This window comes from Rhodococcus sp. DK176 (assembly GCF_038447315.2).
Taxonomy (GTDB): Bacteria; Actinomycetota; Actinomycetes; order Mycobacteriales; family Mycobacteriaceae; genus Rhodococcus_F; species Rhodococcus_F jostii_A.
This window is the reverse complement of sequence record NZ_CP118321.2, coordinates 6,980,074-7,095,416: the sequence shown is the minus strand read 5'-3', so window position 1 is coordinate 7,095,416 and position 115,343 is coordinate 6,980,074. Positions and strand designations below refer to the sequence as shown.

Sequence of the window (115,343 nt, the reverse complement as noted above, 5' to 3'; positions counted from 1 at the left end):
CGCATACCGATGATGCCGTTGCCGCCGGTCGACTCGTGCCTGGTCAGGGCGGAGACGAGACTCCGCCTCGGCGGGCCGTTCACGATCGACACCGACGCGATCGGCGACTCGTACGCGATCTTCACCTCCACCGCGGCGCCCGCCGCGTGGCGGGCCGTGTTGGCGAGGGATTCCTGCAGAATGCGGTACATCACGAGCCCGACCGACTCCGACACGAGCGTCGGGTCGCCGTCGACATGCCAGGAGACTGGCATGCCGGCCCTGCGGCTGCCCTCGAGCAGCTCGCTGATCTGCTGAACCCCGGGCTGGGGTGCGTGCTCGGCCACCTGGCCGTCACTGCGCAACACTCCGAGCAGTCCGCGCACCTCGTTCAGCGCGGCGCGGCCGGCGGCTCCGATCGATTCGAACTCGGCCCGCGTCTCGTCGGACATGTCGGCGATGCGGTACGGCGCGCTCTGCGCCTGCACCACGACCATCGACATGTGGTGCGCGACGACGTCGTGCAGGTCCCGGGCGATGCGTGCCTTCTCCTCGAGGATCGTCCGGCGAGTGCGCTCGAGCTCGCTCAGCTCCTCCTGCTGTGCGAGTTGCCTGCGAGAGAGCACCAGCCACCGGATCAGCAGGCCGAAGACGACGATCGCGGTCAGACCCACCGCCCACCCGCGGCCGTTGGTGCCCGGGGTGTCGGCGAGGAACAGCAGGACGGTGGAGATCCATGCCACACCGACGACCGGAATCGCGGCCCGCATGCTGACGGCGGCCAGCAGGGCGAGCATCACGAGGATGTGGACCACCTGCCACGGGTAGTCGTAGCCGTCCTGCAGTGCGAAGACGCGCGGAATCACCAGCGCCGAGATCGCGGAGACAGCCCAGGCCAGCGCCGGATTCGACCGGATGAGCAGAAACGGGAACGTCGCGAGCGCCGCCACGAACGGCTGGATGGGAGGACTGACCTGGTGGGTCAGCTGCAGCGTCGGCCACGCCACGGCGAACAGGATCGCGGTGACCACGACGATTGCCACGTTCAGCCACTGACCCTCGGCGGCTCTCCGGATACGCGTCTTCGCCTTCACACTGTCGACAGTAGAAACCGTGGTCACGGAGTGTCCTCATACCCCGGTCCCATGTCGGCGTAGCCCCGCAGTATGAGATCGGGGCTCCCTCGCACCACGAAGCCAGGGATCGAACCGGTCTCCGGGGTGATGTGGCTGCGCAACACGAATTCATAACGTTCTCGTCATGCGAAAGACGGGGACACGGAGGACGACCTGGGCCGCGGTGGCGTGCGCCGCAACCGCACTACTGACCACGACAGGATTCGCAGGCACCGGCGCGGCGAGCACGCCCCGGCACGAGAACGCCGCCGCCTCCGCCGCGGTGCACACCCTCACCGCACCGGCCGCGGTCTCCGAGGACTCCATTCCCGCGGACTTCGCCGACGTGATGGGGTACACCCCCGTGCCGATCGACGGGATGCTCGCCAATCCCGGCGGGGACTGCTCGTCCCCCGTGCCGCTGCCCCTCGAGTTCGACACGTCGTGCAAGGCGCACGACCTCGGTTACGACCTTCTGCGGTACGCGTCACGGTCCGGCGAGGACCTGGGTCCCTGGGCGCGGCAGAGCCTCGACGCGCAGTTGGATCAACGCATGCACGCGGCATGCGACACCCGCGCCGACGAGCAGGCACGGGCGCAGTGCTTCGTGATGGCGAACGTCGCGACCACCTTCGTCACCGGAAACAGCTGGCGCCAAGGCTATTCGGCACCGGTCACCGAGTCCGGGCTCCCGTACGCACTGGCCGGCGGTGTCGGTGTCGCGCTCCTCGCAGGCGCGGCCTGGTCGATCCGCCGCCGGCCGCATCCGGTCGGAGCCGTCGCATGACCATCACCGCTCTGTCCGGTCCCGGACGGAGCACGGTGCACTGTCGCTCGCGCACGAAGCCGAATGCCCTGCGCCGCACACTGGCCACGACGATCCCGGTCTCCGCTCTCCCCCGCGTCTCCTCCACGATCGTCGTCACCGCCGTCACACTCGCGTCTCTCGCTCCCTCACTGCTCCCCCGGAGTGCGCTGACGCAGGCTCTGTTCACCGGAGTCCTCGCCGTGATCGGTTTCGGGTTCGTCGTCCTCGCCCGCCGTCTGCGGTACCTCGCGACCCGTTCGCGCGGCCACCACCCTCCGCGGGACTCGGTGCGTCTGCTGGTGCTGATCGGCGCCATGATCGTCGTGACCTGGGCGATCGTGCTCGCCGACCACTGGCAGGATTCGCTGCGCGCCGCCATGGGCATGCCGGGCATCGGGCCGGACCACTGGATGCAGGCGATCATCGGGGCGGCGCTGACGTTCCTGCTGTTCGCCGGCATCGGCAGCATCGTCGGCACGGTCGCCCGCCGTCTCGGCTGGATCGGCAGCGCCACCACCGCCGTCGTTCTCGCGACCGCACTGCAACTGGTTGCCGGACCGGCGTTGTGGGGAATGATGTCGCGTTCCTACAGCGACTCCAACGCGCTCGTCGACGTGTCTCTGCACCGGCCGATGTCCGCCGAATTGTCCGGCAGCCCGGACTCCGCGATCAGCTGGGAGTCGCTCGGTCGCCAGGGACGACGGTTCGTGGCGGCGGGCGAGCAGTCGGCCGCCATCCGTACCTATGTGGGGATGGATTCGGCGCCGGACGTCGAATCGCGTGCAGCACTGGCAGTCTCGGAACTCGAGCGAGCCGGCGGATTCACCCGGGCCGCCATCGTCGTCACGGTGCCCACCGGCTCGGGGTGGATCGACGAGAACGCCGCCGAGGGATTCGAGGAACGCTTCGCCGACGACGTCGCCATCGTCGGCATGCAGTACTCGTACCTGCCGAGCTGGATCACGTTCGTGTTCGGACGTTCTGCCGCAGACGAATCGGCGGCCGCGTTGTTCGATGCCGTCGCCGAGCGGATCGCCGACCTCCCCGACCTCCTGCGCCCGGCACTGTACGTCTACGGCCAGAGCCTCGGATCCGTCGGCGGCAGTGCAATTTTCACCGACGCCGACCAACTGCGCGAGCAAGTCTGCGGCGCACTGTGGGCCGGCCCGCCCGCCGGCTCCGTCCTGACCGACGGGGCGACGGTGCTGGCGAACACGTCCGACCCGGTGGTGTGGTGGTCCCCCGACCTGATCGTGCACCGACCCGACCTCTCGCTCGCAGTACGCGATGCGCCGGTACCCCAATGGATTCCGGGCATCACGTTCCTGCAGACGAGTGTCGACCTGGTGTCCGCGCTGAACTTCGCGGCCGGCCACGGACACCGCTACGGCAACGAGCAGGGCACCGCCCTGCCCGACTGCTCCTAGTTCGGCGAGCCGATCGGACCGCGTGCGGCCTCGTAGGCGGCGCCGACGCGGTACAGCCGCTCATCGGCCAGCGCGGGTGCCATGATCTGCAGTCCCACCGGCAGACCGTCGTCAGCGGACAGTCCCGACGGAACCGACATCGCGCAGTGCCCCGCCAGGTTGGTGGGCAGCGTGCACAGGTCCGAGAGGTACATCGCGAGCGGGTCGCCGACCTTCTCGCCCAGCTTCCACGGAGTGAACGGGCTGGTGGGCGACACCAGGACGTCCACCTTCTCGTACGCCTTCTCGAAGTCCCTGGCGATGAGCGTCCGCACCTTGAGCGCCTGACCGTAGTATGCGTCGTAGTAGCCGGACGACAGCGCGTAGGTACCGATCATGATGCGGCGCTTGACCTCCGGGCCGAAGCCGGCGGCGCGCGTCGCGGCCATCACCTGGTCGGCGCTCATGTCGCCCTCATCGATGCGCAGGCCGTACCGCATCCCGTCGAAGCGTGCGAGGTTCGACGACACCTCGCTCGGCAGGATCAGGTAGTACGACGCGAGCGCGTACTCGAAGTTGGGGCACGACACCTCGACCACCTCGGCACCGAGTTCGGTGAGTTGCGCGACGGCGGCATCGAAAGACGAGATGACCCCGGGCTGGTAGCTGTCGGAGTGCAGTTCCTTGACTACACCGACCTTCACGCCCTTCAGGTTGCCACCGGCACCCTCACGCGCAGCCGCCACCACGGGACGCACGGGCGCGTCGATCGACGTGGAGTCGCGCGGGTCGTGCCCGGCGATGACCTCGTGCAGCAGCGCCGTGTCGAGGACCGTGCGGCCGCACGGACCACCCTGGTCGAGCGAGGACGCGCAGGCCACCAGGCCGAAACGGGAGACCGTGCCGTACGTCGGCTTGGTGCCGACCGTCGCCGTGACGGCGGCGGGCTGACGGATCGAGCCGCCGGTGTCGGTGCCGATCGCGAGCGGGGCCTGCCGGGACGCGAGGGCCGCGGCACTGCCGCCGCCCGAACCGCCCGGGATGCGCGTGGTGTCCCACGGGTTACGGGTGGGGCCGTAGGCGGAGTTCTCGGTGGACGAACCCATCGCGAACTCGTCGAGGTTGGTCTTTCCCAGGATAGGGATGCCGGCCTCGCGCAGTTTCTTCGTGAGCGTCGCGTCGTACGGTGCGATCCAGCCTTCGAGAATCTTCGACGCGCACGTGGTGGGCATGTCCGTGGTGGTGAAGATGTCCTTGAGCGCCAACGGAACTCCCGCGAGCGGGGAGGCAGGCGCATTGCCTGCGGCGAGGCTGCTGTCCACTTCCTTCGCCGACACGAGGGCCTGCTCGCCTGCCACGTGCAGGAAGGCGTTCAGGTCACCGTCGACCGCGGCGATGCGGTCCAGGTGCGCCTGGGTGACCTCGACGGACGACACCTCACGGCTGTGGATCTTCGACGCGAGATCTGCGGCGTCGAGAGTGGTCAGTTCGGCGCTCATTCGCCCTCTCCAAGGATCTGCGGGACAACGAAGCGACCCTGCTCGACAGCCGGTGCGCCGGACAGCGCCTGCTCGGGAGTCAGGCCGGGAACGATCACGTCGGGACGGGTCACGTTGGTGACCGCGTTCGGGTTCGCCATCGGCGGAACATCCTCGGCGGGTACCTCGGTGACCACCTTCACGTGGCTGAGAATCGAGTCCAGCTGACCGGCGAACTCGTCGAGCTCGGCATCGGTCAGGGCGAGTCGAGACAGCCGCGCGAGGTGCGCGACCTCGTCACGGGAGATGGCAGGCACCGCGGGGCCCCTTTCGGTTCGGACGTACACAAGTGGGTCCCAGCCTAGAGCGTGGCCCGATCAGCCGTGCAGCCAGCGCCGCAACCTGCCCGTCAGGAACGGCAGAACCACGAAGACCATCACCGGAGTCGTGACGACCGACGCCACCACGGTGCGGGTCACCACGTCCAGGGCCGAGAGCCGAGGGGTGACGAACAGCGCGATGAGAAGTGAGATCGGGAAGAAGCCGAGCCAGATGGTGACCGCCTGCTTCCACCGCGGCGGTGGCGGCGTGACCCGAACGGCGTGCGTGAGCGTCGACTGCGGTTCGAACCAGCCCTCCACCCCGGTCAGCCGGTGCGTGACCGTGTCCTGCGCGAGACCTGTCCCCCTGCCCACCCACACCTTCCTGGCGGGCGACGTCGTCCACGCGTCGAGAGTGTCCTCGTCCGCGAACCGGTACACCACGTGGTACTGCTCGGGGTCGGTCGCCGCGCGCAGCCATCCCCCGCCGAGGAACCCCGGGAACGTGCCCGCAATTGCCATCCCGGCGTCCGTCCAGCGTAGGAATTCCTGTTCCCGGCCCGCCGCCACCCGCCGCGAGACGGACGTCGTCACTCCCGTTGCCGTGGTGTTCATGCACCCATGTTTGGGCTGTCGTGTTTCGCGGACGAGGCGAATCCGTATCGGCAGTGTCACGAATCGAGCGCGACCTGCACGTCCCCGTCCCGTCCCCGGCGAAGCCGCAGGGGGGACCGCATACTCGGGAACGAAAGTGCAAGGATGGTGAGCGACGGGGGTCGCAGGTACTCCCGCGTCTATCTCGTGGTGAAAGGGACGCACGTGTCGTATCTGCTTCGCGTCCAGCTCCCCGACCGTCCCGGCAGCCTCGGCTCTCTCGCCGTCGCCCTGGGCTCGGTGGGTGCTGACATTCTGTCGCTCGACGTGGTGGAACGGGGTGCCGGATTCGCCATCGACGACCTCGTGGTCGATGTCGAGCCGGGATCGCTCCCCGACACCCTCATCACGGCCGCCGAGAACCTGCCCGGCGTCACCGTCGACTCCATCCGGCCGTACGCCGGAATTCTCGACACCCACCGCGAGCTCGAGCTCATCGACCAGGTCGCCACCGCGGCGGACGATCGACTGCAGGTCCTCGTCGACGGGGCGCCGCGCGTGCTCCGGGTCGGCTGGTCCGTGGTGGCCGACCTCGGCCCGCACGGCGCATACCGTGTGGTCGGCAGCTCGGGAGCTCCCGAGACCCATGCCACCGAGATCCCGTGGATGCCGCTGGAGAAGCCCACGGCGCTCGACGGCGAGGGCGACTGGGTGCCGCAGGTGTGGCGCGACATGAACACCACACTCGCGGCGGCTCCCCTCGGGACCACCGGCCGTGTGCTGATGCTCGGCCGCCCCGGCGGCCCGGAGTTCCGTCCGTCCGAGATCGCCCGGCTGGGTTACCTCGCCGGCATCATCGCGACGGTTCTGAGCTGACCACCGTCCCGGGCCGAAAGGTCCGGGGGTGGTCGTCTCAGACGAGCTCGCGGACCAGGACGGTGAGCTCGACACCCGGAACGGGCGCCCAATTGCGTTCGGGCACAGGCACGAAACCGTTCCGGTCGTAGATCCGGCGGGCATCTTCCATGTCCGGCTGGGTGGACATCACGACCGCGCGGTCGCCGCGGTCGTACGCCGTGTCCAGGACGTGCCGCACGAGCGCCGACCCGACCCCGGAACCGCGGGCGTCGGGTGTCACGGCGAGCATCCGGAATTCGAGCTCACCCGGCTGCGCGACGTCGGCGTACGGGGAGGCCGGATCCGCGATCGTAACGGAACCCACGATCTGGCCCTCCTTCACGGCCACCCGCACATCCGCCTTCTCCGCCCGCTCGGCGGTGTCGCGCAACCGGTTCGTGTACGGATCGTGCGCCTCGACGAATCCGCCACCCACGTAGGCGATCACCGTGAGGTCACCGATGGCCTCGTAGTCGTCCGGCGTCGCATTCCGAATCTCGATCATGTCCAGAACTATGACAGGACTGCTCACGCCGCCCAAAATGCGAGCGTGAGGTTCCGATCACACTCCGGAGTCCGCGACCGCGTCCGGTCCGCCCTCCAGCAGTCGGCGGAACCCGTCCTCGTTGAGGACCGGCACTCCGAGTTCGACGGCCTTGTCGTGCTTCGAGCCCGGCGATTCGCCGACCACCACGAATGCCGTCTTCTTCGACACCGAACCCGCGGCCTTACCGCCCCGGACGAGGATCGCCTCCTTCGCCTGGTCGCGCGAGAACGTCTCCAGCGACCCCGTCACGACGATCGACAGTCCCTCGAGGTTGCGCGGAATCGATTCGTCGCGTTCGTCTTCCATGCGAACCCCGGCCGCGGACCACTTCTCCACGATCTGCTGGTGCCAGTCGACGCCGAACCACTCGGCGACAGCCGCGGCGATGGTGCCGCCGACCCCGTCCACCGCCGCGAGTTCCTCGACGGAGCTCTCCCGGATCCGCGCGAGCGACCCGAATTCACCGGCCAGCGCACGCGCCGCCGTGGGACCGACATGGCGGATGGACAGCGCGACCAGCACCCGCCACAGCGGCTTGTCCTTGGCGGAATCGAGGTTGTCGAGCAGCCTGCGGCCGTTGGCCGACAGGCCGCCGGCCTTGGTCCGGAAGAGCGACGTCTTGAGCAGATCGTCCTCGGTGAGCGAGAACAGGTCGCCCTCGTCGCCGATCGCCTTGGCTTCGAGCAGGCTCGTGGCGGCCTCGTAACCGAGGACCTCGATGTCGAATGCGCCGCGGCCCGCCACGTGGAACACGCGTTCCCGGAGTTGCGCGGGGCAGTACTGCTGGTTGGGGCAGCGAATGTCCGCGTCCCCCTCTTTGGCGGGGGCCAGCGGTGTGTCGCACTCCGGGCAGTGGGTGGGCATCACGAACTCGTACTCGTCGCCCGTCCGGGCGTCGACCACGGGTCCGAGGACCTCGGGGATGACGTCGCCGGCCTTGCGCAGCACGACCGTGTCGCCGATGAGCACGCCCTTGCGTTTGACCTCGGAGCCGTTGTGCAGGGTGGCGAGGGAGACCGTGGAGCCGGCGACCGTGACCGGTTCCATGTAGGCGAACGGGGTGACCCGGCCGGTGCGACCGACGTTGACCCGGATGTCGAGGAGCTTGGTGGTGGCCTCTTCCGGCGGGTACTTGTAGGCGATCGCCCAGCGCGGCGCCCGCGACGTGGACCCCAGCCGGCGTTGCAGCGACGTCTCGTCTACCTTGACCACCAGACCGTCGATCTCGTGCTCCACGTCGTGCCGGTGCTCGCCCCAGTACTGCACCCTGTCCACGACGGCGTCCGCGCCCGTGACGCGGGCGGTGTGGGTCGACACCGGCAGGCCCCACGCCGCCAGAGCCGTGTACGCGTCGTACTGGGAGACCGGCTCGAATCCTTCGCTCCGGCCGAGGCCGTGGCAGATCATCCCGAGGCGCCTGCGGGCCGTGACGGCCGGATTCTTCTGCCGCAGCGACCCGGCCGCGGAATTTCGGGGATTCGCGAACGGCGCCTTGCCTTCCTCTACGAGCGCCGCATTGAGTGCGGCGAAGTCCTCGAGCCGGAAGAACACCTCGCCGCGCACCTCGAGGAGTGCCGGGATGGGGTATTCGTCTGTGCCGGTGAGCTTTTCCGGAATGTCGTCGATGGTCCGCGCATTGAGCGTCACTTCTTCACCGGTCCGGCCGTCGCCGCGCGTGGCGGCCCGGACGAGCCGGCCGTTCTCGTAGACCAGGTTCAGCGCGACCCCGTCGATCTTCACCTCGCACAGGTAGTGCAGGTCGGGCCCGGTCTCCTGCTCCACCCGGCTGATCCAGGTGCGCAGTTCGTCGGTGGCGAAGACGTTGTCGAGGCTGAGCATCCGCTCGAGATGATCGGCGGAGGCGAAGTCGGTGGAGAACCCGCCGCCGACGAGTTGTGTCGGCGAATCGGGCGTCCTCAGGTCGGGGTACTGGTTTTCGAGGTCGTTCAGCTCGCCCAGCAGCACGTCGAACTCGCCGTCGGAGATGATGGGCGCGTCGCGGACGTAATAGCGGAACTGGTGCTGCCGCACTTCCTCGGCCAGCTCGTTCCAATGCTCCCGGACGTGTCCGGGGGCCGGTGTCGGGGCTTCGGTCGATTCACTCACTACCGAAGATTAACCGGTCCGGCCGACACCGAATGCCGGACTCAGAGCGATTCGGGGTCGTCGGTGAACGCGCTGCTCACCTCGGCGCACAACTTCAGCGCCTCCCGACTCCAGGACGCGTCGGCGCCCGCGAGCCCGCAGGCGGGCGTCACCGCGACCTGGGTCCGCAGCGTCGTGCGGGCGAATCCGAGCCGGTCGATCAGCGTCACCGCAGGTCGAGCCAGGTCGCGCCACGTGGCAGGCACGGCGGGAACGGTGGTCGGGACGAGGCCGAGCGCGAGCTCCTTGCCCGCGTCGAGCAACTCGCCGATACCGTCCAGGTCCGTGGACGCCAGCTGTGACACGTCCAGACCGACCGCGCGGGCACTGCTGCGTCGCAGAAGGTCGGTGGGCAGATCCGCGGAGCAGCAATGCACCATGGTCACCGCGCCGCAGCCGGCGAGGGCGGCCTCGAGCACGGCGAGAGCCTCCGGTTCCGGCATCGCCCGCACGGTCTCGAGCCGCGATCGACCGGACAATGTCCCCGCCAGCACGGCGGGCAGACGCGGCTCGTCGAACTGGACCAACACCTGCGCGCCGAGACGTCGGGTGACCTCCGCGGCGTGCCGCGCGAGCCCCTCGCCCAGCGATTCGGCGAAGTCGCGCACCGCACCGGGGTCGGTGAGCACACGCCGGCCGGTGCCGAGTTCCACCTCGGCCGCCAGCGTGAGTGGGCCCACCGACTGCACCTTCACCACGTGGTCGGCGCCGACGAGGCCCGCACTGTCCCACGCCTCCTCGAGCGCGTCCAGATCCTGGTTCAGGAGGTCGGTCGCCCGCTTGGCGACCGAACCGCGACGCTGCACCACCCGGTAGGCCGTCGTGGACACGTCCAGCTGCAGATCCACGAGCAGAGCGCTGGCGCGGCCGATCATGTCGGCGCCGAGCCCGCGGGCGGGCAACTCGACCAGGTGCGGGAGCCTGCCGAGTTCGCCGAGGACGATCGTGGCGGCTTCACGCGGATCGGTGCCCGGCCACGAGCCGACGCCGGTGACGGCACCGGCCAGTGAGATACCCTGCGTCACTGTGTGTTCGGACGTGCGTCGGTACCCGAGATCGTTCCGCTGCCCAGCACGATGTCGCCTGCCGGATCGGTCCGGTACAGGACGACGGCCTGCCCCTTCGCGACACCGGTGAGCGGCTCTCGAAGGGAGATGGCGATGCCGCCGTCGACCGCTTCCGCGACAGCCTCGGCGAGACCGCCGTGGGCCCGGACCTGCACGGTGCATTCGACCGGTCCGACCGGCGTGCTCCCGGACGTCCACACGGCGCGGTCCGCCGTGATCGCGTGCACCTCGAGGTTACGGGCGGAACCGACACGGACGGTGCCGGTGTCGGGTTCGATCGACGTCACGTACCGCGGTTGCCCGTCGGCGGCGGGACCCTGGACGCCGAGACCCTTCCGCTGACCGATCGTGAAACCGTGCACGCCTTCGTGTTCCGCCAGCACCTCACCCGAATCGGCGTCGACCACACTGCCCGGACGGACACCGATGCGGGCGCCGAGGAATGCGCGGGTGTCGCCGGACGGGATGAAGCAGATGTCGTGGCTGTCGGGCTTGTTCGCCACGGCGAGGCCGCGTTCGGCGGCCTCCTCCCGGATCCGGTCCTTCGGGGTGTCACCCACCGGGAACATCGCCCGCGACAGCTGCTCGGCGGTGAGCACACCGAGCACGTACGACTGATCCTTGTCCGCGTCGACGGCACGGCGCAGCACGCCGTTCTCGAGTTGCGCGTAGTGGCCGGTGGCCACCGCGTCGAACCCGAGGGCGATCGCACGGTCCGCGAGCGCCGCGAACTTGATCTTCTCGTTGCACCGCAGGCACGGGTTGGGGGTCTCCCCCGCGGCATACGACGCCACGAAGTCGTCGATCACGTCTTCCTTGAATCGGTCGGCGAAATCCCAGACGTAGAACGGGATTCCGAGTACGTCCGCGGCACGCCTGGCATCACCGGCGTCCTCCTTGGAGCAGCAGCCCCGGGATCCGGTCCGCAGCGTGCCCGGCTCGGCGGACAGCGCGAGATGCACGCCCACCACGTCGTGTCCGGCTGCGACCGCCCGTGCCGCCGCCACCGCGGAATCCACGCCGCCACTCATGGCCGCCAGTACTCGCATCAACGATCCCCTCCACGCGCTCCGACACCGGCGAGCCCGGCGGCGCGGGCCCGCTCCACAACTTGCGGCAGTGCCGCGATGACTGCATCCACGTCCGCGATCGCCGACGTGTGCCCGAACGAGAAGCGCAACGACCCCCGCGCGGTCGCGGAATCCACGCCCATCGCGGTCAGGACGTGGCTCGGACGAGCGACCCCGGCGGTACACGCCGAGCCGGTCGAACACTCGATCCCGGCGGCGTCGAGCAACATCAGCAGTGAATCGCCCTCGCAGCCGGGGAACGTGAAGTGGGCGTTGCCCGGCAGTCGTGCGCTGCCCACCGGCCCGTTCAGCACGGCGTCGGGAACGATCTCGCCCACGCGCTCGATCAGGCGGTCGCGCAGGACGGCCAGTTCCGTCGCGCGGGCATCGAGGTCGGCGGTCGTGTCGCGCAGGGCGGCCGCCATACCGACGACACCCGCCGTGTCCGGGGTACCCGAACGCAGGTCGCGTTCGTGTCCCCCGCCGTGCAGCAGCGGCACGCACGGCACCTGCCGTCCGAGCAGCAGCGCACCGACGCCCTGCGGTCCGCCGACCTTGTGCGCGGCGATGCTCAGCGCGGACAGCCCGCTCGCAGCGAAGTCCACCGGGATGTGCGTGACAGCCTGGACGGCGTCGCTGTGCATCGGCACACCGAACTCAGCCGCGACGGCGGCGAGTTCGGTGATCGGCATGATCGTGCCGACCTCGTTGTTGGCCCACATGATCGTGACCAGGGCCGTCTCGTCCGCGTGGACCGCGAGTTCGTCGCGCAGCGTCTGCGGGGACACCCGGCCCAGTTCGTCGACGGGCAGCCATGTGACCCGAGCACCCTCGTGCTTCTCGAGCCACTCCACCGCGTCGAGGACCGCATGGTGCTCGACGGAACTGGCGAGAATCCGCACCCGGCCCGGGTCGGCGTCGCGCCGGGCCCAGAAGATGCCCTTGACGGCGAGGTTGTCACTCTCGGTGCCACCGGAGGTGAAGATGACCTCGGACGGCCTGGCACCGAGGTCGGCGGCGATGGACTCGCGGGCCTCCTCGATGCGACGGCGGGCGGCGCGCCCGGAACCGTGCAGCGAGGACGCATTGCCCACGGTCCTGAAGATGTCGGTCATCGCCCGGACGGCCGCGGGCACCATGGGAGTGGTGGCTGCGTGGTCCAGGTAGACGGGGTGATCGGCACTGCGGGCAGAGGTCATGACGTGACCAGGATAGCTCAGGCGACGAGACGCTCCGCCGCCTCGATGCCCGCGGCCGCCGTCCCGGCCACACCCTGCAGCGGATCGAGGATGTCGTGCGCTGCGAGATCGATCCGTTCGTCGCCTCGCGCGGCGCGCTCGCACCGGGCCGCCAGATCGCGGCGGCACTCCCCCGGATACTCGATCGGCGCCAGCCGCACCTCCGCGGTGACCCCCTTCTGTCGGATGATGCGCCGGACCGACTGACCGATCGTCTCCTCGCCCACGAAGCAGGGCCCGGTCGTCAGCTCCCCGCCCCGGCCGGTGTACCGCAGCGAGATCGGCTGGACCGGGCATTCCGCGTCGATCGCGGCCTGGAACAGCGCGGGCCGGAATCCCCCGTACGCCCGTCCGCACCACGTGGTGCCCTCCGGGAACGCCACGACTCGTTCGCCGGCGCGCAGCCTGCCCGCTGTCGTCGCCACCGTCGCCGGGAGCGCCCGCAGGCTCTGCCGCTCGATCGGAACGACCCTCATCCGACGCGCGAGCGACCCCAGCACCGGCCAGTCCAGCAGATCCCCGCGGGCGACGAAGTTCGCCGGCGCGAGCGCGCTGAGCACCAGCACGTCGGTCCACGACACGTGGCCGGCCACCACCAGGATCCCGCCGGTGTGGCGCCGCTTTCCGCGACGATCGACGACGAGGAGGCGAATTCCCACGCAGCGCAACAGAATCGCCGCGTACCGCCGCTGCAGACCGGTCCGCCACGACCGGGGCAGCAACCATCCGGCGGTCAGGAGCGGCGCGGTCGCCAGGGCCGACACCACCAGGCACCACCGAACGACCACGGTCGGCATCGACACTCCGTTCGCCTCCGCGGGCAGACACCCCGCACCGCACGGACTCGACGGCATCCACGAGTGCACGGTCACCTCGGTCACCTCGGTCGACTCGGACAGGGCCGTGCTCATGCCTGTGCCCCCGCCTCGAGAGTGGCCGACGCCGACCGCAGGCGTTCGAGGTACCGCTCGTTGGCACCGTGCAGTCCCTGCAGGGCGACGAAATCGGCCACACCGAACTCCGGATCGTGCGCGGGCTCACCGCACACCTTGGCCCCGAGGCGCAGGTAGCCCCGGAGCAGCGGCGGCAGGGTCGGGCGGGCGGGTGGCGCGATCTCGTCGAGCGACCGCCCGTCGACGCGCACCGGGTTCCTGGGCACGGCCCGCGCGGCCGGGTCGTTGCCGTACTTGCGGAGCAGCAGGTCGCGCACCCCGCGGACGTTGGAACCGGCCACCGCGTCCGGATGCTCCCGCATCGGCACGGAGACACATCCCATGACCCACTCGTATCCGGTGAGCTGCAGGTAGTGGAGGATGCCTGCCCACATCAGGCTCAGCACCGAACCGGAGCGGTGGTCGGGGTCGACGCACGCCCGGCCCATCTCGACGATGCGGTTGCCGACGGGGTCCAGAGCGGAGATGTCGAATTCGGTGGCGGTGTAGTAGCCGCCGGCCTGGGCAGCGGCGTCGGGCGGGAGCATGCGGTAGCAGCCGACGAACTCGCCGGTCGCCTCGTGGCGGACCAGGAGGTGGTCGCAGAAGTCGTCGAACCGGTCGGCGTCGAGGGCGTCGGCGTGCGCGGGGACGGAGAATCCGGGTTCGGAGGCGAACACGCGGTAGCGCAGCCTCTGGGCCGCAACGCGGTGTTCACGGTCGGACGAGACGACCAGGGAGTATCGGGGCGCGGTTACAACAGAATCGGCGGTCTCACTCGGTGCGCGGAGAACTGACGAAGTTGTCATGGCGCAGGTTTACCGAGCAGGGGCGGCGTGAGGGCATCGCCCGGGTGTCGTGTCGATGCAGCCCGGATGAACGACGGAAGATACGACGGCGGCCCCGCTCCCTCGAAGGGAGCGGGGCCGCCGTCGGTCGAGAATCAGCCCTTGTGGGCCTTGACAGCCTCGGTGAGCTGCGGCGCGACGTTGAACAGGTCGCCGACGATGCCGTAGTCCGCGATCTCGAAGATCGGGGCTTCCTCGTCCTTGTTCACCGCGACGATGGTCTTCGACGTCTGCATACCGGCGCGGTGCTGGATCGCACCGGAGATGCCGAGCGCGATGTACAGCTGCGGGGAGACCGTCTTACCGGTCTGACCGACCTGGAACTGGCCCGGGTAGTAGCCCGAGTCGACCGCGGCACGCGAGGCACCGACAGCGGCACCCAGCGAGTCGGCGAGTTCCTCGACGACGGAGAACTTGTCGGCGCTGCCGACACCGCGGCCACCGGAGACGACGACGGTCGCCTCGGTGAGCTCGGGGCGGTCGCCACCGACGATCGGATCACGCGAGGTGATCTTGACGGCGCCCTCTTCCTGGGCCGGAACCTCGACGGAGACCTTCTCGCCTGCGCCCGCTTCGGGCTTCGCCTCGATGGCACCCGGACGAACCGAGATGACCGGGACGTCGCCGTTGGCCTTGGCGTCGACGGTGAACGCGCCACCGAAGATGGAGTGCACGGCGCTGCCGTCGGACTTCACGTCGACGACGTCGACGAGCAGGCCGGAGCCGATGCGGGCAGCAAGACGTCCGGAGACCTCCTTGCCCTCGACGCTGGCGGCGGTGATGACCGCAGCCGGCGCGGCCGACTCGACGAGCGACGCGAGCACGTCGACCTTCGGGGTGACCAGGTAGCCGTCGATGTCGTCCGACTCGGCGACGTAGATCTTGGCCGCGCCTGCGGCGGCGAGGCCCTCGGCCAGCTTGTCGGCGGTACCGGCGGGACCGGTGACCACTGCGGCCGGCTCACCGAGCGCGCGAGCGGCGGTGATGAGTTCGGTGCTGACCTTCTTCAGCGCACCCTCTGCGTGCTCGACGAGCACCAGTACTTCTGCCATGTCTAACTCTCCCTGTATGTGTCTGCTGGTCGGTAGAGGGGCGCGATCAGATGATCTTCTGGCCCACGAGGTAGGCAGCGATCTTGCTGCCGCCGTCGCCCTCGTCGACGATGCGCTCACCAGCGGTACGCGGGGGCTTGGGGGTGGAGGCGGTGACGGTGGAGCCCGCGTTGGCGACACCGACGGTCTCCGGGTCGACACCGAGGTCGGCCAGCGTGTAGACGAGAACTTCCTTCTTCTTAGCGGCCATGATGCCCTTGAAGGAGGGGAAGCGGGGCTCGTTGATCTTCTCGGTGACGCTGACGATGGCCGGCAGGCTCGCCTCGAGGCCGAAGACGCCCTCGTCGGTCTCGCGCTCGCCGGTGACGGTGCCGTCGGCGACCGTGAGCTTGCGCAGCTGCGTGAGCTGCGGGATGCCCAGGTACTCGGCGATGATGGCCGGGACGGCGCCGACGCGGCCGTCGGTGGCCTCGTTACCGGCGATGATCAGGTCGGCAGGCTCTTCGTTCTCGAACGTGATCTGTCCGAGTGCCGCGGCCAGGGTCCATGCGGTCTGCACCGCGTCGGAGCCGTGGAGGGCCGGGTCATTGATGTGCACTGCCTTGTCGGCACCCATGGAGAGGGCCTTGCGGATGGCGTCGGTGGCGCGGTCCGGACCTGCGGAGAGGACGGTCACCTCGCCGCCCTGAGCCTCCTTGATCAGGAGCGCTTCCTCGACGGCGCGCTCGTTGATCTCGTCGAGCACTGCATCGGCGGCCTCGCGGTCAAGCGTGTAGTCACCGTCGGTCAGCTTGCGCTCGGACCACGTGTCGGGGACCTGCTTGATCAAAACAACGATGTTCGTCATGGGTCTTCGTCGACCTCCTGTGTGTTCTTGCGTGGTTATCGTGAGTTGCTCCGCGTGGGCCGAGCTCTCGTTGTCGATATTTCGTCGCACGATGGCTCTGCGACAGATTACCCCACGTTAAGTTACCGGTCGGTAACTTGCGTGAAAGTCTCGTTCACCATAACGGCCGAAAGTGCATTTCATCCCTGTGATGTAGACCACCTGGACGAGCGACCTTGCCGGTGGCACTAACCTCGCAGCGGTGAGCGAATCATTTGTCGGCGACCGCGAGGACGCACCGCTGCCCCCGCTCGGTCACGAGCAATTGCCATCGACCGGAGACGAGCAACTGCCCCTCACGGGCGAGCGGACCGTGCCCGGGATCCCCGAGGAGAACTACTGGTTCCGGCGTCACGAGGTGGTCTACCGCGACCTCCTCCCCCGCTGCGCGGGACGCCGGGTACTCGAGGCCGGATCCGGGGAAGGCTACGGCGCCAACATGATTGCCGATGTGGCACGGACCGTCACCGGACTCGACTACGACATCTCCGCGGTCGAGCACGTGCGTGCGCGGTACCCCCGCGTCGAGATGCTGCACGGCAACCTCGCGGAACTTCCCCTCGACGGTGAATCCGTCGACACCGTCGTCAATTTCCAGGTGATCGAACACCTCTGGGACCAGGCCCAATTCCTCCGCGAGTGCTTCCGGGTGCTGACGCCCGGCGGAGAACTGCTCGTCAGCACCCCCAACCGCATCACCTTCTCGCCGGGCCGCGACACACCCCTCAATCCGTTCCACACCCGCGAACTCGACGCGGCCGAGCTGACCGAGCTGCTCGAGGAGGCCGGCTTCAGGGTCGCCCTCATGACCGGCGTCCATCACGGCGACCGGCTGAAATCCCTCGACGCGAAGCACGGCGGCTCGTTCATCGGCGCTCAGATCGACCGCGCACTGGCCGGTGAACCCTGGCCCGACGAACTGACCCGCGACGTCGAGGGCATCACCGTCGACGATTTCGCCCTGCACGAGGGCGACATCGACGACAGCCTCGACCTGGTGGCCGTCGCGGTGAAGGATCCTGTTCGGTGACCGAATCCGACAACCGCACCGGAGCGGGCGACGCGACGGAACCGGGCATGTTCTGCCTGGTCCTGCACTCCCACCTGCCCTGGCTCGCCAACCACGGCCGGTGGCCTGTGGGCGAGGAGTGGCTGTACCAGTCGTGGGCGGCGTCGTACCTCCCCCTCACCGCGATGTTGCGGCGGCTGTCCGACGAGGGTCGCTCGCATCTGCTGACCCTCGGCATCACCCCCGTTCTCGCAGCTCAGCTCGATGATCCGCACTGCCTGGCGGGAATGCACCACTGGCTGGGGAACTGGCAGATCCGCGCCCACGAGGCGGCAGGCATGCCCGACGACGCGCACCGCGATCTCGGTGCCCGCGAGCACCGCGCGTCCGCCGCCGCACTCGCCGACTTCGAGCTGCGCTGGCGGCACGGCGGCTCACCGGTACTGCGCGACCTTCTCGACCGCGAGGCGTTCGAACTGCTCGGCGGGCCGCTGGCCCACCCGTTCCAGCCGCTGCTCGACCCGCGGTTGCGCGCCTTCTCCCTCCACGAGGGGCTCGCCGACGCCGCCGCACGGTGGAACTGCACACCGACAGGTATCTGGGGACCCGAATGCGGGTACACCCCCGGCATGGAGACCGGATACGCCGAGGCGGGCGTCACTCATTTCATGGTCGACGGCCCCGCCCTGCGCGGCGACACGTCGCTCGGCCGGCCGGTCCGTGAGTCCGACGTGGTCGCGTTCGGACGCGACCTGCAGGTGAGTTACCGGGTGTGGTCGCCGAAGTCGGGCTATCCCGGGCACGGCGCCTACCGCGATTTCCACACGTACGACCACGCCACGGGTCTCAAACCGGCCCGGGTCACCGGACGCACCGTCGACTCGGCCGACAAGGCGCCGTACGACCCGGCTCTCGCGACGGCCGCGGTCGATCGGCACGTGGCCGACTTCGTTGCCACCGTGCGCAAGCGACTGCGCGACGAATCCCAGCGCAACGGACGGCCCGCGCTCGTCGTCGCCGCGTTCGACACGGAACTGTTCGGGCACTGGTGGCACGAGGGCCCCGAATGGCTCGAGAAGGTGCTGCGCGCGCTGCCCGAGGCCGGAATTCGGGTCGGCACCCTCGACGACGCCCGCAGGCAGGGTTACGTCGGCGAACCCGTCCAACTCGAGAACTCGTCGTGGGGATCCGGCAAGGATTGGCGGGTGTGGGCCGGCGATCAGGTCTCGGACCTGGTGCAACTCAACGCCGAGGTGGTCGCGACCGCCCTCGACACCGTCGACAAGACCCACGACGCCGACACCGCCCCCGGACGCCCCGCGCTCCGGAACCGCGTGAACGACCAGATCCTGCGGGAGGCACTCATGACGGTGTCGAGCGACTGGGCGTTCATGGTCAGCAAGGATTCCGCCGCCGGATATGCCCGCGACCGGGCGCACAAGCACGCGCACGCCACCCGCGAGATCGCCGCCGCGGTCTCGGCGGGCAAGGACGCGACCGCGAACCGGCTCGCAGAGGGATGGAACCACGCCGACGGCCTGTTCCCCGGACTCGACGCGCGGCGTCTGCCCGGCAGGGACCATCGGCTGACGGGCACCGAGGGAGGGGCGTCGTGAAGATCCTGATCGTGTCGTGGGAATACCCACCCGTCGTGGTCGGAGGTCTCGGCCGACACGTCCACCACCTGGCCACCGAACTCGCGGCGGCCGGACACGAAGTGGTGGTGCTGTCGCGGCGGCCGTCGGGCACCGACGCCTCCACCCATCCCACCGTCACCCACATCGAGGACGGCGTCCTGGTGGTCGCCGTCGCCGAGGACCCCGCGCACTTCGTCTTCGGCGAGGACATGCTGGCGTGGACACTCGCGATGGGGCACGCGATGGTGCGCGCCGGCGTCGCCCTGCACAAGCCGGGTGTCGGGGAGGGCTGGCAGCCGGACGTGGTGCACGCACACGACTGGCTGGTGGCGCATCCCGCCATCGCGCTGGCCGAATTCTACGACGTCCCTTTGGTTTCCACGCTCCACGCCACCGAGGCCGGGCGGCACAGCGGCTGGGTGTCCGGCCGGATCAACCGGCAGGTGCATTCGGTGGAATGGTGGCTGGCCAACGAATCCGATGCGCTCATCACCTGTTCCGCGTCGATGCAGGACGAAGTGACCACCCTCTACGGTCCGCAGCTTCCGCCGATCACGGTGATCCGCAACGGAATCGACCTCACCACCTGGAGCTTCCGCGAGCGCGCGCCGCGGTCCGGACCGCCGAAACTCCTGTTCGTCGGCCGCCTCGAATACGAGAAGGGAGTGCAGGACGCCATCGCCGCGCTCCCCCGCATCCGCCGCAGCCACCCCGGGACCACGCTGTCGATCGCCGGGGAGGGCACCCAGTTCACCTGGCTCTACCAGCAGGCCCGCACCCATCGCGTCGCCCGTGCCGTGAACTTCCTCGGCAACCTCGACCACATCGAACTGCTCGGGTGGCTGCACGGCGCCGACGCCATCGTCCTGCCCAGCCGCTACGAGCCGTTCGGGATCATCGCACTCGAGGCCGCGGCCTCCGGCACCCCGCTCGTGGCGTCCACCGCCGGCGGCCTCGGTGAAGCGGTCGTCGACGGGGAGACCGGCATGTCGTTCCAGCCGGGCGACGTCACCGGGCTCACGTCCGCGGTCCGGGAGGTCCTCGACGACCCGGCCGGGGCCCAGCAGCGCGCGGTGGCCGCCCGTGACCGTCTCACCGCGGATTTCGACTGGCACAAGGTGGCCGAGGACACCGTCCACGTCTACGCGGGCGCCAAGCGTCGCGTGCGGCACCCGTTGGCGAGGCCGGAGATTCCCGAGCGCCCGCTGCCCGGTCGCTGACGTGGCCCTCAGTCCGTGCGGGTCCACCGGATCCGGATCGGTCCCCGTGCCGATCGCGGATCCACCACGGCACCTTTCTGGGTGACCTCGACCTCCCCGGTATCGGCCAGGCGCCCGGCGGCCTCCCGCACCGGTTCCATCAGGGGCCGCCAGTCGTCCGGGGCGACGGCGCGCGCGACGTCCGACGGGCAGATGCTCGCGCTGTCGGCCCGGGCATCGAGGAGCGCCCGGATGCACTCCTCGAGTTCCCTGTCCGACACGGTCATGACGCCGACTATGCCACCGCGGCGGTCAGTTCTCCTGCGCCGCCTTCTTCCGGGCGATGTCCTCGAGGGCGGCGATGTACTTCGCGCGTTCGGACGCGCCCGCCTCCCACTCGGCCTTGCGGTTCTTCACGGCCTTGGCCGGCGAACCGACGGCGATGCTGAAGTCCGGGATGTCACCCTTCACGACGGCATGCGCGCCGAGGACACAGCCTCGCCCCACCCGCGTATTGCGCAGGACCGTGACCTTGGCCGCCACCCACGTGTCGGGTCCGATGCGGACCGGGCCCTTCACGATGCCCTGATCCTTGATCGGGACGTTCACGTCGTCCATGCGGTGATCGAAGTCGGTGATGTAACACCAGTCCGCCACGAGCGTCGACGCGCCGATCTCGATGTCGAGGTACGTGTTGACGACGTTGTCCTTGCCGAAGACCACCTTGTCGCCGATGCGCAGCGAACCCTCGTGGCAGCGGATCGCATTGCCGTCGCCGATGTGTACCCAGCGGCCGATCTCGAGCCGCGACAGGTCCGGGGTCGAATGGATCTCCACCCGCTTGCCGAGGAACACCATGCCGCGCAGGATCACGTGCGGGTTGGCCAGCTTGAACTTCGCGAGCCGGTAGTACCGCACCAGGTACCACGGCGTGTACGCCTTGTTCGCCAGCACCCAGCGCAGCGAGTCGCGTGTCAGGAAGCGGGCCTGCTCGCTGTCGCTCCGCCGGGATCCTCGCCACCTCGTACGCAACGGTGCGCCCCACATGCTCGTCATAGCCTGTCAGCCTACGTTCACGGCTCGCGCCCTCGTGCGGGTGTGTCCGGACTCCGACACCCGCATCGGGGTGTGCCGATCGGCGCAGCCTCGGCGGGATAGTCTCTGGGCCGAGCGTTATCGAAGACGAGGAGAAGTAATGCGGCGGGTCCTACGTTCGTCAGTACTGGCGCTGGCGACGATCTCGACTGTCGTCCTCAGCGGCTGCAGCAGCGGAACGCAGGTCGACGACATCTTCTCCGCGGGCGGGTGGCCCGGCATGCACGCCGACGCCCGCAACAGCGACACCAGCCCCGTCACCGGTTCCCGCGACCTCTCCTTCGCCTGGTCGCGCCCGCTGGGCGGTCCGGTGGCGAATTACGCATCCGTGGCCGCCAGCGGCCAGATCTTCATCACGGCCCGCACCGAGAAGGGCTGCAACCTCTTCTCCTACCAGATGGACAGCGGCCGCAAACGCTGGTGCCGCCAGCTCGCGCCGGGTGTCGTGGCGTCCACGCCGATCGTCGACGGCGCCGCCAACGTGTACGTGGGCGAGAACGGCGCCATCAACTCGTTCAACGAGTACGGCCAGCTGCGTTGGCGCACACCGGTGGTCGGGACGCCGCTGTCGGCACAGTTCACCGGCGACGGCAATCTCCTCTTCATCACCCAGCTCGGCCAGATCAACGTCGTGGACACGCAGACCGGCCAGAAAGTCGTGGCACCGTACGATCTCGTCCCACCGCCGTCCGTCGCCGAGGGCGCGAACGTCGACATCCTGCCCGACGACAAGGGCCTCAGCGGCTGCTTCTTCGGCGCACCCGACTGCCCGGTGGCCAATATGCCGGCCATCGACCTCGAGTCGGGCAAGTTCTACTTCACGTTCTTCGCGCCCGGCGCTCCCGCGGCGGAACTCGTCTCGATGAAGTACTCCGGCGGCGACAACCCCGCCATCACCCAGGAGTGGTCCAGCGATGCGCTGCCGGGCGGTAGCGCGTCCAGCCCCGACCTGTCGGCCGACGGCTCCGTCGTCTACACCAACGACAACTGGGGCACGTTGTGGGCGATCGATTCCGCGACGGGTGATCCGAAGTGGAGCTACGACATCGGGTACGCCGCCGCCGGCAGCCCGTCGACGTCCGCGGACGGCCTGATCATCCCCGCGGGCGGACTCGACGGCCACCTCCTGGCGTTGCAGGACAAGGGCGATCACGCCGAACTGGTCTGGGAGCGGAAGGATCTGCTGCAGCTGGGCGTCCCGGCGCAGACAGCCGGGTCGACCGGTTACGCGGTGGTCCGCGAGGGTACGGACGGGCTGGCGATGCTCACGTTCGACACCGGGACCGGCGAAACTCTCGACCAGGAGACCCTGCCCGGCGCGAAAGGCTTCACGGTCGGCACGTCCGTCGGGCCGAAGGGTGAAGTCCTGACGCCGACACTGCTCGGGGAGCTGTTCGTCCTCCGCTGACCCGTGAGTACTTGTCAACGTCCGGGGGGCTGTTGCGGAATTGAGTGAGGGTGGTTTGGTTCTCTCGTGACTTGGCGGGTGCCGGTGCGGGCGGGGGTGTCCCCGCCTGGTCATGAGGTGGCCGGGAGCGGGGTGCCTGCGGTCAGGTGGGTGAGGATCTTGCCCAGGTTGTGCACTGCGGCGTGGAACGCCCATTCGCTGCGGGCGCGGTCGAGTCCGCGGCTGGTGAAGCGGCGGAATCCGAGGTTGTGTTTGGCGTGCCCGAACACGGTTTCGGCGATGGGTGAGCGTTTGCGGTAGGTGGCGATGCCGGCCTCGGTGCGCAGCCGGCGGGTCATGGCCTGGATCGGATCCGATTGCGGCGGTGGCGGTCCGGTGACCGGATCAGCGGCGGCGGCAGCCTCGAGGTGATGGGATTTGCCGGTGGCGATCAACCGGTCCGGGCCCGGCGAGGTGAGATTGGCGCGGGAGCAGTAGCCGGCGTCGAAGAGCATCACCCCGATCAACTCCTCCGGGGCCGGGGCCGGGGCCGGGCGGGCAGGGTCCGCGCCGACCGGGTTCGTGTCGCGGCGGGAGGTGTCGATCAGCTGCGCGGCCTTGCCTGCCTTGTCGACCATCTCGGGGAAATAGTCGTAGTCGACCGGGCCGGTCCCGACTCCGGTGGCCAGGATCAACCCGTCCGCACTGGTGAAGGCCTGGCAGTTGTAGCCCTGCAGCCACCCGCCGCCGCGCAGCGGCTGCAACCGCGAATCGGGGTCGGTGATGTTGCGGCGACGCTGCCCGGCGGCAGCGGTGCGCTCACCCTCCTTGCGCAGGGCGGTGTCGAGTTCGGCGCGCCGACGCCGCACCAGGTGGTGCTCGTCGACCGGTTTCGGAACGAACCCGCCCCCGCCCCCTGACGCGGTGCGCCCCCGGAACCGCTCGATCACCGACTGCTGGGCGGCGACCGCCTCGGCCAGACGCCGCTCGGCGGCGGCGACCTCGGCCCCGACCGGCACCCGGCCCATCACCGTCTCACCCGCGTCGAGCCGGGCCAGGTAGTCCTGTGCCTTCCCGTCCCGCTCGGACTGTTCGGCCTGCTTCTGCGCGTCGAGCTGTGCCAACGCCTCGGCGATGCGTGCCGAGCGGGTCGTGGGATCGGCCAACTCCGCCGGCACCTGCCCCGGGCCCGGATCGTCCTCGCCGTAGAGGTCGTCCTCGGCGGCGTCACCGGCGGCGTGCGCGGCCGCCGCGGCCGCGGCGATCCGCGCGGCCTCCGCCTCGGCCGCCCGACGGAGCCCGTCCTCGGTGCGGTTGGCGTCCTTCGATGCGTTCGAGGCGATCTTCACCCCGTCCAACGCGATCGTCTCGAGCCGGCCCAGACCCAACCGTGCGGCCAGCATCAGTACCTGTGTGAACAGGTCCTCGCAGGCGGTGTGGTTGTCCTTGCGGAACCGCGAGATCGTCACGTGATCGGGGGCATCGCCGGCACAGATCACCCGGTAGGACACCACCTCCGAGCAGGCCCGCTCGATCTGCCGGGAGGACCGCATCCCCCGCGACCACGACCACACCAGCAGGGTCACCAGCATGTCCGGGTCGTACCCGGCCCGCCCGGCGCCTCCGGTGCGGCGAGAGTCATGAAAGGCACTGGTGTCGAGATGGGTGTCGACGATCTCGATCACCGTCCACACCGGATGCGTGGGCGGCACCCACTCCCGCATGTCCGGAGGCAGCAGAAACTGCTGGTCACGATTCACCGGTCGATATCCCTTGGCCACCAACACATTATTCAGGAAACCCAAGGTCAGGGAATGGTGCCACGCGGGCGCTCCGTCCCGGGATTTCGAAACAGCCCCCCGGCGGTTGACAAGTACTCACGGGCGCGAAGCGCAGATGAACGCGACGCCTGCACGGCCGATCCGCGTGATCACCACACTGAGCGAACGACTTCCGCGCAACTTCAGCTTCGGACGCAGGACCGCGGGATCGACGTCGACGCCGCGCACGAGGATTTCCGCCACACCGCAGTCGTGACGCGCCAGCTCCTGCCGCAGCGACTTCTCCGAATACTTCACCTGCTCGAGAATGCGGAAGCCCCGCACACCGTCCGGAACCGAATCGCCGGTGAGATAGGCGATCCGGGGATCCAGCTGCCACAGTCCGTGCCGGGCCGCGTAGTGCCGCACCAGGCCCGCACGCACGACAGCCCCGTCCGGGTCGACGATCCATTCCCCCGGTGCGCGTTCGGGGATGTCGTCGTCCTCGGCGTCCGTCACCGTCCACGCGGTGCCGTCGGAGCCGAGGACGCTCGCCCGCCGGGTGACACCGGCTCCGGACAGTCCCGGCGACCACAGGCACGCCTCCCGCACGCCGCCGTCGAGCGACACCACCTCCACCTCGCCGTCCCAGCCGAGTCGGTCGAAATCGAGTCCGGGAGCGCACTTCACCGCGAGATCCCGTCCGCGGTACGCGTCGATCAGATCCGGCAGCGGCGGTTCCAGCGCGGCCGGGTCGTGTGTTCGCCTGCCGCCGGACCGTCGCGCCGGGTCCGCGAGCACGACGGTGCCGCGGGTGCACGGGACGAGCGCGTCGGCGCGGACAACGGCCGCTCCGGGCACGTTGTGCTGCGCCATCAGGAGCCGGACCGGGTCGAGGTCGCTTCCGATCACCGTCGCGGCCGTCCCGACCACCGCGTCCAGTTCGGCACCGATGGAGCACGTGACGTCGTGGACGTCCCGGTCCCTCAACCGGATCGCACGATGCGCGGCGACCGCACGCGGTGTCGCCTGTTGCAGGGCGTCGTCGGTGAATAACCAGTTTTCGGTGCCGGGAAGTTTGGCGACCGCCTTCCGCCGCAACAGCACGGTCTCCACCAGCAACGCCACGTGTAAGCCGAAACGCGCACGCGCCCGGCCGATGTCGGCCAGGCGCGTAGACGTGGTCAGTGCGAAGCGGTCCACTTCCGCGAGAGCGGCTGCCCCGTCCGGGCTCTGCAGGAACTCGACGTCCCCGGCAGTGAACGCATAACCCAATTCAGTTGCCGGGCTTCACGCCGGTGATCATGACGTTGTAGAAGAATCCCCGCGGCACCACGTGCCGGAGCACCTTCTCGTCGACCCAGCTGAGGGTCTTCCATCCGGTGAACGCGAAACGCCCCCAGCCCCAGCCCAGCTTCTCCGGGGGGACAGCAGCCTCGAACGTACGGACGGGCCACCCGAGCAAGGCGGCGGCGAATTCCTCGGTGGCGGCGTGAACCTGCTCGGCGCCTGCCGACTTCGCGATCTTCTCGAGGTCGCTCGGATCGAACGTGTGGAGGTCGACGACGGCCTCGAGCGCGGCCGCGCGGGAGGACTCGTCCAGTTCCGCCTGCGGGCGACGCCAGTCGGCGAGGAACGGCAACTTGGTGACCCGGGTGGTGACCTCCCACGTCGCGCGACCCAGCCAGCGGGCGTAGAAGTTGCCGATCGTGGTCGGCTCACCGGCGAAGACGAAACGCCCACCCGGCTTCAGGACGCGCAGGACCTCGCGCAGCGACTGCTCCACGTCCGGGATGTGATGAAGGACAGCGTGTCCCACGACGAGGTCGAACGTGTCGTCCTCGTACGGGATGGTTTCGGCGTCGGCGACGCGGCCGTCGACGGACAATCCCAGGCCCTCGGCGTTGCGGAGGGCGACCTTCACCATGCCGGGCGACAGATCGGTGACCGAACCGGTCTTCGCGACTCCACCCTGCATGAGATTGAGGAGGAAGAATCCGGTGCCGCAGCCCAGTTCGAGCGCCCGCTCGTAGGGCAGCGGCTGATCGCCCGCGACGGCGTCGAAACGTCCGCGCGCGTAGTCGATGCACCGTTCGTCGTACGAGATCGACCACTTCTCGTCGTACGTCTCGGCTTCCCAGTCGTGGTAGAGCACCTGGGCGAGTTTGGTGTCCTTCAGCGCGGCCTCTACCTCTTCGGCGGTGGCGTGCGGATGAGGAGCTGGGTCGTCATGGGCGCTTGCAGTCATGCGGCAAATCCTACTCGCTGGTAAGAGTGAACAGGTTCTAGTTTCGGGCTCCAGACTACTCGCCCGTGAACTGAGCCTTACCTGGGCCGTTCTCGATGAACGATTCCATCCCGATCTTGCGGTCCTGGGTGGCGAACAGTGAGGTGAACAGCTGACGCTCCACCGCGAGCCCGGTCGTGAGGTCGACGTCCAGCCCACGGTCGACGGCGGCCTTCGCCGCGGCCAGGGCACGGCCCGCACCCTTCGTGAACTGCGACGCCCACCGACGGGCAGCCTCGTACACGTCGTCCGGCGCCACGACCTCGTCGACCAGCCCGATCGCGAGGGCCTCCTCGGCGTCGACGAACCGGCCCGTGAACAGCAGATCCTTGGCCTTGGACGGTCCGATCAGCCGGGCCAGACGCTGGGTGCCGCCACCGCCGGGAATGACGCCGAGCAGGATCTCCGGCACACCGAGCTTGGCGTTGTCGCCCGCGATACGTCGGTCCGCCGACAGCGCGACCTCCAGGCCGCCGCCGAGCGCGTACCCCGCGATGGCGGCGACGGTGGGCTTCGGGATCTCGGAGACCGCCGCGAGATCCGACTGCAGGTCGCCGATCACGTCGGACATCTGCCCGAAGGTCATCTCGGACATTTCCTTCACGTCCGCGCCCGCAGCGAAGACCTTCTCGCCGCCGTAGACGATGACGGCCTTCACGTCGGCGTCGACGGTCGCCGCCCGCGCCGCTGCCCGCAACTCCTGCTGAACCTGACGGTTCAGGGCGTTCATCGGGGGGCGCGCGAGCCGGATCGTGCCGATGCCTTCGGATACCTCGAGAGTGACAAACTCAGCCATGAGGCAAAAGGCTACTTGTCTGCCTCCGACCCGGTTTCGCGGCCCGCCGCATCCCGATCAGTCGCGGGACGCCCACGGGTGCGGACCGGCTTCGTAGTAGCTGTCCTGCCCCGGGAACTCCACGCGGAGTTGCTCCTCGTCCGTGATCAGGGTCGGCAGGATCACCGGGATCTCCGGCTCCGCGGCCAGCACCTCCGCGACCGAGCCGAACGCGCTGAGCGCCGTGAGCTGACTCCACGTCGGCGGCAGCAGGATGCTTCCGCCGCCCTGCCAGTGCGCGAGCGCCGCAGCCGGACTCTGCCACCGCACCTCCTCGGCCTCGGACGTCGCACCGTCCGCGATCTGGCCGTGCGGTGCGGCGGCCACGAAGAACCGCGTGTCGTAGCGGCGGCCCTCGCCGACCGGGGTGATCCAGTTGGCCCATGGGCGCAGCAGGTCGGCGCGCAGGACGAGGTTCTCGCGCTTCAGGAAGTCGCTGAACGACAGTTCGCGCTTCTCGAGTTGTGTGCGGGACTGCGCGTAACGGGACGTGTCCGCCACGACCGTGTCCGCGCTCGGTCCCGCGAGGAGCACGCCGCATTCCTCGAACGTCTCGCGCACCGCCGCACACACGAGTGCCTTCGCGCGCGCAGCGTCGGTGGAGAACCGCGCGGCCCACCAGTCGACGGACGGTCCCGCCCAGTCGACCTCGGCGTCGGCGTCCGACGGGTCGACGCCGCCACCGGGGAACACGGTCATGCCGCCGGCGAACGCCATCCCCTTCACCCGGCGGAGGAGGAACACCTCGATGCCGGGCGCCGCGGCGTCTGCCGCGGCGTCACGGATGAGGATGACCGTGGACGCGTCCTTGGGTGCCACGTCGGTACTGTCGCGGGGCGCCTGCTCTTGCTTCGAGACCATGTCTCGGAACCTACGCCGCCGGGTGACGCGGGTCGCAGTCGGTCCCCCGGAGTGACCGCCGGTCCTCAGCCCCGCCGGTGCGCGCCGGGGACGCGGGTCCGCCGCGCGAAGAAGCGGCCGTCGACCTTGTCGAGGCTGATGGACTGGCTGAACGCCTCGCTGAGGTTCTCGGCCGTGATGACCTGATCCAGGAGCCCCTGCGAGACCACCTCCCCCTCCTTGAGGAGCAGTGCATGAGTAAATCCCGGCGGGATCTCCTCGACGTGGTGGGTGATGAGGACCGTCGCGGGGGCGTCGGGGTCGGCGGCGAGGTCGGTGAGGCGCGCGACGAGTTCCTCGCGCCCGCCGAGATCGAGACCGGCGGCGGGCTCGTCGAGCAGCAGCAGTTCCGGGTCGGTCATCAGCGCACGGGCGATGAGGACGCGTTTGCGCTCCCCCTCGGACAGGGTGCCGTACGTGCGCTTCGCGAGGTGCTCGGCGCCGAGGCTCTCGAGCATCTCGACGGCACGGTCGGTGTCCATGTCGTCGTAGCGCTCACGCCAGCGCCCGAGCACCGCGTAGCCGGCGGAGACGACGAGATCGGTCACGATCTCCTCGGACGGCACCCGGTTGGCGAGCGCCGAGGAGGACAGTCCGATCCGCGGTCGCAGTTCGTTGATGTCGACGCGGCCGAGCCGTTCGCCGAGAAGGTAGGCGCTTCCGCTCGTGGGATGCAGTTCGGCGGCCGCGATCCGGAGCAACGACGTCTTTCCTGCCCCATTCGGTCCGAGGACGACCCATCGTTCGTCGAGTTCCACCTTCCAGGTGACCGGGCCCACCAGAGTGTTGCCCCCGCGGCGGAGGAGAACGTCGTCGAATTCGATGAGGAGATCAGGATCAGGTTCATGCACGCACCCATCTTCCCGCACATCTTCCGAGCATTCACGGCAGGATCACTTGCGTGTCGCCTCACATCGATTCGCACCCCGGCGAGATGTCGTCGCTCCCGCCGAGTCTGCGGCTGCCCGGATCACCGTTTCCCCTGGGAGCGAAAGTGCGTGGCACCGGAACGCAGTTCGCTGTTCACGCTCCCGACGCCGAACTGGTACAGGTGTGCCTGATTTCCGGGGACGGCGACGAGATGCGGATCGATCTGGTCCAGCGGACGTACGGCATCTGGCACGGCATCGTCGAGGGCGTCGGCGCGGGACAGCGCTACGGCTACCGCACGCACGGACGCTGGGACCCCGCACGCGGCGTGCGCCTCAACCCCGCCAAGCTGCTTCTGGATCCGTGGGCGACCCGCATCACGGGAAAACTCGGCGACCACGACGCACTCGTCTCCCACGACGGCGACCCGTTCGGCGGCCCGTCACGCGTCGACAGCCTGGGCCACACACCGCTGTCGGTGGTCACGGCCGACCACGCCCGCACGAGCGGACCGCGGATCGAAAGGCCGTGGGAGGAAACCGTTGTCTACGAACTTCACGTGGGATCGTTCACCGCGCGGCAGCCCGACGTGCCTCCGCAGTACCGCGGAACGTATCTGGGTCTCGCCGAACCCGCCGTCGTCGGCCATCTCGTCCGCCTCGGCGTAACCGCGGTCGAACTGCTTCCCGTCCAGGCGTACGTCTCCGAGGCCACCGTCCGCTCGCGGGGCATGCGCAACCACTGGGGGTACTCCACCGCGGCGTTCTTCGCCCCCCACCCGGGCTATGCGGTGGTGCCCGGTGAGGAGATCACCGAATTCCACACGATGGTCGACGCTCTGCACGCCGCGGGGATCGAGGTCATCCTCGACGTGGTGTACAACCACACTTGCGAACAGGGTGTCGACGGCATCAGCCTCAGCTGGCGCGGCCTCGACGCCCCCGGCTACTACCTCCTCGACTCCGACGGTCGCGACATCGATATCACCGGTTGCGGGAACACCGTCGACGCACAGTCGCCCGTCGTCGTCCGGATGATCGGCGACAGCCTGCGCTACTGGGCGCACGAGATGGGGGTCGACGGCTTCCGGTTCGACCTCGCGTCCGCTCTCGGCCGGCCCGGTGGCGGCCGATTCGATTCCCGCGCTTCGATCTTCTCCGCGATCACGGCGGATCCCGTTCTCTCCCGGTGCAAACTGATCGCCGAACCGTGGGATGCCACGTCGGACGGATACCGGGTCGGGCACTTCGGCGTCCAGTGGTCGGAATGGAACGACAAGTACCGCAATACCGTTCGACGTTTCTGGAACGGCGGCACCGGGGTGCGCGATCTCGCCTCCCGGGTGGCGGGTTCCGAGGATCTGTTCGGAAACCGGCGGCCGTGGGCGTCCGTCAATTTCGTGACTGCGCATGACGGGTTCACCGCCGCGGACCTCGTGTCGTATGTCCGTAAACACAACGAGGCCAACGGCGAGGACAACCGGGACGGCGCCGATCACAACGACTCCGTCGACCACGGCGTCGAAGGCCCCACCGACGATCCGTCGATCATCGAGACGCGGTCCCGGCACGTCCGCGCGCTCCTGGCCACGCTCGCGCTGTCGACCGGCACGCCGATGTTCACCGCCGGCGACGAATTCGGTCACACCCTCGGCGGCAACAACAACGCGTACTGCGTCCCCGAGGACACCCCGCGTGAAGACTCCTGGCCGCTCGACTGGAGCACCGGGGACACGACTCTCACCGCGTTCGTCACCCGCGCCCTCGACCTCCGTCGCGCCTCCCCTGCCCTGCGCCAGCCGGAATTCTTCGAAGGCAGGCGCACACCCACCGGCCATCCCGACCTCGTGTGGTTCGGCGCCGACGGCGCCGAGATGGACGACCCCGCGTGGTACGACGACTCCAGGCGCACTCTCCAGGCGTGGATCGACGGATCCGACATCCGCTCCCACACCGAGGACGGGCGCCAGCTCACCGACGACAGTTGGCTTCTCGTCTTCCACTCGGGCGGACCCGCCGTAATTACTTTGGGCTGCCCCGAATGGTTCTACGGGACAGTGCTCGCCGAATTCGACTCGACATCGCCCGACGGCGCACCCGCGCCAGGCGGCCCCATCTCGGGAGACTCCGCGATCGCACTGTCCGGTCCGACGCTGCTCGTCTTCCGTGCGGTCGGGTAGATGCCGCCGAAGCGCATCATCAGCTGGATGAGCGGGCCGATGCCCAGCGCGTAGACGACGGTGCCCACCCCGACGGTGCCGCCGAGCAACCAGCCGGTGGCCAGCACGGTCACCTCGATCGACGTGCGGATCACACGCACCGACAGCCCGGTCCGCGCGACCAGACCGGTCATGAGACCGTCCCTCGGTCCGGGGCCCATCCCCGCACCGATGTACAGCACGGTGGCGAGCGCGTTGAGGACCACGCCACCGAGCATCACCACGATCCGCACGAAAAGGGAGTCGGCGGGTTCGAGGAACGCGAGCGACGTGTCCACCGAGACGGCGATGACCACGACATTGGCGATCGTGCCGAATCCCGGTTTCTGACGGATCGGGATCCAGAGTGCGAGTACCACGACACCGGTCAGCGCGGTCACCACACCGAAACTGAGTGGCGTGCGATCCGCGACCCCCTGATGGAACACATCCCAGGGGTCGAGGCCGAGACCGGCGGTGATCATCATGGCCATCGAGAAGCCGTACAGCCACAGTCCGGCGAACAGTGCGATCAGGCGTCGAGCGAGCATGACCGTCAGTGTTCCGGGAAAACCTGCCGCATCCCATAGCCACCACGCAGGCACTGGACCGACGAGGCGTCGACGCTCAGGGGCAGGCGATCACGGTCATCGATCCGGGAGCCACCTCGGTGAAACCGGCGTCGCGCACCGCGACCGCCCTGCCCCGCACCACCTCGATGGTCAGCTCTTCCCACAGTCCGACGTCGGCATCCCGCACTGCGCAGCGGTAGCCGGTGGCCGCCCACGCGCGTGCCTGCTCCGTGGTCATCGCACCGGCGAGCAGCATCGACGCGTGACCGACCTGCGCCGCGGCCTTCCCCACCGTCATGTCCAGGGCGGAGTTGATCCACAGCACCGGAATCCCGCCCGGGATCTCCCCGGGGTCGTCGTGTTCGAGATCGGTGCCGCCGATCTGCAACTTCCGGATGCGGGGGTCGAGTGCGCCGACGGCGACGGGCACGAGTGCGCGGGCCTGCGCACCGTCGACGTCGACGGTGATCCCGTCGACCTCCTGCGCCGCACGCCACCCCGCTCCCCGCGCACGCCGCGACACCTTGCGGATCCGGGACCCGATCCAGGCGCGGTAATCCTCCTGCCACGGTCCGGGCGCGCCCGTCTCGTCGGGGCCGACGCGAGAGTCGAGGCACAACGCCACCGCCGCGGCCGCCGCAGCCTCGAGCAGAGCACTACGCGGCGGGGGGTCGGCCTTCGGAATGTGCAGCACGATCGGCATGGCGAGAACCTGCGCCGGGTCGTCCGGATCCGGCCGGCCGCCGTATCCGGCCGCGAGGACGGCGTGACGCGCCGCCCACAGGGCGTCGTCACGGGTCTCCCCGGCGGCCGCGTCGCGGCGCGATTCCGTCACGACAGCGGGACGCGCCGCACCACGCCGTCCACCGCGTCGGCGGCCTCGACCTCGTCTCGGGTGACCCCCAGGATGAACAGCACCGCGTCGAGGAAGGGGTGCGACAGAGCGGTGTCCGCGACCTCCCGCAGAGCGGGCTTGGCGTTGAACGCGATTCCCAGTCCGGCCGCGTTGAGCATGTCGATGTCGTTGGCGCCGTCGCCGACCGCCACCGTCTGCTCCATCGGGACCCCGACCTGAGCGGCGAACTTGCGCAGTGCGGTCGCCTTCGCGGCCCGGTCCACGATGTCGCCGATCACCCGGCCGGTGAGCTTGCCGTCCACGATCTCCAGCGTGTTGGCCTGCACGAAGTCCAATTCCAGTTCGTGGGCCAGGCCCTCGATGACCTGCCGGAAACCGCCGGACACCACGCCGCAGTGGAAGCCGAGCCTGCGCAGCGTCCGGATGGTGGTGCGGGCACCCGGTGTCAGTTCCAGGTTTTCCGCGACGTCGTCGATCACGGAGGCGTCGAGGCCGGCGAGCGTTGCGACCCGCTGATGCAGGGATTCGGTGAAGTCGATTTCGCCGCGCATCGCCGCTTCGGTGACGGCGCGGACCTCGTCCTCGACGCCCGCCCGGGCGGCGAGCATCTCGATGACCTCGCCCTGGACGAGGGTCGAGTCGACGTCGAACACGATGAGCCGTTTGGCGCGCCGGGCCAGTCCCCCGCGCTCGACGGCGATGTCGACGTTCTCGCGCACGGCCACTTCTGCCAGTACGGTGCGCAGACTCTTGTCCGCCTCCGCCGAGCCGGGAGCGCTCACGAGAAGTTCGAGGCCCGTCACCGGGTAGTCGGCGACACCGCGGATCGAGTCGATGTTGACCCCGAGGGTCGCCATCTCCCGCGCCACCGAACGCAGTGCGCGAGCCGACACCGGACTACCGAGCACGACCACGGCGTGGGTGGACAGCGACTGCCTGCCGGGATCGGCACCGATCTCGACGTCCACAGACATCCCGACGGTGGCCATCGCCTCTTCGAGTTCCTCCTGCAGCGCTTCCCCGTTCTCGGGGCAGGCCACCAGGACACCGAGGGTCAGACGCCCACGAATCACCACCTGCTCCACGTCGAGAAGGCTCACGTCGTGGCGGGAGAGCGACCCGAAGAGCACCGAGGTGACGCCGGGTCGGTCGGGGCCCGTCACGGTCACCAGAACAGTGGTGTCAGCTGCACCCACCGATGTACTCCGATCATGTTGCTCGCGCGGCTTGTCCGGCACCCATTGTGCCAACTGAAAGGCCCCGCCCGGTGTGGGGGCGGGGCCTTTCCGAAACTGATGTGTCAGCGGCCGGTGTCGGTTCCGGGGTCGCCTTCGTCGCCGACGGTCAGCGGCTCGTGGCGTTCCTTCTCGAGCACGGTGCTGGCGTGCTTGCCACCGTGGCCCGGTCCGACGTGCGCCTCGGCCTTCATCCGCTCGACCATGTGCGGGTAGTGCAGCTCGAACGCGGGACGCTCGGAGCGGATGCGCGGCAGTTCGGTGAAGTTGTGCCGCGGCGGCGGGCAGCTGGTGGCCCACTCGAGGGAGTTGCCGTAACCCCACGGGTCGTCGACGGTCACGACTTCGCCGTACCGGTAGCTCTTGAAGACGTTCCAGATGAACGGCAGCGTCGAGGCACCGAGGACGAACGCGAAGATCGTCGAGAAGGTGTTCAGGAATGTGAAGCCGTCCGAGGGCAGGTAGTCGGCGTAACGACGCGGCATACCTTCGTTACCCAGCCAGTGCTGGACGAGGAACGTGCCGTGGAAGCCGATGAACGTGGTCCAGAAGTGCCACTTGCCGAGACGCTCGTCCATCATGCGTCCGGTCATCTTCGGGAACCAGAAGTAGATGCCCGCGTACGTGGCGAACACGACGGTGCCGAAGACCACGTAGTGGAAGTGAGCGACCACGAAGTAGGTGTCCGTGACGTGGAAGTCCAGCGGCGGGCTCGCGAGGATGACGCCGGACAGACCACCGAAGAGGAACGTGATCAGGAAGCCGATGGAGAACAGCATCGGCGATTCGAACGTCAACTGCCCCTTCCACATGGTTCCGATCCAGTTGAAGATCTTCACACCCGTAGGAACGGCGATCAGGAACGTCATGAACGAGAAGTACGGGAGCAGCACGGCGCCGGTGGCGTACATGTGGTGCGCCCACACCGCGATGGAGAGCGCGGCGATCGCCAGGGTCGCGTAGACCAGGCCGCTGTATCCGAACACGGGCTTACGGCTGAAGACCGGGAAGATCTCCGAGACGATGCCGAAGAACGGCAGCGCGATGATGTACACCTCGGGGTGGCCGAAGAACCAGAACAAGTGCTGCCACAGCAGCACACCGCCGGTGGCCGGGTCGAAGATGTGGCCACCGAGGTGACGGTCCACGAACAGGCCCATGAATGCAGCGGTCAGCAGAGGGAACGCCAGCAGAATCAGGATGCTGGTGATGAAGATGTTCCACGTGAAGATCGGCATGCGGAACATGGTCATGCCGGGGGCACGCAGGCAGATGACGGTGGTGATCATGTTGACACCACCGAGGATGGTGCCGAGGCCGGCGACCGCGAGGCCCATGACCCAGAGGTCGGCGCCGACGCCCGGGGAGTGCAGTGCACTCGTCAGGGGCGTGTAGGCGGTCCAGCCGAAGTCCGCGGCACCGCCGGGGGTGATGAAGCCTGCGGTGGTGATGATCGCGCCGAACACGTACAGCCAGTAGCTGAACGCGTTGAGTCGCGGGAACGCCACGTCGGGGGCACCGATCTGCAGCGGCAGGATGTAGTTGGCGAACCCGAACACGATCGGCGTCGCGTACAGCAGCAGCATGATCGTGCCGTGCATCGTGAACAGCTGGTTGAACTGCTCGTTCGACAAGAACTGCATACCGGGCACAGCGAGCTCGGCGCGCATCATCAGGGCCATGAGACCACCGATGAGGAAGAACGCGATCGAGGTCGTCAAGTACATGATTCCGAGCACCTTGGGGTCGGTGGTCGTAATCATTTTGAAGATGAACGAGCCCTTGGGTCCCTGCCGCGGCGGGTAAGGCCTGGCTGCAGCTATCGCGGGGACTGGCTGGGGCGCTACGGCAGTCACTGATCCTCCTGAATGCGCGTCCGTCCCCGGGCTGCGAGGCGAACGGTCTCTGGCTTGCGCTCATCGAATCGTAGACCGTGCCCTGAGCGGCCTCCGACTGGGTCCTACCCACTGTCGTACTTACCCGGACTCAGAGCAAATTGTGGCGGATGCGACCTGCGGTTTGTCGCGCCGGGGAGTGCTCACTGTCACGCGGTCCGGCGTGTCGCACGTGACCGGTCGATGCGGATCCACGGAGGCTCCGACACGCGGAACCCCGGTGCTAAGGTTTCGCTCACCTAACTTTCGATCAGGAGCTCCATGTGAACGTTCTCTCCCGACGCCGGGTAGTCGCCGGCGCGGTCGCACTCGCCGCTGCAGCCACTTTCTCGATCACGTCATGCTCCAGCGGCGACGACTCCCCCGCCGCGTCCGGCACCACGTCGTCGACCGGGCAGTTCCCCCGCACCGTCGACCACTTTCGCGGCAGCACCGAGATCCCGGCCGCACCGCAGCGCATCGTGGCACTCGACAACAGTTTCACCGACGCCGTCCTCCTCCTCGAGGCGCCACTCGTCGGATACGTCGACTACCGCGAACCCGGCCTCCCCGACTACCTCGGCTCCTCGCGGAACGAGTTCGCGGCGGAAGCCGAGTCGGTGGGCAAGGTCAGCACCGCGAGCCTCGAGCAGATCGCCGCGCTGCAACCCGACCTGATCATCTCCGCCGAGGTGCGCGACGGAAAGAACTATGAGCAACTATCCGCGATCGCGCCGACCATCTTCACCGAGACGACCGGGCCCACGTGGAAGGACAACATCCGTCTCGTCGGCAAGGCACTGGGCAAGGAAGAACTCGCGGAGCAGAAGATCGGCGCCTACGAGGAGCGGGCCGCGGCCGTCGGCGCGGAGATCAACGACACGGCGTCGAATCCGGTGATCTCGGTCGTGCGGTTCGCGGGCGAGCCGACGGCACGCCTCTACCGCACGACCTCGTTCAGCGGGATCGTGCTCTCGGACGCCGGGCTCGCTCGTCCGCAGAGCCAGGGCCCCGATCCGGCCGACCCCGACAACATCATGCAAGCCATCAGCCCCGAGCTGATCAGCGAGGCGGAGGGCGACGCCATCTTCGTCAGCACCTGGCAGGACCCGGCCGGCAAGAGCGCCGAAGCGGCGAAGCCGTTCCTGGAGAGCCCGCTGTGGCAGACGCTGAAGGGACGCAAGGTCGACGTCGACGACGCCCGCTGGATGTCGCCGGTCAGCATCCAGGGTGCGCACCTCATCCTCGACGACCTGTCGGACACGTTCGGGGTGGACAAGCACAGCGGCTAACCTGAACGCGCCCGCACACACAGGAAGTCGCCGAATTGTCCCCTCGTAGGTTTTCCGCCCGCCGCGCGTCCACCGGTCTCGTCGCCGTCGCTGTGCTCGCAGTCGCCGGCTGCTCTCAACCGTCCGACGACGATCCCGCAGCGTCCATCGTCCGGACCACCACGCAGATCGCCGGAGCCGGTGTGGTCGGCATCGAGCGGGACACCACGACCGCCTGCGCCGAGCCGGCCCCGGTCGACGCCGCACTCGCGGCCGGCTCGACGCACCGGGTGGTCCACACGAAGGGCGAGAGCGAAGTTCCGTCCGATCCGCAGCGGATCGTGGTACTCGACAGCGCCGCACTGGACGCGGTGTGCGCACTCGGTCTGTGGAAAAACGTGGTCGGCGCGGCGACCGTCGACGGGGACTCGCCTCAGCCCGGCTACCTCGGCACGGGCATCTCCGAGATCCCGAGCGTCGGATCCGTCGACGCCCCGGATGTGAACAAGATCGCGCAGGCGGACCCGGACCTGATCCTCGGATCGAGTCCGGCGTCCGACCAGCTGTACGGCGCGCTCTCCCCCATCGCGCCCACCGTGTTCGTCGGCTCCGACCCCGTGTACTGGAAGGCCCAGTTCCTTCTCGCCGGCAACGCCCTGGGCCGGGCCGACGCGGCGACGGCCGCACTCGAGCAGTACCAGCAGGACGCCACGCAGCTCGGCGTCGGCATCGATGCCGCGCAGACACAGGCGTCCGTCGTCCGATTCGACGCCGACAGCATGGAGGTCGAGGGTCCGGCCACGTTCGCCGGCCAGGTGCTCACCGACGCCGGAGTGCGGCGGCCCGCCTATCAGAACCTCGACGGCGCAGTCACCGAACCGATCACCGAATCCGACATCGACCAGGCCGAGGGCGACCTCATCTACGCCGTCCTGGACGGCGAGGAGGGCACCGCGCACGCGGAGGACGTCATGTCCGGTGAGGCATGGGAAGACCTCGAGGCGGCCTCCGACAAGCGGGTCTTCGCTGTGGAGGGTGACGTGTGGGGCGGAAACGGTGTCGTCGCCGCGCGCGCGATGCTCACCGACCTGCGGAACACGCTGAACGGCTACGTCGGCTAGGAGGCCCGGTGCCTGTCCCCGAGTTCGTCACCGCCCTGCGCGGCCACGTCGGCACTGCGCCGCTGTGGCTGTCCGGGGTCAGTGTCGTGGTGCGCGACGCCGACGGCCGGGTGCTGCTGACCCGGCGCGTCGACAACGGCAAATGGGCCGTCGTGTCCGGCATCCTCGAACCCGGGGAGGAACCCGGACCCGCGGCGCTGCGTGAGGTACGCGAAGAAACCGGCGTGCTCGCGGAACTGGTCCGGATCACGAGCGTCGACGTCACCGACCCGATCACCTACCCCAACGGCGACGTCGCGCAGTATCTGGACGTGTGCTTCCTCGCGCGGTACGTCGGCGGGCATGCAACGGTGTCGGACGACGAGAACCACGACGTCGCCTGGTTCTCCCCCGACGAACTGCCGCCGGATCTCACCTCGTCGTCGCGACTGCGGCTCGACAAGGCCCTGCAGGACGAGCCCGAGGCGTGGTTCCGCCGCTGAACGCAGTTCGCCCGATGTCACACCGGTGCAGTCGAACTGAACAGGTGTGACATCGGGCGACAGGCCTGGGCCGGCTCTAGAAGTCGCGAGCGGGTCGCTCTAGAAGCGCGAGCGGGTCGCTCTAGAAGTCCCAGTCCTCGTCTTCGGTGTTGACGGCCTTGCCGATGACGTAGGAGCTGCCCGAGCCGGAGAAGAAGTCGTGATTCTCGTCCGCGTTGGGTGAGAGCGCCGACAGGATCGCCGGGTTGACGTCCGTCTCGTCCTTCGGGAACAGACCCTCGTAGCCGAGGTTCATCAGCGCCTTGTTCGCGTTGTACCGCAGGAACTTCTTGACGTCCTCGGTGAGGCCCACCTCGTCGTAGAGGTCCTGGGTGTAGTCGACCTCGTTGTCGTAGAGCTCGAAGAGCAACTCGAACGTGTAGTTCTTGAGGTCGTCGCGCTCGGCCTCGGTGAGCTGCTCGAGGCCCTTCTGGTACTTGTAGCCGATGTAGTACCCGTGCACGGCCTCGTCACGGATGATGAGGCGGATGAGGTCGGCGGTGTTGGTGAGCTTCGCCCGCGACGACCAGTACATCGGCAGGTAGAAGCCGGAGTAGAACAGGAAGCTCTCGAGCAGGGTGGAGGCCACCTTGCGCTTGAGCGGCTCGTCGCCCTGGTAGTAGTCCATGACGATCTCGGCCTTGCGCTGCAGGTTCGGGTTCTCCTCGGACCAGCGGAAGGCGTCGTCGATGTCGCGGGTGGAGCACAGCGTCGAGAAGATCGAGCTGTAGCTCTTGGCGTGCACCGACTCCATGAACGCGATGTTGGTGTACACCGCTTCTTCGTGCGGGGTGATGGCGTCGGGGATGAGGCTGACGGCGCCCACGGTGCCCTGAATGGTGTCGAGGAGCGTCAGCCCCGTGAACACCCGCATCGTGAGCTGCTTCTCCTGCGGCGTGAGCGTCCCCCACGACGGGATGTCGTTGGACACCGGCACCTTTTCGGGCAGCCAGAAGTTGCCGACGAGACGGTCCCACACCTCGGCGTCCTTCTCGTCCTGGACGCGGTTCCAGTTGATCGCGGATACGCGACTCACCAGCTTGACCATTGATTCCTCACTTCGTTCGGCTGTGAGTACTTATTAACCGCCGGCGGTTAATAAGTACTCACGGGCGGCGGAGCCGCCTACAGCATGCAGGAAACGCAACCTTCGACCTCGGTACCCTCCAGAGCCATCTGACGCAGCCGGATGTAGTACAGCGTCTTGATGCCCTTGCGCCACGCGTAGATCTGCGCCTTGTTGATGTCGCGGGTGGTGGCGGTGTCCTTGAAGAACAGCGTCAGCGACAGCCCCTGGTCGACGTGCTGCGTCGCCGCGGCATAGGTGTCGACGATCTTCTCGTACCCGATCTCGTAGGCATCCTGGTAGTACTCCAGGTTGTCGTTGGTCAGGTAGGGCGCCGGGTAGTAGACGCGGCCGATCTTGCCTTCCTTGCGGATCTCGATCTTCGACGCCACCGGGTGGATGGAGCTGGTGGAGTAGTTGATGTACGAGATCGAGCCCGTCGGCGGGACGGCCTGCAGGTTCTGGTTGTAGATGCCGTACTTCTGCACGGACGCCTTCAGCTCGCGCCAGTCGTCCTGCGTCGGGATGTGCACACCGGACTCGGCGAACAGCTGACGCACCCGCTCCGTCTTCGGTTCCCACACCTGATCGGTGTACTTGTCGAAGTACTCGCCGGACGCGTACTTGGACTGCGGGAAGCCCTTGAAGTGGGTGCCCCGCTCGATGGCGATCCGGTTGGACGCCCGCACCGCGTGGAACACGACGGTGTAGAAGTAGATGTTCGTGAAGTCGATGCCTTCGTCGGAGCCGTAGTAGATCCGCTCACGGGCCAGGTACCCGTGCAGGTTCATCTGCCCGAGGCCGATGGCGTGAGAGTCGTTGTTGCCCTGCTCGATCGACGGGACCGAGTAGATGTGCGTCTGATCGGACACCGCGGTGAGGGCGCGGATCGACACCTCGATGGTGCGTGCGAAGTCGGGCGAGTCCATGGTCTTCGCGATGTTCAGCGAACCGAGGTTGCAGGAGATGTCCTTGCCGACCTCGCTGTAGGAGAGATCGTCGTTGAACAGCGACGGCGTCGAGACCTGCAGGATCTCCGAGCACAGGTTGGAGTGGGTGATCTTGCCCTCGATGGGGTTGGCCCGGTTCACCGTGTCCTCGAACATGATGTACGGGTAGCCCGACTCGAACTGCAGCTCGGCGATGGTCTGGAAGAATTCGCGCGCCTTGATCTTCGACTTGCGGATCCGCTTGTCGTCGACCATCTCGTAGTACTTCTCGGTGACGTTGACGTCCGCGAACGGGACACCGTAGATGCGCTCGACGTCGTACGGCGAGAACAGGTACATGTCCTCGTTCTTCTTCGCCAGCTCGAACGTGATGTCCGGGATGACCACACCCAGCGACAGCGTCTTGATGCGGATCTTCTCGTCGGCGTTCTCCCGCTTGGTGTCGAGGAAGCGGTAGATGTCCGGGTGGTGCGCGTGCAGGTACACCGCGCCCGCGCCCTGACGCGCGCCGAGCTGGTTGGCGTACGAGAAGGAATCCTCGAGCAGCTTCATGATCGGGATGACACCGGAGCTCTGGTTCTCGATCTTCTTGATCGGGGCACCGTGCTCGCGAACGTTGCTGAGCAGCAACGCAACTCCGCCGCCGCGCTTGGACAGCTGCAGGGCGGAGTTGATGGAGCGGCCGATCGACTCCATGTTGTCCTCGATACGCAGCAGGAAGCAGGACACGGGCTCGCCGCGCTGCTTCTTGCCGGAGTTGAGGAACGTGGGGGTGGCGGGCTGAAACCGGCCGGCAATGATCTCGTCGACGAGCTTGGTCGCCAGCTCTTCGTCGCCGGCGGCGAGCGTGAGCGCGACCATGCAGACACGGTCCTCGAACCGCTCCAGGTAGCGCTTGCCGTCGAACGTCTTCAGCGTGTACGAGGTGTAGTACTTGAACGCGCCCAGGAACGTCGGGAAGCGGAACTTCTTGGCGTAGGCGTGATCGATCAGCGACTTCACGAACGCGCGCGAGTACTGGTCGAGGACCTCGGGCTCGTAGTAGTTCTCCTCCACGAGGTAGTCGAGCTTCTCGTCCAGGTTGTGGAAGAAGACGGTGTTCTGGTTGACGTGCTGCAGGAAGTACTGGCGGGCGGCGGCGACGTCCTTGTCGAACTGGATCTCACCGTTGGGGCCGTACAGGTTGAGCATGGCGTTGAGTGCGTGGTAATCGAGACCGTTCGTCGAGTCTCCACCGCGCGCGTCGCGCTCTACGCTCCCCGCGTCGATGGTGTCTGTGATGGTCGGCGCCACTTCTCGTGCTCCTCGTCGTCTAAGTGATCCCAGAATTCACCCAGACCGGCCCTGACCCGCTCGACGTCCTCGGCTGTGCCCATGAGTTCGAAGCGGTAGAGGTAGGGAACGTGGCATTTCTGAGAAATGATGTTTCCTGCAAAGCAATAGGATTCACCGAAATTGGTGTTTCCTGCCGCGATCACTGCTCGGATCAGCGACCTGTTGTGCGTGTTGTTGAGAAATCGGATGACCGGCTTCGGGACGTAACTGGTGTCGCGGCCCATGGCCGTCGTTCCCCCGCCATAGGTGGGGACGATCAGCACGTAGGGTTCGCGAACCTTGAAGGTCCCCTCACGGTCGTGAATGGGTATGCGCGTCGCAGGCAGCCCGAGCCGCTGGACGAATCGGTGCGTGTTCTCCGACGCGCTGGAGAAGTACACCAGCGATGTCATCGGTTTCCACCATCTGGACTAGTACTACCGTTTACTGCCGCCCGGGAATCGGTTCGATCTCCGCCTCGGGCGGTGCGATCGCCTCGCTTCAAGCAGCGTTTGCCGAGAGGGTCTTGATGCGGTCGGGGCGGAAGCCCGACCAGTGTTCGTCACCAGCCACGATCACGGGCGCCTGCAGGTATCCCAGTGCCATGACGTAGTCCCGGGCTTCGGGGTCTTCGGTGATGTCGACGACGGAGTATTCGATACCCGCCTTGTCGAGGGCCCGGTAGGTGGCATTGCACTGAACGCAAGCGGGCTTGGTGTAGACGGTGATGCTCATGAAGTCCCTCTTTCCACTGCCGAATGGAGCTGACGAAGTGTGTGTTCAGCGCACTGAGACTTCCCCGGATCGAGATGGCGGTGACCCCCGATGGAGATGCTCACCGAGTCGGTTCTCGTTGTGGTCTCTCAGTGCTCAAGACACTACACCTAGTGGCCGACAGAAACACTTAACCCGAGATGTTGTGAGTCACATTGATGAAATTCCCAGGTCGTCATCCCGCGAACCATAAATTTCGCGCTCGCTCCGGCGTGTCGCACATCACATTTTCGGCGTGACGCGGAACACCCCTCGCATCGCGCTCCCGCACTGGAGGCTTTCAGCTGTTGCCGATATATCTAATCTAATCGATAGGTTCTGACACTGGTCTGCCGGTGTGAATTGGTGAGGCGACTTGGGATGTCGGTGGTTGGGTGCGCAAGGCGGCAGGGAGGGCCGGTGGCCTTCTGGGTGCACCGGTTCGGGTCACCGAATCTTTGACCGCGCGGACCTCGACTCCTATCAGTGCAGGCCGCCCGGATGGGGGAGTGCGGGCCCGGGTCGGCGGGGGCAGCGGGCGGGGTTGGGCCGGATGCTCGACGACGCGGCCGAGGGTCGGTTCACGGCGGTGCGGGTGGTGTGGCGAGATCGATTGGCCCAGTTCGCCGGTGGGCTGGATCGGGCGGTACTTGAGTTCCTAACGGAGGTCAAGCCACCTGGCGGCTCGTAGGCTTGGTCGTGGCGGGCTGGGCTGTTGGAGCGCATCGCGACTCCTGGGACTCCTGGCCCGCCGCGTGCTTGCGGCGCTCGCGCATCCGCTGGTATCGGACGTTTTCGCGCCGCCGCGGGTCGATCTTGTAGCGCGCCTTGACGATCGCCCGGCCCTCGGCCTCGGTGATCGGCGTGCCGTCGACGTCCCGCAAGGCGTACGGCTGGCCGGTACGCATGCAGGCGGCGATCCGGGTGACCAGATGGGTGGCCAGATGACAGATCGCGGACTCGTGGTGCCGGTCGCCGACCATCAACCGCTGGTACTTCGCCGCGAACTGGGGATCGACCCTGCGGGCCTGGTCGGCAGCGGTGCACAGCATCTCACGCAACAGCGGATCCCCGGCCTTGGTGATCGAGGACTCGACCTTGCTCACCCCGGACTGGCTGACCTTGGGAACCAGACCGGTGTACGCGCGGATCGCGGCCAGGGAGGTGAACCGGTGTGGGTCGCCGATCCGTCCAGCGATGACCGCGCTGATCACGGCCCCCACGCCGGGAGCAGAGGCAACGATGCCGGCCGGGTCGGCGTCGGCGTAGAGGTTCGCGACTCGCTCGTCGATCTGCTTGATCTGACGGGTCAGGAACAGTGCCTGTTCGGCTTCGTGGGCGATGTCCTCAGCGAGCTCGGCGAAGTCCATCCCGTCAGACCCGTCGCTGGTGCCCCACAGGGCGAGGGTCTCTCGGGCCGCGGTGATGAGCCCGGCGGCGTGATCGTCGCGCCACGCACCGCGGGACCGGGCGATCAGGAACCTGGTCAGCCGCGCTTGGCCTAACCGGATCACAGCATGCGGATCGGCATAGCGGGCCAGGAACTCGAGCGCCGCGATGCCGTAGTTGGACCCGAGTACCGCGTACCAGCCCGGCCCGAGCAACTCGACCAACGCATCGAGCCGGGCATAGACCGCGACCCGGCGCTTGACCATCGTGGAGCGCTGCTTGACCAGCCGTCGCAGCGAGTCGGCGGGCCCCTGCCCGGAGTATTCCCGCAGGCCTTCGGGGTGCAGCAAGGGCAGTCGGGCGAGCAATTCGGAGTCGATCCGGTCGTTCTTGGTGTGCTTGGAGTAGTACTTACGCAGGTCGGCCGACTGGGTGGTCGGGACCATCACCACGCGTGCACCGTGGCGACGGAACCACTCCGCCAACACAATCCACGCGTTCCGGGTCGGTTCGACCACCACGGTCAGCTCTGCCGGATCGGGCAGGTCCAAGTCGGCCCACAACCGTTCCAGATCGGCCGGCCGTGTCCAGAACTTCCGGCCACGCCATACCGTGGCACCGTCACGGGCGAGCGTTGCCTGATGCTCCGCCCGGACAGCCACGTCGATCCCCAACGTCAATGCCATCGTCATTGCTCCTGTCGGTCGACATCCCTGTTCACCAGGTGACTGACCATCGCGGCCACGGCCCAGACATTCTCTAAGCAGGAGTCCACGCCCTACCGGCCGGCTCCAAGTTCCCGAACAAGGACACCGCTCGACCAGACACCGAGCCCGCAGACGACCACTCAAAAAGCCAGGGATCACCAGGTGTCCCGGTCGGACGTTCGGCCCGCCTGCGGACTCCCTCCGAGGCTAAATGAGTGAGGCCGGCGTTACAGTCAAGGTCGTACGAGACAGGAGCGACAGATCGCTGGTGGGAGGGTTGATGGATGTCGTCAGGGCGGTGCCGGCATCGTTGTCCGGCCGGTTCTCTGGGCGCTGTGGTCGAAACAGAATCAACGACGGGGTCTCCCGCTCGACAGTCTTGCTACGTTGCACGCGCGCCCGCTGGCTGCTCGATTACGATCAGGCAGCCACGACGCCGCGGCAGGGTTGGGAATGGGTTAACCGGTGAGCATCTCGGGCGTTCGCGGGTTCTTGTCACCGGCGGTGCCGGCGGACGGCTGGTGCATCATGGTCCGCGCGTGTGGGAACGTGAAGGTGCTGACCGATCCCGAATTGTGCCGGCTATGACCGGGCCGGGATCGACCGCGGCGCGGCAGTTCGCGTTCACCACCCGCGCCCACGTGGCGGTCGACGACGCGACCGGTGAGCGGATCGGCCTCGATGACGTCGACACCCGAGTGGGGTGGCTGCTCGATCTGATTGCAGGTGCTGGCGCCGAGTTGGTGTCGCGGCTGTGGCGGCCGGCGACGTTCGACGTGCTCGCCGCCGGCCGTGACCGCCAGGACCGCAGGCTGCCCGCACAGGGTCATGTCGCCGCGGCGCGGCTCGGCTGGGATCCGACCTATCCGGACGGGGTCTATGTGCCGTCGCGGGTGACCCGGGTGGTGACCGCGCAGGTGCTGGCAACCCTGCGGACCCTGACCTACCGGGACACCGCGATCGCGGCACTGTCGACCCGATTCGACCCGGCCACCGGTCGTCTGACCGCACCCACCGAGCCGGGCGACTCTGCGCCCTCGGGTTTCGCTCGGGGTGTGCGGCGCCAGCTCGCCGCACGCGCCCGCTCCAGTGGCGGGGCACCGGCCGGCCGGTTGCGGATCACCGACCTGCAGGGACCACCGCAGATCGCGGCCATGGCCCGACTGTCGGCCGCCGATCGGCAGCTCGCGCAGCTTGCCGTCACCGTCGCAGAGCATGAGCTGGTATTGACGGTGAAGCTGCCGACCTGTCCCGCGCCGGTGGGGCGGGCGCAGTGGCGGCGGGTGCGGCTGACCGCGGCCATCCCCGCGCACCTGTGCGGCCGGCCTGTCATCGATTGGCATCTGCCGACCCTGGTCCTCGACCACCGGGGTCTGTTGTGGCGGTGCGCCGCCACCGAACTCGTCCCGGCAGATGACCTGGACTCGGCCGCCGTCGCGGTGGGGGTGGATTGGTCCCCGTCCACGCTCGGTGCCGCCGCCCTCACCACCGACAGCCCGGAGGGGCTGGTGTCGGATTACCGGGGCTTCACCTACGACGACCGCGGCCTCGGAATCAAACTGGCGCGCCTGCAGGCCGAGGGGCAGCTGCTGCACGCCAAGGCCGCCCGGCTGACCCGGCTGGCCGCCACCGCCCCACCGGAGGTCCGCGCCGAGCTGGAGGCGAAGATCGCCGTCCTCGACGAACACCGCACCGCGGTGGGTGCCAAGCGGGGGAAGATCAACCGGGAACTCGCCTTCCACTTCGCCTGCCAGGTCACCGACTACGCCACCACCGCGGGAGCGCAGGTGATCGCGGGGGAAGATCTCAGCACCCTCGAGACCCGCGGACACGGCCGGGTCAACAACAACCGGGCCGCGCAGTCCGCCCGCCGCCAAGCGGTCGCCGCCCTCGCGCACACCGCCGCAGCCGTTGGTATCGCGGTGGTCTCGGTGCCCGCCCGAGGATCGTCCGCATGGTGTCCGGGCTGCGACGAACCACTTGCCCGTCCCGGCGGGTACCACACCGCGTGGTGCCCGGGCTGCCGGGTCGGCGGCAACCGCGACCACATCGCCGGGGTGAACCTGGCCAAACGCGCGCTCCTCGGCAAGAACAACGTCACCCGCCGGCGGGGGCAGATGCCCGCCGTCCGGGTCGCCGAACACGCGCCGGTCCGGCCATCGCGCGACAAAACCGGTCCGACCCCGAGCAGGCCCCGGCATCGCCGGGTCCGCCGCAGCCTGCCCACCGCAACACGGCGGTTGGGGGTGAATCCGAAACAGCATGTTCCTGCACCACAAGCGTCGGTGTGGGACACGGTCCAACCCACACCACCGCACGGTGATACGGGTAGCCGTGACACACGTCCATCTCAGGCGCCCGCCACACCAGTGGCAGACAGTCCGAGATCTACGTAGACGCTCCGGGAGCTTACGTCCTTCGGGAGAGCACCGCCCGCACCGGCCGGAGACGACTCCGCGGGACGACGTCGGCCCCCTCCGAGCGCAGCCCTCGTCCCACCCGGAGGCGCCGCTCCCCGACCGCGCGCGGCCGGGCACGCCGGGGCGTCGCACACGACGCGCTCCCCATGCTTGCCGACCGGTAGCTGCCTGCCGGTCCCGGTACCGTGAGCGCATGTCCGACGACCCCCTGGAACACCTCGCCTGGTCGGCATCCGTGGCGCGCACGACGCGGGTGACGCCGAATATGCAGAGGATCACCCTCGCGGGCGGAGATCTCGGTCGATTCGAGTCCAGCGGTCGGCCGGACGAGCGCCTGCTCCTGGCCTTCCCCCCGGACGGCGCGGAGAAGCGCAGCTACACCGTCCGCCGCTGGGACCCGGACGCCCTGGAGATGGACATCGATTTCGCCGTCCACGCGGGCGGAACCGCGGCGCACTGGGCCGCACGCGCGCGCCCGGGTGAGACGCTCGGCTTCTCGACCGCCTCGGGGTGGCACGCGCCACCCGCCGACGCCGAGTGGCAACTCCTCCTCGCCGACATGACGGCACTGCCCGCCGTCGGCCGGATACTCGAGGAACTACCCGGCTCGTCGCGGGTGCACGTCATCGCGGAGGTCACGACCCCCGAGGACCGACAGCAGTTCGCCACCGATGCCGGGGTGACCGTCACGTGGCTGGACGGGAGCGGCAACGGCGCCGGCGACAGTCTGCTCGCCGACGCGGCCCGCGACTGGTCGCGACCGGATGGACCGGGATACGTGTGGTTCGCGGGCGAGGCGAAGGTGTCGCGGGTGGTGCGGCGCTGGTTGCGCCACGACCTGGACTGGCACTCGGACCGATACGACGTCATCGGTTACTGGCGCGACAACAAGGAGGAGTGGGTCGCGCGGTACGAGACGGTGCGTGAACAGATAGAAGCCGCCAGGGACTGCGCCCTGGCGGCCGGTGACGACTTCGACTCGGTGCGCGACGCCGTCGACGCAGCCCTGGATCGGACCGGGCTGTAGCGGCGACGGCGGCGCGTGCGAGCGGATCGTCAGGCGTCGACGAGCTGCTTCGTGGCGTCGACGAGGCTGGCGACGACGTCGGCGACCTGCTGCGCGACCTCGGCGTTCTCGCGCGGGTGCCGGTCACCGAACTTGTCGATGGTGCCGCCGATGGCGAGGGTGACGTCCTCGAGAACCTTGCCGCCGGCGATGCGGACGGCCTTGCGGGTGTCCTCGTGCGCCCACTGTGCACCGTTGCCGCTGGGCGAGGCGCTGATGACGGCGACGGGCTTGTCCTTCACGGCTCCGGTGCCGTACGGCCGGGAGATCCAGTCGATGGCGTTCTTGAGGACGGCGGGGATGGTGCCGTTGTACTCGGGCGTGAGAAGCAGGAGCGCGTCGGCGCGGCCGGCGGCCTCACGCAGCGCCTCGACGGCGGGGATGGAACCGGCGACGTCGATGTCCTCGTTGTAGAAGGGGACGTCTCCGAGGCCGTCGAACACGGTCACCTCGGCTCCCGCGGGCGCCACGGCGGTCGCGGTCTCGGCGAGCTGACGGTTGACCGAGGCGGCGCGCAGGCTGCCGACGAGAACGAGAACGTTGGTCTGTGACATGTCAATGATCCTTCGATGGTGCGTAGGGCGATTCGTGAACATGTATAGCAACTAAACGGACCGCGGTCCACTTATGTTCCCGTCACGGTAGGATGCGAAGCGTGACCAGTCCCCTGCTACCCCAGATCGGGGTCGATCCCCCGGAACGCGGAGACGCCGCCCGCAACCGGCGTCTTCTGCTCGATGCTGCGGCCCTGCTGGTCGCGGAACGCGGCGTCGACGCCGTCACGATGGACGCGGTCGCCTGCAAGGCCGGTGTGGGCAAGGGCACAGTGTTCCGCCGGTTCGGCAGTCGGTCGGGCCTCATGCACGCACTCCTCGACCACACCGAACGGGAACTCCAGCAGTCGTTCATGTTCGGTCCACCGCCGCTCGGGCCGGGCGCCGATCCGATCGACCGGCTGATCGCCTACGGGCACGCGCGCATCGCAATCGTGGAGGTGCAGGGCGAGGTCCAGCGCGCGGCCGAGAACTCCGTCGAGTTCCGTTTCGCCGCACCCGCCCGGGCGGTGTCCGTGCGCCACGTCGTGTCGCTGCTTCGCGCGGCCGGGGTGCGGTGCGACCACGAACTGCTCGCCTGTTCACTGCTCGCACCCCTCGAGGCCACGCTGGTACTGCACGAATTGCGCGACCTCGGGATGTCCGTCGAACGGCTCGGCGCCGCATGGGAGGACCTGATCCGGCGCGTCACCCGATGTTGATCCAGAATCCGGACAATTTGTCTAACCTCGGGGAATGCGCACCACCGCCACCGTTCTCGGCCTCCTGACGTTCGCCTCGCTCACCGCCTGCGGCGGCGACGCGCAGCCTGGGCCGCCGGATCCGGCGGGCCGCACCTTCGTGTCCACCTCCGTCGAGGGCGATCCCATTCCCGGCGGTGGGCCGCTCGTGCTCGGCTTCACCGACACCGGACGCCTCTCCGTCGAGGCCGGATGCAATCACGGCAGCGCCGACGTCGACCTGTCCGGCGGGAAGGTCGTGGCGGGTCCGCTCGCGATGACGTTGATGGCCTGTCCGGGCGAGGCCGCCGGCGCGGACGCCTGGGTGGCTGCACTGCTGGACGCGCAGCCGAACTGGACGCTCGGCGGCGACACACTCACCCTCACCACGCCCACCGGTTCGGTGACGCTGACGGACGAGAAGGTCGTCCGGCCGGATCGGCCCGTCGTCGGGACCACCTGGACGGTGACCGCCCTGATCAGTCCGGACGCGGTCACGACGACGGCGGCGCTGGAGAGGACGGCACCCCAGTTGCTGATCGCCGGCGACGGTTCGGCGTCCGGCTTCACCGGCTGCAACCGCATGACCGGGACCGCGGACGTGCAGCGGAGTTCGATCTCGTTCGGGCCCTGGGCCACCACCCGGATGGCATGCCCCCCGGACGTGTCCGAGGTCGAGCGTGCCGTACTCGCCGCGTTGACCGGGGAGACGGGCTACAGCGTCCATTCGGACTCGCTGCGACTGGTCAACAGCGACGGGATCGGACTGACGCTGCGGGCGAGCTAGAGATCCGCCAGCCAGCGACCGAGTTCCCGGGCGCTCGAATCGATCCGGGCGGGCCAGTCCAGTGCCGAGTCGTCGGCCGTGTCGCTGACGTGCTTGACCAGCCGGCACCGGGCGCCGCCGCGAGCGCTGGCATAGGCGACGGCGAAACCCTCCATGTCGACGAGGTCGGCTCTGCGGGCGAGCACGTCGCGCACGCCGGCGTCGGACACGAACAGATCGCCGGTCGCGAGCACCGAACCGTCGCCGTCCGGCAGGGCGAGGAGATCGGCCACGTCGTGCCCGAGTGCCCGGATGGCGTCGCCACTGATGTCGTGGTTGAGGACGGTGGATGGCGTGAACAGGCCGCTGTGATGCTCGTGCAACGCACCGGCGGTGCCGATGTTGACGACGAGCGGCTTGTCCGTTCGCGGATAGTCGGCGAGTGCGGACGCCACGGCCACGGCGGCGCTCACCTTGCCGATCCCGGTGATCAAGACCTCGAACTCGGACGGGACGTGCACGGCCTCCGCCTTGGTCGCGCTGACCACCAGAACGTCCGATCTACTCATGCGCGGAACCGTACCCTGCGTTCGTCAGGGGCACTCGCTAGAGTTCTGTCATGGCTAATCTACGTGCGCAGATCCTCGAGGAACTCGGTGCCCGGCCCACCATCGATGCGGCCGACGAGATCCGCAAACGTGTTCAGTTCCTGAAGGACTACCTGCTGTCGACCCCGGCCAAGGGATTCGTCCTGGGCATCAGCGGCGGTCAGGACAGCACCCTCACCGGACGCCTCGCCCAGCTCGCGGCGAGCGAACTGCGCGACGAGGGCCACGACGCCGAGTTCGTCGCCGTGCGGCTGCCCTACGGCACCCAGGCAGACGAGTCCGACGCGCAGATCTCCCTCGACTTCATCAAGCCCGACCGGTCGGTGGTCGTCAACGTGAAGCCCGGTGCGGACGCCACCGCGAAGGAGTCGTCCGAGGCGCTGCGCCACATCATCGGCGACGGCGGCGAACTCCGCGACTTCGTCCGCGGAAACATCAAGGCCCGCGAACGCATGGTGATCCAGTACTCGATCGCCGGCCAGCTCGGGTATCTCGTCGTCGGCACCGACCATGCCGCCGAGGCGATCACCGGCTTCTTCACCAAGTTCGGCGACGGCGGCGTGGACGTCACCCCGCTGACCGGGTTGTCCAAGCGTCAGGGCGCCGCGCTCCTGCGAGAACTCGGCGCACCCGAGAGCACGTGGAAGAAGGTCCCCACCGCCGACCTCGAGGACGATCGGCCCGCCCTCCCCGACGAGGAAGCGCTGGGAGTCACGTACGCCCAGATCGACGACTACCTCGAAGGCAAGGACGTGCCGGACGCCGTCGCGCAGAAGCTGGAGACGATGTTCCTTAATACCCGCCACAAGCGGGCGGTCCCGGTGACCCCGCTCGACACGTGGTGGCGGTGACCCGATGGTCCAGGCGCTCGTCGCGGGCGGTACCGGCACTGCAGGCAGGCAGGTGGTCAAGGAGTTCCTCGCGCGCGGTCACTCCGTCCGTGTCCTGACCCGGCACGGCGGTGCGCCGGGCAGCGAGATCGCCCATTTCCATGGTGATCTCGTCACCGGTGACGGCCTCGCGGAGGCACTCGACGGTGTCGACGTCGTGGTGGACACCACCGACGGCAAGACCCGCGGCACCCGGGCCGTGCTGGAGAAGGGCGCCGAGAACCTCCTCGCCACGGCGGACGGCGCGGGGGTCGGACGCGCCGTGCTGCTCTCCATCGTCAACGTCGACCGCAGCGCATTCCCCTATTACCAGGCGAAGCGGAAGCAGGAACGGGTCTACGAGAGCGCCGCGGTGGCGACGTCGATCGTGCGGGCGACCCAGTTCCACGACTTCATTCCCATGATCGCGAGGCCGGCGAGCCGGGCCGGGTTGATCCCCGCGTTCTCCAAGACGAGCTTCCAGACCATCGACACCAGGGATGTCGCGACCGCGCTGGTCGACGCCGCCCTGGCCGCCGAACCGGCGCCGGAGAGGACGATCACGATCGGTGGACCGGAGGTTCGCACCGCACGCGATCTGACGGCGGCATGGAAGAAGGCCACCGGGACGCACGGATTCGTCGTGACCGTGCCCCTTCCGGGCGCGATGGGTCAGTTCTTTCGGGACGGGTCGAACCTGGTGCCCGACAATCGGTTCGGAACGATCACTTTCGACCGGTGGCTGGCCGACTCCGTGAACGCGGCCCGCTAGCCGCCTGCGAACGGCGGCAGGACGTCCACCTGCGTGCCGGCGCTGCGGGTCAGGTCGCGCGTCAGCTCGGAGTCCACCAGGAAAGCGGAGACCGACAGCACCTGCTGCATGTCGGGGCCGTACTTGGCCAGGAGATGTTCCTTCACCTGGCCGAGGTCGGCGCCGGCGGGGAGGTCGAGAGTTTCCTTGGTGCAGCCCGCCGCGTCGGCGGCGGCCGCGAAGTACCGAACGGAAATGCCTGTCACGTCAACCACCGATAGCTCCCATGCTGCGTTGCGGCGGGGCGAAGCCGTCCGCGTTGATTCCGTGGCCTGCCCACTTGTTCCACATCGCGCCGCGCCACAACTGCGCCAATTCCTCGTCGCCCGCCCCCGACCGCAGGGCCGCCCGCAGGTCGATCTCCTGGTCGCTGAACAGGCACGACCGTACCGTTCCCTCGGCCGTGAGACGGGTGCGGTCGCAGTCCGAGCAGAACGAGCGGGTGACGGACGCGATGATTCCGACCGTGGCCGGTCCGCCGTCGACGAGCCACTCCTCGGCGGGCGCCGACGGATCTTCTCTCCCGTGTTCGGTGAGGGTGAATCGTTCGCCGAGGACGGCCAGTAACCGGTCGGCGGCAACCATGTTCTCGCGTGCCCACTCGTGATCGGCGTCGAGCGGCATCTCCTCGATGAACCGCAGCGCGACGCCCTCGCTCAGGCACCATTCCAGGAGATCGGCGGCTCCACTGAGCGTTTCGGGCATGAGCACCGCATTGATCTTCAGCGGCGCCAGTCCCGCCCGGGCGGCGGCGCGGATACCGGCGATCACCGACGGCAGCCGGTCGCGCCGCGTCAGTCTCGCGAAGTGCTCACGATCGACCGAATCGAGGGAGACGTTGACCCGCGTCAGTCCAGCTCGGGCGAGCCCGGCCGCGCGGTGCTCGAGACCGACCGCGTTGGTGGTCATCGCGAGCGGGATCCCCGGTGCACGCTCGGCGCACCCGGCGATCATCTGCTCGAGATCCACCCGCATCAGCGGCTCGCCCCCGGTGAACCGCACCTCGCGCACACCGAGCCGGTGGACGGCGATGTCGACGAGCCGGACGATCTCGTTCGCGGTGAGGAGGTTCTCCGCCGGAATGGCGGGCAGGCCCTCCTCGGGCATGCAGTACGTGCAGCGCAGCGAACATTTCTCGGTGATGGACACCCGCAGGTCACGCGCGACCCGGCCGAACCGGTCGACCAGCTGGTCGACGTCGGGCCTGCCTGCGAGCGAGACCGACGACCGGACGGTCGGGATACCCATCGCCACCGCCGTCATCGAGTTGCCTTTCCCTGCATCTGTCCAGTATGCCGCGAGGGGGTGACCGTTGTCCGGCGCGGTGCCCTCGTCGCCGGTTGGTGGGATGCCTAGGATTGGTGACCATGGCCGGAGGAACATCGTGACCGCACGCTCTGTGGAGCAGCACGCCCAGCACGTCGCCGAACTCCTCGCGACGCTCCATGAGCGCCCGGCCGAGGAGATTCCGCTCGGCGAGGCGCTCGGGCGCGCCCTCGCCGCCGACGTTCACTCCCCCGTCGACCTGCCGTTGTTCCGGAATTCGCAGATGGACGGATACGCGGTCGACGCCGCGTCCGTCGCGTCGGTCCCGGCCGTGCTGCCGGTGCTGGGCGTGATCGCCGCGGGACCGGCCGGCGCCACCGCCCACACACCCGGGACCGCATACCGGATCATGACCGGTGCGCCGATCCCCGACGGCGCCGACGCCGTCGTCCCGGTGGAGGACACGCAGACCACGGACGGACAGGTTCGCATCGAACGCTCGCGCACCGCGGGCGAATTCGTGCGCGAGCGCGGTAGCGACGTCCGGGAGGGCACGCTCCTGCTGCCCGCCGGCAGTGTTCTCGCCGCCCGGCACATCGCCGTCCTCGCCGCCGTCGGCCTGCAGCGTGTCCCGGTGCGTCCGCGTCCCCGCATCGCCGTGATCACCACGGGCGCGGAACTGGTGGACGCGGGGACCACACTGCACCCCGGAGAGATCTACGACTCCAACGGAATCGCCCTCGCGTCGAGCGCCAGGGCCAACGGCGCCGAGGTCGTTTCGATCACCCGCAGCGGCGACGACCCGGCCGAGTTCCGGACCCTGCTCGCGGAGGCGACCACCACCGCCGATCTGGTCCTCACCTCCGGCGGGGTGTCGATGGGCGACTTCGAGGTGGTCAAGGAGACGCTCTCGCCGCTCGGCGCACAGTTCGGTCACGTCGCGATGCAACCGGGCGGCCCGCAGGGCACCGCCGTCGTGGACGGAACGCCCGTCCTCAACTTTCCCGGGAACCCGGTGAGCACCCTCGTCTCGTTCGAGGTGTTCGCGCGTCCCGAGATCCGGCGCGCGGCCGGGCTCCCCCCGACCGAACCCGAGGAGCTGCCGCTTGCCGCGGCCGTCACCTCCATTCCCGGCAAGCGGCAATTCCTCCGCGCACGCCGCACCGACGCCGGAGTCGAACTCGTGTCCGGCCCCGGTTCCCATCTCGTCGCCGCGATGGCATGGGCGGACGTCCTCCTCGACGTTCCCGCCGACGTCACCGCGCTCGACGCCGGACAACTCGTGAAGGTGATCCCCCTATGAGCGACCTGACGCACCTCGACAGTGAGGGCCGCGCCCGCATGGTCGATGTGAGCGCGAAAGCGGACACGACCCGAATTGCGGTGGCCGCCGGGCAATTGGTCACCACACCCGCGGTGATCGAACTGGTCCGCGCCGACGATCTGCCCAAGGCGGACGTTCTCGCGACGGCCAGGATCGCCGGGATCGCGGGTGCGAAGAAGACGTCCGAGCTGATTCCGCTGTGCCATCAGCTCGCGCTGTCGTCGGTGAAACTGGAGTTCGGGTTCACGGGCGACGCCATCACGATCGAGGCCACCGCGAAGACGAAGGGCCCGACGGGCGTCGAGATGGAGGCCCTCACCGCCGTGGCGGTGGCCGGGTTGACGTTGCACGACATGGTGAAAGCCGTCGACCCCGCCGCGACACTGGACGGTGTCCGATTGCTCACCAAGGACGGCGGCAAACGCGGACACTGGACGCGTGAGCAGCAGAGTCCCGAAACCCCCACGGTGACACCGCGGTCCGCGGCCGTACTGGTCGCCTCGACCGGCGGCGCCAAGGGCACACGGGCAGACACGACCGGCCCGGTGATCGCCGCGTGGCTCGAGGACCGCGGCTTCACCACCCGGGGCCCGCTGGTCTATGCGGACGCCGACATCGCCGTCGGCCTCGCCGACGCACTGTCCGGCAATCCGGCGCTGATCATCAGTACCGGCGGTACCGGCGTCTCCCCCACGGATGCCACCCCGGAGGCCACCCGTGCGGTGCTCGACCGAGAACTCCCCGGTGTGGCCGACGCCATCCGGAACCGCGGGACGGAGGTGACGCCGCACGCCTCGCTGAGCCGCGGACTCGCCGGTGTGGCGAACGGCACAGTCGTGGTGAATCTGCCCGGCTCACCGGGTGGCGTCAAGGACGGATTGTCCGTCCTCGACCCCATCGTCGACCACCTTCTCGCTCAGGTCGCAGGCGGAGGTGCGCACGATGAGTGACATCCTCGCCCAGATCTCGGATCAGCCCCTCGATCCCGCCGTCGTCGACGCCGTCGTGGCCGGGCCCGAGCACGGCGCCGTGGTGGTGTTCACCGGCGTCGTCCGCAACCACGATGGCGGACAATCCGTTTCGGCCCTCGAGTACCAGTCGCACCCGGACGCCGAGCGCTTCCTCCGTACCGTCTGCGAGGAGGTCGCGGCGTCGACCGGACTGCCCGTGGCCGCCGTCCACCGGGTCGGGTCCCTCACCGTCGGCGACCTCGCGGTGGTCGCCGCGGTCGCCGCACCACACCGCGCCCAGGCGTTCGCCGCGTGCGCCGAACTGGTCGAACGGATCAAGCACGAGGTACCCATCTGGAAGCGGCAGAAGTTCGCCGACGGGGCCTCGGAATGGGTCGGTTTGTGAGTCCTCGGTCGGACCGGTCGGCTGTCACCGGGTAGAGTGGCGATCACTAGGTGACCACGACGGTCATCGAGCGTCGTAGAACGCATTCAGTTCGGTCACCCGAATCCTGTTGGATGTGCACCACCGCATCCGCTCTTCTTACGGCGAAGAAGCTTGCCGACCGGCAACGCCGCCAACCTGTGCTCGAGCTCCGACGGAGACCTTCCGTATCGGCCCTCCGGGCACAACCCTGTGCCCGAAAGGCCTGACCACTTGTCTGATACACATACTCCCGACACGACGTTCGCTGCGCTCGGCGTCCGCGAACCACTGGTGAAAGCACTCGCCGACAAGGGGATCACCTCCCCGTTCCCGATCCAGGTCGACACCCTCCCCGACACGCTGTCGGGCCGCGACGTGCTCGGCCGGGGCAAGACGGGCAGCGGTAAGACGCTCGCCTTCTCCATTCCGATGGTGTCCCGCCTCGCGGGCGAACTGTCCGGCGGAAAGCGCCGCCCGGGCCGCCCGGTGGGCCTGATCCTGGCCCCCACCCGTGAGCTCGCCACGCAGATCACCGCAGCCCTCGAGCCCCTCGCCGCCGCCTACGACCTGCGGGTCACCACCATCTTCGGTGGTGTCTCCCAGAACCGTCAGGTGAGCGCTCTCAAGGCCGGCGTCGACATCGTCGTCGCGTGCCCCGGACGGCTCGAAGACCTGATGAAGCAGAAGTTCGTGAGCCTCGACGCCGTCGAGATCACCGTGCTCGACGAGGCCGATCACATGGCCGACCTCGGCTTTCTGCCCGTCGTCACCCGCATCCTCACCGCGACCCCCCAGCACGGGCAGCGGCTGCTGTTCTCCGCCACGCTGGACAACGGCGTCGACAAGCTGGTGAAGCGGTTCCTGAAGAACGAGGTCCTGCACTCGGTCGACGAGGCGAACTCGCCCGTCGCCGCCATGACGCACCACGTGTTCGACGTGGACGGCGTCGAAGCCAAGCGGAAGCTGGTCGAGCGGCTGGCGTCCGGAACCGGACGCCGGATCCTGTTCATGCGCACCAAGCACCAGGCCCGCAAGCTGGCCCGTCAGCTCACCGAGGCGGGAATCCCCTCGGTCGACCTGCACGGCAACCTGTCGCAGGCGGCCCGTGACCGCAACCTCGCGTCGTTCTCCGCCGGTGAGGCACGCGTGCTGGTGGCCACCGACGTCGCAGCGCGCGGCGTCCACGTCGACGACGTGCAGTTGGTCGTCCACGTCGATCCGCCCGCCGAGCACAAGGCATACCTGCACCGTTCCGGTCGCACCGCACGCGCGGGCAGCGCCGGCGACGTCGTGACGGTCGTGCTGCCCGAGCAGCGCAAGGACCTCGCGCTCCTGATGCGCAAGGCCGCGATCAAGGTGACCCCTCTCCGCAGCACCGCGGATTCCGCGCACGTGCTCGACCTGGTCGGCGCCATCGCACCGCACGTCACCCCCGCCCCCAAGGCGGCGGCGCCGGCGTCGAACGGCGGCGGACGCAATCAGCGACCGGGCGGCGCCCAGGGTGGACGCGGCGGTCAGGACGGTCGCGCACACGGCCAGGGCGGCGGGGCACGTCGCTCCCGCTCCGGCGGTGCCGGACGCCCGCGCGCCGCGTCGTCCACGGGCGGTGGAACCCGCACGGCGTCCGCGGCCGGCTCACGCCGCCGTCAGGGCTAGAACTTTTCGAGGTGGACGGCGTCGGCCAGTGGCCGGCGCCCCCGCCACCCGAAGCGCTCGAGGTCCGGCACCTGCTGGAACTCGGCAACCTTCCCCACGCACAGCCAGGCGATGGGGCGCACCGGGTCGGGGATGCCCAGCAGTTCGGTGAGATACGGCTCGTCGTAGAACGACACCCAGCCGACGCCGACGTTCTCGGCTGCCGCGGCGAGCCACAGGTTCTGGATCGCGAGCACCGCGGAGAACAGACCGGTGTCGTCGACCGTGTGCCTGCCGAGGATGTGTTCGCCCCCTCGGCTCCGGTCGTAGGTGACGACGACTCCCATACCGCTCTCGCAGATCCCCTCGATCTTGATGGGATCGAACTTCTTCTTCCGGTCCTCGGGCAGCGAGTCCGCGAAACGCCGCCGGGCGCCGGCCACATGATCGGCGAACGTGGTCAGCGTCGCGGTGTCGCGCACGACGACGAAATCCCACGGCTGCGTGTTGCCCACGCTGGGGGCGCAGTGCGCCGCACCCAGGATGCGGTCGAGCACGGCGGCCGCGATCGGCTCCCCGGTGAACTCGGCCCGCACGTCGCGGCGACGACGGATCGCGTCGTACACGGACAGCGCGGGCTCGGGATTCGTTTCAGGACTACACGCAGACTCGGTCACGCGGTCACGGTATAGCGGTGCACGCCCAGCATCGCGCCGGGGTCCGCCTCGTCTCCCTCCGCCACGACGCAGTCCGCGAGCCGGGTCCGCACGTGCTCGGCCTCGATGTCGGCGCCGATGAGCACCAGCTGGGTCGCCCGCTCCTCGCCGGGTTCCCAGCGCGTCGACGTGAATCTGATGTGCGGGCCGACCGTCTGCACTTCGAACTTCCGCGACTGTCCGGGCACCGCGAAGTGCACGAATCCCTTGATCCGGTAGATCCCGACCGGTCGCTTCTCGAGGAACTCGACGAGCCGACGCGGATCGATCGGGTCGTCGGAGGCGAAATCGACTGCCTCGTAGGACGAGTGCAGGTGATCGTGGTCTTCGCAGTGATCGTGCTGGTCGAGCAGGAGCTGGTCGAGGGTGAGCTGCTCCCCCGCCGCCGGTTCACGCCCGGGTTCACGGTCGAACAGCAGGGTGGGCTCGATCCTGCCGTGTGCGGTGGTCAGGACGGGCGCGCGGTCGTTGTAGTCGCGGACCATCGCCTGCACGGCGGCGCGTCGGCCGTCGTCGATGCGGTCCGTCTTGTTCAGGATCACGAGGTCGGCGAGCGTGACGTGCTTGCCGAGGTCCGGGTGCTGCGCCGACATGTCCTCGAACTGCTCACCGTCGACCATCACGACGAGGCCGCCGTACACGACGTGCGGGTTGGTGCTGCCGAGAACGAGCCGAATCATGTTGCGCGGCTCGGCAAGTCCGCTCGCCTCGACGATGATGACGTCGATCTGCGACGTGGGATGGGCGAGGCGGTCCAGCATCTCGTCCATGTCGCTGACGTCCACGGCGCAGCACATGCAGCCGTTGCTCAGCGACACCATGGAATCGACCTGACCGGCCACCAGCATCGAATCGATGTTCACGGCGCCGAAGTCGTTGACGATGACGCCGACCCGGACCCCGCGGTTGTTGCGCAGCACGTGGTTGAGCAGTGTCGTCTTTCCCGAACCGAGGAATCCGGCGACGATGACGACGGGAATCCGCTTCTTCGCCAACGCTGCGACCTCCGTGGGACCTCGACGATCTACCGGGCGCCCATCCTAGCGTCCCGCCCCCGCGGAGAGGATCGCCGCGTCGACGTCGGCAGCGGGCGTCATCGGCAGCGCGTGATGTGTGGCGCCGGGGATCGTCGTGACCGTGGCCGACGGGAGCAACCGGCGGACGTTCGCCGCCACCCTGCCCGGATCGTGCGCCCGACTGCCCCCGGCAAGCACCACGGCAGTGCGCGAGGTCAGCCTCGCCAGCGCCTCGGCCTTCGGGCGCGGCGGCACCATGAGCGCAGTGCGGCCGAAAGCGGCCGCCCCGAGCGCGCTCACGGCCAGCCACCGCGGGTCGACTCCGGTGCCCGCGGTCTCCCAGCCGATCAGACTCCGCTGCCGCTTCTCCGTCGGCCTGATCAGCGCCGGCACCGCACGGAGCAGATACCTCGGGCTCATGCCCGCAAAGCAGGACGTCGGGTCGAGCAGCACCAGGCTGTCGACGCGACGGGAATCGTGCAGCGCGTAGGCGAGGGCGATCATGGCGCCGTACGAATGACCGACCACCGCGGACGCGTTCACCCCGAGGTGGTCGAGCACCGCGTCCAGCCACTCGAACAGGTTGAGGGCCGTGCGCAGCGGTACACCGTCGTTCACACTGCGCCCCACATCGCCCATGACGTCCACCGCGAACACCCGGTGACTGCGGGCGAGCGCCGCGACGTTCCCGATCCACACGGTCGACGTCGCCCCGCCCCCGGGCAGCAGCAGAAGCGACGCCCCCGACTCGGGTCCGCACACGTTCACCCGGGTGGACCCGAACCGCGTCGGGACGTCGACGGGGGTGACGTCCACCGGCCACTCGTCCAGCAGCGCGTCGTAGGCGGCGAAGAAGTCGTCGACTGCCTTCATCAGCCCTCCTCGGTTATCTCGACAATTGAGATACTAGACAAACGAAGGAAAAGTCGCAGTAGATTGCAGAGCGTGGACCCGGACGAAGGCGCGCAGACCGTGCACCGGCTGCGCGCACTGGCAGTCGAGCTGAATCTGCTCGGCGCCGAATTCGCGCAACTGCACGGACTGCACACCACCGATCTGCGCGCCCTGATCTGCATCCTCGACGCCGACCGGGCGGGACTCGTCGCCACACCCGGATGGCTCGGAAGTCAGCTCGGCATCAACTCCGCCTCGGTCACCGCCCTGCTCGACCGCATGGAGAAGGCAGACCTGATCCGGCGCGACCGGGACGCCGACGACCGCCGCAGGTCGTTGCTCGCGGTCACACCCCGCGCCGTCGACCTCGGTCGGGCGTTCTTCGGGCCGCTCATCGACCGGACGGCCTCCGTCCTCGACGACTTCGACGCCCCCGAAAGGGCCACCATTTCCCGGTTTCTCGACGGCGTGAACCGTGCGGTCACCGTCGAACGCCAGGCCGGCGCTCAGCGCACGGACGGCGCGGAGTCGAGGTCGCGGACACGACGCGCGGGCGACCCCGCGTAGAGCCCGTTCGGCGCGCAGTCGCGGGTGACCACCGTGCCCGCCCCGATGACACATCCGTCCCCCACCGTCACTCCGGGAAGGATGATCGCGCCCGCGCCGATCCAGCACCCGTCGCCGACCACGATCGGACGGTCGACCACCCGCCCGCCCCGGCCGTCGCTCGGACCGATCTCGTGAGTGCTCGTGATGAACTGCGCGCGGTGCCCGACAGCAACCTGCCTGCCGAGCGTGATGGGCGCGGTGCCGTCGAACAGCACTCCGCGGTTGACGAACGTCCCCAGCCCCATCGTGACGTCCCTGCTGCCGAAATAGCAGCCGGAATAGATACCGGCTCCCCACACTTTCGCGCCCGCCGCCATCAGCAGGAGAACGCGAAGCCACACGGGGACGAACGCGGAGGCCTGGACGATGGTGACGAACCGCATCCCGTCACCCTATCGCCACGGTGCCGGTTCGATACCGGAAGTTGCTCGTCGTTAACTGCGACACCGCCCGAAGATCCGAGGCGCGGCGTACGATGTGGGCGCCAACGAAGATGCCCGAGGGGGGACAGTGAGACAACTGGATAGCGACGGATTCGCTGCACTGATGGAGTCCATCCCCCACGCGATCAGCGTTCACGACCGGGAACGAAACCTCGTGTTCAGCAACCCCGCCTGCGCGGCCCTGATCGGCTACGACACCGCCGAATTCGCAGACCTCGAACACGAGCAACTGTTCCACCCCGACGACGCCGAGCTGTGGGGCACCATGCTCGCCCGGGTTCTGGGCACGGAAAGCACCAGCGCGACAGCACATCTGCGCATCCGCCACCGGGAAGGCCACTGGATCTGGGTGCGCGTCGCGGCGTCCACGTTCACCGCAGGTGCCGAGAGGTTGGTCGCCCTCGTGCTCCAGGACGAATCCGACACGATCTGGGGCAACCCCACGGCCGCGAGGCAACCGATCCGATAACCGCCCGCTCACCGACCGTCGCCGGACGCCGTGCCACTACACGGCGGAGTCCGGACGGTCGCGCCGCAGCGCCGGCAGAAATGGGTGCGGTGCCCACCGTTGGTCGACGTCGCGCACCCACACACCTCCCACCCCACCAGGCACGTGTTGGCGGCCAGCGCGTGCCCGTTCGGACAGCGCCCCGGCGCGGTTTCGGTTCTGGCGGCCACACGCCCAACCTACCTCGCGATCGAACATATGTGCGAGCTCGACCCGGACCGCCGTCGCTGCGGTGGGCGGTCACATGTAGTTGCCGGGCGACCCGTCCTCCTGCCCGTCCTCCCGCTCCACCAGGAACCAGCTCCCGGGGGCGTAGATCAGCTCCCGGGCGGCACGGACGATGACGAGCGCCCCGGACTCGTGGATGCTGTAGCTGTCGTCGTCGCCGAAGTCGGTGACGGCGAACTCCGCCAATTGGTCGAATGATCGATGCGTCACAGTGAATGTCATGACGCCAGTGTCCCACCGGGACAAGGGGATGAACGAGGAAAGCCTCCCACCCGCATGGTCTGCGGATGAGAGGCTTCTCTCGAAAGTGGAGCTAAGGGGACTCGAACCCCTGACCCCCACACTGCCAGTGTGGTGCGCTACCAGCTGCGCCATAGCCCCGTATTCGGTTGTTCTCTGCACTCGGAATGACTTCCTCCGTGCTCGAAGAAAGTTACACCATTGCCGACCGGGCCAACAAATCGCCTGGTCAGAGGCGCTTCGCGCCCGTGCGTGGTTAAGGAGTCCAGACACTCGTCAACCGCGCACGGGCGGCGGAGCCGCCTACAGCTGCGACACCCAGTTCTCGTTGGAGAGTGCATCGATCACGGTGCCGTCCTTGACCACGGCAGGGGTGCCGGTAGCGCCGCTCGCGGCGAGGGCCTGACGGCCCGCCTCGGCGTGCGCACGGGCCTGCTCGACCTTCGCACCGGTGGTGATGCACTGGACGGCCTCGTCGGACGCTCCGGCGTCGCCGGCGATCTGCGCGAGCTCCTCGTTGGTGTGATCGGAGCTGCCGTTCTCCTTCGGCTGGTTCGACGGCGAGAACAGCGCCGCGTGGAACGCCGAATACGCCACGGCGTCACCGGTTTCTGCGACGCACTCGGACGCCGCGACGGCGCGGGTGGAGTAGTCACCGCTGGCCGAGAGCTGGTCGAGGAAGTTCAGGACGTGATAGCGGACCGCCACCTTGCCGTCGTCGACGGCCTGCGCGAGTTCCTGGCCGTTCTTGTTCTCGAGTTCGGCGCAGTACGGGCACATGGGATCTTCGAACAGATCGACCGTGGTGGCCACGTCGGGGCGGCCGAGACGCACGACGCCGTCATCCTGCAGCGCCACCTGGACCTCGGAGTTCTGGACCCCGCCGTAACCGTCGTTGCGCGGCTTGCTGCGGTTGCTCTGCCAGATCACACCACCGATGACCAGTACGGCAATGACCAGTACGGCGAGCCCACCGAGAATGTAGGTGGACCGGCTGGATTCCGGCTGCGGGTTGTACTTGTTCTTCGAGCTCACGTGGATGCAGTCCTTCGACGTCGGATCGATTTACCGAATGCTTACTCTGCCACCGCCTGCTGAGGGGTCACTGAGAAAGTGGTGCGGGAGCCGAGCCCCAGCGCGGACGGGCTGCGGGGGAAGACGATCAGCCACACAGCCAGTGCGAGGAAGCCCACATCCCGAAGGATTTCCTTGGCGTAGTCCCAGCCGTTCACGTCGGCCGCACCGCCGCCGCCGAAGCATCCGCAGTCGATGGACAGTCCGCGGGCCCACACCGAGACGATCACGGCGATGAGAACGAGCAGGAGCGCGGCGGACACCGCGGCCGTGGCGCGGACGGCGAGCCCGATCAGCAGAAACAGCCCGAGGGCGATCTCGAAGAACGGCAGCGTGTTCGCGACCGGCCGGACGAGGTCCTCGGGAAGCAGTTGGTAGGCGCGGACCGCGATGATCGTCTGGGCGGGGTCGGCGACTTTGAGTGCGCCGGAGACCAGCCAGACGGCGGCGAGAGACAGCCGGGCGAGAAGGGAGACGACCTTGATCCACACCCGAACGAGCGTACCGAAGACGCCGGTCAGACCGCCTCGACCGACACCTTGGGCGCCGGCTTGTTCGGCACGAGCAGCCAGCCCACTGCGGCGAGGAGCATGACCCCGCCGGTCACGCCGAATGCGACCGCGTACGACAAGTGCTGGGCGAGCAGACCCGCCCCGACCGGTCCGAGGACTCCGCCGACGTCGGCGACCATCTGGAAGGTGGCCAGCACGGGACCGCCGCGGGACTTCGCGCCCACGACGTCGGCGACCGCGGCTTGCTGCGCGGGACTCATCACTCCGGAACCGACGCCTGCGATGCCGGACAGCACCAGGAACACGAGCAGGTTCTCGCTGAGGCCCATCCCGACGGTGCTGGCGCCGCACACCAGCAGTCCGAGCAGGACGAACAGCTTCCGGCCGTAGACGTCGGACAACCGCCCGGACACGATGAGGACGAGCGCGTTGCCGACGGCGAAGACGGTGAGGGCGATGCCGGCGAGGGCGGCGTCGCGGTGCAGCGCCTCGACGACGAACAGCGGGACCATCGCCACCCGCACGCCGAAGATCACCCCACCGAACGCGAAATTGGAGCCGAGCGCGGCGCGATAGACGGGTTGCCCGAGGGCCTCCCGCAGCGTCATGGCGGCTCCGGCGGCGGTGGCGTCGGGCGCCGTCAGGTGCGAACCCCGCAGGCTGACGAAGACGACCGCGGCCGCGATGACGAGGGCGATCGCGTAGATGACGAACGGAACCCGGAGCCCGAATCCGACGAGCAGCCCGCCGACGAGGGGTCCGGAGATCGATCCCATCAGGAAGCTCGTCGCGTACAGCCCCGACACTCGACCGCGGCTGTCCACCGGTGCGATGCGGATCACCAGGCCCATCGCCGACACCGTGAACATCGTCGAGCCGATGCCCCCGAGTGCGCGGAAGACGAGCAATTGCCAGTAGTCCCCCGCGACCGCGCAGGCGGCGGTCGAGGCGGCGACGATCAGGAGTCCGGTGATGTAGACCGGCCGCTCCCCCAGTTTCTGCACGAGCCGGCCGCTGACCGGGGCGAAGACCAGGCGCATGAACGCGAAGGACGAGATCACGACGGTGGCCGCCGTCACGCTCACGTCGAAGCTGCGGGCGAACTGCGGGAGGGCCGGTGCGACGATCCCGAATCCGAGTGCGATGACGAAGCTGGCCGAGACCAGCACCCAGATTTCCGAGGGGAGCCGCGGGCTGCGCCCGGCGGGCAGCCCGGCTGCGCGAGTGTTCATAGTTGAATCCGATGGTAGGTGCCCCACCTTCGGCGGCAGCACCTACCCCGGCCGAACGTCTACTTCAGGACGTCGGCCACCAGCTCCTTGGCCGCCGCCTGCACCTGCGCGAGATGGTCCGGGCCTTTGAACGATTCGGCATAGATCTTGTACACGTCCTCGGTACCCGACGGCCGCGCCGCGAACCACGCCGACTCGGTGGTGACCTTCAGCCCACCGAGGGCGGCCCCGTTACCCGGGGCACTCGTCAGCGTCGCGGTGATCGGCTCCCCCGCCAGTTCGGTGGCCGACACCTGTTCGGGCGACAGCTTGGCCAGCACCGCCTTCTGCTCCCGGGTGGCGGGGGCATCGATGCGCGCGTAGGCGGGGCTGCCGAACTGCTCTGCGAGTTCCCGGTACCGCACCGAGGGTGTCTTGCCGGTCACCGCCGTCATCTCCGAGGCGAGCAGGGCCAGGATGATCCCGTCCTTGTCGGTGGTCCACACCCCGCCGTCGTGGCGCAGGAACGACGCACCCGCACTCTCCTCGCCACCGAAGCCGAGCGAGCCCTCGAGAAGTCCGGGGACGAACCACTTGAATCCCACCGGCACCTCCAGCAGTTCGCGGCCGAGGCTTCCGACCACCCGGTCGATCATCGACGAACTGACGAGCGTCTTGCCCACCTTCACCGTCGAACCCCACCCCGTGCGGTGCGAGAACAGGTAGTCGATGGCCACCGCGAGGTAGTGGTTGGGATTCATCAGTCCCCCATCGGGAGTGACGATCCCGTGCCGGTCCGCGTCGGCATCGTTTCCGGTGGAGATGTCGAACCGGTCCTTGGCTCCGATCAGCGAGGCCATGGCGTCGGGCGACGAGCAGTCCATGCGGATCTTGCCGTCGGTGTCGAGGGTCATGAACCGCCACGTGGCATCGACGAGCGGATTGACGACCTCGAGATCGAGCCGATGGGTGTCGGCGATCGCACCCCAGTAGTCGACGCTCGCTCCGCCCAGCGGGTCGGCGCCGATCCGGACTCCGGCGCTCCGGATGGCCTCGAGATCGAGGACGCTCGGCAGGTCGTCGATGTAGAAGCGGAGGAAGTCGTACCGCTCGGCCCGCTGGATCGCCCGGTCCGCGGACACTCTCCGCACACCCGAGAGGTCCCGGCGGAGTAACTCGTTGGCACGGTCGGCGATGATCGTCGTCGCCTCGGAGCCGGCGGGGCCACCGTGCGGCGGGTTGTACTTGAAGCCGCCGTCGCGGGGCGGGTTGTGTGACGGCGTCACGACGATGCCGTCGGCCTGCGACTCCGGGCCGCTGCGGTTGTAGCGGAGAATCGCGTGACTGACCGCGGGGGTCGGGGTGTACCGGTCCCGCGAATCGATCAGCACCGTCACGTCGTTCGCGGCCAGCACCTCGAGAGCCGACGTCCACGCCGGCTCCGACAGGGCGTGGGTGTCGCGCCCGACGAACAGCGGTCCGTCGATGCCCTGGGACGCCCGGTACTCGACGATGGCCTGGGTTGTGGCCAGGATGTGTGCCTCGTTGAAGGCGTTGTCGAGGCTCGACCCCCGGTGCCCCGATGTCCCGAACACCACCTGCTGCAAGGGATTCTCGGGGTCGGGCACGCCGCTGTAGTACGCGGTCACCAGGTGCGCGATGTCTACGAGATCCTCCGGCAGTGCCACCTGACCCGCTCTGTCGTGCGCCACGAGACCTCCTGGAAATTCATCGGGATCGAACTCGACTACCCACCCATCCTGCACCCTCGCACCGGAGTCTGCCCTCAAGACGTCAATCGGAATCCCAGCCAGGCGGCGGCCAGTCCGGCCGCCACACTCGCGACCACGTAGACGACGGACGGGAGCGCCCGCCGGATCCGCAGCAGTCCCACCGATTCCACCGCGAACGTCGAGTACGTGGTCAGTCCGCCGCAGAAGCCCGTGCCCAGCAAGGCGAACGTCTGCTCGGACAGCGATGCCCCCGACAGCAGTCCGAGGATCAGGCACCCGGCGACGTTCACGAGGAAGGTGGCCACCGGAAAGCTGCGATACGAGTCGACGTACCGGCCGGTGAGGTATCGCGTCGTCGCACCGAGCGCGCCGCCGAGGGCCACGAGCAGGACGGTCATGCCACCGCCTTCCGGGCCAGCCGATGCCGGTGACCGGCGAGCATCCCCAGCCGCGCCGCGAGCAGGGCAGGTATCAGGGTGGCCACCACGTAGAGCGTCGCGGTGACGGCGTCCTCCCGCACCGCGTCGACGGCGAACGTCGAGAACGTGGTGAAACCGCCGAGGACGCCGACGCCCAGGAACAGTCGCGACAACCGGTCAGGCCCGACCGTCTCGGCGAGGTAGCCGAGCAGCAGTGACCCGACCACGTTGATCAGAAGGACGGTCCAGATGCCCGGCCACAGCTCGGCCAGCAGAAATCTCGCGGACGCACCGAGCGCACCACCCAGGGCGACCACGGCCACCGGTTTCGTCAGGGACACGGCACACATCGTGTCACGGCGGCGGGGCGGGGTGTTCGAACTCCGCCGGGCACGAAAAAGTCCGGGCCGGACACCTGGTGGTGTCCGGCCCGGATCTGGTGGAGCTGCCGGGAATTGAACCCGGGTCCTCCGCAGCAAAGCTAGGGCTTCTCCGTGTGCAGTTTGCTATGTCTCTACTTGGATCTCCCAGTCTCGCAAACAAGCCAGGATGACGATCCCAGTCGCTGTTGGTTGTCCCATTCGACTCCGCGACCGAGTCGAACGGTAAAGCCCTCTAGCTGATGCCAGTACCCGGGCCGAGGGCGAACCCGGACTGACAGACACGCAGTCGCTACTTAGGCAGCGAGTGCGTAGTCGCGCTGATTGGAATCGGCGCTTATATGTTTGCAGCGACGCTTACGGTGGTCTCTTGCCTGCACCGACACGCTTCCCCTACCTCAACGTACGCAGTCGAAACCGTTCAGCCCCGTACGTGCCCCACGAGTCTCGCGGGGCCACCTAGTGTAACGCGAACCCGGTCCGGTTTCATCCCGGTTTTCCTCCCGAGTGTCGACGGCCGTATTTCAGCTGGCCACAGCGATCATTCCGACGGCCGCGAGGGCGAGGAGCATCCCCGCCTGCTGCATTCTGCTCACCCGTTCACCGAGCATCACCATCGCCAGCAGCACGGTGGCGGCGGGGTACAGCGATCCGATCACGCTGACGAGCGACAGCAGCCCGCCCTGGAACGCATACATCATGGCCGCATTGGCGAGGACGTCGAGGAAACTCACGTACACGGCGAGCTTGAGGGGTTCGCCGTGCGGGAGCACGAAGTGGCCGGCCGACAACGCGACGAGCCACACCACCGCGGTCGCCGCGGCACGGGACACGGCGAGCGCCCACATCCCGCCGTCGTCACCGATCTGGTGCAAGGACACGAAGGAGAGCGCGAACGCGATGCCGGATCCGACGGTCAGCAGCGCCACGGTCCGGGTGAAGCGCAGCACCCTGCCTCCGGCCACCTCCCCCGCGGTCTCGTCGGGAGATTCCCGGCTGACGAGGACCACGGCGACGAGGGCCACGACGATCCCGACGTACGCGATGGGCCCGGGCCGCTCACCGAATGCGAGCCCGATCAGCACCGGAATCCCCGCGACCAGCACGGCCGTCAACGGCGACACCACCGACATCGGTCCCGACGCCAGTGCGAGGTAGAACCACCAGACCGCCACGCCACCGGCCGCTCCCGCGAGAGCACCCCAGACGAGGGAGGACGAGGTGAGGGTGCCCCCGGCGAACGGGGCGATCGCGAGCACGATCAGCAGCGACAGCGGGTACGACACGATGACGACGCGAAGCGCCGCCACCCGGCGGGACGCGACTCCCCCGATGAAATCGCTCACGCCGTAACCGATCGCGGCCACGAGCGCGAGCAGGATCGATGTCAGCGCATGCCCTTGACTCGGCGGCCGAGTTCGCGGGTCACCTCACGCTCGGCGGTTCGCCTGGCCAGATCCTGGCGCTTGTCGTAGTCTTGCTTACCCTTCGCGAGCGCGAGCTCCACCTTGACCTTGCCGTCGGAGAAGTACATCGACAGGGGAACGAGGGTCTGGTTTCCCTCCCGCGTCTTGCCGACGAGATGCTCGATCTCCTGCTTGTGCAGCAGCAACTTCCGGGTTCGGCGCGGCGCGTGGTTGGTCCACGTGCCCTGCGTGTATTCGGGAATGTGCAGGGAGCGCAGCCAGACCTCACCGTCGTCGACGGTGGCGAACGCGTCGACCAGCGACGCCTTGCCCTCGCGCAGACTCTTCACCTCGGTACCGACGAGGGCGATTCCCGCCTCGTAGACGTCGAGGATGGTGTAGTTGTGACGCGCCTTGCGATTGGTCGCAATGACCTTGCGGCCCTTTTCCTTCACGTTCCGGGCCTTTCAGTCCGCGATGTCCGAGGTGAACAGTTCGTACCTCCAGCATAGGAGAAGAGGCAAACCGAATTATTCGCGGACGTACAAGCGCAGGGTCACGTACGCGGTGACGGCCGCCATTCCGACGCCCACGAGCACCAGCACCGGTGAGACGAACAGCACGTCGCTGTTGGAGATCCGGGCCACGATGTTGGCCTCGTACACGTCGGCGAGCACGTCGTCGATGAACATGTTCTTCGCGGTGAACAGGCCGACGATGGCGAGGACGGCACCCACCAGCGCGGCGACCACCGCCTCGAGCAGGAACGGCAACTGCGTGTACCAGCGGGTGGCACCGACCAGCCTCATGATGCCGACCTCGGTGCGCCGGGTGAACGCGGCGATCTGAACCATGTTCGCGATCAGCAGGATTGCCGCCACGGCCTGGACGATCGCGATCGCGAACGCGGCGTTGCGGACACCGTTGAGGACGCTGAAGAGCCGCTCCACCAGCTCGCGCTGGTTGAGGACGCTCTCGACTCCCGGGCGGGTGCCGAACTTCTCGTTGATCACGCCGAACCGCTCGGGGTCGCTGAGCTTGACCTTGAACGAGGCCGGGAAGCTGTCGGGGCTGACGAGCGCGGCGAGCTCGGGCTGATCCTTGAACACCCGCTCCGTCGCGTCCTTCACGGCGTCGTCCCGGTTGAGGTACTCCACCGACACCACCGACGGGGTCTCGTCCAGTTCCGTGCGCAGCGTCTTGCAGATCTCCCCCTCGCAGCCCGGGTCCGACGTGGAGATGTCGTCGGTGAGGAAGATCTGCACCTCGACGCGGTCCAGGAAGATCTGCTGAGTCTTGCCGGCCATCTGCACCACCAGCAACCCGCTGCCGAACAGGCCGAGCGAGATCGCGGTGGTGAGGATCATCGCGATGGTCATGGTGACGTTGCGACGGAGTCCGGTCAGGACCTCACTGAAAATGAAACTGGCACGCATCGGGGAATCAGAGTCCTTCGTAGGAGGCTTGGGGACAGTACTGAAGCTGGAGTGCAGGGAGGGCGGCTAACGCCCCACGCCGTACACACCCCGAGCCTCGTCGCGCACCACTCTGCCGAGGTCCAGCTCCACCACGCGACGGCGCATCGAGTCGACGATGTGGTGGTCGTGGGTGGCCATCACCACCGTCGTTCCGGTGCGGTTGATCCGTTCGAGCAGCAGCATGATGTCCTGGCTCGTCTCCGGGTCGAGGTTTCCGGTGGGCTCGTCGCACAGGAGCACCAGCGGCCGGTTCACGAACGCCCGCGCGATCGCGACGCGCTGCTGCTCACCGCCCGACAGTTCGGTGGGGAGACGGTCCGCCTTCCCGGACAGCCCGACCATCTCGAGCACCTCGGGGACGGTCCGGGAGATCATCGCGCGCGGCTTCCCGATCACCTCGAGCGCGAACGCGACGTTCTCGGACACGGTCTTCTTCTGCAGGAGCCGGAAGTCCTGGAAGACGACGCCCATGCTCTGCCGCAGCTTCGGCACGCGCCGGGCAGAAAGCTTGTTGACGTGGAAGTCCGCGATGTGAATGTCACCCGACGTCGGCGACTCCTCCTTGAGGAGCAGGCGCATGAACGTCGACTTTCCCGACCCCGACGGGCCGATGAGGAAGACGAACTCGCCCTTGTCCACCTCGACGCTCACCTTGTCCAGGGCGGGCCTCGTGGAGGTCTTGTACGACTTCGACACATTCTCGACGCTGATCACGAGGAGCCAGTCTAGACGTTATCGAACAGTGACCAAATGGAGCGACGCGCGGACGTCATCGTCCGCTCTGCGACGTCGTCGGGACGGAGGACGTGGTCGGCGGTGTGCCCGTCGGCGGAGGCGGGAACGGGTTGGGAATCCCGAACGGCAACGTCGGGGTGGACGTCACCTGACTCGTCCCGGTGGGCTCCGTCTCCTGCGGGATCGCCTCGGGTGTCGTCTCGGTGGTCGTGACCGTCTCCGACGTCGACTCGGTCGTCGGCTCGATCTCGGACGTCGGCAGCGTGGTCTCCTGAAGGGGCGCCTCCCGGGTGGGCACGACAGCCGGCGCGACAGGGCCCTGGACCACCTCTTCGGCCGGGTTCAGATACGTGTACAGCGTGTACAGCACCACCCAGAGGATGCACAGCACCAGCGTCGACGTCCGTACCCGTCCGCCGAAGATCTTGGCGGGAAGGAACGACGAGTGCAGAATCCGGTCCAGTCCGCGCCGGGGTTCGTCGGTCATCCCTCGCCCTCCGCTGCCCGGACCGTCTGGAGGTCCGGTTCGACGGTGATCCCCTGCCGTCTCATCGCGGTGGCGATGCGCACGCGCAGCGCGCGACCGACCTGGAACTGCTTACCCGGCAGGGTTCGCGCCACGACGCGAACGCTGACCTCGTCGACCGTCAGACTCTCCACTCCCATCACCGTCGGTTCGTCGAGCAATAGCTTCTTCAGCCCGCGATCCGCGAAGGCCTCGACACCGACCTGGTGCAGCACCTCGTTGACCCGGTTGATGTCCGACGTGGCCGGGACCGGCACGTCGATCACGGCGCGCGCCCAGTCCTTGGACAGGTTGATCGCCTTGACGATCTGGCCGTTGGGAACGGTGATGACCTCACCGTCCGAGTTCCGCATCCGGGTGACCCGGAGCGTGACGTCCTCGATCACGCCCTCGGCGTCTTCCGACGACCCCGTCACCGCGAGTTGCACCGTGTCACCGAAGCCGTACTGGCGTTCGGTGATGATGAAGAAGCCGGCGAGGATGTCCTGCACCACGCGCTGCGCGCCGAAACCGAGTGCCGCACCGAGCACGGTGGCCGGGGCCACCAGGCTACCGATCGGCAGGCTCAACTGGTCCAGCACCTTCATCGTCGCGATGACGTAGATGATGGTGATGATCACCCAGGTGATCACCTGCGCCACCGAGTGCCGGTGCTTCGTCGCCTCGGACCGGACGAGGGCGTCGCCCTGCATGTAGTTGCTGTCGATCCGGTCGGTGACCTTGCTGCCGCCCCAATTGACGAATCGCGCCATCAGGATCGCTCCGAGGACGGTGAGCGACACAGCAAGCCCCGTCGACGAGAGCCAGTCGAGCAGGTTCTGGGTGGGAGCGAACATCGCCGCCGTCGCTTCCATAGGTATTAGGACGCCTGATTCTCGCGCATCCGCCACCGGATGCCGGATTCGAGGAAACCGTCGATGTCACCGTCGAGCACCGCCGACGGGTTGTTGACTTCGTACTCGGTGCGCAGATCCTTGACCATCTGGTACGGGTGCAGCACGTAGGACCGCATCTGATTACCCCAGGAACTGCCGCCGTCGCCCTTGAGCGCGTCCATCTCGGCGCGCTCCTCCTTGCGCTTGACCTCGAGCAGCTTCGCCTGCAGGACGCGCATCGCCGACACCTTGTTCTGCAGCTGCGACTTCTCGTTCTGACAGGTCACGACGATGCCGGTCGGAATGTGTGTCAACCGGACCGCGGAGTCGGTGGTATTGACGGACTGCCCACCGGGACCCGAGGAGCGGTACACGTCGACGCGGACGTCGTTCTCGTTGACGTCGATGTGGTCGGTGGTCTCGACCACGGGCAGAACCTCGACCTCGGCGAACGACGTCTGCCGGCGACCCTGGTTGTCGAACGGGCTGATCCGGACCAACCGGTGCGTGCCCATCTCGACGGACAGCGTTCCGTAGCTGTAGGGCGCCTTGACCGCGAACGTCGCGCTCTTGATGCCGGCCTCTTCGGCGTAGGACGTGTCGTAGACCTCGACCCCGTAACCGTGCTTCTCCGCCCAGCGGACGTACATGCGCATCAGCATCTCGGCCCAGTCGGCGGCGTCGACGCCACCGGCGCCGGATCGGATGTTGACCAGTGCGTCACGCTCGTCGTACTCGCCGGAGAGCATCGTCTTGACTTCCATCGCGGCGATGTCCTCGCGCAGGCTGTGCCGCTCGGCGTCGGCGTCGGCAATGGCGTCGGCGCCCTCGTCCTCGGCGAGTTCGTAGAGCACCGGCATGTCGTCGAGCCGCGTCCGCAGTTCCTCGACGCGGCGCAGTTCGGCCTGGGAATGCGAGAGCTGGCTGGTGACCTGCTGGGCGTGCTCCTGGTCGTTCCACAGCTCCGGATCGGCGGCCTGGTGTTCGAGCTCGTCGATGCGGCGGCGCAACTCCTCCACGTCCAGCACCGATTCGACGGTACGGAGGGTGGTGTCGAGCTCGCTGAGGTCTGCGGATACGTCGGGATGCACGGTTCCCAAGGCTACCGGGTGCGCGCCCGGGCCCTCTCACCCCTGCTTCCCAGCCGAAGTCACCCCTTCGGATCACGTCGAGTCGAACCCTTGCGGACCCCGGACACCCCTTGTTACATGCACGAGTACGCACATGTTTGTGCCGCCATTCCGGACGGAGTCGAAATGACCGTGACCGACCAGTACCTGAAGAACAACGAGGAGTACGCCGCCGGATTCACCGGGCCACTCCCCCTCCCCCCGAGCAAGCACGTCGCGGTCCTCGCCTGCATGGACGCGCGTCTGGACGTCTACCGGGTCCTCGGCATCCAGGAGGGTGAATCGCACGTCATCCGCAACGCCGGCGGTGTGGTGACGGACGACGAGATCCGGTCGCTCGCGATCAGCCAGCGACTGCTCGGCACCACCGAGATCATCCTCATCCACCACACGGACTGCGGGATGCTCACGTTCACGGACGACGACTTCAAGAAGTCCATCCAGGACGAGGTCGGTATCAAGCCGGCCTGGTCGGCCGAGGCGTTCTCCGACCTCGACGAGGACGTCCGGCAGTCGCTGCGCCGCATCCAGTCCAGCCCGTTCATCACGGCGACCAGGTCCCTCCGCGGGTTCGTGTTCGACGTCGCCACCGGGAAGCTCGCGGAAGTGAAGATCGACTGAGTTCGCGCTGGCGCGGTACGAGTCGGCGGTACGAGTAATCTGGGCGACCGTGACCGACCTCCACGCCGACCTGCAGCTCGCCCTCCGAATCGCCGACGAGGCGGACGCGATCACCAGGGCCCGATTCGGGGCGCTCGACCTGTCGGTCGACGACAAGCCCGACCTCACGCCGGTCACCGACGCCGACCTGGCCGTGGAACGGGCAGTGCGTGCGACGCTGGACGCCGAGCGACCCGCCGATGCCGTGCTGGGTGAGGAGTTCGGCGGCGACGCGCAGTTCGCGGGACGCCAGTGGGTGGTCGACCCGATCGACGGGACGAAGAACTTCGTCCGCGGCGTCCCGATCTGGGCCACGCTGATCGCGTTGCTCGAGGACGGCGTTCCCACCGTCGGTGTGGTCAGCGCCCCGGCACTCGCGCGCCGCTGGTGGGCCGCGTCGGGCGCGGGCGCCTGGTCGACGTTCGACGGATCGGAGCCCGCCCGTCTCGCCGTCTCCGCCGTCGACCGACTGGGATCGGCCAGCCTGACGTTCTCGAGCCTGTCGGGATGGAAGGACCTGGGCATCCGCGAACAGTTCCTCTCCCTCACCGACGACGTGTGGCGGGTCCGCGGGTTCGGCGACTTCTTCTCCTACTGCCTGCTCGCCGAGGGCGCCGTCGACATCGCCGCCGAACCCGAGGTGTCGCTGTGGGACCTCGCGCCCCTCGACGTTCTGGTGCGCGAGGCCGGCGGCCGCTTCACCAACCTCGCCGGCGCCGACGGCCCGCACGGAGGCAGCGCACTGGCCACCAACACGCTGCTCCACGACGAGGCGCTGTCCCGCCTGCGCTCGAACTGACGTCGGGACCAGCACAGACAGCAGGTTCTGACAAGACTCCGACGGACGACTCCGGCTCCGCCATCCTCGGCCCCGAGGAGGACGGCGCGCCGGTCTCCGTCACGAAGAATTTCTCCTGAGCCAATTGCCGCCGCGATCCTCGCGGCGACAGGACCCAGGAGAATCGTGACTGCCCTCGCCCGACGTACCTTTCTGATGGGACTGGCGTCCGCGCCGTTCGCCCTGTCCGCTGCCTGCGCCTCCGGAGGATCGGACTCCCCTGCCCCCGTCGCCGGGGGAGGTTCGCCCGGCGACTCCCGATTCCGCCGTTGGCCGCTCCACCGTCGACGATTCGGGCGTCCGGCACTTCACGCTCACCGCGCGAGCGGGCACGTCCGAGATCCTGGCCGGTCGCAGGACCCCCACCTGGGGTTACGGCGAATCGATGCTCGGCCCGACCCTCCGCGCCCGACGGGGTGAAGGGGTTGCCTTCGCCGTCGACAACGAACTGCCCGAGCCGACGTCGGTGGCATGCACGTCCCGGCCAGGTGTGACGGCGGACCGCACCAGTCGACGAACCCGGCGCGCGGTGGGAGCCGTCGTGGACGGTGAACCAGCCTGCCGCCACGCTCTGGTATCACCCGCACCCGCACGGCTCGACCGAAAAGCACGTCTACCGCGGACTCGCCGGACCCTTCCTCGTCGACGACGACACGACCGACGCCCTCGCTCTACCGAGAACGTATGGCTTGGACGATATTCCGCTGATCATTCAGGACAGGCGGTTCACCGCGGACGGTGCCGGCCTCCGCCGGGCGCGCATCGCGACGTCGACCAGCGCGACCGCGCCGAAGTAGGGAACCAACTCGGAGAGCCCCCAGGCGTGCGCCGCGAACATCGGAACTGCGAGCCGGGGCGTTTCGCGGACGGTTGCAGGCACTTGAACTTACTCGATAGTAGACACCCACCTTACCGCTGAGTAAGATAGATCGTGTCCACGCCCGAACACCGAGAAACAGCTGGTGATCATGAGCAAGCAAGACACTGTTGCCCCCCACGACAGCGCGAAGCGGAAGCCCCGCGACACGTCCGCCGTCGGACTGAATCCGGTCAAGCGCGACGCCATGGGTGCCGCGATGCGTGTGCTGACCAAGATCACCGGTTCCGAGCTGGCCGAGAAGTACAACCTGCGCCAGACGATCGACCGGGTGACCTACGAAGGCACGAGGACCGGCTTCAAGACACTTGGCGCCGCGACCCGCGGGTTCCAGAAGGTGTCCGGCGGCGGTGCGCCGAAGCGCCTCCCCGACAACCCGACCGCCAAGGCCGGCTACTTCGACCTCACCCCGAGCGACGAGCAGCAGATGATCGTCGAGACCGTGCGTGAGTTCGCGGCCGAAATCCTGCGACCTGCGGGCCACGACGCCGACGCCGCCGCAGCGGCCCCGGCGGACCTCGTGAAGCGCGCCGCCGAACTGGGCATCACCCTCATCAACGTTCCCGAGGAACTCGACGGGGCCGCCGGCGAGCGCGGGGCCGTCACCAACTCCCTCGTCGCCGAGGCTCTCGCCCACGGCGACATGGGGCTCGCCCTGCCGATCCTCGCGCCGAGCGGCGTCGCCGTCGCCCTCACCCAGTGGGGCACCGACTCCCAGCAGAAGACCTACCTGCCCTCGTTCACGGGCGAGCAGGTTCCGAACGCCGCCGTGGTCGTCAACGAGCCACGCGCACTGTTCGATCCGTTCGCGTTGCAGACCAAAGCGGTTCGCTCCCCCAGCGGTTACAAGCTCAACGGCGTCAAGAGCCTCGTTCCCGCCGCCGCCTCGTCGGAGCTGTTCATCGTGGCAGCCGAACTCGACGGCAAGCCCTCGTTCTTCATCGTCGAGGCCGACACCAAGGGACTCGTCGTCGAGGCGGACCCGAGCATGGGGCTGCGCGCCGCGGGCCTCGGCCGGCTCAACCTCACCGATGTCGCGGTGCCCGAGTCGGGTCTGCTCGGCGACGCCGACGCCGACGTGCGGAAGACCGAGTACGCCGACGCCATCCGGCTCGCCCGCCTGGGCTGGGCGTCGCTCGCCGTCGGCACCGGACAGGCCGTTCTCGACTACGTGATCCCGTACGTCAACGAGCGGGTCGCGTTCGGCGAACCGATCAGCAACCGTCAGGCGGTCGCGTTCATGGTCGCGAACATCGGCATCGAACTCGACGGCCTGCGTCTGGTGACGTTGCGCGGCGCCTCGCGCGCCGAGCAGGGGCTCTCCTTCGCCCGCGAATCGGCCCTCGCCCGAAAGCTGGCATCCGAGAAGGGCATGCAGATCGGCCTCGACGGCGTCCAGCTGCTCGGTGGCCACGGTTACACCAAGGAACATCCCGTGGAGCGCTGGTACCGCGATCTGCGCGCCATCGGCGTCGCCGAGGGCATCGTCCTGATCTGAGCGCCGGATTCGAACTAAGGAAACTGTCATGATCAACCTCGAACTTCCCAAGAAGCTCAAAGCCTCCGCGAATCAGGCGCACCAGGTCGCCGCGGAAATTTTCCGGCCGATCTCCCGCAAGTACGATCTCGCGGAGCACGCCTACCCCAAGGAACTCGACACCATGGCCGCCATGGTGGAGGGACTCAACGACTCCGGTAAGGGTGCGGCGGGCGCCGCCCTCGGACGGGGAGACGAGCCGAAGGTCATCGGGAACGTCAACGGCGGCAACATGTCGTCGCTGATGAACGTCATCGAAACCTGCTGGGGCGATGTCGGTCTCACACTGGCGATCCCGTACCAGGGCCTGGGTAACTCGGCCATCGCCGCCGTCGCCACCGACGAGCAGCTCGAGCGTTTCGGCAAGGTGTGGGCCTCGATGGCCATCACCGAACCCGGCTTCGGTTCCGACTCCGCCGCCGTAACCACCACCGCGGTGCTCGACGGCGACGAGTACGTGCTCAACGGCGAGAAGATCTTCGTCACGGCCGGCGAGCGCTCCACGCACATCGTCGTGTGGGCCACCGTCGACAAGACGAAGGGCCGCGCCGCGATCAAGTCGTTCGTCGTCCCGCGCGACGCCCCGGGCCTGAGTGTCGCCCGCCTCGAGCACAAGCTGGGCATCAAGGCGTCCGACACCGCGGTACTGCTGCTGCAGGACTGCCGGATCCCCAAGGACAACCTGCTCGGCACGCCGGAGGTCAACGTCGAGAAGGGCTTCGCCGGCGTCATGCAGACGTTCGACAACACCCGACCGATCGTCGCCGGCATGGCGGTCGGCCTCGGCCGCGCCGCGCTCGAAGAACTGCGCAGCATCCTCTCCGACGCCGGTGTGGAGATCTCCTACGACACCCCCGCGTACAACCAGCACGCGGCCGCCGCCGAGTTCCTGCAGCTCGAGGCCGACTGGGAAGCCGCCTACCTGCTCGCTCTGCGCGCAACGTGGATGGCGGACAACAAGAAGCCGAACTCACTCGAAGCATCCATGTCGAAGGCGAAGGCCGGGCGCACCGGAACCGCCATTTCCCTCAAGGCCGTCGAACTCGCAGGCACTTTGGGCTACTCGGAGCGCCCGCTGCTCGAGAAGTGGGCGCGCGATTCCAAGATCCTCGACATCTTCGAGGGAACGCAGCAGATCCAGCAGCTGATCGTCGCTCGCCGTCTGCTCGGAAAGTCGTCCGCCGAGCTGAAGTAGCAGCTCGAGGGGACTTTCATCGAGGGGTGTAGCCCCCGCCGCGCTCACCTGCGGCGGGGGCTTCTTCGTGCGGGACATCCGGCTTCGCCGGACCGCGTGGCCGGACCGGCCTCTTCATCTACGCTGAACGGGAAATCCGTCACTGCAGCCGGAGGGGTTCGCCATGCCAGCTCAGCACTTCCTCACCAAGATCACGGACACCGTGGGAGCTGTGCGGGTGATGAACCGCGCAGGCCTCGTTCCCTTCCCCCGCGTCGACCAGGGCGTCCGCTCGATCCTGGCCGTGCGGAAGTTCGGTCCGTTCGCCGGGCCCGTCCACGCGAATGCCGAGGCCGGGCTGGATGCGGTGGCCCTGATCGACGAGCGCGGCCCGCTCACCTACACCGACATCGAGGAGCAGTCCAACGCCCTGGTGCGGGCCTGGCAGGCCGACGGCATCACTCCCGGTTCGGTCATGGGATGCATGTGCCGCAATCATCGCGGCCTGGTCCTCACGATGCTCGCCGCCGCCAAGAACGGCACCAAGCTGGTGCTGATGAACACCGGGTTCGCCCGGCCGCAACTCGTGGACGTCGCCGCCCGCGAACAGGTTCAGGCGTTCGTGTACGACGACGAGTTCCACGCGGTCGCCGAGGCCCTCCCGGACGAGGTCATCGCCTATCGCTCCTGGGAGGACGATTCGACATCCCAGGTCCGCACACTCGACGACGTGATGGAGGGCAGAGACCGCAGTTCGCTCCCCGCGCCGTCCACGCAGGGCGGATTCGTCCTCCTCACCAGCGGCACCACGGGCACACCGAAGGGCGCTCCCCGCGGACACACGTCGCCGCTCGCGTCGGCCCAGTTCCTCGACCGGGTTCCGCTGCGACGCGGGCAGACGATGATGATGGCGGCCCCCGCCTTCCACGGGACGGGAGTCTCCCAGTTCGCGCTCGCGCTGGCGCTGGGCCAGACCGTGGTGATGCATCGCAAGTTCGACCCGGAGAACACGATCCGCCTGGTCGAGAAGCACCGGTGCGACACACTGGTCGTTGTTCCCACCATGCTGCAGCGCATCATCGACCTCGGGCCCGAGACCCTGGCCAAGTACGACACGTCGAGCCTGAAGATCATCTTCGCGGCCGGGTCCGCACTCTCCCCCGACCTCTGCAAGCGCACCACCGCCGCCTTCGGCGAGGTGCTCCACAACCTGTACGGCTCGACCGAGGTCGCCGTCGCCACCGTCGCGACTCCGGCCGACCTCGCGCTGGCGCCGGGCACCGCGGGGAGGGCACCCGTCACCTGCCACGTGGAACTCTACGACGAGTCGGGTCAACGGATCACCGAACCCGAGACCGTCGGACGAATCTTCGTCGCCAGCGGTCTCAGCTTCGCCGGCTACACCGACGGTCGCGACAAGGAGCGCATCAACGGTCTGCTGTCCACCGGCGACGTCGGCCACTTCGACCGCAACGGCCTCCTCTTCGTGGACGGCCGGGACGACGACATGATCGTCTCCGGCGGCGAGAACGTCTACCCCCTCGAGGTCGAGAACCTGCTCGCCGACCGCGAGGACGTGCTCGAGGCTGCTGTGATCGGTGTCGAGGACTCCGAATTCGGCCATCGCCTCAGGGCTTTCGTGGTACCCGGTCCGGGGTCCGCGAAGGACGCCGACGAGTTGAAGGCCCACGTCAAGTCGAACCTGGCGCGGTACAAGGTGCCCCGCGAGATCATCTTCATCGAGGAACTCCCCCGCAACGCGACGGGCAAGTTGCTGCGTCGCGTCCTGATCGAGATGGACGTCACGGAGAGCTGATCCCGATCGCGGCATCGGTGAACCGGTTCGTGTAGATCTGTTCCGCCGTCAGCGAATCCGGGATCGCGGCACCCCCGGCAACGAGGATCGGTTTCAGTTCGTCGACCGTCCCCTGCACTCGCGCCATGTCGTACGTTCCGACCGATCCGTCGGCCTCGTTCGCGATCAGCCCTTCGTCCTTCAGCAGTTGGGCACTGAACTCCGCCTCGCCCTCGGAGTAGGGCGAGAAGGAGGAGTCCCGGGACACGACGTCCACGATGGCCGCGTTGGTGACCCCGGGAGCGGTGATGTAATCGGCGGTGGACTGCTGGATGATCGGCACCAGTTTCTGCAGGCACGGCGTCAGAGACTCCAGCTTGTCCGCGCGAACGGAGATGTTGGACGCGTAGATGTCGAAGCCCGAGTCCTTCAGGAGGTCGTAGGCGACCGGCTTGTCCCAGGCGGGAGTCTCGTACTCGTAGGTGTACGGCTCCGAGTTCGCGAAACCCTGTTGCGCGATCGCGGGATCCCCGACGAACCGGGAGGGCGCGCCGTCGTAACTCGTGTCGATCTGGGACTCCTTCAGCAGACCCCGGGCCACCAGCCACTGGGGGAACAGCTGTTCCTTCGAGACCACCACGAAGGCATCGGACTGCCCGATGTCGGCCACGGTCCGCCAGTCCGGGTGGGTCTGCGCATCCCACATCAGGATCGCCGGGCTGTACTTCAGCAGCGGCGTCACCGCCACGACCGGTTGGCTCGCGGCGGCGGCGATCACCTGATCCCCGTGGACAACGCCGAGTGCGATCGAATCGTCCACGTACATCTGCGACGTCACCGACTGGAAGCCGATCGCCGGACCGCCGGCGCGGAGTGTCAGATCCACACCCGTGTCCTTACCGCCGGCCACCAGCGGTCCGGTCACGGACTTCTCGTCGGCGTCGACGGCGTATCCGGCGCCGAGCATCCGGAACAACCCGCCCATGTCCGACTGCGGCTGCCACTGCAACTGGACCACGACGTTTTCCGGGCACACCCCGGCGAGAGTCTGCGATTCGGCGGCGGGTTCGAGGGTGATCCCGGCGGCGCTGCCGCCGTCGGCCGAGCTGCACGCCGAGAGGCCGAGTGCGGCCAGCACGACGGCGGACATGCCCGCCTGCCGGAGGGTCCTGATGTTGCGGTTCATTGTTCTCCTCGCGAACACAATCGATGACGGTGGTCGCCGGCACCGCGGAGGTGCGGTGAACACTCGTGACGACCAAGGGAATTCGGTGCCGGCTCGACGCGTCGGCGGCCGGTGCGCCCAGTGTGCACGCGAACTGATTACATGCAATATCGATTTTGTTTCGGTCACGTGAACGACCGCCTTGGTGCTCGCTATCACGCCACCTACTCGACGTTCTGCGCAGGACCGGCCACATGTCACCGGGTGTTCACACTTCGCAACCCGCAAGACATACATGTAATCGAGACTATTCCTATCGAAATGACCCATTCGTTGCATGCATTAGTCACTGGAGGTTGGGATGAGACTCGCCGACACGACGCGGGACGTCGACGCCCGCAGGCTCACACACGACGTCGCGATCGCCTTCAGCAGCGTCGTCAAACGGTTCGACACGGGAACCGTCGCACTGGACGGCATCGACCTCGACGTTCACCGCGGCGACTTCGTCGCCGTCGTCGGACCTTCGGGCTGCGGGAAGTCGACACTGCTGAGAATGGCCGCGGGACTGGAACGTCCGACCGAAGGATCCGTGACCCTGGCCACCGACTCCGTCGGGTTCATCTTTCAGGAACCCACACTGCTGCCCTGGCGGAGCGTGCGCGCCAACGTGGAACTCTCGGCCGAACTCGGCCGGGGCGACGCGGCGGTCCGGAAGGCACGCGCGGCCGAGGCCGTCACCGCCGTCGGGCTGGACGGTTTCGCCGACCAGCTACCCCGGTCCCTGTCCGGCGGAATGAAGATGCGCGTCTCCCTCGCCCGCGCCCTCACGCTCGCACCCGAGGTGATGCTCCTCGACGAGCCGTTCGGGGCCCTCGACGAGATGACCAGGCTCGACATGCAGGTCGAACTCCACCGGCTGTACAGCAACCGGGGGTTCACGTCGATGTTCATCACCCACTCGGTGTCGGAAGCGGTGTACCTCGCCAACCGGGTCGTCGTCATGACCGCGCGGCCCGGACGGATCGCCTCGGTCGTCGACATCGACTTCCCTCACCCGCGAAGCCCCCAACTGCGATTCGACCCGAAATACACCGAGTACATCGCCCAGATCTCGACCTGCCTGCACGGGAGCACGCGATGACCGAAGCACCTGCCGTCCTGCCCCTTCCTGTCGCGACCGCGCGGACCCCGGCCGTGACGGCCACGGGCTCGCAGGCGCGGCGACCGCGAACGGTCACGGTGGCCACGGGCCTGCTGTTTCCCGTGCTGTCGCTGGCAGGAGCACTCGCACTGTGGTCCGCGGTGAGCTGGTTCGTCCTCTCCCCCGAACGGCAATTCCTCCTTCCTCCGCCGAATCGTGTTCTCACGCAGTCGCTCCTGGACTGGAAACACCTGTCCCCGATGCTCGAGGCGCTCGCCGTCACTGCCCGCGTCGCGCTGGTCGGCTTCGTCGTGGCCGTGCTCGTCGGAGTCGGTACCGGAGTCTTGATGAGCCGCGCGAAGTGGATCGAACGGATCATCTACCCCTACGCCGTGGTGCTCCAGGTGATTCCGATCCTCGCGATCGTCCCGCTGATCGGCCTCTGGTTCGGTTACGGAATGACGGCCCGCACACTCGTGTGCGTCCTCATCGCGGCTTTTCCCATCATCACCAACACTCACTTCGGACTCCAGTCCGTCGACCGCGGCCTGCACGAACTGTTCACACTCGGCCGGGCATCCCGATGGGATCGCCTGGTAAAACTGGAACTTCGCGCGGCACTGCCCGCCGTCCTCGCCGGCATCCGCACCGCGTCCGGCCTCGTCGTCGTCGGCGCGATCATCGGAGACATGTTCTTCGCCAAGGGCGAGCCCGGCATCGGCACGCTTCTCGACGTGTTCCGCAGCCGGCTCCAATCCGAGGATCTCATCGCCGCGATCGTGATCGCATCAGTCTTCGGCGTCGCCGTGTTCTCCGCGTTCGGCATCCTGTCCCGACTGCTCGTCGGCAGCTGGCACGCGTCCGGCCACAAGTCCTGACCACCGCTTCCCCGAAAGGCCGTCATGCCCACTTCCCCGTTCATCGTCCCGACCGTCGACATCAGCCCGTATCTCGCCGAGGGAGCGCGCGCCCACAACAGCGCCGAATGCGCTCGTGTGGCAGCGGAACTCGACACCGCGTGCCGTGAGGTCGGCTTCGTCCAGATCGTCGGTCACCGGATTCCCGGAGCGACGGTCGACCGCCTCACCAGTGCGCTCGACGAATTCTTCGGACTCCCGCTCGAGACCAAGAAGAAGTACCGGCGCGCCTCCGCCGAGAACCGTGGGTACTCGCCGCCCGCGTCCGAGTCCCTGAGCATGAGTCTCGGGGTGGAGTCCGCGAACATGATGAACGACTTCTACGAGGCCTTCATCGTCGGGACCGAGACCACCGAGTACCCCGAACTCGAACTCCCCGAGACCAGCTACGCCACCAACACCTGGCCGGAGGACGCCCCGGCGTTCCGCAGCGGCGTGGAGGAATACTTCGCGCGCGCCCAGGTACTTGCACGAATTCTCCTGGCCGCGTTCGCCGATGCCCTTCGGGTGGAACCGGGATACTTCGACGCGATGGTCGACCATTCGATCAATGCATTGAAGATGAACAACTATGCGCTCCCCGAGGGCGAGGCCGCATTCGACGGCGATGCCACCGGCATGGGCGCACACACCGACTTCGGAATTCTCACGATTCTCTGGACCGATCAGGTTCCCGGCCTGCAGGTCCTCGGCTCCGACAACACGTGGCACGATACGCAGCCCGCCGACGACGCGTTGCTGATCAACCTCGGCGACGCCATGGCCCGGTGGACCAACGACCGGTGGCGCTCGACCGTGCACCGGGTGAATCCGCCCATCACCGACGGACAGATCATTCGCCGGCGATCCGCGGCGTTCTTCTTCGACGGGAACCACGACGCCGTGATCGCACCGCTCCCCGGCACGCTCGTCGACGGGGAGCCGGGATACCCGCCGATCACGGTCGCGGAGAACATCGCGGCCAAGGTCGCCGGATTGAAGGCAGGCGTCAAACCGGCTGCGGCACTTCGCGAAGCCGCACGGGTGCGGTCCGCCCACTAGCGGGATCAGCCGGTGGGAGGCCCTCCCGCCGGCGATCGAATAGAGTCGACGCAGGAGCCGGGCCGGGCGGCGAGGTCACGACCCGCCCCGAGGGAAGGGTTCGGAAGGATCGATGACACACACGGAACGAGCCCTGCTCACCGAATCCGTTCACGACACTCTTCGTGAACAGATCTTCTCCGGCGAACTGCCCCCCGGCACGCCCCTCAGCGTTCCGGCGCTGGCCGCGAAACTCAACGTCAGCCGCACCCCCGTCCGGGAGGCCGTGCAGCAACTCATCTACGAGGGCATCGCCGTCTACACCCGCAACGCGGGCGCCAAGGTCGATTCGCTCGACGCGGACTCGATCCGCGCCGTCTTCGAGGTCCGCGAGGTACTCGACGGACTGGCTGCATTTCACGCGACTGCCGCTGCCACCCATGAGACGGTGCAGCAATTGAAGAAGATGGTGCAGGTCCAACGTGAACTGCTGGACGGTCCCGCCGATCAGCGTCGCGATTCACGGCTCGACCTCGAATTCCACACCCTCATCCGGGAAACCGCCCGCAACAAGCCGCTGAGCGAAGCCCTCCTGCGGTTGGACGGGCAATCGCACCTGTACCGGTCGGACATGTGGAGTGCGGATCTGAATCGGAGACTCGCCGTCACCGAACACGAGCGGATCGTCGGGGCCATCGAGTCCGGAGATGCGGTCGGGGCGCGGGCAGCAGCGTGCGCACATGTGGCGGGATTGCTGATACGGACGACGCGTATGTGAGAACCGCCCCCTCGACCGGGGGGCGAGCGGAGACAAAAAAGAACCGGTGTCCTGATCCAGGACACCGGTTCTTCGGTGGTAGCGGGGACAGGATTTGAACCTGCGACCTCTGGGTTATGAGCCCAGCGAGCTACCGAGCTGCTCCACCCCGCGTTGCATGAACAAAGTTACACGAGCGAACGAACGGATTGCAAATCGCCCGGAAAGAGTCCGAGTAGCAACCTTGCAGCACCACTCGAGTCACATCTGTTACCTAAAAGTTATGACGCTCGTCACATTCTAGGCGAAATCTGTAACGCTGCCGAAACCTCAAATTTCTAGGACGACCTGGGAAAACACCGGTCGTTCGTCCCAGTATTTGGACGCCCGTCACAGAAAATCGACCCGTGACCATTCCGTGATCACCGCGTACGTTCGTTGCCAGCCCGAAACTACCGGGCAACGCCGACCCGCCGCAGCTCGACCTGCCCCCGCGGGATTCGGAATCCCGACACCTCGAGGGGCAGGGACGAGGACAGATCGACCACCGGGTCGGCACACCAGCCGTTACCGCACACCACAACCTCGTCAGCAGGCGCGGAGAGGAATCAACCACATGACCAATTCCAGCATCGTCAAGCGGACCATGGGCGCAATTGCACTCACCGGAGCAGTCATCGGAGTGCCGCTCGGTCTGAGCACCGGCACCGCATCGGCTGCTTCCGGAGACTGGGACGCCGTCGCAGCGTGTGAGAGCAGCGGCAACTGGGGCGCCGACACCGGAAACGGCTTCTCGGGCGGTCTGCAGTTCACCGACAGCACCTGGGCAGCGAACGGCGGCAGCGGCTCGCCGGCCAACGCCTCGCGCGAGGAGCAGATCCGCGTCGCCGAGAACGTCCTGGCGACCCAGGGCCCCGGCGCCTGGCCGGTCTGCGGACAGTACCTCTGATCCGCAGCACATTTTCGGGAGTGCCCCGCACGCAGCACGACTGCGCGCGGGGCACTCCTGCATCGCGTGGCCTCGCGATACACCACCGGGACCCGATTTCCTGCCATTTCGACGTGAGCCGCTGCACAAAATAGTGGTGATCCGCGACACATAACAGCGGGGTAACGAATAGACTCCGAAACGATATCGAGGCGGACTGACCTGCACAGACAGGGTGAATTCGCCTTCGGCGCCAGACAGCTGTCCACCATTTTCGCCAGGTGAACTGCGGCCGAAGCTCCCGTACGGTCGCTCTCGGCCCGAAACAACCGGGCGAAAGTCGGCCCGCCGCTGCTAGCTCTGCCCCGCGGGTTCGGAATCCCCGAAACCTTCGAGGGGCAGGGACGCGGCACAGAATCGCAGCCCGGCGTGACGACGCAGACGTCGTCACCCGCAGGCCGGCCACGCCAGCAAGCGCGGAGAGGATTGACCCCGCATGACCAATCACAGCATCAGCAAGCGTGCCCTCGGCTGGATCGCCGTCACCGGAGCCGTCGTCGCCGTCCCGCTCGGACTGAGCACCGGCATCGCCTCCGCCGCTTCCCACAACTGGGACGGCGTCGCCCAGTGCGAGAGCGGCGGCAACTGGGGAATCAACACCGGAAACGGCTACTACGGTGGTCTGCAGTTCTCGCAGAGCACCTGGGAGGCCAACGGCGGCACCGGCTCGGCATCGAGCGCCAGCAAGGCCGAGCAGGTCCGCGTCGCCGAGAACGTTCTCGCGACCCAGGGCCAGGGTGCATGGCCGGTGTGCGGTCAGTACCTGTCCACCGGTGGCGGCGACGTCGCCGAGGCTCCCGCACCCGCTCCGGAGCCCACCCCGGCTCCCGCCCCCGCGGCTCCGGCTCAGGTCCAGGCACCCGCCCCGGTCCAGCCCGCCGCACAGCAGGCGCTCGACGCCGCGCGTCAGGTCGCGGATCAGAACGGCTACGGACAGCAGTTCCAGCAGCTGGTGGACGCCAACCCGCAGTTGGTCGACGCACTGCGCTGATCTTCCGATCAGATACGACGAGGCCCTGTCATCCGGTTCGGATGACAGGGCCTCGTTCTGCGTTGAAGCGCCTCTACTTCGGGATCGCCTCGTACGCGGCGACCGCCTTCTGGACGCGAGCAAGGGCTGCGCCGTACGCCGCGAAGTCACCGCTGCGCTGCGCCGACGTCAAGGCGTCGAGCGACGCGTCCAACTCCGCCACGGCCGCCGAGACATCCGTGCCGGACGGCGGCGTCGCCGGGGCGGTCGGCGCCGGTGCCGCACCCTGATCGACCGGCGGCGTGGTGCCGGTCTCCGGAGGTGTCCCCTCTTCCGCACTGGGTGCCGTCGCCACCGAGCCTGTGCCGGCACCGAACACCTGGTCGAGCGCCTGCGCCAACGTCGGGGCGTACCCGACGCGCACACTGTTACTCGGCGGTGGCTCGCGGTAGCTCACCAGCACTCGCGACAGCTGCGGGAACGTCGACGTGTTCGGACCCGTCGAACTTCGCTCGGTATACATCGGTTCGACGTAGAGGATGCCGCCGTCCGCGATCGGCAAGGTCAGCAGGTTGCCGTACTGAATCTTGTTCGATCTCTCGAGCAGGGTTCTCTCCGACGCCACCCGTGGATCCGAGATCATCGAGTTCTGCGTCTGCTGCGGACCCTGGGTCTGCGTGTCCGTCGGCAACTGGAGCACCGTGAACTTGCCGTAATTCTCCGGATCCGATTTCACCGACAGATATGCGGACAAGAATTCGCGACTGTAACCGACCATCGCACTGGTCAGATTGAACGACGGTTTCCCGGTCTCGGGATCACCGACCAGCACGTAGTACGGCGGCTGGTTCGCGCTCGTGTCGATCGTGGGATCGCTCGGCACCGACCAGAACGCGTTGTTGGTGAAGAACTCCTTGGGATCGTCCACGTGGTACTTGGCGAGCATCTCGCGCTGCACCTTGAACAGGTCCTCGGGATAGCGGAAGTGCGCTCGCAGTTCGTCGGGAATCGAATCCGCCGGCTGAACCGCATCCGGGAACACACCCATCCATGCGTCGAGCACCGGATCGTTCTGATCCACCTGGTAGAGCTTCACGGTGCCGTCGTACGCATCGACGGTGGCCTTCACCGAGTTGCGGATGTAGGACACCTCCTTACGGGGCAGCAGGCGGCCGGTGTTCTGGTCGATGCTGTCCTCGACGAGTCCGTCGAGCGAACTGCGCTGGGCGTACGGGTAGTCCTGCAACGTGGTGTAGGCGTCCACGATCCACACGACCTTGCCGTCGACGACGGCCGGGTACGAGTCGCCGTCCGCGGTCAGCCACGGGGCGACGCGCGTGACCCTGTCCCGCGGGTCCCGGTTGTAGATGATCTTGGAATCCGAACCGATGGCACCGGAGAACAGGATGTTGCGCTCGGTGTACTTGGCCGCGAACGCCAGCCGGTTGAACCAGTTGCCGATCGGCACACCCCCGGAACCGGTGTACGTGTAGCGCGAGGTGTCGGTGTCGTACTCGCGCGGGTCCGAACCTCCGGATCCGCCGACGATCGCGTAGTCGGCGTCCGTGTCGGCGATGACCTCGCCGTAATAGATGCGCGGCTGCTGGACCGGAATCACCTGATTACCCGCCTCCTGCGAGGCGATGTCGCTGACCATGTAGACGGGGTAACCACTGTTGCTGTTGGCGGCTTCCTCCGCGGACTCGCCGGCAGCGGCGTTCACCCGGTTCGCGGGGGCTGCGACCAGTCCGTTGCCGTGCGTGTAGACGGTGTGCTTGTTGATCCAATCCGTCTGGTTACCCGTCAGGCTCTTGGACGACAACTCGCGGGCCGCGACGATGTAGTCACGCAACTGCCCGTCGATGTCGTACCGGTCGATGTCGAGCGTCGGCGGGAAGCCGTAGAAGTTCTTCAACTGCTGCTGCTGGGTGAACGTCCGCGACAGGATGTTCGGATCGAGCAGTCGCGTGTTCTCAATCGTCATGACGTCGGCAGGCACGTCCCGCGGCGGCTTCGTGCCATACCCCTGATAGTCCTGGTACTCGACCTTGTCGTCGGTGATGCCGTACGCCTGCCGCGTGGCGGCGATGTTCCGCTCGATGTACGCGCTCTCCTTGTCGGCGGCGTTGGGACGCACCGAGAACTGCTCGACCACGAGCGGCCACACCGCGCCGACCAGGATGGAGGAGAGCACGAGAAGCGCTGTCGCCATTGCGGGAATCCGCAGATCGCGCAGGAAGATCGCCGCGAAGAAGGCGCCCGCGCAGATGACCGCGATGGCCAGCAGGATCAGCTTCGCCTGCAGCACCGCATTCATGTCCGTGTAGCTACCACCGGTGAACGTGGGTTCCTTGCGGCTGCTCGACAGCAGCGAGTAACGGTCGAACCAGTACGCGACGGCCTTGAGGAGAATGAACGTTCCCGCGAGCACCGCCAACTGGACTCGCGCCGCATTGGTCAGTGCCCCGCCCCGGCCCGCCAGTTTCAGCCCGCCGAAGATGTAGTGCGTCACCAGGCTCGCGAAGAACGCCAGCAGAACCGCGACGAACAGCCAGTTGAGGACGAAACGGTAGAACGGCAGATCGAAGGTGTAGAAGCCGACGTCGAGGCCGAACTCGGGATCGGCGACGCCGAACGCGCCGCCGTTGACGAACAGCTGAACCGTCACCCAGCTGGACTGGGCGATGAGCCCGGCGAGCAGCCCCACCGCGATCGGAATGGCAAGGCCGAACAGGCGCAGCCGAGTCATCACCGTGGTGCGGTACCGCGCCACTGGATCGTTGGGACCCGACACCGGGACGAACACCGGCCGCGAACGGTAGGCGAGCAGCAGTGCCAGCCAGACGATTCCGCCGACCACGACACCGACTACGAGGAAGAGGAGCAGACGGGTGATCAGGACCGTGGTGAACACACCCCGGAATCCGACCTCACCGAACCACAACCAGTCCGTGTAGGTACTGATGAGCCGAGGACCCACCAGCAACAGGGCCGCGACGACAAGCGCCAGCACCAGCAGCACTCGGCTGCGTTTGGACAACGACGGTAAACCTGCGGGGGGCCGCATGCCCACGTGCCACACTCCAAGAACTCGGCGACGCTGTCGCGCCGCGATCAACTGCACCGTTCGTTCGTCCACACCCGAACAGCAAGGGCGTGACCGTTTCGTCCCACTCTACGTAACAACCGGGAGATGCGGCCGTCGGTCCTGTGCCGGGGGTGCGAAGATGGGTCTCGTGAGTGAAGAGAATGTGAACAGAGAGACGGACGCCCTCGCCCGCTGTGTGCGCGAGGTGGTCGAATTCGTCGATGCCGGAGGGTGGGATCAGCCGCCCCAGATGTTCGCACTCGTCCCGACCGAACTGCTCGCGGCCGCCGAACCGAGCCTGCTCGACCAGCTCGCCGACGGCTCGGAATTGACCCCGGTGGAACAGGATCCGTTCCCCGACGACATCGACGGCGGGTCGCGCGCACTCGACGAGTTCCTCGCCACCACCAGCTGGCCGGAGTCCGTGGTGGGGTGCGCCCTCGTGCAGGAGATCGTCGTTCTGCCGCCCGAGGCGGAGTCCGACCTCGACGACGCGCTCGTCCCCCTGCTGTCCGATCGCGACGCCGCCGACGACGCCGCGCGGGCCGCGGCCGAGTCGCATCCCGACCGCCGGTCCGCCCGGTTGATCGCCGCCGTGCTGCGCGACGGACCGTCGTTGTGCCTGATGCAGTTGCGCCCCGACGAGGACGCCGACCCGTACGCCGGGATCGAACTGCTCACCTACGAGGATCTGGCGCCGAATCTCATCAGCGCGTTGTACGCCACCCTCGACGCGACCGAGGAGGACTGACCGCTCAGCAGTGCGGCGCGTCGGCTCCGGTATTGATCGCCTCGAGCGCGTCGACGGCGCCGTCGAGGTTCTCGACCTTCACCAGCCGGAGCCCGTCGGGCGCACCCTGGCGTGCCTCGTCGCAGTTCTTCGCCGGCACGAGGAACGTCTCGGCGCCCGCCTCCTCCGCGGCGATCAACTTGTACTTGATGCCGCCGATGGGGCCGACGTCGCCGTCGGAGTCGATCGTGCCGGTGCCGGCGACGAACTTGCCGCCGTTGAGTTCGCCCGGGCTGAGTTTGTCGATCACGGCGAGGGTGAACATGAGCCCTGCCGAGGGGCCGCCCACGTCGGCGAGGTTGAAGTCGATCGTGAACGGGACGTCCGGGATCTCCTCGGGAGTGATCCCCAGGTAGCCCTTGGACTCGTCGTCCGGGCGTGCGCCGAGCACCACCCGCACCGTCGTCTCGGCGCCGTCGCGCCGGATCACGATCGGCACCTCCGTGTTCGGGGGCACATCGGCCACCGCCTCCTGCACGCCACCGACCGTCGAGACCGGCTTTCCGTCGACACTCACCATTACGTCGCCCTCGCGCAGCAGTCCCTGGGACGGTCCGTCCTCACCGACCTTGGCGATCCGCAGGTCCACCGGCTTACCCAGGAAGTGGAGCGCCGCGAGTTCGGCGCTGTCCTCCGACTGCTGGAAGTCGGCGTCGTTCTCCTGTTTGACCTCGTCCTTCGACTTGTCCGGCGGGTACACCTCTTCGCGGGGGACGATGCCCTGACGCCCACTGGCCCACAACCCGAACGCTTCGAACACGTTGAGGTCGTCGCGCACGGCGACCGTCGTCATGTTGAGGTGGCCGGTGGTGTCGTCGACCTCCGTTCCCTCGATGGCGACGACTTCCTCACCCCCCACTTCGCCGAGTGTGTTGAACGTGGGTCCCGGCCCGAGGGCCACGTACGGCACCGTGATCACCGTGCCGAGAATTCCGAGTACCACGATCGGGGCCAGCGCAGCCAGAAGCGTCACGATCCGTCGATTCACCTGGACCAGCGTAGAGCGCGAACCCGTGGACACCGTTGTCGGCCGTCCGCGTGTTCGCCGTCAGCGTGACGAGGTGGACACCACGGAACCACGCGCCTTGTACCGTTGAGTCATGAGCAATCCGCCCTTCGGCTTCTCCAAACCCGACGACGATCCCGATCGTGACAAGAACACGGGGGATCAGAACGGGCCCGACCGCGACAAGAACGCGGGCGGTTCCGACGACTTCGGTTTCGGGGCGGGTGGTTTCCCCGCCGGGGGCTTCGACCCGGCCGCCCTCGGCCAGATGCTGACCCAGTTCGGCCAGATGCTGAGCGGGATGGGCACGTCGATGGGCTCCGGTGAGCAGACCGGCCCGGTCAACTACGAGATCGCGAAGAAGCTCGCGCGCCAGCAGATGGGGTCCGTCGCTCCCATCACCCAGGGCAACTCCGAGGCGATCGCCGATGCCTCACGGCTCGCGGAACTGTGGCTCGATGCCGCGACGACGCTGCCCGCGGGCGCAACGAAGACCGTCGCGTGGACGCCCAACGACTGGCTCGACAACACTCTCGACACCTGGAAGCGGCTGTGCGACCCGGTCGCGGAGAAGGTGTCCGGCATGTGGGTGCAGGGGCTGCCCGAGGAAGCGCAGCAGATGGCAGGCCCGATGATCGGCATGATGAGCCAGATGGGTGGCCTCGCGTTCGGCTCCCAGCTCGGCCAGGCCCTGGGGCAGCTGTCCAAGGAGGTGCTCACCTCCACCGACATCGGTCTCCCCCTCGGTCCGGCAGGCACTGGCGCACTGCTCCCCGCCGCGGTGGAGCGGTTCAGCAAGGGCCTCGAACAGCCCGACCGCGAGATCCTCGTCTTCCTCGCCGCACGGGAGGCCGCCTACCAGCGCCTGTACAGCCACGTCCCGTGGCTGCGTCAGCGTCTTCTCGCCACCGTCGAGGAGTACGCCCGCGGCATCACGATGGACTTCTCGGCCATCGAGGACATGGCGAAGGGACTCGACCCGTCTGCACTGACCGATCCGTCGCAGCTCGAGAACATCCTGCAGCAGGGCGCATTCGAACCGCAGACCACACCCGAGCAGAAGCAGGCTCTCGAGCGACTCGAGACGCTGCTCGCCCTCATCGAGGGCTGGGTCGAGGTCGTCGTCGCGTCGGCACTGAACGACCGACTCCCCGGCGTCGCGGCCCTCAGCGAGACGCTGCGCCGCAGGCGTGCGACCGGCGGACCCGCCGAGCAGACATTCGCGACGCTCGTCGGACTCGAACTGCGTCCTCGCAAGGTCCGGGAGGCCGCGCAGCTGTGGACTCGCCTCACGTCCGAGTCGACCGTCGATGCCCGTGACGGTGTGTGGGCCCACCCCGACCTGTTGCCCGACTCATCCGATCTCGACAGCCCGGATGCGTTCGTCGAACGTGTGCTAGGCGGCGGCGACGGCGGCGACTTCGACAATCCGATGGCACAGCTGGAGGCGACCGAGGCGCGCGAGCGGGCCGAGGAAGCCGAACGCGGCAAGTCCGGCAAAGACGACGAGTCCGAGTCCTGACCTTCCGATCCCACCAATTTTCGATAGCGGGAAGTCTGCAGGTCGAGGCATGTTTCGGCCTGTGGACAACCCGCGTTTTCGGCGCTGATGCCCGGTCGTGGCCTGCGATCCTCAGCGTGTGACCATCCAGCCCACACCGCACGTCGGTGTCACTCTCGATCCCCGGATCGCCGTACTCGTCCGCCCCGACGGGCGGGTGCAGTTCGGCTGGGATCCCGAACGCGCGCTCGTACTCGCCCCGCCGCCCGGGGTCCGGACCGAGCAACTCCTGGCCGTCGTCCGACTGCTCGACGGCAAGAACTCGCGGCCGCACATCCTGTGGACCGCCGTCGGGTACGGCCTGGCGCCCACAGACGTGTCGAAACTGCTCGGCGACCTCGACCGGGCCGGTCTGATCGATGTCGCAGGCACGTCCCCCGTCGCGGACACGATCCCGATTCGCGTGCACGGGCGCGGCCCGCTGTCGGATGCGGTGTCGGCCGGGCTCACGGACGGCGGTATCCGGGTCTCCCGCTCCTTCCGCTATTCCGCCGACAGCGACGTCCGGCGGTGGAACGTTCTGTGCGTCGTACTCGCGGACGATCTGGTGGCAGAACCTCGGCTCGTCGCGGATCTGGTCCAGAACGGCATACCGCACCTGCAGGTCCGGCTGCGTGACGGCCGCGGTGTGGTCGGCCCTCTGGTGCTCCCGGGCCACACCAGTTGCCTACGGTGCGCCGACCTCCTCCGTGCCGCGTACGACGAGGACTGGCCGCACCTGTCCGCTCAGCTCCTCGGGACGGTCGGGCACGCGAGCCCCGCCGTGATCATGGCCACGGCAGCAGTCGCCCTCGGCCAACTCGAAGCCGTCTTGGCCGCTCCGCGAGGCGCGCCGCCCAGCAGCCTCGACGCGACGCTCGAGATCGATCTCGGCGCGCACCGGCTATCGACCCGGCGCTGGCCACGGCAGGCGAGCTGCAGCTGCACGTATCTGGCACCCGCCGTGGGCGAATCGAACCGGCTTCGGTCATGATGCATGATGGTGGGGTGTCCGACATCCCCCGCAGGAGTTCCGCCCGCACCGCCAAACTCGCGAGCATCCCGTTGGGGATCGCGGGGCGTGCCGCGATGGGCTTCGGCCGGAAGCTGACCGGCGGTGACAAGGACGAGATCGACGCCCAGCTGAGCGCGAAGGCCGCCGAGCAATTGTTCGCGGTCCTCGGCGAACTCAAGGGCGGCGCCATGAAACTGGGGCAGGCGCTCAGCGTCATGGAGGCGGCGATCCCCGAGGAGTTCGCGGAACCCTACCGTGAATCGCTGAACAAGCTGCAGGCGCAGGCGCCTCCCCTGCCCGCGCGGGCCGTCCACAGAATGCTCGACCAGCAGCTGGGCACCAAGTGGCGTGACCGGTTCCAGTCGTTCGACGACACCCCGACCGCATCGGCCAGCATCGGCCAGGTGCACCGCGCCTTGTGGGCCGACGGTCGCGACGTGGCCGTCAAGGTTCAGTACCCCGGCGCCGACGAGGCGCTGCGCGCCGACCTGAAGACGCTCGGCCGGTTCGCGGGACTGTTCGCCTCGGTCATGCCCGGCGTCGACGTGCGCCCGGTCATCGACGAGTTCACGGCCCGCACCGAGGAAGAACTCGACTACCGGATCGAGGCGAACAATCAGCGCCGCTTCGCCAAGGTGTACGACGGGGATCCACAATTCGCGGTTCCGCACGTGGTCGCCAGTGCCCCCAAGGTGGTGGTCACCGAGTGGATGTCGGCGAAGCCGCTGTCGGCCATCATCGCCGACGGCACCCCCGAGGAACGCAACACCGCGGGTGCACTGCTCGCGGAGTTCCACTTCGCCTCCCCCACCCGCGTCGGCCTGCTCCACTGCGATCCGCATCCGGGCAACTTCATGTTGCACAGCGACGGCCGCCTCGGTGTCATCGATTTCGGTGCCGCGGCACCGTTTCCGCACGGTCTTCCCCCGGTGCTCGGGTCCATGGTCCGGCTGGCGCTCCACGAGCAGTTCGACGAACTGACGGAGTTGCTGCACGCCAACGGATTCGTTCTGCCCGGCCGGACGGTCACCGACAAGGAGATCGCAGACTACCTGCGTCCCGTCACCGACCCGATACGCACCGAATCGTTCCACTTCACCCGTGCCTGGCTGCAGAAGGCCGCGGGTTCCGCGACCGACTTCAACAGTGCGCAGTTCCGGACGGCCCGGGCACTGAATCTGCCGGCGGAGTACCTGATGATCTTCCGGGTTCTCGTCGGCTCGGTGGGAATCTGCGCTCAGCTGGACGCGTACGCGCCGTACATGGAGATCCTCACGCGGTGGCTCCCCGGGTTCGCCGAGCCTGCACCCGAGGACGAAGACACCGTCTGACCTCGAAGACACAGAACGGGCGTTCGCCCGGACCACTCGTGTGAGTGGCCGGGCGAACGCCCGAATTCTCCCGCCCCGTACCGGTTTCTACGCACAGACCAGAGTCTGAGTCTTGCGCGGACGTCCCCGGGGACGCTTGCGGGCGATCACGACACCCTGGTCGAAGATCTCCCCACCCCACACGCCCCACGGCTCACCCCGATCGAGGGCCGCGTCGAGGCAGCGGGAGCGGATCGGGCAGGACGCGCACAGCGCCTTCGCCTGTTCCAGCTCGGTGGGAGAATCCGCAAACCACAGGTCGGGATCATCGACCCGGCAGGGCAGGTCACCACGCGCGGACACTATCTGAACAAATCCGCTTGTGGCGGTTGAGGTTTCGGATACCCCTCGGCATGTCACGGTAGACACGTCCTTCTCCTCTGCTCTCATTGCGACGGTCAATTCTTCGGTTCGATGAAGTGGGTGCGAACCAGAGCCGAGGCTGCGAGCGGGAAAGGTGCTCGAACTACAAAGGCCACGGTCCGCGATGCGGGTCCGTGGCCTTGAAAAGACGGTGGGAGTTGGCCTACCGAGGAATTCCTCGACAACTCCGATACACGGACTCGACTGCTGCTGCGGGACGACGACGGGCTGCCGACCAGACAATCGCCGGTGCCGCTTCCGCCGCGTTCATGCCGAACAGTGCGGAGGCAGCAGCGACTGCCGTCTCATGTGCTTGGTACTTCGTCATTTCACTGCCACCTCCATTTCTTCTCGATCCGATGTGAACCACACGGGTCTCCCCGCGCACTGAAACCACAGTAGGCAATTCTCCAGAACCGCACAACCTATTTTTGACCTGCAGTGATGCGCACTACTCACTCACCGCGCGGGAGTCGTTCAGGGACTACCGCTTCCCTTGATCACACCGAGGACGTCCTCACCGAACTGCTCGAGCTTCTTCGCACCGATCCCGGGGATCGCGACGAGCCCGCGATCGTCCTGCGGTCGCTGCTCGGCGAGAGCCGTCAACGTGTTGTCGCTGAACACCACGTACGCCGGAACCTTCAGCTCCCGCGACTTCTCGAGCCGCCACGACCGCAGCGATTCGAGCAGTTCCACGTCGACGTTCGACGGGCACCCTTCACAGCGACCGAGCATGGTCGCGGTCGTCCCGATCAGCTGTTTTCCGCACAGCCGGCACCGTGGACGCTTCTTGGTGCTCTTGGCGGGCGCCGCGATCCGCGAGGCAGGTGAATCCTCGGGGATGAGGCCGTGCAGGAACCGCGAACGGCGCCGCGACTTGCGGCCGCCCTCGTTCCGGGACAGCGCCCACGACATCTGCAGGTGCTCCCGGGCGCGGGTCACGCCGACGTACAGCAACCGGCGCTCCTCCTCGACGGCGGCCTCGTCCGGTGCCGAATTGGAGTCGCCGAGCACGTGCTGGATGGGCAGCGTTCCGTCGGTCAGCCCGACGAGGAACACGGCGTCCCATTCGAGCCCCTTGGCGGCGTGCAGGGACGCGAGCGTCACACCCTGCACGACGGGTGGGTGCCGCGCCTCGGCCCGCAGGCTCAGTTCACGCAACAGCGCGTCGAGGGTCAACTCCGGGTCCTGGGTCAGCTGCTCCTCGGTGAGCGCGACCAGCGCCGACAGCGACGACCACCGTTCGCGAGCCTGCGCACCCGCCGGTTCCGCGTCGGTCAGCCCCAGCGGAACGAGGACCGCGCGGACGAGCGTGACCAGGTCGGCGCCGACCGCATCCGGCAGGTCGTCGCGACCTGCGGCCTGACGTAGTGCCGCCACGGCCTGACGCACCTCGGTACGCGCGAAGAATCCCTCTCCGCCCCGGACCTGGTACGGGATGTCGAGTTTCGTCAGCGCCTGCTCGTGCACCTCGGACTGGGCGTTGATCCGGTACAGGACCGCGATCTCCGCGACCGGAGTGCCGGACGCGATGAGCCGCTTGATCGTGCGCGCCACCCCGGCGGCCTCGGCCGGCTCGTCGTCGAACTCGACGAAACTCGGCTCCGGTCCGGAGTCGCGTTGCCCGATCAGCTGCAGACGGGTGCCCGCGATCCTGCCGCGCGCCGCTCCGATCACCCGGTTCGCCATCGACACGACCTCGGGGGTCGAACGGTAGTCGCGCTCGAGGCGCACGACGGTGGCCTCGGGGAACCGGCGCGAGAAGTCGAGCAGGTAGTTGGGTGTGGCGCCGGTGAACGAGTAGATGGTCTGGTTGGCGTCACCGACGACGGTGAGGTCGTCCCGCTCCCCGAGCCAGGCGTCGAGGACACGCTGCTGTAGCGGGGTGACGTCCTGGTACTCGTCCACCACGAAGCACCGGTACCGGTCGCGGAACTCCTCGGCGACAGCCGAATGCTCCTCGAGCGCCGCCGCCGTGTGGAGCAGGAGATCGTCGAAATCGAGGAGCATCCCGTCCTGGCCGCGGGCCTTGAGCTGCTCGTAGCCGTGATAGACCTCGGCGACCTTCGCGGCGTCGACCGGCGCCTCCCTGCGTAACTTGGCCACCGCACGCGGGTAGTCCTCCGGCGCGATCAGCGAGGCCTTGGCCCACTCGATCTCGCTCGCCAGGTCGCGGACGCTCTCCGTGCTGGTGGACAACCCGACCCGTCCGGCGGCGGACGACACGACCGCGAACTTGCGGTCCAGCAGCCGCCATTCCGTGTCGCCGATCACCTGCGGCCAGAAGTACCTCAGCTGTCGCAGTGCGGCGGCGTGGAACGTGCGCGCCTGAACCTGCGCTCCCCCGTCGCCGATCCCGAGGCTGCGCAGCCGGCCGCGCATCTCGCCCGCCGCGCGAGCCGTGAACGTGACCGCCAGCACCTGCCCCGCGGCGACGTGCCCACTGGCCACGAGGTGCGCGATACGCCGGGTGATGGTCCGGGTCTTCCCTGTTCCGGCCCCCGCCAGCACACACACCGGGCCCCGGGGAGCGAGTACCGCTGCGGACTGTTCGGGATCGAGACCGGTACTCGTCACCTCTGCTGCGCCGGCTGCTGACATGGCGTCCATCATGACAGGGGCAACCGACACGGCGCGAAGCGGACGAACACCGCAGTGGGAACACACGACGGAGTCGTGGTGTTATATCCGCCGTGACTGCTACCGACACCCCCGCCCTGACCATCTACTCCACCACCTGGTGCGGCTACTGCCGGCGCCTGAAGACCCAGCTGGACGAATCCGGCATCGGCTACGTGGAGATCGACATCGAGGACGACCCGGCATCGGCGGAGTTCGTCGGCAGCGTCAACGGCGGCAACCACGTCGTCCCCACCGTCAAGTTCGCCGACGGCAGCACCGCGACCAACCCGTCGTTGGCGCAGGTCAAGCAGCTCCTCGGCGCCTAGGACTCCGTCGCTGCTCCCGCCCAGGACTCGATGATTCCCCGCGCGATGGAAATCGAGCCCGGGAGCAGCAGCGGGGCGTCGGTGTCCGACGCCCAGTCGCCGAGTTCGAGTGCCGTCCGCACCTCGTCCCGAGTGAACCACCGGGCCTCGGCGATCTCGCCGTCCGCGAACGTCAGCGGGGCGTCGGGATCGCCGACGGCCGCGAACCCGATCATCACCGACCGGGGAAACGGCCACGGCTGGCTGCCCAGGTAGCGCACGTCACGAACGTCGACACCCACTTCTTCCTTGATCTCCCGGACGACGCACGTCTCCAGCGATTCACCGGCCTCGACGAATCCGGCCAGGATCGAGAACCGCCGCGCAGGCCACGTGGGCTGCCGGGCCAGCAGGACGCGGTCTCCGCCGTCGTGCACGAGGCAGATGACCGCCGGATCCGTGCGGGGAAATTCTTCGTGCCCGGTGCTCGTCGAGATCCGCGACCACCCCGACATCGTCGGTTCGGACGGCGCGCCGTCGAGCGCGCTGAAGCCTGCGCTGTCGTGCCAGTTGAGCATCGCGAGGGCCCCGGTGAGTACGCCCGCGTCCGCGTCGTCCAGCGTCCCGCCCAGAATCCGGAGATCGGCGAGCTCGCCGGTCAGCGCCTGCACCCGCACCGCCCATACGTGCCGGTCCTTGCGGATGCCGAGGAAGACCGCCCCGCGTTGCGGTTCGGGGCCGAGTTCGGTGGCCTCCGCGAACACGAGGCCGTCGTCCCCCACCCGCACCTGTCCGCGGTGATTGACGCGCAGCAGCAGCGCATCCCGCCAGCCCGCTCGAAGGGCGTCCGTGTCCGAACGCAATTCCTCGGCCCGCCCGACAGCGGAGCGGGACAGGAGCGGGGTGTCGTTGAGCCGGAATTCAGTCACGCCCTCGACACTACTGCCGGTCAGTTGGCGACCCGACGGATGTACAGCAGTCGGTCGTTCTCCTCGATCGAATCGACCTCCGGAGAGCCGACCCGGATCAGCCGCCCGTCCCGCACCACACCGAGCACGATGTCCGCGAGGTGACGTGGGGAGCCGCCGATCTCGTCCCGCTCGACGGGGCGCTCCGCGATCGCGAAACCCGCCTCCGGAGTCAGGAGGTCCTCCATCATCTCGACGACGCTCGGCGTCTTCGTGGCGATGCCGAGGAGCCGGCCCGCGGTCTCGGACGACACGACGACCGAATCGGCGCCGGACTGCCGGAGCAGATGCGTGTTCTCGGATTCGCGGATCGCCGCGACGATCTTCGCCTTCGGTGCGATCTCCCGCGCCGTCAGCGTCACCAGCACCGCGGTGTCGTCACGGTTGGCCGCAACGATGATCGCCGACGCGTTCTGCGCGCCCGCCAACCGCAGCACGTCCGATTTGGTGGCGGACCCGTGGACCGTGACGAGCCCCTTGCTGGCCGCCGAGTCGAGCACCGCATGATCGGTGTCGACCACCACGATCTCCGACGGCGGAACGTCGTCGCCGAGCATCGCGTCGATCGCGGTGCGTCCCTTGGTTCCGTAGCCGATCACCACGGTGTGATTGCGCACGTGCTGCCTCCAACGCTGGATTTTGAACGCCTGCCGGGAGCTCTGCGTGAGCGCGGAGAGAGTCGTACCGACGAGGACGATGAGGAAGAAGATTCGAAGAGGCGTGATCAGGAGAACGTTGACGAGCCTCGCGGACGGTGTGAACGGCGTGATGTCGCCGTAGCCCGTCGTGGACAACGACACCGTCGCGTAGTAGATGCAGTCGAGCAGCGACAATTCGTTGTCCTGCGCGTCGCGGTAGCCCGCCCGGTCGATGTAGACGATGAGAACCGCCAACATCAACGCCGCCAGGGCGATACCCACGCGGCGGTAGATCGCCCGCGCCGGACTGGTCTGCAGCTCCGGAATCCGGAGCACCCCCACCAACGCGAAGTCAGGCCGGTCGGTCAGGGTGTCCGACCTGGTCAATCTCTCACGCAGCCTACCGGCCATATGTTCGTCCCCACGTTGCACTGAACTCCGACATCGGCTGGCAGCCTAACCCCGATTGTCCCATCGGTGACACGTCGGAGCCTCGTTGTCGCGAACCGAGTTGCTCGGGCAAGCTGACGTCATGCAACGAGAGAGCCACACACCACGACCGAGCCAGAAGCCCGCACTCCGCCTTGCCGCGCTACTGCTCGGCGCCGGCACCATGCACTTCGTCGCCCCCAAGTTCTTCGACTCCACGGTCCCCACCCAACTTCCGGGCGAGGCCCGCACCTACACGTACGTGTCGGGGGTCGCCGAGCTCGCCATCGGCACCGCGCTCGCCGTGCCGCGAACCCGCAGGCTCGGTGGCGGCCTCGCTGCTCTCCTGTTCGTCGCCGTCTTCCCCGCCAACGTCACCATGGCAGTGGACTGGCTGACGAGCTCCAAGACGACGAATGTGCAGAAAGCCGGTGTGCTGCTGCGCCTTCCGCTGCAGATCCCGTTGGTCACCGAGTCGCTGAAGGCTCGGCGTCAGGCCTGATCTCCTCGTCGGGAGAACCGGCGGAACGGAGCAGACGGGCGAGCGCGTCGGCGTCGGGCAGGTGGTCCGGCGCGATCGTCCGCCCGGTCCGCACGTAGTGGAACGCGGCGCGCACCCGCTCGATCGGAACGTCCATCAGTTCGGCCCACGCCAGCCGGTACGCGGCCAACTGCATCACGACGGCCTTCTCGTTGGCCGCGCTCGGCTCGGCGCCGGTCTTCCAGTCGATCACCGTCCACCCGCCGTCGGGGTCGGTGAACACCGCGTCGATCCGGCCGCGCAGCACCGTGCCCGCCACCGACGTCTCGAACGGCACCTCGACCTCGGTCGGGTTGCGGTCGGCCCAGGACGAGCGCAGGAACGCATCCTGCAGGGTCGCGAGGTCGGTGTCGGGGCCCGCGTCCGTGTCGGCGGCACCGGGCAGCTCGTCGAGGTCGAGCAGCCGGGTGGCCCCGAAACGGCGCTCCACCCAGGCGTGGAACGCGGTACCGCGACGCGCGAGCGGATTCGGCGGGAACGGCAGCGGACGCCGCAGCCGGGCGGCCAGGGCGTCCGGGTCGGCTTCCAATTCGACGAGCTGGCTCACCGACAACTGACCGGGCAACACCACCTCGGTGCGTGCGTTCGCCCGCGCCTCGCGCTCCGCGAGAAGCGCGTCGACGTCGGCTGCCCAGTTCTCGGGATCGTCGTCCTCGCCTGCCGGTGCCGGCGCGCCGGCACGCTTCAGCGCCGCGACGACCAGCGCCGCGCCCCGCTCGACCGACTCCCGGCGGAGCCCGAGCGGATCCCGCGGCCACACAGCCGACTTGGGGGTACTCGTCAGCGGGTTCTGCTCGTCGGGTTCGGGTGCGGGCGCCCAGATGTCGACGATCCCGATTCCCTCGTGCTCCTCGTCGGTCACCGTGTCACGCAGTTCGGTGAGGAACTCCGAGGGACCCTTCGGCTCGGTTCCGGATTCTGCCCAGTGGTGACCCGACGCGAACAGCACCCGTTCGGTGCGGGTGAGTGCGACGTAGAACAGCCGGCGGTCCTCGTCGAGTTTGCGCGCCGCCAGCGCCGCCTTGTGCGCCTTCACGGCCTCCTCGAGGTCTTTCCGGTCGTACAGGTTCTCGAGCTCGAGAACGGGCACGCCGTCTGCCGACTCCCCCGGCCGCGCACGGTCTCCGCGCAGTGAGGGCGGCAATTCACCGACGGCACCGAGCCAGGATCCGGACGCCGTCCGCGACGGAAAGACGCCTGCCGTGAGGTGCGGCACCGCCACCACTTCCCACTCCAGCCCCTTGGCGGAGTGCACCGTCAGCACCTGGACGCGGTGCGGGTCCACCTCGACTTCGCCCGGCGCCAAACCTTTTTCGACCGACTCCGCGGCCGACAGGAAGGCGAGCAGTCCGGTGACGGTGGCCGACGTGCGGCTCGCGTACCCGGCAACGACGTCGGCGAAGGCGTCGAGATGTTCACGGCCGGCACTGCCCCGCGCCGACCGACGTGTCCGGGCCTGCGCCTCGATGCCGATACCCAGCGCCCGTTCCACCTCGGCCACCAGCTCGGTGAGTGGCTGCCCGATCCGCTCACGCAGAGACGCCAACTCCGCCGCGACGGCGGTGATCCGGGCGTAGCCGACCTGCGAATAGCGTTCGGCGGGGCCGGGATCCGCGAGGGCATCCGCCAGCCCGGCCTGCTCCGCGTGTTCACCGGGCAACGCCTGGCCGACGGCGTCGGCCAGAGCGGACGAATCGGTGACGGCGCCGGTGGTGCCGTAGCCGGTTCCGATGGCCAGTTCGGATGCTCGCCGCGACAGCGCCGTCAGGTCGGCGGCCCCGATCTGCCATCTCGCCCCGGTCAGCATCCGCACGGCGGCACTGCCCGCCATCGGGTCGGCCACCACCCGGAGCATCGCGATCACGTCGGCCACCTCGGGGGTGTGGAGCAGCCCGCCGAGCCCGACCACTTCGACCGGCAGCCCCCGGGACCGCAGGACCTCCGCGATCGGTGCGGCGTCCGCGTTGCGACGGATCAGCACCGCGGCGGTCGGCGGATCCTCGCCCCTACTGGTGGCGTCCGCGTACTGTTCGGCGATGCGGTCGGCCACCCATTCGCGTTCCTGCACGACGTCACCGGTGAGGGCCAGCCGCACATCACCCGGGACGGCCTGTGGTCGTGCCCGCAGCGTGCTGACCGACACGCCCCGCTCGCGCAGGGACGCCGACGCCATGTTGGCCAGCGCCAGGGCCTCCGGCGGGTTACGCCAGCTCGTGAGCAGTTCCAGGGTCGGCGCCGGATCTCCGTTCGCCAGCGGGAAATCCGTCGCGAAGCGGGGCAGGTTGGCCGCCGAGGCACCACGCCAGCCGTAGATGGACTGCATGGGGTCACCCACCGCGGTGAGCGCGAGTTCGCCGTCGAGACCGCCGCCGAACAGGGACGACAGCAGCACCCGCTGCGAGTGTCCCGTGTCCTGGTACTCGTCGAGCAGCACCACCCGGAAGCGGGTGCGCTCGGCGAGTCCGACCTCGGGGTGGTCCGCGGCGACCCGTGCCGCCAGCGACATCTGGCTGCCGAAGTCGAGCGCACCTTCCCGGCGCAGAGTGTCCGCGAGACGCTGCACCAGTGGAAGGAGTTCCACCCGCCGGTGCTGGGTGTCGAGGATGTCGAGCAGTTCCTTGCCGGGGCCGCCGCGCTGCCGTGGTCCGGCGGGCAGGGTGTGGACGAGTTTGTCGAGCTCGGTGTGCGCCTCCCGCAGATCGTCCGGTTCGACGAGATGCTCGGCCAGTTGCCCGGACAGCGCGAGCACGGCTTCGGTGACGGACGCCGGATTCCGGTCGGTGTCGAGGTCGCCGTCCCACGAGCTGACCACCCGGTGCGCCAGCTGCCACAGTTCCGTCTCCGACAGGAGCGTCGCCGACGGCTCGATGGGCAGCAGGAGCCCGTGCTCGGACAGCAGTCGCCCGGCGTAGGAGTGGTAGGTGCTGACTTCCGGTTCGCCCGCGAGGATTCGCGATCGCAGGTCACCGCTCGGATCGACCCTGCGGAGCAGGTCCGAACCTGCAAGCCGGGCAAGGCGTTTCCGGATCCGGGCAGTGAGCTGCTGCGCCGCCTTGCGGGTGAACGTCAGCCCCAGCACCGCCTCGGGGTCGACGACACCGTTGGCCACCAGCCACACGACGCGGGCCGCCATCGTCTCGGTCTTGCCCGCGCCTGCCCCCGCGACGACGAGGGTCGGGCCGAGGGGTGCCGCGATGACGGCAGCCTGCTCCGGGGTCGGTGGGTGCTGCCCCAGGCCGACAGCGAGTTCCACCGGATCGATACGGATCGTCATTCCGACGTCACCTGCCGTCCCTCGTCGTGCGCGGGGCAACTCGTGCGCACCGGGCAGTGCCGGCAACCGTCGTTGACGCGGGCGAGGAACTCGGGCCCCTTGGTGGCCGCCGCTGCCGCGTGGATGACCGCGAGCCACGTCTCGAGGTCCTCGTCCGACAGCGGTGCCTGCACCCGCTGGGTCGCGCCTTCCTTCCTGTGCGGTTTGGCGACGAAGACCAGCCGCGCCCCACCGGGTTTCGACGCCGGCTCCCCGTCGATCGCGCCGACCGCCGCCGCCACCTGGTACGCCGCGAGCTGGGCGTGCTGCTGGGCGTCGTCCTTGGTGACCGGTGAGCGGGCGGTCTTCACGTCGACGATGACGGGCCTGCCCTCCGCATCGCGCTCGAGCCGATCGATCCGCCCCCGCAGCCGGATCGTCGGGGAACCCTCTTCCCGCGGTTCCAGGACGCCGTCGACTGCCACCTCGACACCGACCTCGGTGAGTTCGGACCGGGTGTTACCGAGCCAGGCGGTGAACGTGGCGAGCATGTCCCGGGTGCGGTCGAGTTCACGCCGCGAGTACCACTGAGATCCCAGATCGATCGAATCCCAGGCATTCTCGAGCGCGCGTGCCACCTGATCGGGCGGGATCCGCCCGGCGAGCGCCTGCACCAGAGTGTGCACGAGCGTTCCGGCGATGGCGTGAGTGTTGTCGCCGTCCGTCCCGCCGTGGCGTTCGAGCAGCCACCGCAGCGGGCACGTGTTGAGCAGGTCGATGGTGGACGGCGACAACGACACCGGACCGTCCTCCTCGTTCCACAACGCCACGCCGGTGCTCGGTTCGGCGGTGCCGTACCACTGGTCCGGGTGTGCACCACGCACTCCGGCGTCGGCGAGCCGGGCGAGTTGGCGCGCCGCGCGTTCCTGCCGGGCGGGGTCGGATTCCGCGACGTCCGGATCGCAGACCACGCTGCGCAACTCGGCGACCAGGGCGGGGAGGGCCAGGACCCGGGTCGCGGGATCCTCCGCCTGCACGACCGCCTCCTCGACGTCCGAATCCTGGTCTCCGGAGAGCAGTTCGTCGACGAACCGGGAGTGGACGAGGTCGGCGTCGCCGCTGGCCGAGTCGACCGCGGTGACGAGCAGACTCCGCCGCGCCCGGCTGCACGCCACCAGGAAGAGCCTGCGTTCCTCGGCCAGGAGAGGTGCGGTGCGCGACATCCGGTCGGCAGCCGTCTCGCTGCCGTCGGACACTCCGGCCGTCAGGTCGATCAGCGCCTCGGTGCCGAGCAGGCTTCCGCGAGCCCGCAGACTGGGCCACAGCCCTTCCTGCACACCCGCGACCGCGACGACGTCCCATTCGCGGCCGGCAGCCGAGTGGGCGCTGAGCACCGAGACCGCGTCGACCGGGACGGCGGAGACGTTCCGGGTGGTGGGAATGGCCTGCCCGGTGAGGTAGTCGACGAACCCGGCGAGCTGTGCGCGCGGGAGGCGGTCGACGTAACTCGCCGCGGCATCGAACAGGGCGACCACGGCGTCGAGGTCGCGGTCGGCCTGTGCGCCGATCGGACCCCCGCGGGCGGAGGCCGCCGACCAGCGGCGTTCGAGTCCGGTGGCCTGCCATGCCGCCCACAGCACGTCCTCGATGCCGCGCCCGCGGTCCAGGGGAACCTTCGCCTTGCGCAGCACGGACAGCACCCGGTTCAGGGATGCCGCTTCGACGTCGGTCAGCTTGGCCGTGACCCTGCGGGTGCCGTCGGTCTCGCCTACCAGCACGAGACGGAGGAGCTCCGCGGAGTCGCGGTCGCCGCCGGACGCCAGCTCGGCGCGCCGCAGACCACGGCGAAGACGCCGGAGCGCCACGGGTTCTGCGCCGCCGACCGGGCCGGCGAGCAGGGCGAGCGCGTCCTCGCCCGTGAATTCCTGCCCCGACAGGGCCCGCAGCACCAGCATCAATCCCGACACCCCGTGCTGACGGGCCAGCGGCAACTCGGACGCCGCGGTGGTGACGGGCACACCCGCACCCAGCAGGGCGCGGCGCAGCGGCGCCAGGGCCCGCGGCACCGAGCGCACGATCACCGCCATCTCCGACCACGGCACCCCGTCGAGGAGGTGGGCGCGACGCAGGGTGTCGGCGACGAGCGCGGCCTCTTTCGCCACCGTGCTCAGCACCCGGACCGACGTCCGTCCACCGTCCTGCGCGGGGCTCCAGATCCGATGCGGCAGGTGTCCCGGAAGCCGGGACGTGATCCGGGCCGCCGTGGTCGCGACCTCCGCCGAACTGCGAAAGTTGACCGGCAGCAACACCTGCCGGGGATCGCCCTTGTCGGCCAGGTCGGCGAGGAACGTCGGGTCGGCTCCGCGAAAGCCGTAGATCGACTGGTCCGGGTCGCCGGCGACGACCGTGGTGCGAGTGCCGGTGCCGAGGAGCCGGACGAGTTCCGCGGCCTGCGGGTCGAGGTGCTGGGCGTCGTCGACGAGCAGGTGCCGAACCCGGGCCCGCTCGATGCGCAGCAGGTCCGGGTCGGTGGCGAACGCGGTGAGGGCCGCACCGATGAGTTCGGCGGCGTCGAGCGCGGGCGCCGTGGCCTCGGGGGCCTCGACACCGACGGCTCCGCGCAGCAGCATCCCGTGCTCGTACCGGGCGGCGAACATTCCTGCCGCCACCCACTCGGGACGGGAGTGCCGCTGCCCCAGCCTGATCAGGTCTTCCGGGCCGAGTCCGCGCTCGCTCGAGCGCAGCATGAGGTCGCGTAGTTCGACGGCGAAGCCGCCCAGCGCCAGTGCGGGACGCAGACGTTCGGGCCACATCTCGCCGCCGTCCGCGATGTCGCCGTGCAGCATCTCGCGCAGCACCGCGTCCTGTTCGGCGCCGGTGATGAGCCGTGGGGGCGGATTTCCGTGGGCGGCGGCCTGCAGTCTCAGCACCGCGAAGGCGTAGGAGTGGACGGTGCGGACGAGCGGTTCGCGCGTGGCGCGGGGGCCGTGGTGTTCGTCGTGGCCGATGAGGGCGGCGGTGACCTCTTCGCGCACCCGCCCCGCCGCTCGCTTCGACTGCGTCAGCACCAGCACCGACTCCGGGTCCTCGCCGCCGGCGATCCGGTCGACCGCGACGTCGACGAGAAGCGACGTCTTGCCCGTTCCCGGGCCGCCGAGCACCTGCCAGGGATTCCAGCCCAGGCCGAGGGGCGGTGCGGTGAGGACCTGCTGCGTGGCGTCGTCCCACACCCGGGCCTCGCGGACCGGGTTCTGGCGGTGCACGAGCCGGGCACGGGGAACCGACGTCCTGGTGCGCACCGCCGATTCCGTCATGGGTGGCATTCCACCAGAACGGTCCGACATCTCGTGCGGCGACCCGATCCGGCATCATGGGTCACGTGTCAGCACTGAATACGTACCTGTTCGGCGCCGAGGACGGCACGGAGATCCTCGCCCTGCACGGACTCACCGGTCACGGCAGACGGTGGGAGGCGCTGGCCACCGACCAGCTGCCGGACGCCCGCTGGATCTCCCCCGACCTGCTCGGCCACGGCCGCTCCACGTGGGCGCCGCCGTGGAATCTCGAGGCCCACGTCGCGAGTCTCGTCGACACGCTCGACGCATACGCCCGGGGACCCGTGCTCGTGGTGGGCCACTCGTTCGGGTGCGCCCTGGCACTGCACCTGTCGCGTGCCGTCCCCGACCGCGTCCGGGGACTCGTGCTGCTCGATCCCGCGATCGGGCTCGATCCCGAGCTGATGCAATCGGTGGCGGATCTCACCATCTCCTCCCCCGACTACACCGACGTCGCGGAGGCCCGGTCCGAGAAGGTGCACGGCTCGTGGGGTGAAGTGGCCCGCGACGTCCTCGAGAACGAGATCGCCGAACACCTGGTGCCGCTGGCGAACGGCCGGGTCAACTGGCGGCTGTCCACCCCCGCCGTCGTCACGGCGTGGGGTGAGCTCGCACGCGAGGCCGTCCTGCCGCCCGCGCACCTGCCGACCGTCCTCGTGCAGGCGTCGAGGGTGCAACCGCCGTACGTCACACCCGAGTTCCGCCAGGCTCTCACCGACCATCTGGGCGACAACCTCACCGCCGTCGACCTCGACTGCGATCACATGGTGCCGCAGGCCCGGCCCGACGAGGTCGCCGAGCTCGTCCGCACACTCCTCTGATGGTCGTGTGATGGTCGCGACGACGGAGGAACAGGTCGAGGCGGTCCGCGCGCTGGTCGCGTCGATTCCGCCCGGGCGGGTGGCCACGTACGGCGACATCGCCTCGGCGGCAGGGTTGTCCAGTGCGCGGACGGTCGGCTGGATCATGCGCACCGACTCCGCAGACCTCCCCTGGCACCGGGTGCTGGGCGCGTCGGGACGACCGGCACCGCACCTCGCGCACCGGCAGATCGCGAAGCTCGAACTCGAGGGTGTTCCCATCCGCGACGGCCGCGTGGATCTCGCGGCGGCCCGGCACCGGTTCGATCGGTCCGGCTGACGTCCCGCCCGCCTCAGCAGGTGCTCGGTGCAGGATCACCGCGGAACCGGGCGTCCATCCAGTCCAGCCCCTGGGGCAGTCCCAGCGCCGCCGCCGACAGGTGGTCGGGGGTCGGAGTGAGCAGCGTCTGCACCGGTGTGCCCGCGTCGCAGTACCGCCGCAGGGTGGTGTCGATCGAATCGACCGGGATCAGGGCGTCCGTCGGGCTGTGCCATTCGAAGATCGGCGTGGTGGGCACGCCCGGATACAGCTCCAAGCTGTTCTCCTCCATCACCTTCCACGCTTCCGGATCGTCCATGAAGTTCTTGTTGTCGGTCATCTGTGACGCGCTGCGCCCCAGTCCGAACAGCATGATCTCGTTGGTGCATCCGTTGCCGATCATCTGCTTCATCCAGCGGCCCTCGTCGTTGAGCTGGCCGCTGACGTCGATGCGGTCCGGGTATTCGCGTTCCAGGCCCAGTGCGGCGGCCATCGCGAGACCGAACGCGGGGTGCGGGTTGGTGCCGAGTGCCTCCGCCATCTTCACCAGGTTCATCGGGGTTCCGCCCTCGGCGGCACCGACGATATTCAGTTCGGGGGCGTAGCTCGGCGCCAGCGCCGCCGCCCAGGCCGTGGCCATGCCGCCGCCGGAGTATCCGCCCAGTCCGACCTTGCTGTTCTGCACCTGCAGTTCCGGGACCTGCTGCACGGCGCGGATGCCGTCGAGGGTGATCTGGCCACCGAGCTTCGCCGCGCCGTACGCCATCCTCGGTCCGAGATGGTCGGGCAGCGCCACTGCCCACCCGCGCGCGAGTGCGATGTTGAGTCCCGCAGCCTCGCGGATCTGGTGCAGGGGGTCGGTGGTGTAGAGCTCGGTGACGATCTTGCACTTGTTGCCCAGCGAATTGATGATGTGCTGGTACGACACCAGCGGTCCGTCCGGGACGTGGTTCGGGGGCAGCACGTATGTGGTGTTCGCCGCGATCGGCTTGCCCTCGGAGTCGGTGGTCCGGAAGAGCAGCTCCCACATTGCGCTGCCGGGGAAGTAGTACGACGGCGGCAGCTGGCGGATCTTCAGGACCTCGCCCGGTGCATGGTCGGCGACGTCCGCGGGCTGGATGTAGAAGGGGTCTGGGTCGGCGACGGGGAAGATCGCGTCGGCGGCGGGTGGGGACAGCAGGGGGGGCAACGGCAACGGGGGTTGTGCCGTGGAGGTGCCTGCGCCCGCGAGGGCGGCAGTCAGCGCGAGGACCGAGCCGAGTACAGCGGTGCCGAAGGATCTGCGGAACAACGAGCCCATGACATACCCCACAATTCAGCGAGCGGTCGACGGCATCACTATGCCAGAGCGTCGATAAAGATCAGCCCCTTTCCCGGTACCGAACTGGTCTCTGACTGATACTTGGATTCACAGGTACTTTCTCGTCGGACACCCGCGCGTCACACGACGAGCGTCGGCGACGCGGACATCGACGCGTCGCCGGACACGACCAGGGTGGCAAGGATATTCACGGCCGCGGTCAGCTCGGACACCGGCCGCGTGAACGGCAACCGCTGGTGGTCGTCGAACAGATGGCCGGTGCCGAACCGGGGCCCGGGCGCCAGGAGCAAGCCCCTCGACCGTGCCGCGGCGACGAGATCCGTCGAACCCGTTCCGGCCGGGAGCGCGCACCACAGGGACAGTCCCCCGGCAGGCAGCACGTAGTTCCACCCGGGCAACCGATCGTCGACCGCCGCCGCGAGCGCGTCCCGCTGCACCCGGAGGTCGCGGCGCCGCTGCGCGACCAGGCGGTCGTGCCGGGCGAACAAGCGCACGGCCGCAAGCTGATCCAGCACCGAGACCGACAATTGCCTGCGTGCCATGATCTTGGCCATCTGCGCGGTGCGGGCGGCCTCGGCGCGCACCCAGCCGATGCGGATACCTCCCCACACGGTTTTGCTGAGGCTGCCGATCGCCACGGCCGCCGATTCCGGGACCGGGACGCCGAACGGCTCGAGGTCGTCCGAACCGTCCAGCACGAGTTCCGCCGCCACCTCGTCCACGACGGTCACCACGCCGTGGCGCGCCAGGGTCGCGGCCAGTCGCCGCCTTCCCTCCGGGGTCGCCCTGGCTCCCGAGGGATTGGAGAAGTCCGGCATCAGGTACGCCACCGTCGGGGCGCTCTGCCGCGCCGCCCGGTCGACCTCGGCGACGAACGCGTCCGGGTCGGTCGCATCGATCGCCACCGGAACGGGTCTGCCGCCGGCCGCCTGCACGGACTCGACCGCGCCGGGGTAGGTCGGGTGTTCGACCAGGACGCGATCGCCCGCCTCGACCAGCGCTTCGAAGACCACTTCGGTGGCATCACCCGCGCCACCCGTGACGAGGATCTGGTCCGGGGTGGTCGGGCGACCCCTGCGGGTGTAGTGGCCTGCTATCGCCGCCCGCAGCGTTGTCAGTCCGCCGGGGTGGTATCCGTGCTGGGGCATGAAGCGGGGCAACTCGTCGACGGCGTCCAGGTAGGCCTCCCTGAGTTCGGGGGCGGCCGCCGGCGCGGCATTGACGAGGTCGATGACACCGTCCACCGGCGCGCCCACCATGCTTCCCCACGCCGGCGGTCCCGACGGCATCGCCACGAAGGTTCCCGATCCGTGTCGCGCCGACGCCCAGCCGGACTCGCGGAGTTCGCGATACGCGGCACTGACAGTTACCCGGCTGAGCCGGAGCTCCTCCGCGAGGGCCCGTTCGGCGGGCAGCCGGACTCCCACGGCCATCGACCCGTCCGCCACTCTCTCGCGGAGGGCGTCGGCGAGCCCGCGGTACAGCGGTTGCCCGCCGGTGGGCGCCGCCCCGAGCAGCACCGCCAATTCGGTTGCCGAGACGCTTCGGACTGGTTCGACACTCATACAGGCCACTTTTCCACAGAGGACTGGAATTCGCGGTCCACTTTGCCCCGACAATCGATACATGCTCGTAATTGGAATCCTCTTGACCCTCAGCCTGGCGTCGGTGGCCTGGCTCTGCGTCAGCACGGCGCGCGGCGGACGGTCCGGGCTCGCCGGACCTCCGCGCAGCCACCTGCACAGCGACTGAGGGTGTGCGGCAGCATGAGGGAATGAACTCTGCCGCACCCGTTCACGCGATCGTCCTCGCCGGTGGACGAGCCACTCGGATGGGCGGCGTCGACAAGCCGGCCGTGGTGGTCGGCGGACGCCGGATGCTCGACACCGCCCTCGACGCCGTCGACGACTGTGAGCGCATCGTCGTCGTGGGACCTCGGCGCGCCGACCTCGATTCGACGGTGCTCCAGACACAGGAGACGCCGCCGGGCGCCGGGCCGGTCGCGGGGGTGGCCGCCGGACTCGCCGTGCTCGACGCCGAACCGGACGACCGGGTGATTCTGCTCGCGTCGGATCTGCCGTTCGCGGAACCCACGATGGTGGCGGCCCTCGCCGCCGCCGTGCAGGACGCCGACACCGTGTTCGCGATCGACGAGTCCGGCCGCCTGCAGTTCCTGTTGTCCGCGTGGCGTGTCGGTGCGTTGACCGACCGTGTGCGCTCGCTCGGGTCGGCGGTCAACCAGCCGATGAAGGCGCTCGTTCCGGACACGTTCGACACTGTCCTGTTCCGCGGCGTCACCGACTGCGACACACCGGAGGACGTCGAGCGGGCCCGGAGCAGGGCCGCGGCGGCACCGGTCACGATCACCGAGGCAAGGGAGGCGATCCTGTCTGTCGTCCCCCCGCTCCCGCCGCGGTCCGCGGCGCTCGGCACAGCGCTCGGCGCCACCCTCGCCGAGCCGTTGCTCGCCGCCGAAGCTCTCCCGCGCATCGCCGTCTCCGCCATGGACGGATACGCCGTCGCGGGCGACGGTCCGTGGATGCTGCGCGACGACATCCGCTACGCGGGAAGCTCCGAGGAACTCGAACTGGCGGAGGGCGAGGCGGCCCGGATCGCGACGGGTGCGCACCTCCCCACCGGCGCCACCGCCGTCGTGCGCGACGAATTCGCCGTGGCCACAGGCACTTCCGAGGGGCCGCGACTGTCCCGCCGGGAAGACGCCCCCGTGCGCGACGACGCGCGGCGGCGTGGAGAGGACTGGCACGAGGGGTATCGGCTCGCGGCGGAGGGCACGGCCGTCACGCCCGCCCTCGTCTCCGCGGCTGCGAGCGCGGAGGTGACCACCGCGGGGGTCCGCGGACCCGTCCGCGCGCACGTGGTGGTGACAGGGGACGAGATCCGGCGGGACGGTCCGCTGCGCCATGGGCAGACGCGGGACGCTCTGGGACCCGTTCTCCCCCAGTTCCTCTCGTGGTGCGGGATCCGGACGGTCGCGGACACCCACCTGCGGGACACGTCCGCCAGCTTCGACGAACTGTTCAGGGAAGTCCGCCAGCCGGA

The 115,343-nt window shown here is 68.3% G+C and carries 105 protein-coding genes, 2 tRNA genes, 1 other RNA gene and 2 pseudogenes (2 of these 110 only partly in view); 45 read left to right on the top strand and 65 right to left on the bottom strand.

The features are described from left to right. Window positions 1-1,100, bottom strand: partial view of a sensor histidine kinase gene (locus tag PSR88_RS33000; RefSeq protein WP_016883107.1) — the 5' portion only. It extends 97 nt beyond the left edge of the window; 1,100 of the gene's 1,197 nt are visible here — the first part of the coding sequence; its start codon is at window positions 1,098-1,100; its stop codon lies beyond the left edge, outside the window. A gap of 139 nt (window positions 1,101-1,239) precedes the next feature. Between PSR88_RS33000 and PSR88_RS32995 the strand changes: the two genes are divergently transcribed. Together PSR88_RS32995 and PSR88_RS32990 are read left to right on the top strand one after the other, a co-directional pair. Then, window positions 1,240-1,881 (top strand): hypothetical protein, encoded by a 642-nt coding sequence (locus PSR88_RS32995; RefSeq protein ID WP_016883109.1) that lies wholly within the window; start codon window positions 1,240-1,242, stop codon window positions 1,879-1,881. After that, on the top strand, window positions 1,878-3,329 hold the full coding sequence (locus tag PSR88_RS32990) for an alpha/beta-hydrolase family protein (protein WP_016883110.1): 1,452 nt from the start codon (window positions 1,878-1,880) through the stop codon (window positions 3,327-3,329). Before PSR88_RS32995 ends, PSR88_RS32990 begins: the two co-directional genes overlap by 4 nt. On the opposite strand, the gene gatA is transcribed toward PSR88_RS32990, so the two are convergent. Genes gatA through PSR88_RS32975 form a run of 3 tightly spaced genes read right to left on the bottom strand, consistent with a single transcriptional unit; the run spans window position 3,326 to window position 5,721 of the window. Then, window positions 3,326-4,807 carry an Asp-tRNA(Asn)/Glu-tRNA(Gln) amidotransferase subunit GatA gene (gene gatA / locus PSR88_RS32985; RefSeq protein WP_009479665.1) on the bottom strand — a complete coding sequence of 494 codons (1,482 nt, stop codon included), beginning with the start codon at window positions 4,805-4,807 and terminating at the stop codon, window positions 3,326-3,328. The two genes, PSR88_RS32990 and gatA, sit on opposite strands and share 4 nt — an antisense overlap. Then, window positions 4,804-5,103 carry an Asp-tRNA(Asn)/Glu-tRNA(Gln) amidotransferase subunit GatC gene (gene gatC, locus PSR88_RS32980; protein WP_009479664.1) on the bottom strand — a complete coding sequence of 100 codons (300 nt, stop codon included), beginning with the start codon at window positions 5,101-5,103 and terminating at the stop codon, window positions 4,804-4,806. The genes gatA and gatC overlap by 4 nt, the downstream gene beginning before the upstream one ends. A gap of 60 nt (window positions 5,104-5,163) precedes the next feature. Beyond that, window positions 5,164-5,721, bottom strand: a complete 558-nt coding sequence (locus tag PSR88_RS32975) for an antibiotic biosynthesis monooxygenase (protein ID WP_016883111.1) — start codon at window positions 5,719-5,721, stop codon at window positions 5,164-5,166. Between the two features lie 204 nt (window positions 5,722-5,925). On the opposite strand from PSR88_RS32975, the gene PSR88_RS32970 reads away from it, so the two are divergent. Continuing rightward, window positions 5,926-6,576: an amino acid-binding protein gene (locus PSR88_RS32970; protein WP_025432327.1), complete on the top strand. Its 651-nt coding sequence runs from the start codon at window positions 5,926-5,928 to the stop codon at window positions 6,574-6,576. A gap of 37 nt (window positions 6,577-6,613) precedes the next feature. Here the strand turns inward: PSR88_RS32970 and PSR88_RS32965 are convergent, their stop codons facing one another. The 9 genes from PSR88_RS32965 to PSR88_RS32925 form a co-directional block, all read right to left on the bottom strand. Further along, entirely contained in the window at window positions 6,614-7,102 is a 489-nt protein-coding gene (locus PSR88_RS32965; protein ID WP_016883112.1) for a GNAT family N-acetyltransferase, read from the bottom strand. Between the two features lie 57 nt (window positions 7,103-7,159). Then, window positions 7,160-9,250, bottom strand: a complete 2,091-nt coding sequence (gene ligA, locus PSR88_RS32960; protein WP_016883113.1) for an NAD-dependent DNA ligase LigA — start codon at window positions 9,248-9,250, stop codon at window positions 7,160-7,162. A gap of 41 nt (window positions 9,251-9,291) precedes the next feature. After that, a complete protein-coding gene (locus tag PSR88_RS32955; RefSeq protein ID WP_009479660.1) occupies window positions 9,292-10,314 on the bottom strand; it encodes a methionine synthase in 1,023 nt (340 codons plus the stop codon). Next, window positions 10,311-11,405: a tRNA 2-thiouridine(34) synthase MnmA gene (gene mnmA / locus PSR88_RS32950; RefSeq protein WP_016883114.1), complete on the bottom strand. Its 1,095-nt coding sequence runs from the start codon at window positions 11,403-11,405 to the stop codon at window positions 10,311-10,313. Before mnmA ends, PSR88_RS32955 begins: the two co-directional genes overlap by 4 nt. Further along, window positions 11,405-12,625 (bottom strand): cysteine desulfurase family protein, encoded by a 1,221-nt coding sequence (locus tag PSR88_RS32945; RefSeq protein WP_011598361.1) that lies wholly within the window; start codon window positions 12,623-12,625, stop codon window positions 11,405-11,407. Before PSR88_RS32945 ends, mnmA begins: the two co-directional genes overlap by 1 nt. Before the next feature lie 17 nt (window positions 12,626-12,642). Continuing rightward, entirely contained in the window at window positions 12,643-13,575 is a 933-nt protein-coding gene (locus PSR88_RS32940; RefSeq protein ID WP_016883115.1) for a lysophospholipid acyltransferase family protein, read from the bottom strand. After that, window positions 13,572-14,405: a GNAT family N-acetyltransferase gene (locus PSR88_RS32935; protein ID WP_011598359.1), complete on the bottom strand. Its 834-nt coding sequence runs from the start codon at window positions 14,403-14,405 to the stop codon at window positions 13,572-13,574. Before PSR88_RS32935 ends, PSR88_RS32940 begins: the two co-directional genes overlap by 4 nt. Window positions 14,406-14,539: 134 nt before the next feature. Further along, window positions 14,540-15,496 carry an electron transfer flavoprotein subunit alpha/FixB family protein gene (locus PSR88_RS32930; protein WP_011598358.1) on the bottom strand — a complete coding sequence of 319 codons (957 nt, stop codon included), beginning with the start codon at window positions 15,494-15,496 and terminating at the stop codon, window positions 14,540-14,542. A 46-nt stretch (window positions 15,497-15,542) separates the two neighbouring features. Next, on the bottom strand, window positions 15,543-16,343 hold the full coding sequence (locus PSR88_RS32925; protein WP_009479655.1) for an electron transfer flavoprotein subunit beta/FixA family protein: 801 nt from the start codon (window positions 16,341-16,343) through the stop codon (window positions 15,543-15,545). Between the two features lie 241 nt (window positions 16,344-16,584). Between PSR88_RS32925 and PSR88_RS32920 the strand changes: the two genes are divergently transcribed. From PSR88_RS32920 to PSR88_RS32910, 3 genes are read left to right on the top strand one after another with little or no spacing between them, the layout of a single operon-like run. Then, the gene (locus PSR88_RS32920; protein WP_011598357.1) at window positions 16,585-17,412 is read left to right on the top strand and encodes a class I SAM-dependent methyltransferase; all 828 of its coding nucleotides are present in this window, start codon (window positions 16,585-16,587) and stop codon (window positions 17,410-17,412) included. Then, window positions 17,409-19,007: a glycoside hydrolase family 57 protein gene (locus tag PSR88_RS32915; protein ID WP_016883116.1), complete on the top strand. Its 1,599-nt coding sequence runs from the start codon at window positions 17,409-17,411 to the stop codon at window positions 19,005-19,007. Before PSR88_RS32920 ends, PSR88_RS32915 begins: the two co-directional genes overlap by 4 nt. After that, window positions 19,004-20,248, top strand: coding sequence for a glycosyltransferase family 4 protein (locus PSR88_RS32910; RefSeq protein WP_016883117.1), 1,245 nt, complete (start codon window positions 19,004-19,006; stop codon window positions 20,246-20,248). Before PSR88_RS32915 ends, PSR88_RS32910 begins: the two co-directional genes overlap by 4 nt. An 8-nt stretch (window positions 20,249-20,256) precedes the next feature. Here the strand turns inward: PSR88_RS32910 and PSR88_RS32905 are convergent, their stop codons facing one another. Both PSR88_RS32905 and PSR88_RS32900 read right to left on the bottom strand, forming a co-directional pair. Next, window positions 20,257-20,514, bottom strand: a complete 258-nt coding sequence (locus PSR88_RS32905) for a DUF3253 domain-containing protein (RefSeq protein WP_016883118.1) — start codon at window positions 20,512-20,514, stop codon at window positions 20,257-20,259. 25 nt (window positions 20,515-20,539) lie between these two features. Next, window positions 20,540-21,283 carry an acyltransferase gene (locus PSR88_RS32900; protein WP_009479650.1) on the bottom strand — a complete coding sequence of 248 codons (744 nt, stop codon included), beginning with the start codon at window positions 21,281-21,283 and terminating at the stop codon, window positions 20,540-20,542. Window positions 21,284-21,422: 139 nt separating this feature from the next. On the opposite strand from PSR88_RS32900, the gene PSR88_RS32895 reads away from it, so the two are divergent. After that, window positions 21,423-22,730 (top strand): PQQ-binding-like beta-propeller repeat protein, encoded by a 1,308-nt coding sequence (locus tag PSR88_RS32895; protein ID WP_011598353.1) that lies wholly within the window; start codon window positions 21,423-21,425, stop codon window positions 22,728-22,730. Window positions 22,731-22,840: 110 nt separating this feature from the next. Here PSR88_RS32895 and PSR88_RS32890 read toward each other — a convergent pair whose 3' ends face one another. From PSR88_RS32890 to PSR88_RS32865, 6 genes are all read right to left on the bottom strand, one after another. Then, the gene (locus tag PSR88_RS32890; protein WP_342338712.1) at window positions 22,841-24,469 is read right to left on the bottom strand and encodes a transposase; all 1,629 of its coding nucleotides are present in this window, start codon (window positions 24,467-24,469) and stop codon (window positions 22,841-22,843) included. Window positions 24,470-24,586: 117 nt separating this feature from the next. Continuing rightward, the gene (locus PSR88_RS32885; protein ID WP_011598352.1) at window positions 24,587-25,744 is read right to left on the bottom strand and encodes a THUMP-like domain-containing protein; all 1,158 of its coding nucleotides are present in this window, start codon (window positions 25,742-25,744) and stop codon (window positions 24,587-24,589) included. 1 nt (window position 25,745) lies between these two features. Next, window positions 25,746-26,717, bottom strand: coding sequence for a class I SAM-dependent methyltransferase (locus tag PSR88_RS32880; RefSeq protein WP_007296833.1), 972 nt, complete (start codon window positions 26,715-26,717; stop codon window positions 25,746-25,748). 55 nt (window positions 26,718-26,772) lie between these two features. Beyond that, the gene (locus PSR88_RS32875; protein ID WP_011598351.1) at window positions 26,773-27,552 is read right to left on the bottom strand and encodes an enoyl-CoA hydratase/isomerase family protein; all 780 of its coding nucleotides are present in this window, start codon (window positions 27,550-27,552) and stop codon (window positions 26,773-26,775) included. Window positions 27,553-27,609: 57 nt separating this feature from the next. Continuing rightward, a complete protein-coding gene (locus PSR88_RS32870; protein WP_016883119.1) occupies window positions 27,610-28,452 on the bottom strand; it encodes an NUDIX hydrolase in 843 nt (280 codons plus the stop codon). Between the two features lie 65 nt (window positions 28,453-28,517). Then, window positions 28,518-29,342 (bottom strand): ABC transporter ATP-binding protein, encoded by an 825-nt coding sequence (locus PSR88_RS32865; RefSeq protein WP_009479645.1) that lies wholly within the window; start codon window positions 29,340-29,342, stop codon window positions 28,518-28,520. Window positions 29,343-29,392: 50 nt separating this feature from the next. Here PSR88_RS32865 and glgX point away from each other — a divergent pair, with 50 nt between their 5' ends. After that, window positions 29,393-31,540 carry a glycogen debranching protein GlgX gene (gene glgX, locus PSR88_RS32860; RefSeq protein WP_016883120.1) on the top strand — a complete coding sequence of 716 codons (2,148 nt, stop codon included), beginning with the start codon at window positions 29,393-29,395 and terminating at the stop codon, window positions 31,538-31,540. A gap of 645 nt (window positions 31,541-32,185) precedes the next feature. Here glgX and PSR88_RS32855 read toward each other — a convergent pair. The 3 genes from PSR88_RS32855 to ctaD all read right to left on the bottom strand — a co-directional run bounded on the left by PSR88_RS32855 (window position 32,186) and on the right by ctaD (window position 36,077). Then, window positions 32,186-32,965 (bottom strand): aminoacyl-tRNA hydrolase, encoded by a 780-nt coding sequence (locus PSR88_RS32855; RefSeq protein WP_011598348.1) that lies wholly within the window; start codon window positions 32,963-32,965, stop codon window positions 32,186-32,188. Next, window positions 32,962-34,182, bottom strand: coding sequence for a phosphoserine phosphatase SerB (gene serB, locus PSR88_RS32850; RefSeq protein ID WP_011598347.1), 1,221 nt, complete (start codon window positions 34,180-34,182; stop codon window positions 32,962-32,964). The genes PSR88_RS32855 and serB overlap by 4 nt, the downstream gene beginning before the upstream one ends. A 104-nt stretch (window positions 34,183-34,286) precedes the next feature. Then, a complete protein-coding gene (gene ctaD / locus PSR88_RS32845) occupies window positions 34,287-36,077 on the bottom strand; it encodes a cytochrome c oxidase subunit I (RefSeq protein ID WP_011598346.1) in 1,791 nt (596 codons plus the stop codon). A gap of 302 nt (window positions 36,078-36,379) precedes the next feature. Here ctaD and PSR88_RS32840 point away from each other — a divergent pair, with 302 nt between their 5' ends. From PSR88_RS32840 to PSR88_RS32830, 3 genes are read left to right on the top strand one after another with little or no spacing between them, the layout of a single operon-like run. Continuing rightward, a complete protein-coding gene (locus PSR88_RS32840) occupies window positions 36,380-37,387 on the top strand; it encodes an ABC transporter substrate-binding protein (RefSeq protein ID WP_011598345.1) in 1,008 nt (335 codons plus the stop codon). Window positions 37,388-37,422: 35 nt separating this feature from the next. Then, on the top strand, window positions 37,423-38,487 hold the full coding sequence (locus PSR88_RS32835; protein ID WP_342338707.1) for an iron-siderophore ABC transporter substrate-binding protein: 1,065 nt from the start codon (window positions 37,423-37,425) through the stop codon (window positions 38,485-38,487). Between the two features lie 8 nt (window positions 38,488-38,495). Next, complete coding sequence (locus tag PSR88_RS32830) at window positions 38,496-38,969, top strand: NUDIX domain-containing protein (protein ID WP_342338706.1); 474 nt, start codon at window positions 38,496-38,498, stop codon at window positions 38,967-38,969. Window positions 38,970-39,090: 121 nt separating this feature from the next. On the opposite strand, the gene nrdF is transcribed toward PSR88_RS32830, so the two are convergent. The 5 genes from nrdF to PSR88_RS32805 form a co-directional block, all read right to left on the bottom strand. Further along, window positions 39,091-40,056, bottom strand: coding sequence for a class 1b ribonucleoside-diphosphate reductase subunit beta (gene nrdF / locus PSR88_RS32825; protein WP_005240291.1), 966 nt, complete (start codon window positions 40,054-40,056; stop codon window positions 39,091-39,093). A gap of 77 nt (window positions 40,057-40,133) precedes the next feature. After that, window positions 40,134-42,317 (bottom strand): class 1b ribonucleoside-diphosphate reductase subunit alpha, encoded by a 2,184-nt coding sequence (gene nrdE, locus PSR88_RS32820; RefSeq protein ID WP_009479636.1) that lies wholly within the window; start codon window positions 42,315-42,317, stop codon window positions 40,134-40,136. Further along, complete coding sequence (gene nrdI, locus PSR88_RS32815) at window positions 42,275-42,751, bottom strand: class Ib ribonucleoside-diphosphate reductase assembly flavoprotein NrdI (RefSeq protein WP_342338705.1); 477 nt, start codon at window positions 42,749-42,751, stop codon at window positions 42,275-42,277. Before nrdI ends, nrdE begins: the two co-directional genes overlap by 43 nt. A gap of 88 nt (window positions 42,752-42,839) precedes the next feature. Beyond that, window positions 42,840-43,073, bottom strand: a complete 234-nt coding sequence (locus tag PSR88_RS32810; protein WP_005240286.1) for a redoxin NrdH — start codon at window positions 43,071-43,073, stop codon at window positions 42,840-42,842. A gap of 686 nt (window positions 43,074-43,759) precedes the next feature. Continuing rightward, complete coding sequence (locus PSR88_RS32805; protein ID WP_124390499.1) at window positions 43,760-45,172, bottom strand: IS110 family transposase; 1,413 nt, start codon at window positions 45,170-45,172, stop codon at window positions 43,760-43,762. Between the two features lie 599 nt (window positions 45,173-45,771). On the opposite strand from PSR88_RS32805, the gene PSR88_RS32800 reads away from it, so the two are divergent. Next, window positions 45,772-47,583 carry a zinc ribbon domain-containing protein gene (locus PSR88_RS32800; protein WP_342338703.1) on the top strand — a complete coding sequence of 604 codons (1,812 nt, stop codon included), beginning with the start codon at window positions 45,772-45,774 and terminating at the stop codon, window positions 47,581-47,583. A gap of 217 nt (window positions 47,584-47,800) precedes the next feature. Next, window positions 47,801-48,634, top strand: a complete 834-nt coding sequence (locus tag PSR88_RS32795; RefSeq protein WP_016883123.1) for a siderophore-interacting protein — start codon at window positions 47,801-47,803, stop codon at window positions 48,632-48,634. 29 nt (window positions 48,635-48,663) lie between these two features. Here the strand turns inward: PSR88_RS32795 and PSR88_RS32790 are convergent, their stop codons facing one another. After that, complete coding sequence (locus PSR88_RS32790; RefSeq protein WP_011598339.1) at window positions 48,664-49,227, bottom strand: NAD(P)H-dependent oxidoreductase; 564 nt, start codon at window positions 49,225-49,227, stop codon at window positions 48,664-48,666. Window positions 49,228-49,328: 101 nt separating this feature from the next. On the opposite strand from PSR88_RS32790, the gene PSR88_RS32785 reads away from it, so the two are divergent. Together PSR88_RS32785 and PSR88_RS32780 are read left to right on the top strand one after the other, a co-directional pair. Beyond that, window positions 49,329-49,928, top strand: a complete 600-nt coding sequence (locus PSR88_RS32785) for a TetR/AcrR family transcriptional regulator (RefSeq protein ID WP_016883124.1) — start codon at window positions 49,329-49,331, stop codon at window positions 49,926-49,928. A gap of 34 nt (window positions 49,929-49,962) precedes the next feature. Further along, window positions 49,963-50,733: an META domain-containing protein gene (locus tag PSR88_RS32780; RefSeq protein WP_016883125.1), complete on the top strand. Its 771-nt coding sequence runs from the start codon at window positions 49,963-49,965 to the stop codon at window positions 50,731-50,733. Here PSR88_RS32780 and PSR88_RS32775 read toward each other — a convergent pair. Next, a complete protein-coding gene (locus PSR88_RS32775; protein ID WP_011598336.1) occupies window positions 50,730-51,281 on the bottom strand; it encodes a nucleosidase in 552 nt (183 codons plus the stop codon). The two genes, PSR88_RS32780 and PSR88_RS32775, sit on opposite strands and share 4 nt — an antisense overlap. Window positions 51,282-51,331: 50 nt before the next feature. On the opposite strand from PSR88_RS32775, the gene nadE reads away from it, so the two are divergent. Both nadE and PSR88_RS32765 read left to right on the top strand, forming a co-directional pair. After that, window positions 51,332-52,171: an ammonia-dependent NAD(+) synthetase gene (gene nadE / locus PSR88_RS32770; protein ID WP_009479629.1), complete on the top strand. Its 840-nt coding sequence runs from the start codon at window positions 51,332-51,334 to the stop codon at window positions 52,169-52,171. A 4-nt stretch (window positions 52,172-52,175) separates the two neighbouring features. Beyond that, window positions 52,176-52,961, top strand: a complete 786-nt coding sequence (locus PSR88_RS32765) for an SDR family oxidoreductase (protein WP_016883126.1) — start codon at window positions 52,176-52,178, stop codon at window positions 52,959-52,961. Here the strand turns inward: PSR88_RS32765 and PSR88_RS32760 are convergent. Together PSR88_RS32760 and moaA are read right to left on the bottom strand one after the other, a co-directional pair. Next, window positions 52,958-53,215: a MoaD/ThiS family protein gene (locus PSR88_RS32760; RefSeq protein WP_009479627.1), complete on the bottom strand. Its 258-nt coding sequence runs from the start codon at window positions 53,213-53,215 to the stop codon at window positions 52,958-52,960. The two genes, PSR88_RS32765 and PSR88_RS32760, sit on opposite strands and share 4 nt — an antisense overlap. Beyond that, window positions 53,208-54,263, bottom strand: coding sequence for a GTP 3',8-cyclase MoaA (gene moaA / locus PSR88_RS32755; protein WP_011598333.1), 1,056 nt, complete (start codon window positions 54,261-54,263; stop codon window positions 53,208-53,210). The genes PSR88_RS32760 and moaA overlap by 8 nt, the downstream gene beginning before the upstream one ends. 121 nt (window positions 54,264-54,384) lie before the next feature. On the opposite strand from moaA, the gene glp reads away from it, so the two are divergent. The 4 genes from glp (at window position 54,385) to PSR88_RS32735 (ending at window position 58,623) form a co-directional block, all read left to right on the top strand. Further along, on the top strand, window positions 54,385-55,569 hold the full coding sequence (gene glp / locus PSR88_RS32750; RefSeq protein ID WP_011598332.1) for a gephyrin-like molybdotransferase Glp: 1,185 nt from the start codon (window positions 54,385-54,387) through the stop codon (window positions 55,567-55,569). Continuing rightward, a complete protein-coding gene (moaCB, locus tag PSR88_RS32745) occupies window positions 55,566-56,540 on the top strand; it encodes a bifunctional molybdenum cofactor biosynthesis protein MoaC/MoaB (protein WP_016883128.1) in 975 nt (324 codons plus the stop codon). Before glp ends, moaCB begins: the two co-directional genes overlap by 4 nt. Then, window positions 56,533-56,946 (top strand): molybdenum cofactor biosynthesis protein MoaE, encoded by a 414-nt coding sequence (locus PSR88_RS32740; RefSeq protein WP_011598330.1) that lies wholly within the window; start codon window positions 56,533-56,535, stop codon window positions 56,944-56,946. The genes moaCB and PSR88_RS32740 overlap by 8 nt, the downstream gene beginning before the upstream one ends. Window positions 56,947-57,198: 252 nt before the next feature. Further along, window positions 57,199-58,623, top strand: coding sequence for a DEAD/DEAH box helicase (locus tag PSR88_RS32735; RefSeq protein WP_029539449.1), 1,425 nt, complete (start codon window positions 57,199-57,201; stop codon window positions 58,621-58,623). On the opposite strand, the gene bluB is transcribed toward PSR88_RS32735, so the two are convergent. The 3 genes from bluB to PSR88_RS32720 are packed head-to-tail and all read right to left on the bottom strand — an operon-like array spanning window position 58,620 to window position 61,207. Further along, a complete protein-coding gene (gene bluB / locus PSR88_RS32730; protein ID WP_016883130.1) occupies window positions 58,620-59,279 on the bottom strand; it encodes a 5,6-dimethylbenzimidazole synthase in 660 nt (219 codons plus the stop codon). The two genes, PSR88_RS32735 and bluB, sit on opposite strands and share 4 nt — an antisense overlap. Beyond that, the gene (locus tag PSR88_RS32725; protein ID WP_011598327.1) at window positions 59,276-60,313 is read right to left on the bottom strand and encodes a CobW family GTP-binding protein; all 1,038 of its coding nucleotides are present in this window, start codon (window positions 60,311-60,313) and stop codon (window positions 59,276-59,278) included. The genes bluB and PSR88_RS32725 overlap by 4 nt, the downstream gene beginning before the upstream one ends. A 45-nt stretch (window positions 60,314-60,358) precedes the next feature. Beyond that, the gene (locus PSR88_RS32720; protein ID WP_016883131.1) at window positions 60,359-61,207 is read right to left on the bottom strand and encodes an alpha/beta fold hydrolase; all 849 of its coding nucleotides are present in this window, start codon (window positions 61,205-61,207) and stop codon (window positions 60,359-60,361) included. A 63-nt stretch (window positions 61,208-61,270) separates the two neighbouring features. On the opposite strand from PSR88_RS32720, the gene PSR88_RS32715 reads away from it, so the two are divergent. Beyond that, window positions 61,271-61,795: a MarR family winged helix-turn-helix transcriptional regulator gene (locus tag PSR88_RS32715; protein ID WP_016883132.1), complete on the top strand. Its 525-nt coding sequence runs from the start codon at window positions 61,271-61,273 to the stop codon at window positions 61,793-61,795. On the opposite strand, the gene PSR88_RS32710 is transcribed toward PSR88_RS32715, so the two are convergent. Then, entirely contained in the window at window positions 61,735-62,220 is a 486-nt protein-coding gene (locus PSR88_RS32710; RefSeq protein WP_016883133.1) for an acyltransferase, read from the bottom strand. The two genes, PSR88_RS32715 and PSR88_RS32710, sit on opposite strands and share 61 nt — an antisense overlap. Before the next feature lie 127 nt (window positions 62,221-62,347). Here PSR88_RS32710 and PSR88_RS32705 point away from each other — a divergent pair, with 127 nt between their 5' ends. Beyond that, complete coding sequence (locus tag PSR88_RS32705) at window positions 62,348-62,749, top strand: PAS domain S-box protein (RefSeq protein ID WP_011598323.1); 402 nt, start codon at window positions 62,348-62,350, stop codon at window positions 62,747-62,749. Window positions 62,750-63,028: 279 nt separating this feature from the next. On the opposite strand, the gene PSR88_RS32700 is transcribed toward PSR88_RS32705, so the two are convergent. The 16 genes from PSR88_RS32700 to prfB all read right to left on the bottom strand — a co-directional run bounded on the left by PSR88_RS32700 (window position 63,029) and on the right by prfB (window position 74,696). Next, on the bottom strand, window positions 63,029-63,238 hold the full coding sequence (locus tag PSR88_RS32700; RefSeq protein WP_011598322.1) for a hypothetical protein: 210 nt from the start codon (window positions 63,236-63,238) through the stop codon (window positions 63,029-63,031). 86 nt (window positions 63,239-63,324) lie between these two features. Beyond that, window positions 63,325-63,397: transfer RNA gene (locus tag PSR88_RS32695), tRNA-Ala, on the bottom strand. A gap of 162 nt (window positions 63,398-63,559) precedes the next feature. Further along, window positions 63,560-64,291: a DsbA family protein gene (locus tag PSR88_RS32690; RefSeq protein WP_016883134.1), complete on the bottom strand. Its 732-nt coding sequence runs from the start codon at window positions 64,289-64,291 to the stop codon at window positions 63,560-63,562. A 41-nt stretch (window positions 64,292-64,332) separates the two neighbouring features. Beyond that, on the bottom strand, window positions 64,333-64,821 hold the full coding sequence (locus tag PSR88_RS32685) for a MauE/DoxX family redox-associated membrane protein (RefSeq protein ID WP_016883135.1): 489 nt from the start codon (window positions 64,819-64,821) through the stop codon (window positions 64,333-64,335). 26 nt (window positions 64,822-64,847) lie between these two features. After that, window positions 64,848-66,074, bottom strand: coding sequence for an MFS transporter (locus PSR88_RS32680; protein WP_009479612.1), 1,227 nt, complete (start codon window positions 66,072-66,074; stop codon window positions 64,848-64,850). A 59-nt stretch (window positions 66,075-66,133) separates the two neighbouring features. Next, window positions 66,134-67,765 carry a phosphoglucomutase (alpha-D-glucose-1,6-bisphosphate-dependent) gene (gene pgm / locus PSR88_RS32675; RefSeq protein WP_009479611.1) on the bottom strand — a complete coding sequence of 544 codons (1,632 nt, stop codon included), beginning with the start codon at window positions 67,763-67,765 and terminating at the stop codon, window positions 66,134-66,136. 74 nt (window positions 67,766-67,839) lie between these two features. Then, on the bottom strand, window positions 67,840-68,184 hold the full coding sequence (gene crcB / locus PSR88_RS32670; protein WP_011598317.1) for a fluoride efflux transporter CrcB: 345 nt from the start codon (window positions 68,182-68,184) through the stop codon (window positions 67,840-67,842). Then, the gene (locus tag PSR88_RS32665; protein WP_011598316.1) at window positions 68,181-68,555 is read right to left on the bottom strand and encodes a fluoride efflux transporter FluC; all 375 of its coding nucleotides are present in this window, start codon (window positions 68,553-68,555) and stop codon (window positions 68,181-68,183) included. The genes crcB and PSR88_RS32665 overlap by 4 nt, the downstream gene beginning before the upstream one ends. A gap of 87 nt (window positions 68,556-68,642) precedes the next feature. Further along, window positions 68,643-69,014, bottom strand: a transfer-messenger RNA (tmRNA) gene (ssrA, locus tag PSR88_RS32660). Window positions 69,015-69,109: 95 nt separating this feature from the next. Then, window positions 69,110-69,964, bottom strand: coding sequence for a DMT family transporter (locus PSR88_RS32655; RefSeq protein ID WP_081437489.1), 855 nt, complete (start codon window positions 69,962-69,964; stop codon window positions 69,110-69,112). An 8-nt stretch (window positions 69,965-69,972) separates the two neighbouring features. Next, window positions 69,973-70,446 (bottom strand): SsrA-binding protein SmpB, encoded by a 474-nt coding sequence (gene smpB, locus PSR88_RS32650; RefSeq protein WP_009479609.1) that lies wholly within the window; start codon window positions 70,444-70,446, stop codon window positions 69,973-69,975. A 75-nt stretch (window positions 70,447-70,521) separates the two neighbouring features. Then, window positions 70,522-71,427: a permease-like cell division protein FtsX gene (gene ftsX, locus PSR88_RS32645; RefSeq protein WP_009479608.1), complete on the bottom strand. Its 906-nt coding sequence runs from the start codon at window positions 71,425-71,427 to the stop codon at window positions 70,522-70,524. Window positions 71,428-71,493: 66 nt separating this feature from the next. After that, complete coding sequence (gene ftsE, locus PSR88_RS32640; RefSeq protein WP_005240222.1) at window positions 71,494-72,183, bottom strand: cell division ATP-binding protein FtsE; 690 nt, start codon at window positions 72,181-72,183, stop codon at window positions 71,494-71,496. Window positions 72,184-72,238: 55 nt separating this feature from the next. Continuing rightward, window positions 72,239-72,691: a hypothetical protein gene (locus tag PSR88_RS32635; protein WP_009479607.1), complete on the bottom strand. Its 453-nt coding sequence runs from the start codon at window positions 72,689-72,691 to the stop codon at window positions 72,239-72,241. After that, on the bottom strand, window positions 72,688-73,584 hold the full coding sequence (locus tag PSR88_RS32630; protein WP_005240218.1) for a mechanosensitive ion channel family protein: 897 nt from the start codon (window positions 73,582-73,584) through the stop codon (window positions 72,688-72,690). The genes PSR88_RS32635 and PSR88_RS32630 overlap by 4 nt, the downstream gene beginning before the upstream one ends. 5 nt (window positions 73,585-73,589) lie before the next feature. Continuing rightward, window positions 73,590-74,696, bottom strand: a complete 1,107-nt coding sequence (gene prfB, locus PSR88_RS32625) for a peptide chain release factor 2 (RefSeq protein ID WP_009479605.1) — start codon at window positions 74,694-74,696, stop codon at window positions 73,590-73,592. A 165-nt stretch (window positions 74,697-74,861) separates the two neighbouring features. On the opposite strand from prfB, the gene PSR88_RS32620 reads away from it, so the two are divergent. The 6 genes and pseudogenes from PSR88_RS32620 (at window position 74,862) to PSR88_RS32595 (ending at window position 81,637) form a co-directional block, all read left to right on the top strand. After that, complete coding sequence (locus PSR88_RS32620; RefSeq protein WP_016883137.1) at window positions 74,862-75,356, top strand: beta-class carbonic anhydrase; 495 nt, start codon at window positions 74,862-74,864, stop codon at window positions 75,354-75,356. A 49-nt stretch (window positions 75,357-75,405) separates the two neighbouring features. Next, a complete protein-coding gene (hisN, locus tag PSR88_RS32615) occupies window positions 75,406-76,194 on the top strand; it encodes a histidinol-phosphatase (protein ID WP_011598315.1) in 789 nt (262 codons plus the stop codon). A gap of 587 nt (window positions 76,195-76,781) precedes the next feature. Beyond that, a pseudogene (locus PSR88_RS32610) lies at window positions 76,782-76,826 on the top strand (copper oxidase); the annotation flags it as partial. Between the two features lie 369 nt (window positions 76,827-77,195). Next, the gene (locus tag PSR88_RS32605) at window positions 77,196-78,608 is read left to right on the top strand and encodes an acyl-CoA dehydrogenase family protein (protein ID WP_016883139.1); all 1,413 of its coding nucleotides are present in this window, start codon (window positions 77,196-77,198) and stop codon (window positions 78,606-78,608) included. A 28-nt stretch (window positions 78,609-78,636) separates the two neighbouring features. Next, window positions 78,637-79,842, top strand: a complete 1,206-nt coding sequence (locus PSR88_RS32600) for an acyl-CoA dehydrogenase family protein (protein ID WP_005240205.1) — start codon at window positions 78,637-78,639, stop codon at window positions 79,840-79,842. Window positions 79,843-80,005: 163 nt separating this feature from the next. Continuing rightward, window positions 80,006-81,637, top strand: coding sequence for an acyl-CoA synthetase (locus tag PSR88_RS32595; RefSeq protein ID WP_016883140.1), 1,632 nt, complete (start codon window positions 80,006-80,008; stop codon window positions 81,635-81,637). Here PSR88_RS32595 and PSR88_RS32590 read toward each other — a convergent pair. Then, window positions 81,624-82,802, bottom strand: a complete 1,179-nt coding sequence (locus PSR88_RS32590) for a hypothetical protein (RefSeq protein WP_016883141.1) — start codon at window positions 82,800-82,802, stop codon at window positions 81,624-81,626. The genes PSR88_RS32595 and PSR88_RS32590 overlap by 14 nt on opposite strands. Before the next feature lie 340 nt (window positions 82,803-83,142). Here PSR88_RS32590 and PSR88_RS32585 point away from each other — a divergent pair, with 340 nt between their 5' ends. The 4 genes from PSR88_RS32585 (at window position 83,143) to PSR88_RS32570 (ending at window position 86,640) form a co-directional block, all read left to right on the top strand. Next, entirely contained in the window at window positions 83,143-83,925 is a 783-nt protein-coding gene (locus PSR88_RS32585) for an ABC transporter ATP-binding protein (RefSeq protein WP_016883142.1), read from the top strand. Then, window positions 83,922-84,803 carry an ABC transporter permease gene (locus PSR88_RS32580; RefSeq protein WP_016883143.1) on the top strand — a complete coding sequence of 294 codons (882 nt, stop codon included), beginning with the start codon at window positions 83,922-83,924 and terminating at the stop codon, window positions 84,801-84,803. The genes PSR88_RS32585 and PSR88_RS32580 overlap by 4 nt, the downstream gene beginning before the upstream one ends. Before the next feature lie 24 nt (window positions 84,804-84,827). Further along, on the top strand, window positions 84,828-85,883 hold the full coding sequence (locus tag PSR88_RS32575; RefSeq protein ID WP_016883144.1) for an isopenicillin N synthase family dioxygenase: 1,056 nt from the start codon (window positions 84,828-84,830) through the stop codon (window positions 85,881-85,883). 112 nt (window positions 85,884-85,995) lie between these two features. Continuing rightward, window positions 85,996-86,640, top strand: a complete 645-nt coding sequence (locus tag PSR88_RS32570) for a GntR family transcriptional regulator (RefSeq protein WP_009479591.1) — start codon at window positions 85,996-85,998, stop codon at window positions 86,638-86,640. 76 nt (window positions 86,641-86,716) lie between these two features. Here the strand turns inward: PSR88_RS32570 and PSR88_RS32565 are convergent. Further along, window positions 86,717-86,793, bottom strand: a tRNA-Met gene (locus PSR88_RS32565). Window positions 86,794-87,235: 442 nt separating this feature from the next. On the opposite strand from PSR88_RS32565, the pseudogene PSR88_RS32560 reads away from it, so the two are divergent. Next, window positions 87,236-87,565, top strand: a pseudogene (locus tag PSR88_RS32560) (transglycosylase family protein); the annotation flags it as partial. A 478-nt stretch (window positions 87,566-88,043) separates the two neighbouring features. Continuing rightward, window positions 88,044-88,598, top strand: a complete 555-nt coding sequence (locus tag PSR88_RS32555) for a transglycosylase family protein (RefSeq protein WP_016883145.1) — start codon at window positions 88,044-88,046, stop codon at window positions 88,596-88,598. Window positions 88,599-88,671: 73 nt separating this feature from the next. On the opposite strand, the gene PSR88_RS32550 is transcribed toward PSR88_RS32555, so the two are convergent. After that, window positions 88,672-91,650, bottom strand: a complete 2,979-nt coding sequence (locus PSR88_RS32550) for a UPF0182 family protein (RefSeq protein ID WP_016883146.1) — start codon at window positions 91,648-91,650, stop codon at window positions 88,672-88,674. A 154-nt stretch (window positions 91,651-91,804) separates the two neighbouring features. Here PSR88_RS32550 and PSR88_RS32545 point away from each other — a divergent pair, with 154 nt between their 5' ends. Next, window positions 91,805-92,416 carry a PPA1309 family protein gene (locus PSR88_RS32545; RefSeq protein WP_009479587.1) on the top strand — a complete coding sequence of 204 codons (612 nt, stop codon included), beginning with the start codon at window positions 91,805-91,807 and terminating at the stop codon, window positions 92,414-92,416. A gap of 4 nt (window positions 92,417-92,420) precedes the next feature. Here the strand turns inward: PSR88_RS32545 and PSR88_RS32540 are convergent, their stop codons facing one another. Then, window positions 92,421-93,443 carry a PDZ domain-containing protein gene (locus tag PSR88_RS32540; protein WP_009479586.1) on the bottom strand — a complete coding sequence of 341 codons (1,023 nt, stop codon included), beginning with the start codon at window positions 93,441-93,443 and terminating at the stop codon, window positions 92,421-92,423. 112 nt (window positions 93,444-93,555) lie between these two features. Between PSR88_RS32540 and PSR88_RS32535 the strand changes: the two genes are divergently transcribed. The 3 genes from PSR88_RS32535 to PSR88_RS32525 all read left to right on the top strand — a co-directional run bounded on the left by PSR88_RS32535 (window position 93,556) and on the right by PSR88_RS32525 (window position 97,347). Next, on the top strand, window positions 93,556-94,983 hold the full coding sequence (locus PSR88_RS32535) for a zinc-dependent metalloprotease (protein ID WP_016883148.1): 1,428 nt from the start codon (window positions 93,556-93,558) through the stop codon (window positions 94,981-94,983). 118 nt (window positions 94,984-95,101) lie between these two features. Then, window positions 95,102-95,995, top strand: a complete 894-nt coding sequence (locus PSR88_RS32530; RefSeq protein WP_009479584.1) for a hypothetical protein — start codon at window positions 95,102-95,104, stop codon at window positions 95,993-95,995. After that, a complete protein-coding gene (locus PSR88_RS32525) occupies window positions 95,992-97,347 on the top strand; it encodes an ABC1 kinase family protein (protein ID WP_011598302.1) in 1,356 nt (451 codons plus the stop codon). Before PSR88_RS32530 ends, PSR88_RS32525 begins: the two co-directional genes overlap by 4 nt. Window positions 97,348-97,434: 87 nt before the next feature. On the opposite strand, the gene PSR88_RS32520 is transcribed toward PSR88_RS32525, so the two are convergent. Further along, entirely contained in the window at window positions 97,435-97,776 is a 342-nt protein-coding gene (locus tag PSR88_RS32520; RefSeq protein ID WP_016883149.1) for a WhiB family transcriptional regulator, read from the bottom strand. Between the two features lie 450 nt (window positions 97,777-98,226). Continuing rightward, on the bottom strand, window positions 98,227-100,365 hold the full coding sequence (locus tag PSR88_RS32515; RefSeq protein ID WP_016883150.1) for an ATP-dependent DNA helicase UvrD2: 2,139 nt from the start codon (window positions 100,363-100,365) through the stop codon (window positions 98,227-98,229). Window positions 100,366-100,445: 80 nt separating this feature from the next. Between PSR88_RS32515 and PSR88_RS32510 the strand changes: the two genes are divergently transcribed. Next, window positions 100,446-100,700: a mycoredoxin gene (locus PSR88_RS32510; protein WP_016883151.1), complete on the top strand. Its 255-nt coding sequence runs from the start codon at window positions 100,446-100,448 to the stop codon at window positions 100,698-100,700. Here the strand turns inward: PSR88_RS32510 and nudC are convergent. Further along, the gene (gene nudC / locus PSR88_RS32505) at window positions 100,697-101,608 is read right to left on the bottom strand and encodes an NAD(+) diphosphatase (protein WP_009479579.1); all 912 of its coding nucleotides are present in this window, start codon (window positions 101,606-101,608) and stop codon (window positions 100,697-100,699) included. The two genes, PSR88_RS32510 and nudC, sit on opposite strands and share 4 nt — an antisense overlap. Before the next feature lie 20 nt (window positions 101,609-101,628). Then, the gene (locus tag PSR88_RS32500; RefSeq protein ID WP_009479578.1) at window positions 101,629-102,696 is read right to left on the bottom strand and encodes a potassium channel family protein; all 1,068 of its coding nucleotides are present in this window, start codon (window positions 102,694-102,696) and stop codon (window positions 101,629-101,631) included. Between the two features lie 121 nt (window positions 102,697-102,817). Here PSR88_RS32500 and PSR88_RS32495 point away from each other — a divergent pair, with 121 nt between their 5' ends. Further along, window positions 102,818-103,216: a MauE/DoxX family redox-associated membrane protein gene (locus PSR88_RS32495; RefSeq protein ID WP_011598297.1), complete on the top strand. Its 399-nt coding sequence runs from the start codon at window positions 102,818-102,820 to the stop codon at window positions 103,214-103,216. Here PSR88_RS32495 and PSR88_RS32490 read toward each other — a convergent pair. Beyond that, window positions 103,182-106,529: an ATP-dependent helicase gene (locus PSR88_RS32490; RefSeq protein WP_016883152.1), complete on the bottom strand. Its 3,348-nt coding sequence runs from the start codon at window positions 106,527-106,529 to the stop codon at window positions 103,182-103,184. The genes PSR88_RS32495 and PSR88_RS32490 overlap by 35 nt on opposite strands. Continuing rightward, window positions 106,526-109,822 (bottom strand): ATP-dependent helicase, encoded by a 3,297-nt coding sequence (locus tag PSR88_RS32485; RefSeq protein WP_016883153.1) that lies wholly within the window; start codon window positions 109,820-109,822, stop codon window positions 106,526-106,528. Before PSR88_RS32485 ends, PSR88_RS32490 begins: the two co-directional genes overlap by 4 nt. Before the next feature lie 56 nt (window positions 109,823-109,878). Here PSR88_RS32485 and PSR88_RS32480 point away from each other — a divergent pair, with 56 nt between their 5' ends. Next, on the top strand, window positions 109,879-110,664 hold the full coding sequence (locus PSR88_RS32480) for an alpha/beta fold hydrolase (protein WP_011598294.1): 786 nt from the start codon (window positions 109,879-109,881) through the stop codon (window positions 110,662-110,664). A gap of 10 nt (window positions 110,665-110,674) precedes the next feature. Then, window positions 110,675-110,983, top strand: coding sequence for an MGMT family protein (locus PSR88_RS32475; RefSeq protein ID WP_009479577.1), 309 nt, complete (start codon window positions 110,675-110,677; stop codon window positions 110,981-110,983). A gap of 13 nt (window positions 110,984-110,996) precedes the next feature. Here PSR88_RS32475 and PSR88_RS32470 read toward each other — a convergent pair whose 3' ends face one another. Beyond that, window positions 110,997-112,262 (bottom strand): lipase family protein, encoded by a 1,266-nt coding sequence (locus PSR88_RS32470; protein WP_009479576.1) that lies wholly within the window; start codon window positions 112,260-112,262, stop codon window positions 110,997-110,999. 140 nt (window positions 112,263-112,402) lie between these two features. Next, complete coding sequence (locus PSR88_RS32465; RefSeq protein ID WP_016883154.1) at window positions 112,403-113,848, bottom strand: PLP-dependent aminotransferase family protein; 1,446 nt, start codon at window positions 113,846-113,848, stop codon at window positions 112,403-112,405. A 61-nt stretch (window positions 113,849-113,909) separates the two neighbouring features. Here PSR88_RS32465 and PSR88_RS32460 point away from each other — a divergent pair, with 61 nt between their 5' ends. Together PSR88_RS32460 and PSR88_RS32455 are read left to right on the top strand one after the other, a co-directional pair. Next, a complete protein-coding gene (locus PSR88_RS32460) occupies window positions 113,910-114,035 on the top strand; it encodes a hypothetical protein (protein ID WP_272942765.1) in 126 nt (41 codons plus the stop codon). A gap of 22 nt (window positions 114,036-114,057) precedes the next feature. Beyond that, window positions 114,058-115,343, top strand: the 5' portion of a protein-coding gene (locus tag PSR88_RS32455) for an NTP transferase domain-containing protein (protein ID WP_029539451.1). Its footprint extends 463 nt past the window's final position; only the first 1,286 of its 1,749 coding nucleotides appear in the window; the start codon lies at window positions 114,058-114,060; its stop codon lies off the right edge, out of view.

Bases quoted from the DNA above. Each gene is read 5' to 3' on its own strand.
- crcB (WP_011598317.1), bottom strand. From the start codon at position 68,184: ATGACCGTCCTGCTCGTGGCCCTCGGCGGCGCGCTCGGTGCGACGACG.
- nrdI (WP_342338705.1), bottom strand. From the start codon at position 42,751: ATGACATCGCTGGTGTACTTCTCCAGCGCGTCGGAGAACACGCACCGA.
- PSR88_RS32780 (WP_016883125.1), top strand. From the start codon at position 49,963: ATGCGCACCACCGCCACCGTTCTCGGCCTCCTGACGTTCGCCTCGCTC.
- PSR88_RS32465 (WP_016883154.1), bottom strand. From the start codon at position 113,848: ATGAGTGTCGAACCAGTCCGAAGCGTCTCGGCAACCGAATTGGCGGTG.
- PSR88_RS32925 (WP_009479655.1), bottom strand. From the start codon at position 16,343: ATGACGAACATCGTTGTTTTGATCAAGCAGGTCCCCGACACGTGGTCC.
- PSR88_RS32995 (WP_016883109.1), top strand. From the start codon at position 1,240: ATGCGAAAGACGGGGACACGGAGGACGACCTGGGCCGCGGTGGCGTGC.
- gatA (WP_009479665.1), bottom strand. From the start codon at position 4,807: ATGAGCGCCGAACTGACCACTCTCGACGCCGCAGATCTCGCGTCGAAG.
- PSR88_RS32940 (WP_016883115.1), bottom strand. From the start codon at position 13,575: ATGAGCACGGCCCTGTCCGAGTCGACCGAGGTGACCGAGGTGACCGTG.
- PSR88_RS32800 (WP_342338703.1), top strand. From the start codon at position 45,772: ATGACCGGGCCGGGATCGACCGCGGCGCGGCAGTTCGCGTTCACCACC.
- PSR88_RS32490 (WP_016883152.1), bottom strand. From the start codon at position 106,529: ATGACGATCCGTATCGATCCGGTGGAACTCGCTGTCGGCCTGGGGCAG.
- PSR88_RS32795 (WP_016883123.1), top strand. From the start codon at position 47,801: ATGTCCGACGACCCCCTGGAACACCTCGCCTGGTCGGCATCCGTGGCG.
- moaCB (WP_016883128.1), top strand. From the start codon at position 55,566: ATGAGCGACCTGACGCACCTCGACAGTGAGGGCCGCGCCCGCATGGTC.
- PSR88_RS32585 (WP_016883142.1), top strand. From the start codon at position 83,143: ATGAGACTCGCCGACACGACGCGGGACGTCGACGCCCGCAGGCTCACA.
- PSR88_RS32975 (WP_016883111.1), bottom strand. From the start codon at position 5,721: ATGAACACCACGGCAACGGGAGTGACGACGTCCGTCTCGCGGCGGGTG.
- PSR88_RS32545 (WP_009479587.1), top strand. From the start codon at position 91,805: ATGGGTCTCGTGAGTGAAGAGAATGTGAACAGAGAGACGGACGCCCTC.
- PSR88_RS32575 (WP_016883144.1), top strand. From the start codon at position 84,828: ATGCCCACTTCCCCGTTCATCGTCCCGACCGTCGACATCAGCCCGTAT.
- PSR88_RS32875 (WP_011598351.1), bottom strand. From the start codon at position 27,552: ATGGCTGAGTTTGTCACTCTCGAGGTATCCGAAGGCATCGGCACGATC.
- PSR88_RS32600 (WP_005240205.1), top strand. From the start codon at position 78,637: ATGATCAACCTCGAACTTCCCAAGAAGCTCAAAGCCTCCGCGAATCAG.
- PSR88_RS32580 (WP_016883143.1), top strand. From the start codon at position 83,922: ATGACCGAAGCACCTGCCGTCCTGCCCCTTCCTGTCGCGACCGCGCGG.
- PSR88_RS32710 (WP_016883133.1), bottom strand. From the start codon at position 62,220: ATGCGGTTCGTCACCATCGTCCAGGCCTCCGCGTTCGTCCCCGTGTGG.
- PSR88_RS32620 (WP_016883137.1), top strand. From the start codon at position 74,862: ATGACCGTGACCGACCAGTACCTGAAGAACAACGAGGAGTACGCCGCC.
- PSR88_RS32590 (WP_016883141.1), bottom strand. From the start codon at position 82,802: ATGAACCGCAACATCAGGACCCTCCGGCAGGCGGGCATGTCCGCCGTC.
- PSR88_RS32635 (WP_009479607.1), bottom strand. From the start codon at position 72,691: ATGACCGACGAACCCCGGCGCGGACTGGACCGGATTCTGCACTCGTCG.
- PSR88_RS32515 (WP_016883150.1), bottom strand. From the start codon at position 100,365: ATGATGGACGCCATGTCAGCAGCCGGCGCAGCAGAGGTGACGAGTACC.
- PSR88_RS32810 (WP_005240286.1), bottom strand. From the start codon at position 43,073: ATGAGCATCACCGTCTACACCAAGCCCGCTTGCGTTCAGTGCAATGCC.
- PSR88_RS32905 (WP_016883118.1), bottom strand. From the start codon at position 20,514: ATGACCGTGTCGGACAGGGAACTCGAGGAGTGCATCCGGGCGCTCCTC.
- PSR88_RS32720 (WP_016883131.1), bottom strand. From the start codon at position 61,207: ATGAAGGCAGTCGACGACTTCTTCGCCGCCTACGACGCGCTGCTGGAC.
- PSR88_RS32870 (WP_016883119.1), bottom strand. From the start codon at position 28,452: ATGGTCTCGAAGCAAGAGCAGGCGCCCCGCGACAGTACCGACGTGGCA.
- PSR88_RS32495 (WP_011598297.1), top strand. From the start codon at position 102,818: ATGCAACGAGAGAGCCACACACCACGACCGAGCCAGAAGCCCGCACTC.
- PSR88_RS32525 (WP_011598302.1), top strand. From the start codon at position 95,992: ATGATGCATGATGGTGGGGTGTCCGACATCCCCCGCAGGAGTTCCGCC.
- PSR88_RS32965 (WP_016883112.1), bottom strand. From the start codon at position 7,102: ATGATCGAGATTCGGAATGCGACGCCGGACGACTACGAGGCCATCGGT.
- PSR88_RS32765 (WP_016883126.1), top strand. From the start codon at position 52,176: ATGGTCCAGGCGCTCGTCGCGGGCGGTACCGGCACTGCAGGCAGGCAG.
- PSR88_RS32460 (WP_272942765.1), top strand. From the start codon at position 113,910: ATGCTCGTAATTGGAATCCTCTTGACCCTCAGCCTGGCGTCGGTGGCC.
- PSR88_RS32700 (WP_011598322.1), bottom strand. From the start codon at position 63,238: ATGACATTCACTGTGACGCATCGATCATTCGACCAATTGGCGGAGTTC.
- PSR88_RS32480 (WP_011598294.1), top strand. From the start codon at position 109,879: ATGGGTCACGTGTCAGCACTGAATACGTACCTGTTCGGCGCCGAGGAC.
- PSR88_RS32475 (WP_009479577.1), top strand. From the start codon at position 110,675: ATGGTCGCGACGACGGAGGAACAGGTCGAGGCGGTCCGCGCGCTGGTC.
- PSR88_RS32880 (WP_007296833.1), bottom strand. From the start codon at position 26,717: ATGACTGCAAGCGCCCATGACGACCCAGCTCCTCATCCGCACGCCACC.
- PSR88_RS32900 (WP_009479650.1), bottom strand. From the start codon at position 21,283: ATGACGAGCATGTGGGGCGCACCGTTGCGTACGAGGTGGCGAGGATCC.
- PSR88_RS32805 (WP_124390499.1), bottom strand. From the start codon at position 45,172: ATGACGATGGCATTGACGTTGGGGATCGACGTGGCTGTCCGGGCGGAG.
- PSR88_RS32945 (WP_011598361.1), bottom strand. From the start codon at position 12,625: ATGACCTCTGCCCGCAGTGCCGATCACCCCGTCTACCTGGACCACGCA.
- PSR88_RS32775 (WP_011598336.1), bottom strand. From the start codon at position 51,281: ATGAGTAGATCGGACGTTCTGGTGGTCAGCGCGACCAAGGCGGAGGCC.
- PSR88_RS32740 (WP_011598330.1), top strand. From the start codon at position 56,533: ATGAGTGACATCCTCGCCCAGATCTCGGATCAGCCCCTCGATCCCGCC.
- PSR88_RS32485 (WP_016883153.1), bottom strand. From the start codon at position 109,822: ATGACGGAATCGGCGGTGCGCACCAGGACGTCGGTTCCCCGTGCCCGG.
- PSR88_RS32630 (WP_005240218.1), bottom strand. From the start codon at position 73,584: ATGGAAGCGACGGCGGCGATGTTCGCTCCCACCCAGAACCTGCTCGAC.
- PSR88_RS32790 (WP_011598339.1), bottom strand. From the start codon at position 49,227: ATGTCACAGACCAACGTTCTCGTTCTCGTCGGCAGCCTGCGCGCCGCC.
- PSR88_RS32500 (WP_009479578.1), bottom strand. From the start codon at position 102,696: ATGGCCGGTAGGCTGCGTGAGAGATTGACCAGGTCGGACACCCTGACC.
- PSR88_RS32470 (WP_009479576.1), bottom strand. From the start codon at position 112,262: ATGGGCTCGTTGTTCCGCAGATCCTTCGGCACCGCTGTACTCGGCTCG.
- PSR88_RS32895 (WP_011598353.1), top strand. From the start codon at position 21,423: ATGCGGCGGGTCCTACGTTCGTCAGTACTGGCGCTGGCGACGATCTCG.
- PSR88_RS32935 (WP_011598359.1), bottom strand. From the start codon at position 14,405: ATGACAACTTCGTCAGTTCTCCGCGCACCGAGTGAGACCGCCGATTCT.
- PSR88_RS32520 (WP_016883149.1), bottom strand. From the start codon at position 97,776: ATGAGAGCAGAGGAGAAGGACGTGTCTACCGTGACATGCCGAGGGGTA.
- PSR88_RS32570 (WP_009479591.1), top strand. From the start codon at position 85,996: ATGACACACACGGAACGAGCCCTGCTCACCGAATCCGTTCACGACACT.
- moaA (WP_011598333.1), bottom strand. From the start codon at position 54,263: ATGACGGCGGTGGCGATGGGTATCCCGACCGTCCGGTCGTCGGTCTCG.
- PSR88_RS32680 (WP_009479612.1), bottom strand. From the start codon at position 66,074: ATGAACACTCGCGCAGCCGGGCTGCCCGCCGGGCGCAGCCCGCGGCTC.
- mnmA (WP_016883114.1), bottom strand. From the start codon at position 11,405: ATGCGAGTACTGGCGGCCATGAGTGGCGGCGTGGATTCCGCGGTGGCG.
- nrdF (WP_005240291.1), bottom strand. From the start codon at position 40,056: ATGGTCAAGCTGGTGAGTCGCGTATCCGCGATCAACTGGAACCGCGTC.
- PSR88_RS32990 (WP_016883110.1), top strand. From the start codon at position 1,878: ATGACCATCACCGCTCTGTCCGGTCCCGGACGGAGCACGGTGCACTGT.
- PSR88_RS32535 (WP_016883148.1), top strand. From the start codon at position 93,556: ATGAGCAATCCGCCCTTCGGCTTCTCCAAACCCGACGACGATCCCGAT.
- nadE (WP_009479629.1), top strand. From the start codon at position 51,332: ATGGCTAATCTACGTGCGCAGATCCTCGAGGAACTCGGTGCCCGGCCC.
- PSR88_RS32665 (WP_011598316.1), bottom strand. From the start codon at position 68,555: ATGTGTGCCGTGTCCCTGACGAAACCGGTGGCCGTGGTCGCCCTGGGT.
- PSR88_RS32555 (WP_016883145.1), top strand. From the start codon at position 88,044: ATGACCAATCACAGCATCAGCAAGCGTGCCCTCGGCTGGATCGCCGTC.
- PSR88_RS32595 (WP_016883140.1), top strand. From the start codon at position 80,006: ATGCCAGCTCAGCACTTCCTCACCAAGATCACGGACACCGTGGGAGCT.
- PSR88_RS32930 (WP_011598358.1), bottom strand. From the start codon at position 15,496: ATGGCAGAAGTACTGGTGCTCGTCGAGCACGCAGAGGGTGCGCTGAAG.
- ftsX (WP_009479608.1), bottom strand. From the start codon at position 71,427: ATGCGTGCCAGTTTCATTTTCAGTGAGGTCCTGACCGGACTCCGTCGC.